The 112,500-nt window shown below is 70.9% G+C and carries 114 protein-coding genes, 1 tRNA gene, 1 pseudogene and 1 other annotated feature (2 of these 117 running past the window's edge); of the genes and pseudogenes, 54 read left to right on the forward strand and 62 right to left on the reverse strand.

Translation table 11 applies throughout. The annotated features are described in order from the left end of the window. Both SJY06_RS03345 and SJY06_RS03350 read right to left on the reverse strand, forming a co-directional pair. Positions 1-655, reverse strand: the start of a protein-coding gene (locus tag SJY06_RS03345) for a Xaa-Pro dipeptidyl-peptidase (RefSeq protein ID WP_380164621.1). 1,268 nt of this gene lie to the left of the window's left edge; the window shows 655 of its 1,923 coding nt (coding positions 1-655); it begins with the start codon at positions 653-655; its stop codon lies beyond the left edge, outside the window. A gap of 174 nt (positions 656-829) precedes the next feature. Continuing rightward, on the reverse strand, positions 830-1,837 hold the full coding sequence (locus SJY06_RS03350) for a TIGR03560 family F420-dependent LLM class oxidoreductase (protein WP_380164622.1): 1,008 nt from the start codon (positions 1,835-1,837) through the stop codon (positions 830-832). A gap of 352 nt (positions 1,838-2,189) precedes the next feature. Here SJY06_RS03350 and SJY06_RS03355 point away from each other — a divergent pair, with 352 nt between their 5' ends. The 10 genes from SJY06_RS03355 (at position 2,190) to SJY06_RS03400 (ending at position 15,953) form a co-directional block, all read left to right on the forward strand. Then, positions 2,190-4,832: a family 43 glycosylhydrolase gene (locus tag SJY06_RS03355; RefSeq protein WP_380164623.1), complete on the forward strand. Its 2,643-nt coding sequence runs from the start codon at positions 2,190-2,192 to the stop codon at positions 4,830-4,832. A 67-nt stretch (positions 4,833-4,899) separates the two neighbouring features. Beyond that, a complete protein-coding gene (locus tag SJY06_RS03360; RefSeq protein ID WP_380164624.1) occupies positions 4,900-5,970 on the forward strand; it encodes a LacI family DNA-binding transcriptional regulator in 1,071 nt (356 codons plus the stop codon). Between the two features lie 184 nt (positions 5,971-6,154). Beyond that, positions 6,155-7,180, forward strand: coding sequence for an ABC transporter substrate-binding protein (locus SJY06_RS03365; RefSeq protein ID WP_380164626.1), 1,026 nt, complete (start codon positions 6,155-6,157; stop codon positions 7,178-7,180). Positions 7,181-7,303: 123 nt separating this feature from the next. Further along, positions 7,304-8,836, forward strand: coding sequence for a sugar ABC transporter ATP-binding protein (locus tag SJY06_RS03370; protein ID WP_380164628.1), 1,533 nt, complete (start codon positions 7,304-7,306; stop codon positions 8,834-8,836). Continuing rightward, on the forward strand, positions 8,833-9,876 hold the full coding sequence (locus SJY06_RS03375; protein ID WP_380164630.1) for an ABC transporter permease: 1,044 nt from the start codon (positions 8,833-8,835) through the stop codon (positions 9,874-9,876). Before SJY06_RS03370 ends, SJY06_RS03375 begins: the two co-directional genes overlap by 4 nt. Beyond that, a complete protein-coding gene (gene yjfF, locus SJY06_RS03380) occupies positions 9,876-10,940 on the forward strand; it encodes a galactofuranose ABC transporter, permease protein YjfF (protein WP_380164632.1) in 1,065 nt (354 codons plus the stop codon). Before SJY06_RS03375 ends, yjfF begins: the two co-directional genes overlap by 1 nt. A gap of 57 nt (positions 10,941-10,997) precedes the next feature. Continuing rightward, positions 10,998-12,695 carry a ribulokinase gene (araB, locus tag SJY06_RS03385; RefSeq protein ID WP_380164634.1) on the forward strand — a complete coding sequence of 566 codons (1,698 nt, stop codon included), beginning with the start codon at positions 10,998-11,000 and terminating at the stop codon, positions 12,693-12,695. Then, positions 12,692-13,420: an L-ribulose-5-phosphate 4-epimerase gene (locus SJY06_RS03390; protein ID WP_380164636.1), complete on the forward strand. Its 729-nt coding sequence runs from the start codon at positions 12,692-12,694 to the stop codon at positions 13,418-13,420. Before araB ends, SJY06_RS03390 begins: the two co-directional genes overlap by 4 nt. After that, positions 13,417-14,928: an L-arabinose isomerase gene (gene araA / locus SJY06_RS03395; protein ID WP_380164638.1), complete on the forward strand. Its 1,512-nt coding sequence runs from the start codon at positions 13,417-13,419 to the stop codon at positions 14,926-14,928. Before SJY06_RS03390 ends, araA begins: the two co-directional genes overlap by 4 nt. Continuing rightward, positions 14,925-15,953 carry an aldose epimerase family protein gene (locus SJY06_RS03400; protein ID WP_380164640.1) on the forward strand — a complete coding sequence of 343 codons (1,029 nt, stop codon included), beginning with the start codon at positions 14,925-14,927 and terminating at the stop codon, positions 15,951-15,953. The genes araA and SJY06_RS03400 overlap by 4 nt, the downstream gene beginning before the upstream one ends. A gap of 166 nt (positions 15,954-16,119) precedes the next feature. Here the strand turns inward: SJY06_RS03400 and SJY06_RS03405 are convergent, their stop codons facing one another. Next, positions 16,120-16,941: a hypothetical protein gene (locus SJY06_RS03405; RefSeq protein WP_380164642.1), complete on the reverse strand. Its 822-nt coding sequence runs from the start codon at positions 16,939-16,941 to the stop codon at positions 16,120-16,122. A gap of 198 nt (positions 16,942-17,139) precedes the next feature. Between SJY06_RS03405 and SJY06_RS03410 the strand changes: the two genes are divergently transcribed. From SJY06_RS03410 to SJY06_RS03425, 4 genes are all read left to right on the forward strand, one after another. Beyond that, a complete protein-coding gene (locus tag SJY06_RS03410) occupies positions 17,140-17,898 on the forward strand; it encodes a response regulator transcription factor (RefSeq protein WP_380164644.1) in 759 nt (252 codons plus the stop codon). Next, entirely contained in the window at positions 17,895-19,439 is a 1,545-nt protein-coding gene (locus tag SJY06_RS03415) for a sensor histidine kinase (RefSeq protein WP_380164646.1), read from the forward strand. The genes SJY06_RS03410 and SJY06_RS03415 overlap by 4 nt, the downstream gene beginning before the upstream one ends. A gap of 23 nt (positions 19,440-19,462) precedes the next feature. After that, positions 19,463-19,552, forward strand: a tRNA-Ser gene (locus tag SJY06_RS03420). Between the two features lie 239 nt (positions 19,553-19,791). Beyond that, the gene (locus SJY06_RS03425; RefSeq protein ID WP_380164648.1) at positions 19,792-20,562 is read left to right on the forward strand and encodes an NUDIX domain-containing protein; all 771 of its coding nucleotides are present in this window, start codon (positions 19,792-19,794) and stop codon (positions 20,560-20,562) included. A gap of 422 nt (positions 20,563-20,984) precedes the next feature. Here the strand turns inward: SJY06_RS03425 and SJY06_RS03430 are convergent, their stop codons facing one another. Continuing rightward, a complete protein-coding gene (locus SJY06_RS03430; protein WP_380164650.1) occupies positions 20,985-21,599 on the reverse strand; it encodes a hypothetical protein in 615 nt (204 codons plus the stop codon). 382 nt (positions 21,600-21,981) lie between these two features. On the opposite strand from SJY06_RS03430, the gene SJY06_RS03435 reads away from it, so the two are divergent. From SJY06_RS03435 to SJY06_RS03455, 5 genes are all read left to right on the forward strand, one after another. Beyond that, positions 21,982-22,929 carry a hypothetical protein gene (locus SJY06_RS03435; protein WP_380164652.1) on the forward strand — a complete coding sequence of 316 codons (948 nt, stop codon included), beginning with the start codon at positions 21,982-21,984 and terminating at the stop codon, positions 22,927-22,929. Positions 22,930-23,226: 297 nt separating this feature from the next. After that, entirely contained in the window at positions 23,227-23,964 is a 738-nt protein-coding gene (locus tag SJY06_RS03440) for a helix-turn-helix domain-containing protein (RefSeq protein ID WP_380164654.1), read from the forward strand. Positions 23,965-24,005: 41 nt separating this feature from the next. Further along, the gene (locus SJY06_RS03445) at positions 24,006-24,188 is read left to right on the forward strand and encodes a helix-turn-helix transcriptional regulator (RefSeq protein WP_380164656.1); all 183 of its coding nucleotides are present in this window, start codon (positions 24,006-24,008) and stop codon (positions 24,186-24,188) included. Continuing rightward, positions 24,188-25,573, forward strand: coding sequence for a tyrosine-type recombinase/integrase (locus tag SJY06_RS03450; protein WP_380164658.1), 1,386 nt, complete (start codon positions 24,188-24,190; stop codon positions 25,571-25,573). Before SJY06_RS03445 ends, SJY06_RS03450 begins: the two co-directional genes overlap by 1 nt. Before the next feature lie 184 nt (positions 25,574-25,757). Next, positions 25,758-26,318, forward strand: a complete 561-nt coding sequence (locus SJY06_RS03455; protein WP_380164660.1) for a hypothetical protein — start codon at positions 25,758-25,760, stop codon at positions 26,316-26,318. Positions 26,319-26,424: 106 nt separating this feature from the next. Here SJY06_RS03455 and SJY06_RS03460 read toward each other — a convergent pair whose 3' ends face one another. The 4 genes from SJY06_RS03460 to SJY06_RS03475 form a co-directional block, all read right to left on the reverse strand. Further along, complete coding sequence (locus SJY06_RS03460) at positions 26,425-27,228, reverse strand: hypothetical protein (protein WP_380164662.1); 804 nt, start codon at positions 27,226-27,228, stop codon at positions 26,425-26,427. 172 nt (positions 27,229-27,400) lie between these two features. Beyond that, the gene (locus SJY06_RS03465) at positions 27,401-28,273 is read right to left on the reverse strand and encodes a nuclease-related domain-containing protein (protein ID WP_380164664.1); all 873 of its coding nucleotides are present in this window, start codon (positions 28,271-28,273) and stop codon (positions 27,401-27,403) included. Between the two features lie 344 nt (positions 28,274-28,617). Beyond that, positions 28,618-30,096, reverse strand: a complete 1,479-nt coding sequence (locus SJY06_RS03470) for a hypothetical protein (RefSeq protein ID WP_380164666.1) — start codon at positions 30,094-30,096, stop codon at positions 28,618-28,620. 29 nt (positions 30,097-30,125) lie between these two features. Next, on the reverse strand, positions 30,126-30,485 hold the full coding sequence (locus tag SJY06_RS03475) for a hypothetical protein (RefSeq protein WP_380164668.1): 360 nt from the start codon (positions 30,483-30,485) through the stop codon (positions 30,126-30,128). 759 nt (positions 30,486-31,244) lie between these two features. Here SJY06_RS03475 and SJY06_RS03480 point away from each other — a divergent pair. The 6 genes from SJY06_RS03480 (at position 31,245) to SJY06_RS03505 (ending at position 37,272) form a co-directional block, all read left to right on the forward strand. Next, a complete protein-coding gene (locus SJY06_RS03480) occupies positions 31,245-31,550 on the forward strand; it encodes a MobC family plasmid mobilization relaxosome protein (protein ID WP_380164670.1) in 306 nt (101 codons plus the stop codon). Then, positions 31,550-33,196, forward strand: coding sequence for a relaxase/mobilization nuclease domain-containing protein (locus tag SJY06_RS03485; RefSeq protein ID WP_380164672.1), 1,647 nt, complete (start codon positions 31,550-31,552; stop codon positions 33,194-33,196). The genes SJY06_RS03480 and SJY06_RS03485 overlap by 1 nt, the downstream gene beginning before the upstream one ends. 94 nt (positions 33,197-33,290) lie before the next feature. Continuing rightward, on the forward strand, positions 33,291-33,974 hold the full coding sequence (locus SJY06_RS03490; protein WP_380164674.1) for a hypothetical protein: 684 nt from the start codon (positions 33,291-33,293) through the stop codon (positions 33,972-33,974). A 192-nt stretch (positions 33,975-34,166) separates the two neighbouring features. Beyond that, positions 34,167-34,775, forward strand: a complete 609-nt coding sequence (locus SJY06_RS03495; RefSeq protein ID WP_380164676.1) for a TetR/AcrR family transcriptional regulator — start codon at positions 34,167-34,169, stop codon at positions 34,773-34,775. After that, on the forward strand, positions 34,772-36,007 hold the full coding sequence (locus SJY06_RS03500; RefSeq protein WP_380164678.1) for an MFS transporter: 1,236 nt from the start codon (positions 34,772-34,774) through the stop codon (positions 36,005-36,007). The genes SJY06_RS03495 and SJY06_RS03500 overlap by 4 nt, the downstream gene beginning before the upstream one ends. A 56-nt stretch (positions 36,008-36,063) precedes the next feature. Continuing rightward, positions 36,064-37,272 (forward strand): cytochrome P450, encoded by a 1,209-nt coding sequence (locus tag SJY06_RS03505; protein ID WP_380164680.1) that lies wholly within the window; start codon positions 36,064-36,066, stop codon positions 37,270-37,272. A 151-nt stretch (positions 37,273-37,423) separates the two neighbouring features. Here the strand turns inward: SJY06_RS03505 and SJY06_RS03510 are convergent, their stop codons facing one another. Together SJY06_RS03510 and SJY06_RS03515 are read right to left on the reverse strand one after the other, a co-directional pair. Next, on the reverse strand, positions 37,424-37,816 hold the full coding sequence (locus SJY06_RS03510; protein WP_380164682.1) for a DUF6958 family protein: 393 nt from the start codon (positions 37,814-37,816) through the stop codon (positions 37,424-37,426). Further along, complete coding sequence (locus SJY06_RS03515) at positions 37,813-38,301, reverse strand: SRPBCC family protein (protein WP_380164684.1); 489 nt, start codon at positions 38,299-38,301, stop codon at positions 37,813-37,815. Before SJY06_RS03515 ends, SJY06_RS03510 begins: the two co-directional genes overlap by 4 nt. Positions 38,302-38,436: 135 nt before the next feature. Between SJY06_RS03515 and SJY06_RS03520 the strand changes: the two genes are divergently transcribed. From SJY06_RS03520 to SJY06_RS03535, 4 genes are all read left to right on the forward strand, one after another. After that, positions 38,437-38,883 (forward strand): MarR family winged helix-turn-helix transcriptional regulator, encoded by a 447-nt coding sequence (locus tag SJY06_RS03520; RefSeq protein ID WP_380164686.1) that lies wholly within the window; start codon positions 38,437-38,439, stop codon positions 38,881-38,883. Positions 38,884-39,217: 334 nt separating this feature from the next. Then, complete coding sequence (locus SJY06_RS03525; RefSeq protein WP_380164688.1) at positions 39,218-39,577, forward strand: hypothetical protein; 360 nt, start codon at positions 39,218-39,220, stop codon at positions 39,575-39,577. A 241-nt stretch (positions 39,578-39,818) separates the two neighbouring features. Then, positions 39,819-40,238, forward strand: coding sequence for a hypothetical protein (locus SJY06_RS03530; protein WP_380164690.1), 420 nt, complete (start codon positions 39,819-39,821; stop codon positions 40,236-40,238). Positions 40,239-40,413: 175 nt separating this feature from the next. Continuing rightward, a complete protein-coding gene (locus SJY06_RS03535; protein WP_380164692.1) occupies positions 40,414-40,956 on the forward strand; it encodes a GNAT family N-acetyltransferase in 543 nt (180 codons plus the stop codon). Between the two features lie 32 nt (positions 40,957-40,988). Here the strand turns inward: SJY06_RS03535 and SJY06_RS03540 are convergent, their stop codons facing one another. The 5 genes from SJY06_RS03540 to SJY06_RS03560 form a co-directional block, all read right to left on the reverse strand. Beyond that, the gene (locus tag SJY06_RS03540; protein ID WP_380164694.1) at positions 40,989-41,543 is read right to left on the reverse strand and encodes an RES family NAD+ phosphorylase; all 555 of its coding nucleotides are present in this window, start codon (positions 41,541-41,543) and stop codon (positions 40,989-40,991) included. Between the two features lie 86 nt (positions 41,544-41,629). Continuing rightward, entirely contained in the window at positions 41,630-42,823 is a 1,194-nt protein-coding gene (locus tag SJY06_RS03545) for an MFS transporter (RefSeq protein ID WP_380164696.1), read from the reverse strand. A gap of 22 nt (positions 42,824-42,845) precedes the next feature. Next, a protein-coding gene (locus tag SJY06_RS03550) for an IS3 family transposase (RefSeq protein WP_380163351.1) occupies positions 42,846-44,155 on the reverse strand; the annotation gives its coding sequence in 2 pieces (ribosomal slippage) (positions 42,846-43,876 and positions 43,876-44,155; 1,311 coding nt in all). After that, positions 43,749-43,877 (reverse strand) — a sequence feature (AL1L pseudoknot). Its footprint overlaps the gene before it by 129 nt. 404 nt (positions 44,156-44,559) lie before the next feature. Next, positions 44,560-44,997: a hypothetical protein gene (locus SJY06_RS03555; protein ID WP_380164698.1), complete on the reverse strand. Its 438-nt coding sequence runs from the start codon at positions 44,995-44,997 to the stop codon at positions 44,560-44,562. Between the two features lie 189 nt (positions 44,998-45,186). Further along, positions 45,187-46,218 (reverse strand): alpha/beta fold hydrolase, encoded by a 1,032-nt coding sequence (locus SJY06_RS03560; protein WP_380164700.1) that lies wholly within the window; start codon positions 46,216-46,218, stop codon positions 45,187-45,189. A gap of 3 nt (positions 46,219-46,221) precedes the next feature. Here SJY06_RS03560 and SJY06_RS03565 point away from each other — a divergent pair, with 3 nt between their 5' ends. Further along, entirely contained in the window at positions 46,222-46,695 is a 474-nt protein-coding gene (locus tag SJY06_RS03565) for a TetR/AcrR family transcriptional regulator (RefSeq protein ID WP_380164702.1), read from the forward strand. 599 nt (positions 46,696-47,294) lie between these two features. Here SJY06_RS03565 and SJY06_RS03570 read toward each other — a convergent pair. The 3 genes from SJY06_RS03570 to SJY06_RS03580 all read right to left on the reverse strand — a co-directional run bounded on the left by SJY06_RS03570 (position 47,295) and on the right by SJY06_RS03580 (position 48,809). Further along, positions 47,295-47,696, reverse strand: coding sequence for a hypothetical protein (locus SJY06_RS03570; RefSeq protein WP_380164704.1), 402 nt, complete (start codon positions 47,694-47,696; stop codon positions 47,295-47,297). A 244-nt stretch (positions 47,697-47,940) separates the two neighbouring features. Further along, complete coding sequence (gene sdhC, locus SJY06_RS03575; protein WP_380164706.1) at positions 47,941-48,462, reverse strand: succinate dehydrogenase, cytochrome b556 subunit; 522 nt, start codon at positions 48,460-48,462, stop codon at positions 47,941-47,943. Then, complete coding sequence (locus SJY06_RS03580) at positions 48,459-48,809, reverse strand: hypothetical protein (protein WP_380164708.1); 351 nt, start codon at positions 48,807-48,809, stop codon at positions 48,459-48,461. The genes sdhC and SJY06_RS03580 overlap by 4 nt, the downstream gene beginning before the upstream one ends. On the opposite strand from SJY06_RS03580, the gene SJY06_RS03585 reads away from it, so the two are divergent. Together SJY06_RS03585 and SJY06_RS03590 are read left to right on the forward strand one after the other, a co-directional pair. Continuing rightward, on the forward strand, positions 48,808-49,482 hold the full coding sequence (locus tag SJY06_RS03585; RefSeq protein ID WP_380169667.1) for a TetR/AcrR family transcriptional regulator: 675 nt from the start codon (positions 48,808-48,810) through the stop codon (positions 49,480-49,482). The two genes, SJY06_RS03580 and SJY06_RS03585, sit on opposite strands and share 2 nt — an antisense overlap. Before the next feature lie 375 nt (positions 49,483-49,857). Then, on the forward strand, positions 49,858-50,049 hold the full coding sequence (locus tag SJY06_RS03590; RefSeq protein WP_380164710.1) for a sigma factor-like helix-turn-helix DNA-binding protein: 192 nt from the start codon (positions 49,858-49,860) through the stop codon (positions 50,047-50,049). Positions 50,050-50,186: 137 nt separating this feature from the next. On the opposite strand, the gene SJY06_RS03595 is transcribed toward SJY06_RS03590, so the two are convergent. The 4 genes from SJY06_RS03595 to SJY06_RS03610 all read right to left on the reverse strand — a co-directional run bounded on the left by SJY06_RS03595 (position 50,187) and on the right by SJY06_RS03610 (position 53,264). Further along, positions 50,187-50,708: a hypothetical protein gene (locus SJY06_RS03595; RefSeq protein ID WP_380164712.1), complete on the reverse strand. Its 522-nt coding sequence runs from the start codon at positions 50,706-50,708 to the stop codon at positions 50,187-50,189. A 175-nt stretch (positions 50,709-50,883) separates the two neighbouring features. Beyond that, positions 50,884-51,855 carry a LysR substrate-binding domain-containing protein gene (locus tag SJY06_RS03600; protein WP_380164714.1) on the reverse strand — a complete coding sequence of 324 codons (972 nt, stop codon included), beginning with the start codon at positions 51,853-51,855 and terminating at the stop codon, positions 50,884-50,886. 65 nt (positions 51,856-51,920) lie between these two features. Next, positions 51,921-52,202, reverse strand: a complete 282-nt coding sequence (locus tag SJY06_RS03605; RefSeq protein WP_380164716.1) for a hypothetical protein — start codon at positions 52,200-52,202, stop codon at positions 51,921-51,923. Between the two features lie 465 nt (positions 52,203-52,667). After that, positions 52,668-53,264, reverse strand: coding sequence for an acyl-CoA thioesterase (locus SJY06_RS03610; RefSeq protein WP_380164718.1), 597 nt, complete (start codon positions 53,262-53,264; stop codon positions 52,668-52,670). Between the two features lie 106 nt (positions 53,265-53,370). On the opposite strand from SJY06_RS03610, the gene SJY06_RS03615 reads away from it, so the two are divergent. Then, positions 53,371-53,880: a winged helix-turn-helix transcriptional regulator gene (locus SJY06_RS03615; protein ID WP_380164720.1), complete on the forward strand. Its 510-nt coding sequence runs from the start codon at positions 53,371-53,373 to the stop codon at positions 53,878-53,880. A 274-nt stretch (positions 53,881-54,154) separates the two neighbouring features. Here SJY06_RS03615 and SJY06_RS03620 read toward each other — a convergent pair whose 3' ends face one another. Next, a complete protein-coding gene (locus SJY06_RS03620) occupies positions 54,155-55,165 on the reverse strand; it encodes a LacI family DNA-binding transcriptional regulator (protein ID WP_380164722.1) in 1,011 nt (336 codons plus the stop codon). A 120-nt stretch (positions 55,166-55,285) separates the two neighbouring features. On the opposite strand from SJY06_RS03620, the gene SJY06_RS03625 reads away from it, so the two are divergent. Continuing rightward, positions 55,286-56,902, forward strand: a complete 1,617-nt coding sequence (locus tag SJY06_RS03625) for an alpha-amylase family glycosyl hydrolase (RefSeq protein WP_380164724.1) — start codon at positions 55,286-55,288, stop codon at positions 56,900-56,902. Then, positions 56,899-58,131: a hypothetical protein gene (locus SJY06_RS03630; RefSeq protein ID WP_380164726.1), complete on the forward strand. Its 1,233-nt coding sequence runs from the start codon at positions 56,899-56,901 to the stop codon at positions 58,129-58,131. Before SJY06_RS03625 ends, SJY06_RS03630 begins: the two co-directional genes overlap by 4 nt. Before the next feature lie 339 nt (positions 58,132-58,470). Here SJY06_RS03630 and SJY06_RS03635 read toward each other — a convergent pair whose 3' ends face one another. Together SJY06_RS03635 and SJY06_RS03640 are read right to left on the reverse strand one after the other, a co-directional pair. Beyond that, positions 58,471-58,827, reverse strand: a complete 357-nt coding sequence (locus tag SJY06_RS03635) for a hypothetical protein (RefSeq protein WP_380164728.1) — start codon at positions 58,825-58,827, stop codon at positions 58,471-58,473. Positions 58,828-58,907: 80 nt separating this feature from the next. After that, on the reverse strand, positions 58,908-59,891 hold the full coding sequence (locus SJY06_RS03640) for a DMT family transporter (protein WP_380164730.1): 984 nt from the start codon (positions 59,889-59,891) through the stop codon (positions 58,908-58,910). Positions 59,892-59,961: 70 nt separating this feature from the next. Here SJY06_RS03640 and SJY06_RS03645 point away from each other — a divergent pair. The 3 genes and pseudogenes from SJY06_RS03645 to SJY06_RS03655 form a co-directional block, all read left to right on the forward strand. Then, positions 59,962-60,141: pseudogene (locus tag SJY06_RS03645) on the forward strand (LysR family transcriptional regulator); the annotation flags it as partial. Between the two features lie 25 nt (positions 60,142-60,166). Then, positions 60,167-60,838 carry a LysR family substrate-binding domain-containing protein gene (locus SJY06_RS03650; RefSeq protein WP_380164732.1) on the forward strand — a complete coding sequence of 224 codons (672 nt, stop codon included), beginning with the start codon at positions 60,167-60,169 and terminating at the stop codon, positions 60,836-60,838. Between the two features lie 169 nt (positions 60,839-61,007). Continuing rightward, on the forward strand, positions 61,008-61,388 hold the full coding sequence (locus tag SJY06_RS03655; RefSeq protein WP_380164734.1) for a YciI family protein: 381 nt from the start codon (positions 61,008-61,010) through the stop codon (positions 61,386-61,388). 272 nt (positions 61,389-61,660) lie between these two features. Here SJY06_RS03655 and SJY06_RS03660 read toward each other — a convergent pair whose 3' ends face one another. Beyond that, positions 61,661-61,984, reverse strand: coding sequence for an Imm51 family immunity protein (locus SJY06_RS03660; protein WP_380164736.1), 324 nt, complete (start codon positions 61,982-61,984; stop codon positions 61,661-61,663). A gap of 162 nt (positions 61,985-62,146) precedes the next feature. Continuing rightward, positions 62,147-62,686, reverse strand: coding sequence for a hypothetical protein (locus tag SJY06_RS03665; protein ID WP_380164738.1), 540 nt, complete (start codon positions 62,684-62,686; stop codon positions 62,147-62,149). A gap of 296 nt (positions 62,687-62,982) precedes the next feature. Between SJY06_RS03665 and SJY06_RS03670 the strand changes: the two genes are divergently transcribed. Then, positions 62,983-64,188, forward strand: coding sequence for a HEAT repeat domain-containing protein (locus SJY06_RS03670; RefSeq protein WP_380164740.1), 1,206 nt, complete (start codon positions 62,983-62,985; stop codon positions 64,186-64,188). A 247-nt stretch (positions 64,189-64,435) separates the two neighbouring features. On the opposite strand, the gene SJY06_RS03675 is transcribed toward SJY06_RS03670, so the two are convergent. Continuing rightward, on the reverse strand, positions 64,436-67,027 hold the full coding sequence (locus tag SJY06_RS03675; protein WP_380164742.1) for an MMPL family transporter: 2,592 nt from the start codon (positions 67,025-67,027) through the stop codon (positions 64,436-64,438). A 75-nt stretch (positions 67,028-67,102) separates the two neighbouring features. On the opposite strand from SJY06_RS03675, the gene SJY06_RS03680 reads away from it, so the two are divergent. The 3 genes from SJY06_RS03680 to SJY06_RS03690 all read left to right on the forward strand — a co-directional run bounded on the left by SJY06_RS03680 (position 67,103) and on the right by SJY06_RS03690 (position 70,274). Beyond that, the gene (locus tag SJY06_RS03680; RefSeq protein ID WP_380163349.1) at positions 67,103-67,708 is read left to right on the forward strand and encodes a TetR/AcrR family transcriptional regulator; all 606 of its coding nucleotides are present in this window, start codon (positions 67,103-67,105) and stop codon (positions 67,706-67,708) included. A 341-nt stretch (positions 67,709-68,049) separates the two neighbouring features. Continuing rightward, a complete protein-coding gene (locus SJY06_RS03685; RefSeq protein WP_380164744.1) occupies positions 68,050-68,736 on the forward strand; it encodes a DUF2461 domain-containing protein in 687 nt (228 codons plus the stop codon). A gap of 20 nt (positions 68,737-68,756) precedes the next feature. Beyond that, entirely contained in the window at positions 68,757-70,274 is a 1,518-nt protein-coding gene (locus SJY06_RS03690) for an MFS transporter (RefSeq protein ID WP_380164746.1), read from the forward strand. Here the strand turns inward: SJY06_RS03690 and SJY06_RS03695 are convergent. Both SJY06_RS03695 and SJY06_RS03700 read right to left on the reverse strand, forming a co-directional pair. After that, positions 70,256-70,915 (reverse strand): TetR/AcrR family transcriptional regulator C-terminal ligand-binding domain-containing protein, encoded by a 660-nt coding sequence (locus SJY06_RS03695; RefSeq protein WP_380164748.1) that lies wholly within the window; start codon positions 70,913-70,915, stop codon positions 70,256-70,258. The two genes, SJY06_RS03690 and SJY06_RS03695, sit on opposite strands and share 19 nt — an antisense overlap. Before the next feature lie 70 nt (positions 70,916-70,985). Further along, positions 70,986-73,040 carry a 2Fe-2S iron-sulfur cluster-binding protein gene (locus tag SJY06_RS03700; RefSeq protein WP_380164750.1) on the reverse strand — a complete coding sequence of 685 codons (2,055 nt, stop codon included), beginning with the start codon at positions 73,038-73,040 and terminating at the stop codon, positions 70,986-70,988. Between the two features lie 381 nt (positions 73,041-73,421). On the opposite strand from SJY06_RS03700, the gene SJY06_RS03705 reads away from it, so the two are divergent. Next, positions 73,422-74,048, forward strand: coding sequence for a TetR/AcrR family transcriptional regulator (locus SJY06_RS03705; RefSeq protein ID WP_380164752.1), 627 nt, complete (start codon positions 73,422-73,424; stop codon positions 74,046-74,048). A gap of 263 nt (positions 74,049-74,311) precedes the next feature. Here the strand turns inward: SJY06_RS03705 and SJY06_RS03710 are convergent, their stop codons facing one another. Both SJY06_RS03710 and SJY06_RS03715 read right to left on the reverse strand, forming a co-directional pair. After that, a complete protein-coding gene (locus tag SJY06_RS03710) occupies positions 74,312-74,728 on the reverse strand; it encodes a hypothetical protein (protein WP_380164754.1) in 417 nt (138 codons plus the stop codon). A 562-nt stretch (positions 74,729-75,290) separates the two neighbouring features. Further along, positions 75,291-75,641 carry a hypothetical protein gene (locus tag SJY06_RS03715; RefSeq protein ID WP_380164756.1) on the reverse strand — a complete coding sequence of 117 codons (351 nt, stop codon included), beginning with the start codon at positions 75,639-75,641 and terminating at the stop codon, positions 75,291-75,293. 221 nt (positions 75,642-75,862) lie between these two features. Here SJY06_RS03715 and SJY06_RS03720 point away from each other — a divergent pair, with 221 nt between their 5' ends. Further along, complete coding sequence (locus SJY06_RS03720; RefSeq protein WP_380164758.1) at positions 75,863-76,054, forward strand: hypothetical protein; 192 nt, start codon at positions 75,863-75,865, stop codon at positions 76,052-76,054. A 77-nt stretch (positions 76,055-76,131) separates the two neighbouring features. Here the strand turns inward: SJY06_RS03720 and SJY06_RS03725 are convergent, their stop codons facing one another. The 3 genes from SJY06_RS03725 to SJY06_RS03735 all read right to left on the reverse strand — a co-directional run bounded on the left by SJY06_RS03725 (position 76,132) and on the right by SJY06_RS03735 (position 78,290). Beyond that, the gene (locus SJY06_RS03725; RefSeq protein ID WP_380164760.1) at positions 76,132-76,533 is read right to left on the reverse strand and encodes a hypothetical protein; all 402 of its coding nucleotides are present in this window, start codon (positions 76,531-76,533) and stop codon (positions 76,132-76,134) included. Between the two features lie 17 nt (positions 76,534-76,550). Next, the gene (locus tag SJY06_RS03730) at positions 76,551-77,303 is read right to left on the reverse strand and encodes a L,D-transpeptidase (protein WP_380164762.1); all 753 of its coding nucleotides are present in this window, start codon (positions 77,301-77,303) and stop codon (positions 76,551-76,553) included. A 180-nt stretch (positions 77,304-77,483) separates the two neighbouring features. Further along, positions 77,484-78,290, reverse strand: coding sequence for a hypothetical protein (locus SJY06_RS03735; RefSeq protein WP_380164764.1), 807 nt, complete (start codon positions 78,288-78,290; stop codon positions 77,484-77,486). A gap of 2,180 nt (positions 78,291-80,470) precedes the next feature. Here SJY06_RS03735 and SJY06_RS03740 point away from each other — a divergent pair. Then, positions 80,471-81,583, forward strand: coding sequence for a hypothetical protein (locus SJY06_RS03740; RefSeq protein ID WP_380164766.1), 1,113 nt, complete (start codon positions 80,471-80,473; stop codon positions 81,581-81,583). 323 nt (positions 81,584-81,906) lie between these two features. On the opposite strand, the gene SJY06_RS03745 is transcribed toward SJY06_RS03740, so the two are convergent. Further along, the gene (locus SJY06_RS03745; RefSeq protein ID WP_380164768.1) at positions 81,907-82,890 is read right to left on the reverse strand and encodes a hypothetical protein; all 984 of its coding nucleotides are present in this window, start codon (positions 82,888-82,890) and stop codon (positions 81,907-81,909) included. After that, positions 82,880-83,404, reverse strand: coding sequence for an RNA polymerase sigma factor (locus SJY06_RS03750; protein ID WP_380164770.1), 525 nt, complete (start codon positions 83,402-83,404; stop codon positions 82,880-82,882). Before SJY06_RS03750 ends, SJY06_RS03745 begins: the two co-directional genes overlap by 11 nt. Positions 83,405-83,614: 210 nt before the next feature. Here SJY06_RS03750 and SJY06_RS03755 point away from each other — a divergent pair, with 210 nt between their 5' ends. The 3 genes from SJY06_RS03755 (at position 83,615) to SJY06_RS03765 (ending at position 85,369) form a co-directional block, all read left to right on the forward strand. Continuing rightward, positions 83,615-84,202 (forward strand): hypothetical protein, encoded by a 588-nt coding sequence (locus tag SJY06_RS03755; protein ID WP_380164772.1) that lies wholly within the window; start codon positions 83,615-83,617, stop codon positions 84,200-84,202. 82 nt (positions 84,203-84,284) lie between these two features. Beyond that, positions 84,285-84,827 carry a GrpB family protein gene (locus tag SJY06_RS03760; protein ID WP_380164774.1) on the forward strand — a complete coding sequence of 181 codons (543 nt, stop codon included), beginning with the start codon at positions 84,285-84,287 and terminating at the stop codon, positions 84,825-84,827. A 44-nt stretch (positions 84,828-84,871) separates the two neighbouring features. Further along, positions 84,872-85,369, forward strand: coding sequence for a GNAT family N-acetyltransferase (locus tag SJY06_RS03765; RefSeq protein ID WP_380164776.1), 498 nt, complete (start codon positions 84,872-84,874; stop codon positions 85,367-85,369). Positions 85,370-85,495: 126 nt separating this feature from the next. Here the strand turns inward: SJY06_RS03765 and SJY06_RS03770 are convergent, their stop codons facing one another. From SJY06_RS03770 to SJY06_RS03815, 10 genes are all read right to left on the reverse strand, one after another. Further along, a complete protein-coding gene (locus SJY06_RS03770) occupies positions 85,496-86,023 on the reverse strand; it encodes a hypothetical protein (RefSeq protein ID WP_380164778.1) in 528 nt (175 codons plus the stop codon). Positions 86,024-86,155: 132 nt separating this feature from the next. Continuing rightward, positions 86,156-86,917, reverse strand: a complete 762-nt coding sequence (locus SJY06_RS03775) for a metallophosphoesterase family protein (RefSeq protein ID WP_380164780.1) — start codon at positions 86,915-86,917, stop codon at positions 86,156-86,158. A gap of 37 nt (positions 86,918-86,954) precedes the next feature. Next, a complete protein-coding gene (locus SJY06_RS03780) occupies positions 86,955-87,509 on the reverse strand; it encodes an MFS transporter (RefSeq protein WP_380164782.1) in 555 nt (184 codons plus the stop codon). Between the two features lie 37 nt (positions 87,510-87,546). Next, positions 87,547-88,164 carry an MFS transporter gene (locus tag SJY06_RS03785; RefSeq protein WP_380164784.1) on the reverse strand — a complete coding sequence of 206 codons (618 nt, stop codon included), beginning with the start codon at positions 88,162-88,164 and terminating at the stop codon, positions 87,547-87,549. Between the two features lie 234 nt (positions 88,165-88,398). Beyond that, positions 88,399-88,695, reverse strand: a complete 297-nt coding sequence (locus SJY06_RS03790; protein ID WP_380164786.1) for a hypothetical protein — start codon at positions 88,693-88,695, stop codon at positions 88,399-88,401. An 82-nt stretch (positions 88,696-88,777) separates the two neighbouring features. Next, entirely contained in the window at positions 88,778-89,272 is a 495-nt protein-coding gene (locus SJY06_RS03795) for a hypothetical protein (protein ID WP_380164788.1), read from the reverse strand. Then, entirely contained in the window at positions 89,269-89,931 is a 663-nt protein-coding gene (locus SJY06_RS03800; protein ID WP_380164790.1) for a TetR family transcriptional regulator, read from the reverse strand. Before SJY06_RS03800 ends, SJY06_RS03795 begins: the two co-directional genes overlap by 4 nt. A gap of 162 nt (positions 89,932-90,093) precedes the next feature. Continuing rightward, positions 90,094-90,672: a YdeI family protein gene (locus SJY06_RS03805; protein WP_380164792.1), complete on the reverse strand. Its 579-nt coding sequence runs from the start codon at positions 90,670-90,672 to the stop codon at positions 90,094-90,096. A gap of 1 nt (position 90,673) precedes the next feature. After that, entirely contained in the window at positions 90,674-91,567 is an 894-nt protein-coding gene (locus tag SJY06_RS03810; RefSeq protein ID WP_380164794.1) for a DNA-3-methyladenine glycosylase family protein, read from the reverse strand. Further along, on the reverse strand, positions 91,564-92,145 hold the full coding sequence (locus tag SJY06_RS03815) for a TetR/AcrR family transcriptional regulator (protein WP_380164796.1): 582 nt from the start codon (positions 92,143-92,145) through the stop codon (positions 91,564-91,566). The genes SJY06_RS03810 and SJY06_RS03815 overlap by 4 nt, the downstream gene beginning before the upstream one ends. A gap of 92 nt (positions 92,146-92,237) precedes the next feature. On the opposite strand from SJY06_RS03815, the gene SJY06_RS03820 reads away from it, so the two are divergent. Both SJY06_RS03820 and SJY06_RS03825 read left to right on the forward strand, forming a co-directional pair. Then, complete coding sequence (locus SJY06_RS03820; RefSeq protein ID WP_380164798.1) at positions 92,238-92,915, forward strand: DUF2461 domain-containing protein; 678 nt, start codon at positions 92,238-92,240, stop codon at positions 92,913-92,915. Continuing rightward, positions 92,912-94,165, forward strand: a complete 1,254-nt coding sequence (locus SJY06_RS03825) for a cytochrome P450 (protein WP_380164800.1) — start codon at positions 92,912-92,914, stop codon at positions 94,163-94,165. Before SJY06_RS03820 ends, SJY06_RS03825 begins: the two co-directional genes overlap by 4 nt. 204 nt (positions 94,166-94,369) lie before the next feature. On the opposite strand, the gene SJY06_RS03830 is transcribed toward SJY06_RS03825, so the two are convergent. From SJY06_RS03830 to SJY06_RS03850, 5 genes are all read right to left on the reverse strand, one after another. After that, complete coding sequence (locus SJY06_RS03830; protein ID WP_380164802.1) at positions 94,370-94,717, reverse strand: hypothetical protein; 348 nt, start codon at positions 94,715-94,717, stop codon at positions 94,370-94,372. A gap of 81 nt (positions 94,718-94,798) precedes the next feature. Then, positions 94,799-96,205 carry a hypothetical protein gene (locus tag SJY06_RS03835; protein ID WP_380164804.1) on the reverse strand — a complete coding sequence of 469 codons (1,407 nt, stop codon included), beginning with the start codon at positions 96,203-96,205 and terminating at the stop codon, positions 94,799-94,801. Then, positions 96,202-96,807 carry a SigE family RNA polymerase sigma factor gene (locus tag SJY06_RS03840; RefSeq protein ID WP_380164806.1) on the reverse strand — a complete coding sequence of 202 codons (606 nt, stop codon included), beginning with the start codon at positions 96,805-96,807 and terminating at the stop codon, positions 96,202-96,204. Before SJY06_RS03840 ends, SJY06_RS03835 begins: the two co-directional genes overlap by 4 nt. Before the next feature lie 1,007 nt (positions 96,808-97,814). Beyond that, on the reverse strand, positions 97,815-98,015 hold the full coding sequence (locus SJY06_RS03845) for a hypothetical protein (RefSeq protein WP_380164808.1): 201 nt from the start codon (positions 98,013-98,015) through the stop codon (positions 97,815-97,817). 106 nt (positions 98,016-98,121) lie between these two features. Then, entirely contained in the window at positions 98,122-98,412 is a 291-nt protein-coding gene (locus SJY06_RS03850; RefSeq protein WP_380164810.1) for a hypothetical protein, read from the reverse strand. 1,385 nt (positions 98,413-99,797) lie between these two features. On the opposite strand from SJY06_RS03850, the gene SJY06_RS03855 reads away from it, so the two are divergent. The 3 genes from SJY06_RS03855 to pip all read left to right on the forward strand — a co-directional run bounded on the left by SJY06_RS03855 (position 99,798) and on the right by pip (position 102,742). Then, entirely contained in the window at positions 99,798-100,127 is a 330-nt protein-coding gene (locus SJY06_RS03855) for a hypothetical protein (protein WP_380164812.1), read from the forward strand. A 620-nt stretch (positions 100,128-100,747) separates the two neighbouring features. Further along, complete coding sequence (locus SJY06_RS03860) at positions 100,748-101,731, forward strand: AAA family ATPase (protein WP_380164814.1); 984 nt, start codon at positions 100,748-100,750, stop codon at positions 101,729-101,731. Positions 101,732-101,782: 51 nt separating this feature from the next. Further along, positions 101,783-102,742 (forward strand): prolyl aminopeptidase, encoded by a 960-nt coding sequence (gene pip, locus SJY06_RS03865; protein ID WP_380164816.1) that lies wholly within the window; start codon positions 101,783-101,785, stop codon positions 102,740-102,742. Between the two features lie 96 nt (positions 102,743-102,838). Here the strand turns inward: pip and SJY06_RS03870 are convergent, their stop codons facing one another. The 4 genes from SJY06_RS03870 to SJY06_RS03885 form a co-directional block, all read right to left on the reverse strand. After that, entirely contained in the window at positions 102,839-103,153 is a 315-nt protein-coding gene (locus SJY06_RS03870) for a winged helix-turn-helix domain-containing protein (RefSeq protein ID WP_380164818.1), read from the reverse strand. Beyond that, positions 103,150-103,554: a hypothetical protein gene (locus tag SJY06_RS03875; RefSeq protein WP_380164820.1), complete on the reverse strand. Its 405-nt coding sequence runs from the start codon at positions 103,552-103,554 to the stop codon at positions 103,150-103,152. The genes SJY06_RS03870 and SJY06_RS03875 overlap by 4 nt, the downstream gene beginning before the upstream one ends. Before the next feature lie 202 nt (positions 103,555-103,756). Next, positions 103,757-104,650, reverse strand: a complete 894-nt coding sequence (locus SJY06_RS03880; RefSeq protein ID WP_380164822.1) for a hypothetical protein — start codon at positions 104,648-104,650, stop codon at positions 103,757-103,759. A gap of 185 nt (positions 104,651-104,835) precedes the next feature. Further along, positions 104,836-106,095, reverse strand: a complete 1,260-nt coding sequence (locus SJY06_RS03885) for an IS30 family transposase (RefSeq protein ID WP_380164824.1) — start codon at positions 106,093-106,095, stop codon at positions 104,836-104,838. 169 nt (positions 106,096-106,264) lie between these two features. Between SJY06_RS03885 and SJY06_RS03890 the strand changes: the two genes are divergently transcribed. Continuing rightward, on the forward strand, positions 106,265-106,480 hold the full coding sequence (locus SJY06_RS03890) for a hypothetical protein (RefSeq protein WP_380164826.1): 216 nt from the start codon (positions 106,265-106,267) through the stop codon (positions 106,478-106,480). 60 nt (positions 106,481-106,540) lie between these two features. On the opposite strand, the gene SJY06_RS03895 is transcribed toward SJY06_RS03890, so the two are convergent. The 6 genes from SJY06_RS03895 to mobF form a co-directional block, all read right to left on the reverse strand. Beyond that, positions 106,541-106,825 carry a hypothetical protein gene (locus SJY06_RS03895; protein WP_380164828.1) on the reverse strand — a complete coding sequence of 95 codons (285 nt, stop codon included), beginning with the start codon at positions 106,823-106,825 and terminating at the stop codon, positions 106,541-106,543. Beyond that, complete coding sequence (locus SJY06_RS03900; RefSeq protein WP_380164830.1) at positions 106,819-107,220, reverse strand: hypothetical protein; 402 nt, start codon at positions 107,218-107,220, stop codon at positions 106,819-106,821. The genes SJY06_RS03895 and SJY06_RS03900 overlap by 7 nt, the downstream gene beginning before the upstream one ends. Continuing rightward, on the reverse strand, positions 107,217-108,605 hold the full coding sequence (locus tag SJY06_RS03905) for a hypothetical protein (RefSeq protein ID WP_380164832.1): 1,389 nt from the start codon (positions 108,603-108,605) through the stop codon (positions 107,217-107,219). The genes SJY06_RS03900 and SJY06_RS03905 overlap by 4 nt, the downstream gene beginning before the upstream one ends. Before the next feature lie 183 nt (positions 108,606-108,788). Next, positions 108,789-111,437, reverse strand: a complete 2,649-nt coding sequence (locus SJY06_RS03910) for a DEAD/DEAH box helicase family protein (RefSeq protein WP_380164834.1) — start codon at positions 111,435-111,437, stop codon at positions 108,789-108,791. Then, the gene (locus SJY06_RS03915; protein WP_380164836.1) at positions 111,403-111,957 is read right to left on the reverse strand and encodes a hypothetical protein; all 555 of its coding nucleotides are present in this window, start codon (positions 111,955-111,957) and stop codon (positions 111,403-111,405) included. The genes SJY06_RS03910 and SJY06_RS03915 overlap by 35 nt, the downstream gene beginning before the upstream one ends. An 85-nt stretch (positions 111,958-112,042) precedes the next feature. Further along, on the reverse strand, positions 112,043-112,500 hold the 3' end of the coding sequence (gene mobF / locus SJY06_RS03920) for a MobF family relaxase (protein WP_380164838.1). It continues 5,908 nt past the right edge of the window; 458 of the gene's 6,366 nt are visible here — the last part of the coding sequence; the start codon falls outside the window, past its right edge — the gene reads right to left on this strand; it ends in the stop codon at positions 112,043-112,045.

Genomic DNA, 112,500 nt, shown 5'->3' on the forward strand with positions numbered 1-112,500 from the left:
CGTTGGCCAGGGTGCCGTCGTAGGACTTGCCGATCATGCCGGTGCTGCCGTTGTGCCAGTCGGCCACGACCGCGTTGCCGTCGGCGTCGCGCCCGGGGCGGCGTCCGTTCAGCCAGTCGATGGCGGCCACGGCCGACAGGTTGTCGCCGACGCCGCCCGTGGTCGGGCAGCCCGTGCTGCCGGAGGTGCCGATCATGTCCAGCAGCATCACGGCGTAACCGCGGGGGACGAAGTAGTTGTCGTAGTACAGCGGCCACTTGTCCAGCAGGCCGTCGCCGTCGGTGTCCTGCTTGCACTCGGCCTCGTTGCCGCGGCACGAGGTCACGTAGTACGGGCTCGCGTCCATGATGACCGGCGCCTCGTGGCCGTCCTCGGTGGCGGCCGGGCGCATGATGTCGAAGGCCACCACGTCGAGCTCGCCGTCGGAGTCGCTGTCGACGTCGGAGGTGACGAAGACCTTCTCGCGGATGGCGTCCTCGTAGCCGAACACCGGCTGCGTCACCCCGTCGGTGACGGTCAGGACCGGGGTCTCCGCCTCGCTGCCGGACGCGTTGGCCGGGGCGGCGAGGGTGGCGAGCAGGACGGTGGACAGGGCGGCGGCGAGCGCGGCCGCCCCCCGTCGGGCGTGACGGCTGCGGGACGGGCTGAGTGGCATGGTTCCTCCGCCTGGGAGCGGCCCCCGAGCGGGCCCGCGTCGTGACGGATGTCTAGCGGCGATTCCCGGACGTTCGGTCAGTCGATACCGGATCGTTACACAACTGACTCATCCGGCGGTTGCCCGCGGCCCGTTCACCCGGTTCGCCCGGTCCGGCATAAGTCTCGGCGGGGCTCAGCCGCGCAGCGCCGGGATGACCTCCCGCTCGAACAGCTCGATGCCGCTGTTGTCGTAGGCCGCCTCGGGGAAGTAGAGGATCGGGTACGTCATGCCGGCCGCGACCAGCGGCCGCAGCTTCTCGACGACCTGCTCCGGGGTGCCGACGGCGGGCAGGTCCGGGGCGTTGGAGGCGACCTCCCGCTCGAGCGCCTCGGGCGAGACCAGGCCCTCCAACCGCGAGCGGCGCTGGGCGAGCCGGTCGGCGACCTCGGCCTCGTCGCGGCCGATCACCACGTTGTAGTTGGCGCTGCGCGTGATGCTGCCGAAGTCGCGGCCCAGGTCGCGGCAGTGCCCGGCCAGGACCTCCGACTTGTGCGTGAAGCCATCGAGCGTGCCGTCGAAGTTGGTGTAGCGCGCGTGCTCCGCGGCGATGCGCAGGGTCTTGCGCTCGCCGCCGCCGGCGATCCACAGCGGGATCCCGCCGTCCTGCAGCGGCAGCGGCCGGCAGAGCGCGCCGTCGGTGCGGTACTGCTCGCCCACGTAGGTCGAGGTCCCCTCGCTCCACAGCTGGCGCATGATCTCGACGCCCTCGCGCAGCATGGCCAGGCGCTCGCCCGCGCCGGGGAAGCCGTAGCCGTAGGCGCGCCACTCGTGGGAGTACCAGCCGGCCCCGATGCCCATCTCGACCCGACCGCCCGAGACCACGTCGATCGTCGCGGCGACCTTGGCCAGGTACGCGGGGTTGCGGTAGCCCATGCACGAGCACATCTGCCCCAGCCGGACCCGGTCGGTGACGGCGGCGAAGGCCGCCATCAGCGCCCAGGCCTCGTGGGTGGCCTCCGCCGTCGGCTCGGGGACGGTGTGGAAGTGGTCGTAGACCCACAGCGACTCCCACGGGCCGGCGTCGGCGCGCAGGGCCAGCGACCGCATGGCGGCCCACTGCTGCGCCGGGTCGATGCCGACCAGGTCCAGTCGCCAGCCCTGGGGGACGAAGAGGCCGAACCGCAGCGTCGCGTCAGTCATGACCGGGACGGTAGCCGTCGCCCGCGACGGCGGCGCGGCGACCGTGACTGGGGCACCCGGGGCGTGTGACCCGGCTTGGACGAGGGGTTGTGACCTTGATTTGTTAGCGATAACATCGCCGCGGTCGACGACGACCCCCGACCCACCCGACACCGACGTCGTGCCTGCTCAGCGTGGGTCACGGCCCCGGACGACCCCCACCCCCGGACCCGGCACCGGCCTGCCCGCCGCTGCGACGACGGGTCCCTCGAGCGCGCCCCGGTGCGCTCCCTCCCCGTCACCGACGACAGAGGACCACCCACCGAAGGAGCTGCTCGTGCAACGACGAACGAGAAGACACGCACCACGACGCATGGCGCTGGTCGCGGTCACCGCCGCGGCGTCGCTCGCGTCGGGAGGCCTCGTGGCCGCCCCGGCCACCGCCGCCGCCGACCTGATCACCAACGGCGGGTTCGAGGACGGCCTGACCGGTTGGTTCGCGAACAACGGCAACGCGGCCGACCGGGCGCAGCTCACCATCACCGACGACGCGTACTCCGGCGAGGCCGCCGTGCGGGTCAGCCAGCGCGGCAGCACGGGCTCGGGCCCGATGCAGGACCTGTCCGGCGACCTGGTGGCCGGCGAGACCTACGACCTGAGCGCGCGGATCAAGTACGACGACCCGGCGAGCCCGGCCACCAAGCAGTTCTTCATGACGATCCACTACGGGGGCGGGTCGTACACCAACATGGGCAGCGTCACCGTGCCGCGCGGGCAGTGGGGCCTGATCGACTCCACGTTCACCATCCCGGCCGGGCAGAGAGTCAGCACGGCGCGCGTGTTCCTGGAGACGCCGTGGGTCGCCGACCCGACCACCGACCCGGCCACCCACCTGATGGACTTCACCGTCGACGACGTGACGCTCGAGGGCGTCGAGCCGCCGCCGCCGGCCCCGCCGGCCTGGCGCACCATCGAGGTCGTCGGCAAGGAGCCGGGGGACAGCAACCCGCTGATCTCGCACAAGTTCGGGGCCGACGGCTTCGGCCTGGTCGAGGACGACCGCGTGTACATGTACATGACCAACGACACGCAGGGCTACGAGCCGGACCCCGAGACGGGCGTCTCGCCGCAGATCAACTACGGCGACATCAACCAGCTGACGCTCATCAGCTCCGAGGACCTGGTCAACTGGACCGACCACGGCGAGATCCAGGTCGCCGGGCCCAACGGCGTCGCGCCCTACACGAACAACTCGTGGGCGCCCGGCGCGGTGCAGAAGGTCGTCGACGGCCAGACCAAGACGTTCCTCTACTACGCCAACGGCGGCGGCTCCAGCAACGTCATCGTGGGGGACTCCCCGCTCGGGCCCTGGAGCAACGAGCGCGACAGCACCCTGATCGACGGCCGCACGCCCGGTGCCGAGGCGGTCGCGTGGAAGTTCGACCCCGCACCGTTCGTCGACCCGGCCGACGGCCAGCCGTACCTGTACTTCGGCGGCGGGCCCGCCTCGACCGCGTTCCCGGCGGCCGAGCGGTACAACAACCCCAAGAACATGCGGGGCATCGAGCTCACCGACGACATGGTCAACACCCAGGGCACCGCCTTCGTCCTGGACACCCCCGTGTCGTTCGAGGCGCCGCACGTGTTCGAGCGCGAGGGGCTGTACTACATGACGTACTCCTCGCACTTCGGTGGCCCCGACTTCGGCGGCAACCAGACGCCCCTGCCGGGCTACCCCGGCGGCGGCCAGATCCCCTACATGATCTCCGACGACCCGGCCAGCTGGCCCAAGGAGACCTACGAGGGCGTGCTGTTCCCCAACCAGTCGCAGTTCTTCGGCGCCGGCACCGGCGGCAACAACCACCAGTCGGTGTTCGAGCTGGGCGGCGCGTACTACTTCACCCACCACGCGCCGACGCTCAACAAGCGCATCAACGGCGACCAGACGCAGGGCTACCGCAGCCCCCACATCGAGAAGCTGGAGTTCGACGCCGACGGCACGATCCAGCAGGTCGTGGGTACCTACCGCGGCGTGGACCAGGTCAAGGACCTCGACCCCTACCGGGTCATGGAGGCCGAGACCATCGCCTGGCGCCAGGGCCTGACCACCGTCGACGTCGACCGGCCGTCGGCCGAGTTCGGCGAGGACGCCCCCAACCTGGCGCTGACCGACATCCAGGACGGTGACTGGACGTCGCTGTCGTCGGTCGACTTCGGCGACGCCGGAGCGGCGAGCGTGGGCGCCACGGTGCGCCCGCTGACCGAGGGCGCGGCCGTCGAGGTCCGCCTCGGCGACCGCGAGGCCGACGTCGTCGCCACGGTCCCGGTCACCGGCGCGGCCGGGGAGTGGACCGACGTGTCCGCCGACCTGTCCGGCGTCACCGGTGTCCACGACGTCTACTTCACCTTCACCGGTGCGGCGGACACCGACCTCGTCGAGGTCGACACCTGGTCGTTCGTCGAGGCCGAGGACGACGCCCCGGCCACCGACGTGTCGCTGGCCGACGTGCTCGGCGCGGACACCAGCGGGCCGGAGAGCCCGCGGGCCGCGAACGGTGACGACTTCGACCTGCTCGCGGTCGCGGTCGCCCGGGTGCTCGCGGCCCGGCCCGACAGCCCGGTCGGGATCCTCGCGGACCCGACGCAGGCCCTCACGGCGTTCCTGCCCGACGACGACGCGTTCGTCGCCTCGCTCGACGCCGCCACGGGCCGGGTCACCAACGAGAAGGTCGCCGCCGGCCGGCTGCGGACGGCCTTCACGGCGGCCGAGCTGGAGCAGGTGCTGCTGGACCACGTGGTCCTCGGCGCGACCCTGACCAGCACCGAGGTGCTCGCCGCGGACGGTGCCGAGCTCACCACCGCGGGCGGGTCGACGCTGACCGTCGAGGTCGACGGCGGGCAGGTCAGCCTGCTCGACGCCGACGGCGAGGTGGCGGCCACCGTCACCGCGGTCGACGTCAACCTGGGCCAGGCGCAGGTAGGCCACGTGATCGACCGGGTGCTCCTGCTGGGCTGACCGGCCGCACGGGGCAGAGGGGTCGGCGGGATCGTTCCGCCGGCCCCTCTGCCAGTAGCCTCGACCGGTGAACCCGAGCCGTCGTCCGCCGTCGATGGCCGACGTCGCCGCGGTGGCCGACGTGTCGCACCAGACGGTGTCCCGGGTGCTCAACTCCCACCCCAGCGTCCGGCCCGAGACCCGGCAGCGGGTGCTCGACGCCGTGCGCGAGCTGGGCTACCGCCGCAACAGCGCGGCCCGGGCCCTGGTCACCCGGCGGACCGGCACCATCGGTGTGCTGACCACCGGGTCGGCGCTGTACGGGCCGATCAGCACGCTGGTGGCGCTGGAGGAGGCCGCCCGGCAGGCGGGGTTCTTCGTCAGCGTGGCCACGCTGCGCCAGTTCGACCCCGACACCATGGCCGGCGTCCTCGAGCACTTCATGAGCCAGGGGGTCGAGGGCATCGTCGTCATCGCCCCGCAGGACGCCGTGGCCGAGGCCGTCGACGCGTTCCGGGCCCCGCTGCCGGTGGTCATGATCTCCGCCCGCCCGGACGGCCACCCGCACGAGACGACGGACACCCACCCGCCCGGCGCCGCCACCGTCAGCGTGTCGGTCGACCAGCGCCTGGCCGCCCGGCTGGCCACCGAGCACCTGCTCGGCCTCGGGCACCGCACCGTCACCCACCTGGCCGGGCCCGCGGACTGGTTCGACGCACGCGAGCGCGAGGTCGGCTGGGCCGAGGCCCTGCGCGACGCCGGCGCCCCGGCGCCCGCCGTCGTGCGCTGCGACTGGGGCGCCGACACGGGTTACGAGGAGGGCCGGGCGATCGCCGCGGCCGTCCGGCGCGGTGAGGGCCCGACCGCGGTCTTCGCCGGCAACGACCAGCTGGCGCTGGGCCTGCTGCACGCCTGCGCCGAGGCCGGGGTCCGGGTGCCCGAGCAGCTGTCCGTCGTGGGGGTGGACGACGTGCAGGGCGCGGCGCACTTCATGCCGCCGCTCACCACCGTGCGCCAGCCCTTCGACGAGCTGGGCCGGCGCTCCCTGGCCTCGATGCTGCTGGCCCTGGGGGCCGAGCACGAGGCGCACGCCCGGGAGCTGATCCGCCCCGAGCTCGTCGTGCGCTCCAGCACGGCCCCGCCGCCCGCCGACGCCTGACCCGGCACCCCGGACGAACCCCGCGCCGGTTGCGTCGACCGACACCCGTTTCGTTACCGCGCGGGGGTTGACGCGGCTGGAAGTGTTAACGCTAACATCGGACTCGTACCGCGGACCGGCTCCCCTTCCCCGAGTCGCTCCGTCACCCGGCACCGACGCCGGGACGCATCTCGAGGAGGAGTGCATGACACGCATCACTGGTCCGCGGACCATCCGGACTTCCGCCCTGGTCGGCGCCGTGCTGCTGGCCCTGTCGGCCTGCGGCGGCGGCGGCGAGGCCACTGACGACGGCTCGGCCGCGGCCGGTGGCGGCGCCCCCGCCGACGGCGAGCTGATCTCCGTCGGCTTCAGCCAGGTCGGTGCGGAGAGCGGCTGGCGCGCCGCCAACACCCAGTCCATCCAGGACACGCTGACGGAGGAGAACGGCTTCGAGCTCAGCTTCTCCGACGCCCAGCAGCGTCAGGAGAACCAGATCCAGGCCATCCGCAGCTACATCGCCCAGGACGTGGACGTCATCGCGTTCTCGCCCGTGGTCGAGACCGGCTGGGACGCCGTGCTGGAGGAGGCTGCGGCCGCCGAGATCCCGGTCGTGCTCACCGACCGCGCCGTCGACACCCCGAACGAGGACCTGTACGTGTCGTTCATCGGCTCGGACTTCGTCGAGGAGGGCGAGCGCGCCGGGGCGTGGGTGTCGGAGAACCTCGGCACCGAGCCCATCAACGTCGTCGAGCTGCAGGGCACCACCGGCTCGGCCCCGGCCAACGACCGCAAGGAAGGCTTCGAGTCGGCCATCGCCGACAACCCCAACGTGACCATCACGGCCTCGCAGACGGGCAACTTCACCCGCGCCGAGGGCCGCACGGTCATGGAGGGCTTCCTGCAGTCCGAGGGCGCGGAGAACATCGACGTCCTGTTCGCGCACAACGACGACATGGGCCTGGGCGCCATCGAGGCCATCGAGGCCGCGGGCCTGGTCCCGGGCGAGGACATCCAGATCGTCACCATCGACGCGGTGCGCGACGGTATGCAGGCGCTGGCCGACGGCAAGATCAACTTCATCGTCGAGTGCAACCCGCTGCTCGGGCCCGACCTGGCCGACATCATCACCTCGGTCGTGGCCGGCGAGGAGGTCGAGAAGCGCATCGTGGTCGAGGACCAGGAGTTCGACCAGGAGGCCGCCGTCGAGGCCCTCCCGGACCGGCAGTACTGACCGGCCGTACCGACCGGCCACACAGGTCGCCCCGGGGTGCGTCGACGCGCCGACGCACCCCGGGGTGCACCCCCTGCCCGCCGTCCGGGGGCAGGGGCGCGACACGGTGAGAGAAGGCTGGCGATGACGACGACGTCGGACCGGGTACCGGTGGTCCGCATGAGCGGGATCTCGGTCGAGTTCCCCGGGGTGAAGGCCCTGCAGGAGGTCGACCTGACCCTGCACGCCGGTGAGGTGCACGCCCTGATGGGCGAGAACGGCGCCGGGAAGTCGACGCTGATCAAGGCCCTGACCGGGGTCAACCGGCTGAGCGCGGGGACGATCCACGTCGGCGGGCAGGAGCAGGTCTTCGCCACGCCCGCGCAGGCCCAGGCGGCCGGGATCAGCACCGTGTACCAGGAGGTCAACCTATGCGAGAACCTGTCGGTGGCCGAGAACATCATGCTGGGCCACGAGGCCCGCCGCGGCCCCTTCGTCGACTGGCGCACCACCCGGGCCCGCAGCCGGGAGCACCTGCGCGCGCTCAACCTCGACATCGACCCCGCCTCGTCGTTGTCCTCGCACTCGCTGGCCGTGCAGCAGCTGGTCGCCATCGCCCGCGCCATGGTCGTCGACGCCCGGCTGCTGATCCTCGACGAGCCGACGTCGAGCCTGGACGCCGACGAGGTGCAGCAGCTGTTCACCGTCATGCGGACCCTGCGCGACCGCGGTGTCGCCATCCTGTTCGTCTCGCACTTCCTCGAGCAGGTCTACGAGGTCAGCGACCGGATGACCGTGCTGCGCAACGGTCGCCTGGTGGGGGAGTACCGCACGGCCGAGCTGCCCCGCCTGGAGCTGGTGTCCAGGATGATCGGCACCTCGCTGGAGGTGCTCGAGCAGCTGCAGGAGACCCCCAAGCGCGCCGAGGCGCTCGAGCACGGGGAGCCGTACCTGCGGGCGACGAGTCTGGGCCGCAAGGGCTCGGTGCAGCCGTTCGACCTGGACGTGCACCCCGGCGAGATCGTCGGCCTCGCCGGGCTGCTCGGCTCCGGGCGCACCGAGCTCGCCCGCCTGCTGACCGGCGCCGACCGGCCCGACTCCGGCACCGTCGAGGTGCAGGGTCGGCCCGTCCGGCTGCGCAACCCGCGCGCGGCGCTGGGCCAGGACATCGCCTTCAGCTCCGAGAGCCGCAAGACCGAGGGCATCGTCGGGGACCTGACCGTGCGCGAGAACATCGTCCTGGCCATGCAGGCGGAGCGGGGCTGGGCCCGGCGCATCCCCCGCAAGGTGGCCGACGAGGTCGTCGCCCGCTACGTCGAGGCCCTCGGCATCCGGCCGGCCGACCCCGAGGCCCTGGTCAGGAACCTGTCCGGCGGCAACCAGCAGAAGGTCCTGCTCGCCCGGTGGCTGGCCACCGAGCCCCGCCTGCTCGTCCTCGACGAGCCCACCCGCGGCATCGACGTCGGGGCCAAGGCCGAGATCCAGCGCCTGGTCGCGAACCTGGCCACCGAAGGGATGTCCGTGGTGTTCATCTCCGCCGAGCTGGAGGAGGTCGTCCGGCTCAGCCACCGGATCGCCGTCATCCGCGACCGGCGCAAGGTGGCCGAGGTCGTCAACGACGACGTGAGCGCCGACGACGTGGTCCAGCTGATCGCCGGTTCGGAGGTCCCGGCGTGAGCGCCGTGGCCGGCCTGACCCGGCACCGCCTGTTCTGGCCGCTGGCCGCCCTGGTCGGGCTGCTGCTGGCCAACACCCTGCGCGCGCCCGGCTTCCTGGCCGTCACCGTCCGGGACGGGCAGCTGTACGGCGCCGGGATCGACATCCTGCGCAACGGCGCCCCGCTGCTGCTGGTGGCCCTCGGCATGACGCTGGTCATCGCCACCCGCGGCATCGACCTGTCGGTCGGGGCGGTCGTGGCGATCTCGGGGGCGGTGGCCACGTCGTTCATCGCGTCCTCGCCGGACCCGTCCTCCCCGGTCACCGTCCTCGTCGGGGCGAGCATCGCGGTCGCGCTGTCGTTCGTGCTCGGCACCTGGAACGGGTTCCTCGTCTACGTCGTGGGCATCCAGCCCATCATCGCCACGCTCGTGCTCATGACGGCCGGGCGCGGCGTGGCCATGCTCATCACCGGGGGGCAGATCACCACGCTGAACAGCGAGCCCTACCGGTACATCGGGTCGGGCTACCTGCTGGGCCTGCCGGTGTCCGTCGTGTTCGCGGTGCTGCTGTTCGCGGTGGTCGCGTTCCTCACCCGGCGCACCGCGCTGGGCATGCTCATCGAGGCCGTCGGCATCAACCCGACCGCCAGCCGGCTGGCCGGGCTGCGCTCGCGCGGCATCATCTGGCTGGTCTACGCCCTGGCCGCGACCTTCGCCGGCCTCGCCGGGCTGATGATCAGCGCCAACACCATGGCCGCGGACGCCAACAACGCCGGCCTGTTCATCGAGCTGGACGCCATCCTCGCCGTCGTCATCGGCGGCACCTCGCTGGCCGGGGGCAAGTTCTCGCTGTCCGGCACGCTGGTGGGTGTGCTGGTCATCCAGACCCTGACCATCACCGTCACCGTCCTGGGCGTCCCGCCGTCGGTGACGCCGCTGTTCAAGGCCGTCGTCGTCATCGCCGTCGTGCTCATGCAGGCGCCGCTCGTGCAGAGCCGGCTCCGGGCCCGACGACGGACCACCCCCACGACCCCTGCTCCCGCCGAGGTGAACGCCTGATGGTCACCCAGCACGACACCCCCCGCGCCGGCACCCCCGCCGACCAGCCGGTCCCGCTCGCGTCGGACCGTGGCCGCCGCCGGCTGCCGGCCCTGCTGCAGGCGCGCCCGCAGCGGCTCGACCGCCGCTACGTCCCGCTGGCCGGGGCCCTGCTCGTGTTCGGCGCAATGCTGCTGATCGGCGGGCTGCGCTACGACAACTTCCTGTCCGGCGCGGTCATGTCGAACCTGTTCATCAACTACGCCTTCCTGATCGTCATCGCCGTCGGCATGACCTTCGTCATCCTCACCGGCGGGATCGACCTGTCGGTCGGGGCGGTCGCGGCGCTGTCGGGGATCCTCGCGGCCTACCTGTTCCAGTCCGGCTGGCCCGCGCCGGTGGTCATCCCGCTCGTCGTCCTGGTCGGCTCGCTCATCGGCCTGGTGGTCGGCGTGATGATCCACTACTTCGAGGTGCAGCCGTTCATCGCGACGCTGGCCGCGATGTTCCTGGCCCGCGGGCTCTGCTACGTCATCAGCCTGTCCGCCATCCCGATCACCAACGAGACCATCGTCGCGATCTCCGGCACCCGGTGGACGTTCGGCGACGGCTGGGCCATCACCCCCAGCGTCGTCATCGCGCTGGCCGTCGTGGCGGTCGCCGTGGTCGTGCTGCACCTGACCCGGTTCGGGCGCACGGTCTACGCCATCGGTGGCGGCGAGGGCTCGGCCCTGCTCATGGGCCTGGCCGTGGCCCGCACCAAGGTCGCGGTCTACGTCATCAGCGGCACGTGCTCCGGCATCGGCGGGTTCCTGTTCGCGGCGTCGTCCCGGTCCGGCTACTCGCTCATGGGCGTCGGCCTCGAGCTGGACGCCATCGCCGCCGTCGTCATCGGCGGGACCCTGCTGGTCGGGGGCAGCGGGTACGTCCTGGGCTCCGTCCTGGGCGTCCTGGAGCTCGGCCTGATCCAGACCATCATCACCTTCGAGGGCACCCTCAGCTCCTGGTGGACCCGCATCGTCATCGGTGCGCTCCTGCTGGCCTTCGTCGTCCTGCAGCGCGCGCTGAGCCTCGGGCGCCGGTAGCGACACACCGGTGAGCGCCGTCACGCCCCCCACCCGTACGGAAGGAACCGCCCCACCATGACCGACCAGCCCACGACCCCCGACGACCGGCCGAGCGCCGACGAGACGTACGTCGTCGGCGTCGACTACGGCACCCTCAGCGGGCGGGCCGTCGTCGTCCGGGTGTCCGACGGGGCCCAGCTCGGCACCGCGGTCACGCCCTACGCGCACGCCGTCATGGAGACCGAGCTGGCCGCGACCGGGGCGCCGTTGCCCCCGGACTGGGCGCTGCAGGTCCCCTCGGACTACGTCGACGTGCTGCGCCAGGCCGTGCCCAAGGCCGTCGCCGACAGCGGGGTCGACCCCGCGAGGGTGGTCGGCATCGCGACGGACTTCACCGCCTGCACCGTGCTGCCGACCCTGGCCGACGGCACCCCGCTGTGCGAGGTCCCGGAGCTGGCCGACCGGCCCCACGCCTACGTCAAGCTGTGGAAGCACCACGCGGCCCAGCCCCACGCCGACCGGATCAACGCGCTGGCCCACGAGCGCGGCGAGCCGTGGGTCGACCGCTACGGCGGCAAGATCTCCAGCGAGTGGGAGTTCGCCAAGGGGCTGCAGCTGCTGGAGGAAGACCGTGAGGTCTACGACCGCACCGAGCACTGGGTCGAGGCCGCCGACTGGATCGTCTGGCAGCTGTCCGGCACGTACCTGCGCAACGCCTGCACCACGGGCTACAAGGCCATCCACCAGGACGGGCAGTACCCCTCGCGGGAGTACCTGGCCGCGCTGAACCCCGACTTCGTCGACTTCGTCGCCGACAAGGTCGAGGCCCCGATCGGGCAGCTGGGCGAGCGGGCCGGTGGGCTGACGGCGCAGGCCGCCGCCTGGACGGGGCTGCCCGAGGGCATCGCGGTGGCCGTCGGCAACGTCGACGCGCACGTCACCCCGCCCGCGGCGGCGTCGGTCGGCAACGGCCAGATGACCCTGATCATGGGCACGTCGACCTGCCACGTCATGAACTCCGACGTGCTGGCCGAGGTCCCGGGCATGTGCGGCGTCGTCGACGGCGGCATCACCGCGGGCGCCTACGGCTACGAGGCCGGGCAGAGCGGCGTCGGCGACATCTTCGGCTGGTTCGTCCGCACCTCGGTGCCCGAGGACTACGCCGCGGCCGCGCGCCAGGCCGGCCGCGACCTGCACGAGCATCTGACGGCGCTGGCTTCGCAGCAGCAGGTCGGCCAGCACGGGCTGGTCGCCCTCGACTGGCACAACGGCAACCGCTCGACCCTGGTCGACCACTCGCTGTCCGGGCTGGTGCTCGGGCAGACCCTGCAGACCCGGCCGGAGGACACTTACCGGGCCCTGCTCGAGGCCACGGCCTTCGGCACCCGGACCATCGTCGAGGCGTTCGAGTCCTCCGGCGTCCCCGTCACCGAGCTCGTCGTCGCGGGCGGGCTCATCAAGAACCGGCTCCTGATGCAGATCTACGCCGACGTCACCCGGCGCCCGCTCAGCCTGCTCGACGCCGAGCAGGGCCCGGCCCTCGGCTCGGCCATCCACGCCGCCGTCGCCGCCGGCGCCTACGCCGACGTGCACGCCGCCTCGGCGGCCATGGGCAAGGTGGTCCGCAACGCCTACGAGCCGGACCCGGCCCGGGCCGACGCCTACGACGAGCTGTACGAGCAGTACCGCGGCCTGCACGACCACTTCGGCCGCGGCGGCGACGACGTGATGAAGCGGCTGCGCGCTATCCGGGCCGCGGCGGTGGCCCGGTGAGCGCCGACGTGTCGGCCCCGGCGGCCGTGCCCGCGCGCGCGGCCGGGACCGTGGCCACGCTGCGTCGGCAGGTCTCCGACCTGCACGCCGAGCTGGTCCGCTACCAGCTGGTCGCCTGGACCGCCGGCAACGTGTCGGCCCGGGTCCCCGGCGAGGACCTGATGGTCATCAAGCCGTCGGGGGTGTCCTACGACGACCTGACCCCGGAGTCGATGATCGTCACCGACCTGCACGGCCGGGTCGTCGAGGGCGACCTCAGCCCGTCCAGCGACACCGCCGCGCACGCCTACGTCTACCGCCACATGCCCGAGGTCGGCGGGGTCGTGCACACGCACTCGACCTACGCGGCGGCCTGGGCCGCCCGGGCCGAGCCCGTGCCCTGCGTGCTGACGGCCATGGCCGACGAGTTCGGGGGCGACATCCCCGTCGGGCCGTTCGCGCTCATCGGCGACGACCCCATCGGTCGCGGCATCGTCGACACCCTGACCGGGCACCGCTCGCCGGCGGTCCTCATGCAGAACCACGGCGTGTTCAGCATCGGCGCCGACGCCCGCGCCGCGGTCAAGGCGGCCGTGATGTGCGAGGACGTCGCCCGCACGGTGCACCTGGCCCGCGTGCTCGGACCGACCGTCCCCATCGACCCGGCCGACATCGACCGGTTGTACGCGCGCTACCAGAACGTCTACGGGCAGCCGGCCGGCTCCCACGAGGAGGACCACGCATGAGCACGCCGCTGCAGACCCCGGACCGCGAGGTCTGGTTCCTGACCGGGAGCCAGGGCCTGTACGGCCCGGAGACGCTGGACCAGGTCGCCGAGCAGTCCCGCACCATCGCCGAGGCGCTGCACGCCACCGGGGCGGTCGGCGTGCGGGTGGTCTGGAAGCCCGTCCTGACCGACGCCGACGCCATCGAGCGGATGGCGCTGGCGGCCAACGCCGACCGCGCCTGCGTCGGGGTGATCGCCTGGATGCACACGTTCTCACCGGCCCGGATGTGGATCGCCGGGCTGGACGCGCTGCGCACCCCGCTGCTGCACCTGCACACCCAGGCCAACGTCGAGCTGCCCTGGCAGACCATCGACATGGACTTCATGAACCTCAACCAGGCCGCCCACGGCGACCGGGAGTTCGGCTACATCCAGACCCGGATGGGCGTGGTCCGCAAGACCGTGGCCGGCCACGTCAGCGACCCCCGGGTGCAGGCCCGGGTCGGGGCGTGGGCGCGCGCGGCGTGCGGCTGGGCCGAGGCGCGCTCGCTGCGCCTGGCGCGCTTCGGCGACACCATGCGCGACGTCGCCGTGACCGAGGGGGACCGGACCGAGGCGCAGTGGCGCTGGGGCGTCACCGTCAACGGCTACGCCGTCACCGACCTGGCCGCGGCGGTGCACGACAGCGCCGGCTCCGACGTCGACCTGCTGGTCAAGGAGTACGAGGAGACCTACGACGTCGTCCCGGAGCTGCGCCGCGGCGGCGACCGGCACGACTCGCTGCGCTACTCCGCGCAGATCGAGCTGGGCCTGCGGCGCATGCTCGAGCAGTCGGGCGCGAACGCGTTCACGTCCAACTTCGAGGACCTGGCCTCGCTGCGGCAGCTGCCCGGCATGGCCGTGCAGCGGCTCATGGCCGACGGCTACGGCTTCGCCGGCGAGGGCGACTGGAAGACCGCGGCCCTGCTGCGCATCCTCAAGGTCGCGGGCGAGCGACTGCCGGGCGGCACGTCGTTCATGGAGGACTACACGTACCACCTGGGCCCGGGCCGACCGCGGATCCTCGGCGCGCACATGCTCGAGGTGTGCCCGTCCATCGCGGCCGGCACGCCCCGGGTCGAGATCCACCCGCTGGGCATCGGCGGCCGCGAGGACCCGGTCCGGATGGTGTTCTCCGCCGTCACCGGCCCCGGCGTGGTCGTCGGCATGTCCGACATGGGGGACCGGTTCCGGCTGGTCGCCAACCAGGTGGAGCTCGTAGAGCCGGACGAGCCGCTGCGCTCGCTGCCGGTGGCGTGCGCGGTCTGGGAGCCGGCGCCGGACCTGGGCACCTCCGCCGAGGCGTGGATCATGGCCGGGGCGCCGCACCACACGGTGCTGTCCACGGCGGTGACGGTCGAGGAGCTGCACGACCTGTCCGAGATCGCCCGCACCGAGCTGCTGGTCATCGACGACTCGACGACGCCGCGCGGCTTCGCCCAGGAGCTGCGCTGGAACGCGGCCGCGTACGCCGCCGGGGTGCGGTGACCGCCGGGGCGACGGTTCCGGCCGGCGTCACCGAGCACGTGGTGGGCCGCGGTCCGGTGCGGCTGCACGTCAGCACCTACGGCGCCGCGGTCCACCGGCTGCGCCTGCTGGACGGCCGGGGACCCGAGGACGTCGCGCTCGGCCACGCTGGCCTGCCGGAGTACGTGGCCGAGCGCGACTTCTGCGGGGCGACGGTGGGGCGGTTCGCCAACCGGCTGCGGGCCGGCCGCTTCGAGCTGGACGGCCGTAGGTTCCAGGTCCCGACCGACGGCGCGGCGGCCGCGCTGCACGGCGGACCGGACGGCTTCGACCGGCGGGTGTGGCGCACGGAGCGGGCCGACGACGACGAGGTGGTGCTGTCGCTGCACAGCCCGGACGGGGACCAGGGGTTCCCCGGGGCGCTGGACGTGCGGGTGGCCTTCCGGGTCGAGGGCTCGGTGGTGCGGATCGGCTACGAGTACCGCAGCGACGCCGCGACGGTGGTCAACCTGACCAACCACACCCACGTCGACCTGTCCGGCGAGGGCGGCGACGGCGTCGACGGCCACCTGCTGCAGGTGCCGGCCACGCACGTCACCGAGGTCGACACCGACCTGCTGCCCACCGGCCGGCTGCTGGCGGTGGCGGGGACCCCGCTCGACCTGCGCGCGGCCCGGCCGCTGCGCGACGTGGTCCGGGCGGTGCACCCGCTGCTCGTCGCGGCCCGAGGGTTGGACCTGGACTACCGGGTCGACGGCTGGGACCCGGCCTCGACCGACCTGCGCCCGGTGGCCCGCCTCGAGCACCCCGGCACGGGCCGGGTCCTGGAGGTCGCCAGCGACCGGCCCGGCGTGCAGGTCTACACCGGCAACTTCTTCGACGGCAGCACGGTCGGGCGCTCCGGTCGGCTGCTGCGCCAGGGGGCCGGGGTGGCGCTGGAGACCCAGCTGCCGCCCGACGCCCCCAACCAGCCCGGGTTCCCCTCGGCCGTGCTGCGCCCCGGCCAGGTGGGCCGTACCGCGACGACGTGGACCTTCTCGGCCTGACCGGCCCCAGCCGCGCCGGACCCGACCCCCCGCGCCGGACCCGGACGTGCCAGCCGACCCGCCCGCCGCGCGCCCCATCCGCCCGACCCGCCGCGCCGGACCGCCGAAACCAAGAGGCAGGTCGATGGGGGTACACCGGGCATACCCCCATCGACCTGGTTCGTCCTCAGGCGGACCAGGCGGTCCCCGTCGTCGTCCCGTCGGTGGCGGTCGGCTCGTCCGTCGAGCCGCTCGGGCTCCCCGGCCGGCCGGCCGGCCCGCCGGGGCTGGCCAGACCTTCCCGCTCGACGGCCTCGGCCATGCGCTCCGGCAGGTCGGCCGACCGTTCGGCGGCCTGCTCCTGGGTCAGGTCACCGGCCTCGACGTGCTCGGCGAGGTGCGCCTCGGCCGCAGCCACGAGCGCCTCCACCAGGGTGTCGACCTCGACACCCTCCGCCTCGGCGAGGTCGGCCAGGCTCTGGCCGGACTGCAGGGCGTCCCGCAGCGTCGACTCCTCCAGCCCGAGCGTCGTCGCCGCCGTACCCAGCAGCTCGCCCGGACCGCCCAGACCGAAGGGTCCGCCACCGGGACCGCCGCCCGGACCGCCCAGTCCGAAGGGTCCGCCACCGGGACCGCCGCCCGGACCGCCCATCCCGCCGTGGCCGCCGGGCCCGCCACCGCCGGGCCCGCCGCGGCCGGGCAGGGCCTCCGCGAGGGAGTCGGCCACGGCGTCGGCCTGCGCGTCGTCGATGGTGCCGTCGGCGACCAGGTCGTCCAGCGCGTCGCGGATGCCCTGGACCCGGTCCGCCAGCCGCTCGGCCATGGTCGCGTCGTCCGCTGCCTCGGCCGTCGCGTCGTCCTCGGCGTCGTCCTCGGTGCCGGGCGTGGTCTCGGACGCGGTGGCCTCGTCCGTGGCGCTGGCCAGAGCGGGGGCCACGGCGGCCCCGGCGGTCACGGTGCCCACGGCCAGCGCAGCCGCCAGCGCGGCCCCGGCGAGTCGTCGGTTCATGTCGGTCCTCCTGTCCGGGAGGGCCGGCTGCCCTCCGCTGCCCACCACGGTCGGAGACGCGGTTGTGAGGACGCTGTGAGCGGGGACGGCACCACCTGTGGACCGGGACGCGACGGGACCGGCGGCGCCCAGGGTCCGCACAGCGCACGCACAGGTGGGGCCTTCCCCCTTCACAGCCGACGCGCGCATGCTGGACCCATGACGACCCCGCCGGCCGTGCCGGCCGCCGCGCCCCTGGTGCGACCCGACGGCTCACCCGTGCGGGTGCTGGTGGTCGACGACGAGGTGTCGCTCACCGAGCTGCTGTCCATGGCCCTGCGCTACGAGGGCTGGGAGGTCCGGACCGCCACGGCCGGGCTGCCCGCGGTCCGGGCGGCCAAGGAGTTCGCCCCCGACGCCGTCGTGCTGGACGTCATGCTGCCGGACATCGACGGCCTGGAGGTGCTGCGGCGGCTGCGGGGCGCCGGGGACGATGTGCCGGTGCTCTTCCTGACCGCTCGTGACGCCGTGGAGGACCGCGTGGTCGGGCTGACCGCGGGCGGCGACGACTACGTCACCAAGCCGTTCAGCCTGGAGGAGGTGGTGGCCCGGCTGCGGGCCCTGATGCGGCGCAGCAGCGTGGTCGCCGCCCGGGCCGACGCCCGGCTCGTCGTCGGGGACCTGGTGCTGGACGAGGACTCCCACGAGGTGACCCGCGCCGGTCAAGAGGTCGTGCTCACGGCGACCGAGTTCGAGCTGCTGCGGTTCTTCATGCGCAACCCGCGCCGGGTGCTCAGCAAGGCCCAGATCCTCGACCGGGTGTGGAACTACGACTTCGGCGGGCAGGCCAACATCGTCGAGCTGTACGTGTCCTACCTGCGCAAGAAGGTCGACGCTGGCCGGCCCAGCATGATCCACACCCTGCGGGGGGCCGGCTACGTGCTCAAGCCCGCCCCGGCCGTCGACCCGGAGCCGTGAGCGCGACGGGGACCCTCCCTCCGGCGGAGACCCCGCCGAGACGGTCGTGGACGCTGCGCGCCCGGCTCGTGCTGGCGCTCGTGGCGGTGACGGCCGTGGTGTCGCTGACCGTCGGGGGCATCAGCGTGCTGGTGCTGGACCGGTTCCTGGTCGGGCGGCTGGACGACCAGCTCACCGCTGCGGTGGAGCGGTCCACCGTCGGTCGCGACGGCCCGCCCGGCCGTCCCGGCGGGCGGGGCCCGCAGGGCGAGGGGTTCGGGTTCCTGCTGCAGCCCGGCCAGGCCGAGGGGACCCTGGGGGCCGAGGTGCAGGGCGGGGTGGTCACGCTGGCCGCCGTCCTGGACGAGACCGGGACGCCGCGTCCGCTGGACCCCGGCACCACGGCCGGGCTGGTGCAGGTGGCGCCCGAGGAGCCACCGACGACGGTGGACCTGCCCGTCGGTCGGTACCGGGTGCTGGCGGTGACCACCGCCGACGGGTCGACCCTGGTGACCGGCCTGCCGCTGGACGAGGTGCGAGACACGTCGTGGAGCCTGCTGCTGATCACCGTCACCACCACCGCGGTCGGCTGCCTGGTCGTCGTCCTGGCGGGGGGTGCCGTGGTCCGGCGGGCGCTGCGTCCGCTGCGCGAGCTGACGGGGACGGCCACCCGGGTGCGCGGCCTCGACCTGGCCACCGGCGCAGGGGCGCTGGCCGAGCGCGTGCCCGACCGGATCGCGAGCACGCCCGACGAGGTCGGCGAGGTGGCGTCGGCGCTCAACCTGATGCTGGACCACGTCGAGCAGGCCCTGTCCGAGCGGCACCGCAGCGAGACGCAGGTCAGGCGCTTCGTGGCCGACGCCAGCCACGAGCTGCGCACCCCGCTGGCGTCCATCCGCGGCTACGCCGAGCTGGTGCGCCGCCGGCCCGACCCGCTGCCCGCCGACGTCGCCATGGCGCTGGGCCGGGTGGAGTCCGAGGCCGGCCGGATGGGCGGGCTGGTCGACGACCTGCTGCTGCTGGCCCGGCTCGACGCCGGTCGGCCGCTGGAGGCCGTTCCCGTCGACCTCGTGCCGGTGCTGGTCGCCGCCCTCGCCGACGCCCACGCGGCGGGGCCCGAGCACCACTGGGTGCTCGAGCTGGCCGGCGACGACCCGGTGGTCGTGACCGGGGAGGAGGCGCGGCTGCACCAGGTCGTGGTCAACCTGCTGGCCAACGCCCGCGTGCACACCCCGCCGGGCTCGCAGGTCGGCCTGCGCCTGGCCGTCGAGGGCGCCGAGGCCGTCGTCACGGTGGCCGACGACGGGCCGGGCGTGCCCGAGGACGTCCGCGAGCGCGTCTTCGAGCGGTTCAGCCGGGCCGACGGCTCGCGCTCGCGGGCCGGCGGCAGCACCGGGCTGGGCCTGTCGATCGTCGCCGCAGTTGTCGAGGCGCACGGTGGGACCGTCGCCTGCCCGCCCGTGGCGTTCGGGGCGACGTTCGTCGTGCGTCTGTCGCTGGCCCCCGAGGCCGACTCGGAGCCCAGGTCCGAGCCCGGGTCCGGGCAGGCGGCGGGTGGCTGAGGAGTCCGGCACACTTGGGCCCTGGAGGGCTGTCCGAGCGGCCGATGGAGACGGTCTTGAAAACCGTTGGGCGGGTCACCCCCGTCTCGTGGGTTCGAATCCCACGCCCTCCGCTGACCAGCGGTAATGCGCCTCTGACCTGCGGCAACGCACGCCGGCTAGGTGGCCTGCTGGCCCGGACTGTGTCCGGCTGGGTGCGGCCGTCAACGGCCGAATACGGCTGCCAGTGCCTGAGCAGTGCCTGAGGATCCCCGGCATTCTCAGGCACTGAGGCTGGCGTCGGGGGTCTGCGTTACGGCCGGGCTGCTCCCCAGACTCTCCGGCGCGCGACCGGACCGGCCATGATGGGGCGGTGCCTGAGCCGGACCCTGACGCGGAGTGGTGGACCACATCCGACGTGGCCGCCTACCTGGGCGTCCAGATCGGCACGGTCAGTGCCTATCGATCCCGCGGGCAGATGCCAGCCCCGACACGGACGTTGGGCCGGACGCACCTGTGGCGCCCACTCGAGATCAAGGCCTGGCGCGCTCCGGAGACGAACCCTGCCGAGCCTGCCGACGAGCTGCCCCCGCTGCAGCCGGGTGAGCCTTGGCGTCGCCACGGTGAGCGGACGATCTACGACAGTGAGTGGATGCGCCTGGACCTGGTCGACATAGAGCAACCCGGTGGGTCCAGGTTCGAGCACCACGTCATCATCATGAAGCCGGCCGCGGTCGTCGCGTTGCTAAGCGAAGACGAGAAGCGGGTGCTCCTGTTGTGGCGCCACCGATTCGTGCCGGACATCTGGAACTGGGAGCTACCCGGTGGGCTGGTCGACGACGGTGAGTCCCCCAAGGTCGCCGCTGCACGGGAGCTTGAGGAGGAGACTGGGTACCGAGCCGGTTCGTTGGAGTGCGTTGTGAGCTACGAGCCCCTCATCGGCATGGTTTCGGCGCGGCACCACGTCTTCGTCGGACGTGACCCGGAGCGCGTAAGTGAACCCGTCGAGACCGACGAGGCCGCCCGCGCTGAGTGGGTCGACCTCGACCGAATCCCGGTCCTGATTCGCGACGGCGACGTCGCCAATTCGGGAACGTTGGTGGCTGTGCTCGAGCTGTTGCAGAGTCGACGGGCAAGCGGCTGACCGCCGACTCTTGCTGGGCGAGCGTCTCCTAGGGGAATACCTGCGCCTCCTAGCGGCGGCGATTACCGATTGCTGCCGCCGCCTGCCGAACACGTCGCTGTTGGCGTGTCGAGGTGGTCCGCTTAGCCAGCGCATCTGCGCGTCTCACTGCGGCGTCTGCCGCATCAAGCTCACCCGCTGCAGCTAGCGCCGCGGCGAGGTCACAGTGCAGCCCTGCGCCTGCCCGCACGAATGACGGGTCCAGAGCCTCAGCAGCCCGGGTCAGGTGAGCGATCGCTCCCTGCTCCCCGAGTCGGGCTAGGCAATGGCCGCGCCAGCGCGAAAAGTGGGTTGCGTCTAGGAACAAGAACGGCAGGTCGTCGCCGTCGCCGAGCATGAGCAGGTCTTCCGCCCGTTCCAGCGCCCGACAGGTCCGCAACTGGTCACCGGCCGCCGCTCGGGTCTCGCGTTGCTGGGTCGTCGCATTCGTGTGCCGCGGCGCGTGCCTGCTCATGTAGCAGCCACGCCTCCCGCTCGAGACCCATGTCTAGGGCCTGCCACCCGGCCAGGCTGGCCGCCTGCGCGACGGCCGCCGCGAGCTGGGCGCGGGGCCCGCTGCCCGTGGCGTACGGAAGGAGGCCGGCCATCTGTTCGAGGTGTGCGCGTGTCTCGGCGTGTAGCTGTGCGGCTCCGAGTCGCCGGTCCAGGCCTCGGAGGATCTGGGTCTGATGCTGCAGCAGGACGACGACGTCTCGGTCCACCGCGGCCGCGCGGGACAGTCGCTCATCGAGCTCGTCCATCGTGGATCTCGCCGTCTCCGGGACCGGCGGGCTGGGTGGTCCGAAGGGCACCCCGAAGACGGCGGCCAGTAGCGAGGCGTAAAGCGGCGACGGCTGGCGCGTCCCGGAGACCCACTGGCGAACCATGCGACGCAGGCTCTCGTCGGCGGGGAGGGCCTCACCCCTCAGATGGGCGGCGGACCGCAGGGCGTGGATGAGGCGCGTGCGTGTCCAGCCGCGGTCGCGGCATAGCTGGTCGATGTCCCCGGCCTCCATCATCAGCGCCCCCTCGGTCGCCTGTCCGGCCGTCACCGGCCGACTACGGCAAGTGTGCATTCCGGGCAGGTCATGGCGAAGGCGACATCACGAGCCTGTGGATAAGGGTCCTCCCCCGTCCCCCAGGCGTCCTCTTCTGCCCTTGTAGGGAGAGGGCGGAGCGTCTGTCTGGCCATCACCGGCCCGCGGCAGTGGACACCGGCCGATGCCGAGTACACACTGAGTCAGTACAGCGTGAGTCAGCAAAGGGAGAGGCCATGTCCACGATGACATCGAGACGACCCGCGGGTGGGAGGCACCGGCAAGCGTGCTTCTTCCTCCTCGACGGGGGACCGCGGGCCGGGACGTGCCCCGGGTGTGGGCGCCGCACAGCCGGGGGGTTGCCATGAGCGACCGGATGATCGCTCCCCAAGGGCTATCCGGCGCGGCTGACGCACCGGTGCCGGCGTTCGTCCTCGGTTTGAGGAGTGACCCGCCGCCCATCTCTGGGGGAGAGCTGGACACGGCGGAGCACCTCAGGTTCGAGGTCGCTGACGCCATCGCCGTTGCACAAGCAGCCGCCGGCCACCTCCGCGCGCTGGAGGAATGGCTGGTGCAACTGCCCGGCCGGTGCAGGAAGGACACCGAAGCCCTCCCCGGGCTCGCCGGGGCTGTCGGTTCCCTACGTGACATCGACCTGCAGCTGGACCGGGTTTCGGCACTCCTCCAGGTGTTGAGCCGCCTCGCTGAGATTGCCCACGCCTCTGGTCCACCGATGGCCGACGGGACGCAGGGCGTCTGGGGTGACCTCGGATACGGCGCGACCCACGATGTCGAGGACTGCTTGGATCCGACGTCACTCCCCGCCGGCGCACTCGTCCCGGCCCTCTCACGCTGGGCGCGCGGGGACTACGCCCACGAGGCAGCCGTCGACCTGCTCGCTCGATTCGGTTGTCCAAGTGGCTTCTGGCTGCGCCGGCCAGACTTCCTGGACAACTGCGTCGAGGCATGGGGCGCCGTCGCCCCGGACGAGACGATCAGGGCACTCGGGCGCACGGTCGACGCGCGTATCGACGGAGCGGTCCTGGCCGCGCTTCTCGACGGTCAGCACATCGACGGCGCAGCAGGCGAGCTTCGGGTCCTGCACCTCGTGGCGGGGCTCCTCGGCTACCCGACCTCCCGGCCGCTGAGCGATCAGCTGATCGGGTTGGACGAGGACACCACCCGCCTCGTGCTGCGCGCGGTCGCTCACGTCGGAGGCTGGCATGAGCGCGGTCGGACCTTCGATGTCGCCGTACAGGATGTAGCGACCACCGACTCCGTCGACGTGGACGCGGGTGCGAGCCATGAGTGACGCCGCGGTCCTTCACCGCCGACCGGACGATGCGTCCGCGATCGTCAGATGGGCGTACCGGTGCGGGACTTGCGGTGAACGAGTCCCCGTCGGCCTCCGGTGCCCGAGCTGCACGTCGCACCCCGGAGTGGCCGTCGTTGGGTGCTGCGACTGCGACCGGACCCGGACCTTCGCATCGGAGGCGGCTGACGTGGTCGCGCAGAAGCACGAGGCCGCCCGCGGGCACGTGACATGGGTCGTCCTCGACCAGTTGATGCTCTGGCCCGGCGAAGCCCCTCGGCGCGCGCAGGGGACCTGATGGCTATCCGCCTGATGACCGCCGTCTGGGACGACGGGTCGTTGCCCCGCGGCGACGTCCTGCTGATGCTCGCGTTGGCGGACCACGCCAACGATGACGGTCTGAGCTTCCCTTCCATCGCCCGGCTGGCCCGGCGGACGCGTTCCTCACCGAGCACGGTGCGGCGGCACTTGCGGTCCCTGCAGGCGGAAGGTCGCCTCGTCGTCGAGGCCCGCGAGGGCACGTCCAACCTCTACCGCATCGTGCTTCGCGGGGAGCGGTGGCAGTACGGCCACCCCGGTCACTCTGACACCCCCACCAAGCTGACACCCCTGCCTGCAGGTGGAAGGGGTACCCCCTCCACGGCTGCGGCAGGAGGGGCTGTCGCAGCCGTGGCACCCGAACCGTCACCAAGCACCAAGAGACCCGACCGGTCCGGTGACGCATCGCCGTCGGCACGGGCCTGGAGCGAGCTCCGAGCGGATCTGGCTCGCCAGCATCCGGAGGTCGCCTGGCGCGGTTGGACCGACGGGCACGACGAAGCCGCCGTGAAGCAGCTCCAGCTGCACGGTGCACAGCGCCTGCTGTCGATCGCCGCGCGACCGACTCGTCCCGACCTGGCCATCGCCTGGCTCCGCCGTTGGGAGAGGGAGCCGATCCCCGCGCCCCCGCGCCCGGTCCACCGCTGCCCTGACCACGGCCTGACGCACCACGGCGTCTGTCCCAGCTGCCGCGCCGACCAGCTCGTTGCCGGTTGACCCACCCCGTTCGCCACTCACTCACGAAGGAGAACAACGCCATGAGCCGAACCCCTCATCTGTCCATTGCGGACGTCTGCGCCGAGCTCGGCGTCTCGCGGTCCACCTACTACGACTGGCGGGCCAAGGGCCGTGGGCCCCGGTCCCTCAAGCTGCCCAACGGCGAGGTGCGGGTTCGACGCCATGACCTGGAGCAGTGGCTCGCGAGCTGCGAGGAGCTCTGATGGTCGGGGCGCCCGGCGGCGAGGCGCCACAGACCTTCGAGGTCCGCGTCTGGGCCGTCACCCGGGTGGAGGGGGTCACCGGCCACGCCTACCGGCTGCGGTGGGAGGTCGCCCGTCGCCGGCGCTCCAAGACCTTCCCCACCCGTGCGCTGGCCGACAGCACCCGAGCCGAGCTCATGGCCGCCAGCCGCCGTGGCGAAGCCTTCGACATCGTCAGCGGGCTGCCCCTGGCGCGCGTGCGCCGGACTCAGGGCATGACGTGGTGGGCGTGGTCGCTCGCGTACGTCGACCTCAAGTGGCCCACCCTCGCGCCGATTTCGCGCCGCTCGATGGCAGAGGCGCTGATCGACGCGACCCTCCACCTGAGCGCATCGGCCCCTAGCCGGCCGCCAACGGCGGGTCTTCGACAGGCCATGTTCGCGTGGGCCTACAACGCGGCCCACCGGGCGACCGTCCTTCCCTCGGCGGAGGTGGCCGAGGCGCTGCGCTGGCTTGAACGGTCCTCCCTTCCCCTGGTGCAGCTCGAGGATCCGTCAGCCGCGCGTGCCCTGCTGAACGCGCTGGCCCGGCGACAGGACGGCACCCCGGCCGCCCCGACCACCGTGGCCCGCAAGCGCGCCGTCATCCACAACGCGCTGGAGCTCGCCGTCGAGCACCGGCACCTCGACAGCAACCCGATCGCGAGGCTGCGGTGGAAAGCGCCCCGGGTCGCAGACACGTTCGACTCCCGATCCGTTGTCAACCCGCAGCAGGCGCGTGCACTCCTGTCGGCGGTCGCGGAGCAGGGGGACAGGGGCCGACGCCTCACGGCGTTCTTCGCCCTCATGTACTACGCGGCGCTGCGGCCGAGCGAGGCCACGGCCGTGGTCCTCGAGGACCTGGTGCTGCCGAAGGAGCCGGGATGGGGTGAACTGCATCTGGCACGCAGCAACGCGGAGATCTCGGGCAGGTGGGCCGACAGCGGCCGGCGTGGCAGCCGCCAGCTCAAGCACCGAGCCCAGGGGCACGTACGGGTCGTACCGCTGCCCCCACCGCTCGTCGAGCACCTACGGCGTCACATCGCCGAGTACAACGTGGGCGCCGGTGGCCGTCTGTTCCGGGGGCCCCAAGGCGGCACGGTCGCAGCCAGGATCTACTCCGAGGTGTGGCAGGAGGCCAGGTCGTCGGCGTTCACACCGGCTGAGCAGGCGTCGCGCATGGCTCGTCGCCCCTACGACCTTCGACACACCGCCGTGTCCACGTGGCTGGCTGCCGGCGTCGACTCCGCTCAGGTGGCCGCCTGGGCCGGCCACAGCGTCGCCGTCCTTCACCGGGTGTACGCCCATGTGGTGTTCGGGCGGGCCGACGTTGCGCGGGGGCGGATCGAGGACATTCTCGGCGAGTGAGTGCAGTCGGATTGCTCGGACCACCGGCGGCAGCACGAATCTAGGCCCAGTGGCGCCGGGAGTCTGGGTGCGTGGCCGTTCACCCTCACGGATCACCTGCGCCGTTCGCCTGTCGCGAGCGGGTCCGGACCCTAGGGTCCCGGTTGTGCATAACTCCTCTCGCGCGCGTTCGGTCGCGGCCGCCGTGCTGCTGCTTGTGCTGGTGCTGGCCGGCTGCGGTGCGGAGGATGGCGAGTTATCCGCGAATGGCGCGTCCCCGTCGGTGGCGGCCCCAGACCTGAGCACTAACGCCGCGGTTTGCGGCTTCGTTTCCGAGGCGCCTCGGCACCAGCCCGACACCGAGTTGCTCTGGGCGCAGGTCAACGTCGGGACGGCCCTGGAGGAGGTGCTGGCCATTGGTTGGCAGCCGGGCAGCTTCGACTCTGAGGCCGACGGGGACCTGCTGCGGGCTGAGCAGTTCTACAAGACCCTGCCGGTCGCACGCCAGGTCGTGCTTCTACGGCCTGGCCTCGACGAGGTGAGCGTGACCTTCACCGGGACAAATTTGGAGGCAGCCCGCAAGACGGTCTTTGTGCTGCCGGCGTCTGTCGTGGCCGACTACGAGGACACTCCCGAGGGGCGGAACGCCGTGCAGCAGAACCTTGTACAGCAGCGCCTCGAGCTCGGTGGAGAGCTGCCGCAGCCCCTCGGTCCCAACGGCCTGGAGGTAACCGACGAGAACGGTTCCTTGCTGCCGCAGTGCTGAGCCGCAGGCAGGACGTGGCCACCAGCCTGTCCGGCCGCACGTCGGACCCCATCTGTCCGGCGGGCTACGTCGCGGTCGGTCGTCTGCTCCGACCAGCGGCTAGGCCTCATGCCAACTGCACATGGCCGGTCCGGGGCTTCCCTGTGGGGGCGGTGTCGGACTCGACCTGGCGCCACGCGAGCGTCCACCGCGCCTCGGTGTGCCTGCCTCTCCCGCGCAGGTCACCTATCAGCCGGGCGAGCAGCACCTCGGCGTCGGCCTCGTTGGCGTGCAGCGACACATGCTGCAGCTCATCGTCAGCGAGGAGGACGAGGACCAGGACCCGGGTCTGTCGATCTTTCAGCGCCATTCGACGTCGTACCCCGGCGACGCTGTCCGGGTGGCACTGACAGCGGTCGGTGGCCTCAACAACGTCGTCGGCCAGACCCAGTTGGACGAGGCGCCGGACAACCACGTGCCCTTCGACGTCGAGGGCTATCGACACGTCCTCGAGTCGTTCCGCTGTCTCCCAGGCGAGGGTGACCCGCGCGTCCTCTGCCGCCGTCCATTGCCGTTGAGAGGCGCCCAGGGCCTGCGTCAGCCGGGCTCGCCAGTCGTAGGCCGGGTCCGCGAGCAGCTCCTCACGTAGCCACTCCACCCGCTTGGCGCGCCCTCGCGGCACGGGCGACCCTCCTGCCGGGTCGCCGGCCTCGTCGGGGTCAGAAGGCTCGGGCGCCATGCTGGATAACCGAGCGGAGACAGCGCCCACGGTTCGTCCGTGGGCCTCTGCCAACTCGTCCATGGTCAGCCCGTCGAGCAGGCCGCGGACCAGCCGATCGTCCTCGTCCCTCCTCCACGGGCCACCGGCCTGGTAGCGCGGGGCTCGGCCCGCTGTTTCCGAACCGGTGCTTGGTGGTCCGCCCTCCGTCATGCGAGGGACGTTAGCTTCGAGAGGGGACAGCGAAGTTGTCTGCCGCACTCCTGCAGAAGTCTGCTGAATCACCGTCAGGGCTACGCGCGCCAGCATCTGCACCCGTCTCACCATCGTTGAGAGTGAGACGCCGAACGGGCCCGATCGCTGGCGGGAGTGATGTGGTGGCAGGTCAGGGCGCCGGGGTCGTGGTGGGGACCATGTTGTCTTGGAGGTTCTGCCCGATGTCTTCAGCGACAGGGGCGACGACGGCGTTGACCAGCGACATGTAGGCGTCCATCAGCTGCTCGGGGAACAGCACGGCGGCGCCGACGAAGACGCCGATGGCTGCGAGCTGGATGATGTCGGAGCGGGGGCTGCGGGTCGGACGCTTGCGCGAACGGGTCGAGCCCGCTCGGGGCTTTGCGACGCTGCGAGGTGCCCGCCCGGGGCCCGCCTGAGCGGGGACGTGGGCCGATGGCTGCCGTGTCAGGGCGGCGCGGAGGGTCATGGCTGTTTCCATGATGGCCTGAGCACCCAGGACGGTGGGTCGGTCGAGGACGTGTTGCAGTAGCTGTGCGCGTCCGACCACCAGGACGTCGCCGTCAAGGCGGACGGGCTCCTGGTCCTGGGCGGCGAGGCAGATCAAGCCGGCGACGATGTCCGGGGAGACGGCGGGAATCAGGTGGAGGAGCGCCTGGCGGGCGGTCTGGACGGCCTGGACCTCTTTGGTCTTGCGGTAGCCGTTGCTGCGCAGGCCTCGGTCGGGGTGGGCGGTGACGGTGCCTGACCAGTTCTTGGTGTCGACGACGAGGACACCGCCGGGGCCGATGAGGACGTGGTCCAGGTTGGCGCGGGGCCGTCCGGGCCAGGCGACGTCGTGCAGGACCACCCACCCCTGCTGCTCGAGACCGGCGAGGGCGTTGGCGACTTGTTCTTCGCCGGCGGCGCCGGCGGACCAGGCGTGCTCCCTGGCTCGGGCGGCAGCGAGCTGACGCTCTGCCTCCTCGACGCTACGTCGAGCGGCTTCCTGCTGCTGACGTGCGCCGTGCCCTGCTGTGCTCATGCGTCCCCCAGGAACTACTACACCGGAACCGATACCTCCGCTGGTTGTCGGCCCGATCGGCCAGGGACCTGAGCCGGCCGCTTCCTTTTCCAGGTACGGGTCACACGGATGTGCGCGGGGTCGGGGGCTCGGTGCTCATCAGCGTGGGCCGGTCCAGGATCGCTGGGGTACCTGGCGCGGGGCTGGCTTCAACCACGTGTCTGCTGGAGTGGCGGTGCGGGCCGTGCCTGCCCGGCCGGCCGCACCCTAGGGGGGGGTTGGAGGGCCTGGTCGGGTGCTTCGTGCCCGCACCGCACCCTGAGATCGTCGCACCGACTGTGGCTACTCAGAAGGGCTACGGGGGGTCAGCGTCCGACACCGCTCTCGGACCCGGACCCGCGCGAGGGGTGAGTCGTGGCGCGGCGGGCGAGGGTGTGTCCTGGTGCGGCGGGGCGGGTGGTCGCGGCGGGGAACGTGGGGGTGGTGATGGCGGTCCGTGGGGGGAGGCCCTGTCGGGCGGTGGCGACGGCGAGGGCGGCATCGGTGTCCGGGAAGGGGTTGGGGCCAGCGGCCTGGGCGAGGTGGTGGGCGCTGGTCCGTGCGCCCACGAGACGGTCGACCACGTGCGGTTGGGTGGTCGGGCCGGCGCCCGGGATGGCGGGCTGCTTCATCCACTGGGTGCGGGATCGCGGTCGGTCGTCGGGGACGAGCCACGCGCCGGTGCTGAGCTGGTCTCGGGCCGTGCGGTGCATGGCGTCGATGACGTCGGGTTGGCTGCGGGCCAGGGCCGCGGCGATGCGGGGGGCGTCGGGGGAGCCGGGGCGGACGTCGCGGAGGTAGGTGAGGAGCGCTTGGGTTTGCTGCAGCGGGCGGGGGTCGCTGCCGGGTTCGAGGGTGACGACGTCGCGGGGTTTCACAGTGGCCAGCACCGCCGCGTGCTCGCGGGCGGTTGTGGCGAGGGCGGGGTCGGTGGTGAGGCGGGCCGCGTGCTCGCTGATCTTGGCCTGGGCGACGGCGAGGACGGTGAGGTCGCGGGGGCTGATGGTCCGGGCCTGGTCGAGGAGCTCGACGAGGGAGGTCTGCGCGGCGGGGACGTGCGCGGGTTGGCGGACGGCGCGGGCGGTGGTGGTGGGCTGGCGCAGGGGGCCGACGTCGGGCAGGGCGCCGCGGGCGGCGAGGAGGCGGGTGCGTTCCCCGGCGGCTCGGAGGCCGGCGGTGGCGGCGTAGCCGTAGCGGTCGGACAGGACTCCGGGGGCCACGTTGAGCAGCTCGGCGCCGGCGGGTGTGAGGCGGGTCGCGGTGCGGGCGAGGTCGTGGTCGAGGATCGCGAGGCTCTCACCGATGGCGGCGACGTCGGCCATGACCGACCAGGCTTGGTCGCGGTGGGGTCGGGAGGTGGGTTCGGCGGTGCGCCAGGTGTGCTCGGCGACGGTGGCGGCGCGGGCGAGGTCGTGCCACAGCCGGGCCGGGCCGGGTGGGGGGTTGGTGGTGAGGACGTCGGACAGCGCGGCGCCGGGGGTGGCGGGGTGCCGGTCCAGGGCGTGGCCGAGGGCCTTGACGGGGTCGGTGTCCAGCAGCTCCAGCGGGGCGGGGGCGGCGTGCGCGCCGAGTTCCTTGCCCGTGGTGCGAGGGGCGCGGTGAGTGAGGTCGCGGTGCACGGTGACGAGCAGCCGCACGGTCGCGGCGTGACTCACGACGGCCAGGGGCAGCGTGTCGGGGGTGACCGGTTCCGGGTGCTGCAGCAGGCCGGCCACGCGGTGGCCGACGGCGTGCCAGGCCGGCGTCCAGCCGTCCCCTCGAGCACCCGCGCCCTGACCGCTTGCCCGGGAGGGGCCCGGTGCCACACCTGTCGAGCGTGTTCCGCCCGGGGTGCTCATGAGGCGGCCGGGTCGTGCCGGGCGACGGTGTCACGCACGCGGCGGGCCGTCAGGGCGTAGCCGAGCACGACCGCAGGTGGGACGTCGCCGCGGGTGTCGGTGCTCAGCGTCCGCAGCGCGGCCTCGACCTGGGTCGCGACGGTGGCCCAGGGCCCGGTGGCAGCGGTGGGCTCGGGCACGGTCGGTGGGAACGGTGGGCGGACGTCGAGCAGGTCGGCGAACACCTCGGTCAGGTCGAGACGCGCGCCGAGGGGGAGGTCGTCGCGCAGCAGCAGCCCGTCGAGGAGGTTCACGGTGAGGGCCAGCGGTGGAGGCGGGGTCTGGGTCGGGACGGGAGTGGTGCTGGGGGTGCTCATGGCGTCGGTCTCCTCGGTGGTGTTGGCGTCGGCGGTTGTGCGTTGTGGGATCAGCGTTCGGGGGTCTGCTCGCGGTCCTGCGGCTGCGGCCCCGTCGCCTTTCCGTTGGTCGGTGGGTCTGGGGAGGGGGCGGGTCGGCCGGCGGCGACCCGCTTGTCAGGAGCCGCCCGCCGCGCCGCGGATGGACGACCTGGCGGTCGACGGGAGGGGGCGGACAACCCCACCCTGCGCAGCTCTTCCGCGGTCCAGCCCGCACGAGTCGCGGCGGCGTAGCAGGTCGCGTCCTCACGCTCCGCTTCCTCAAGGGCGGCCTGCCGGTTCGCGAGTTTCTGCCGAGCTGTAGCCAACAGGCGGACGGCGGCGACCTTCGCGTCGAGCAGTTGACGCGCTTCGGTCTCGACCCGGTCGGGGTCTACGAATTGTGGACTCATGCGAACACGGTAGGGCGAACCAGGGCCGCGCTCGCAAGGGCAATCTCTTCCTTCCTGTGGACAACTCAGCCGTCTGTGCCTGTGGATGGGCCCTCGGGCCAGCGAAACGCAGCAAGCTATGTACTTACGTGCCGCAAGTGTGGGCCCGGGCCTAGACGGCGGCCGGGGCCCGGGCCACACTCGTGGTGTGTACTCCGGTGAACCGGAGTCGCTGCGCTGGGCTGAAGTGAGGTGAACCTTGGGGAGTCAGGGCTGGATTGCAGGGCACCTGCGACGTCGGCGACGCGCCAACGTCGTCGGCGGTCGCCAGCACTCGCACCGCGTGCTCGTGAGTCCGGAGGAAGAGGCCGTCCTCACGCGGCTGGCCTTCGCCCAGGGCGTCACGGTGCCGCGCCTGCTGGTCGAGGCCGCGACGAGCAGGTCGGGGGAGTCGTCCACGGAGCGGCGGGCGGTCATTGCGGAGCTGCTGGCAGTACGGCGGTTGCTGGCGGCGGTGTCGAACAACGTCAACCAGCTGGCGAAGCACGCCAACTCCGGTGAGGAGTTCCCGGAGGAAGCGGCGGCGACGTTGCGGGCGGTGCGGCGGCTGGTGCCTCGCATCGACGCGGCCGCGGATGCGTTGGCCCGCCCGTGATGCCGAACATCACCCGGGGGGAGCGGATGGGTGGCCTGATGGCCTACCTGCAGGGCCCGGGCCGTGCGAACGAGCACACGGAGCCGCACCTGGTCGCCGGTGATCCGGCGGTGATGGCGTGGCACGACGACGCGGTCCTGGACCGGTCGACGGCGTTGGCGATCGCGGCGGAGCTGGACCATCCGCGGCGGCTGTTCGGGGTGGAGGTGGCGGGTGGGTCGGTGTGGCACTGCTCGCTGAGCTTGCGGGCGGAGGAGGGGCTGCTGAGCGATGAGAAGTGGGCGGCCATCGCCCACGACTTCGTCGACGGGATGGGGTTCTCCGACGACACCCGCCAGGACGAGACCGGCGAGATGGTCGGTCGGGCGGGGTGCCGGTGGGTGGCGGTGCGGCACGGGGTGTCGACGAACGGCAACGACCACGTGCACATCGCCGTGTCCCTGGTCCGGGAGGACGGCACGAAGGCGTCGGTGTGGAACGACCGGCGCACCGCGCAGCGGGTCGCCGGGGAGCTGGAGCGCAAGCACGGCCTGGAGGTGCTGGAGTCCCGCACGGTGGCGCGAGGCGCACGGGGGGTGAAGCCGGCGGAGGTCGCGACGGCGGAGCGTCGGGGGCAGGTCGAGCCGGCGCGGGTGGCGCTGGCGCGGGCGGTTCGGGCGCACGCGGGGGCGGCGGCGGATGAGGCGGAGTTCGTGCGCCGGCTGCGGCGCGCGGGGCTGCTGGTGCGTCCTCGGTTCGCGGCTGGCCGTGACGACGTCGTGGCGGGCTACTCGGTCGCGCTGCGCGTACCTAGTGGAGCGAAGGGTGCGGCGGGGGAGCGGCCGGTTTGGTACGGCGGTGGCCATCTGGACAAGGACTTGAGCCTGCCGCGGTTGCGGCGGGAGTGGCCGGACACCCCGAGCGGTGCGAGCGAGGCGGTGGCGGAGTGGAACGCCGGCCGCCGTGGCGCGCGGCCGGTCATGCCGGGTCGGGAGACGCAGGAACCGGCGCCGGAGCTGTGGCAGGAGTACGGGCAGGGCGTTGCTGCGCTGCGGGAGCGGCTGCGTCAGGTCCCGGTGTCGGACCGGGCGACGTGGGCCCACGTCGCGCACGAGACCGCGGGCGCGTTCGCGGCGTGGTCGGTACGGGTCGAGGACACCCCCGGTCCGCTGGCGGAGGCCGCGCAGACGATTGCCCGGTCGGCGCACCTGCGAGCCGGTGAGGTGCCCGCACGACGCGCGACGTCGGTGTCCGCGGTGAAGGGCACGACGTTGTTGCTGGCGTCTCTCGCGCGCGGGGGACAGGGGACCGTCGCCCAAGCAATCCTGCTGCGGCAGCTGATGAACCTGGCCAAGGCAATCCACGACGCGCACCGGGCCGCGGGTGAGGCGCAGCGCGCGGCGCAGATCGCCGCGGTGGCCCGGGAACAGTTGCGGCAGGTCCAGGCCGGTCTGCCCGCACCACGCTCCACCGCCGAGGTCTCTGGAGTCAGGGACGTCCCGGAAGCGGTGGCGGCGGACGCCGAGCTCGTGCGGTTGGCCCGCGCGGGTCTGGCTCCGGTGGAGACCGCACCGGCACGCGCGCCGGGCTCGCCCGTACCGACCACGGCGCCGTCACGGAGACCGGTCGTGGCGCCGGCGACGTCGACGAGCGAGGTCGAGCGGTAGCGGCCCGCCGGACGGGCCAGCAGGGGAGTCGGCGCGACCGTGCCGGCGACGAACTCAGGGAGGGGAACGGACGATGTCTCAGGACAGCGATGGGGTGAACGACGTGATGGACGGCGGTGCGCGGGTGGCGCTGACGCTGGCCGGTCAGGTGGGGGAGCGGCTGGCCCGGGAACGGGAGCGGGCCGCCCGTGAGGCACGCGCTCTGGCCGACGCCGAGGCGCGCGAGGTGCAGGCTCGGCTGGTCGCGGAGCGTGCCGCCGCGCGGGCGCAGCTCGCGCCGGTCGAGCGCGACGCCTGGTGGGAGACGGCCACCACCAAGCAGATCAGCGACGCGCTCCAGGTCGCCGTGACGTGGCAGGCCGTCGACCCGCAGGCCGCCGCCGCGGCCGCAGTCATCCAGCGCCAGGTTCAGCAGCGGTACGGCGTCAGCGTCGACCAGTTGAACAGCCGTCCCGATCGTTCCGGTGAGCTACGCAGCGGAGCAGGTCGAGACGCGGCAGGGCCAGAGGGTGCAGCGGAGAGGACCGAGGCGGGGCGCATCCTCGCCGACGGCGCGCAAGGCGACGGGCTCGAGTACGACAGTCCCGCCCGGCGCCAGGAGCGGGCCGCTCGCTTGACCGAGCAGGGTCAGGACCCCGAGTCGGTCGCCGCGGTCATGTCCGCCGACGTGTCACAGGCGCGGCCGGCCAGGGACGCCGTCACAACCCCGTCCACGAGAGCGTCCACCACCGTCGCCGCGCCAGCCGTCCGTGAGCAGCAGGTGGAGCTCGGCCGCTAGGTCCCAGAGCGATGCGCGTTCTCCGGCTGTGATTGATGCTGGCCGGGCGCCGGATGACGCGGTTATGCGGAACTGCAGACCGGACGGGCCTATCGGGACGGCCTTTGACGAGGCCACGGCACCTCGGAGGCCAGCCCGGGGGCGTCCGGTAGTCGGTCGTCAACCGGTACCTGGGCTTCGACGCTGCCGGCCGTGAGCGAGTCGCGATCCTGCGTCGACACGGTCTCGACCGGTACTGAACATAGATGTACAGTTCTGGTCATGGGCGTATCGAATAGAACACTGCTGGACGTCGCCACTGTGGTGCTGGTGGCCTCCCCCTCAGCGAGCATGGGCGACGTCGCTGCGGCGGCGGGGATCAGTCGCACCACGCTGCACAGTCGATTCCCGTCCCGCGAGGCCTTGCTCGCGGCCCTGGCGGCGGATGCGATGGACCTGGTGGAGCAGGCGTACGGCGAAGCGCGGCTCGAGGTCGGCGCGGTGATGGACGCGCTGCGGCGACTGGTGGCGCTGCTGGTGCCGCTGGGTCCTCGTCTGGACTTTCTGCTTCGGGAGCGGTCCCTCGACGACGACGCGGCCGTCACGGTCCGGTACTCGCATCTTGAGCGCCCGATCGTCGCCCTCTTCGAGCGCGGCCAGCTTGAGGGCGTGATCCGGGCTGACCTCCCGCCGTGGTGGTTGGCCTCCGGCGCGACCGGACTGGTCTCGGCAGCGTGGGAAGCGATCGCCGACGGCCGGCTGGCGCCACGTGACGCTGCTGGTTTCGTCGTCACCACCTTGCTCGACGGGGTCGGGCCGTGACCCGGCGGCGGGGTGCAGGGGCGGGGCTGCTCACCGCGACCGGGTTGTCTGTCACGGCGAACGCGATGGTGGCTGTGCTGGTGCCCTGGCTGGTGCTCAGCCGCACCGGTAGCGCTGCCCAGGCCGGCCTGGTGGGCGCGGTGGCACTGGCTGCGGCGGTCCCGGCACTCCTGCTCGGGGGCCCGCTCATCGACAGGTGGGGGCGGCGACGGGTGGCCACGGTCGCCGACCTGCTGAGCGCCGCCTCGGTCGCGGCGCTGCCGCTCATCGACACCATCGTGGGGCTGAGCTTGGTGGCGACCCTGGCCCTGGTCGGGCTGGGCGCGGCCTTCGACGGGCCGGGCGGAGCGGCCCGGGAGGCCTCGCGCCCGGGTGTCGCTACCGCCGCAGGCCTACCGCTGCACGTCCTGAACTCCCGGGGAGAGGCGCTGGAGGGCGCGGGCGGAATCGCAGGACCGGCGCTGGCCGGGGCCGGGATCGCTGCGGTGGGCGCCACCGGGTCCCTCTGGGTCGCCACGGTCCTGTTCCTGGTCGCAGCCGCTGTCACCTGGTGGCTGCTCCCGCCCGACCCTGCCCCCGCCCGTGGCCGCGAGGGATTCGGCGGAACCGCGCTCAGCGGTCTGCGTACCGTCTGGCGTGACCGGACCCTGCGCGCGGTCGCCCTGCTCGGCGCCGCCGCCATGGCCTTCTACGCGCCGTTCACCCTGGTCCTGATCGCGCACCTGGCACCCCAGGGGCGCGGAGCCGCCCTCGGGCTCGTCAGCGCCTGCGTGGCGGGGGGCGCGGTCGTGGGCGCGCTGGCATACGGGGCGGTCGCCGACCGGCTCAGCTCACGGACGGTCCTTGTCTGGTCCCTCGCTCTTGCCGCCGCCGGGTTCGCGGCCATGGCGACGTTTCCCCCGGTTCCGGTCCTCGCCGGGATCGCCGGGGTCACCGGGTTGGCGGTCGGGCCCGTCAACCCGGTCTTGGCCGGGCTGATGCAGTCACGCTGCGACGAGGGCATGCGCGGCCGCGTCGTGAGCACGACCTGGTCCCTCAGCCTGGTGGCGGCACCCCTTGGGATGCTGGGAGCCGGTCTGCTCCTCGACGCCAGCGGGCCTTCCGGCGCGATGGTCGTGGTAGCGGTCGGCGTGCTGGCGGCCGCGACGTACGCCGCCCTCGCGCCCGGGCTACGACCTGGCACCAGTACGGGAAAGGCGCGTCCGTCCCGCTGCGAGAAGGCCCTGGCGTGAGCGTGACGTGGAGGACGTGGATGCGGGCGGCGGCCCAGCGGGCCGCAGTGCGAGGTTTGGCAGCCTCAGGGGACCCGGTCGCCCGCTGGCTCGTGGGCTCGCCCGGCGACGACGTGTACGCGACCTACGAACGGATCCGGGCACGGGGACCGGTCGTCGACAGCAAAGCCGGAGTGCTGGCGGTCACCTCTCACGAGCTGTGCCAGACGGTGCTGCGCGACAGCAGGTTCGGTGTCCGCCCTGCTGACGGCAGCCCGGTGCGCAACGACCCCGCCCTGCCGGACGTGCCCGGTTCGCTGACCGGGTCCTTCCTCGAGCTCGACCCGCCGGACCACACCCGGTTGCGCCGCGTGGCCGCCCCCGCGTTCCGCCCCGCGGTCGTGCGCACCTGGACCCCCCGGATCGAGGCCGTGCTGCATCACCTGATGGACGAGGCGGAGCACAGGGCCAGGCACGGCGCGGACGTGGACCTCATGGTCGAGGTCGCGGCCCCGTTCCCCATCGCCGTGGTCAGCGAGATGCTCGGCATCCCGGACGTCGACGCGGCCCGCTTCGCCAGGATCGGCGCCCTCGCCGGGCAGTCACTGGACGGCGTCCGCTCGCCGCGCCAGGCCCGGGCCCTGCGAGCCGTCGGTGACGAGCTCGACACCCTGTTCACCCGCCTCCTGGACGAGAGGTCCCGGGAACCGCGCGACGACGTCATCAGCGCCCTGGCGTCCGCCAGGGACCGGGACGAGGCCACCGCCGCCGACGTCGTCGGCATCGCAGGCCTGCTGCTCATCGCCGGGTTCGAGACGACCGTGAACCTCATCGGCAACGGCATCGCGGCTCTGCATGCCAGTCCACAGACCTGGTATGACCTCGTGCACGCCCCGGCCACCGCTCAGGCCGTCGTGGAGGAGACCTTGCGGTGGGACCCCTCGGTCCAGGGCACCGCACGGGTCGCCCACGAGCAGCTCGAGCTGGCTGGGCGCTCCGTGCCTGCGGGTAGCACCGTCCTGGTCTTGACCGCGGCCGCGAACCGCGACCCGCTCGTCTACCGCGACCCTTTCATATTCGACCCGGGACGGACCGGAGAAGTCGAGCACCTCACGTTCTCCACCGGCATCCACTACTGCCTCGGCGCACCGCTGGCCCGCCTCGAAGGCGAGGTCGCGTTCCGTCTCCTTGCCGAACGCTGGTCGCAGCTGCGCCTGGTGCCGACCACACGCCGCCGCCCTGGCGCCACCATCCGCGGCTACTCCCACCTGCCGGCCAGGCTGTAGTCCGGCCGTGTATCCAGCACGACGAACAGCATCGGGTCCGCCTACTTAGGACGTCATCCAATCTCCTGAATCGCTCTGCCACCGACCGTGGGGCCATCCCCAGCGGAACAGATGGGCCCCGTCGCAGGTGTCGGTCCGAACGGGGCCTGCTTCAGTCCTCTGAATCTGGTTGCTTCAGGCGGATGCGTTGGGGGCTGCTGCCGGGGATGCGTTCGACGAGGCCTCGGGCCTCGAGGTCGACCTTGGTGTAGGTGCAGTAGTTGCGAAGCCGTCCGTTCGGGAAGGCGGGGTGCGCGCCGAGCTGGTCCTGGGTGGAGGCGACGAGGTCCTTGAGCAGGACGGTGCCGTCCGCTCGGGTCGGTGCGCCGAGGACGTGGAGGATGTGCGCGCGGACGAGGTCGTACTGGTGCCGGTCCATGGTCCACCCGTCGAGGCCTCCGGGTCGGGTGGCGTTGAAGATCTCGACCCGCCCTCGCGCGCGGGCCAGCTCATCGGCGTGCCAGGCGCTGTCCGGGACGGGCCCGGAGTGGGGGTCGCTGCTCACGACCCCGTTCCTGACGGTGCCGCCGGGTGGTTCTGCTCGACGTGGTCCTTCAGCAGTCGCAGGTCCTCGACGTGGAGGGCGCGGACCTTGCGGCCGATGAGTCGGCCGGCGATCTGCCGCAGCGGGGGCGGCAGCGGGACCTGGTTGCGGAAGTCCAAGTGGACGCGGGTCGTCGTGGCGTCGAGCGGCTCGATGCGGAAGTCGACCTCGGGGGTCATGTCACGACCGGCGGGGCCGCGGTTACGCAGCCGGTACTCCACCTTGGTCGGTGAGACGGAAGCCAGGTGCTGCCGGCCCTGCTCGGTACCGGAGTCGTCACGGAAGACGATGGCCGAGCCGATGCTCGTGCCGTCGCCGTCGACCGCGCAGGTGTAGCCCGTGGCTGCGGGCCAGGCGGACCACTGCATCAGCTCGTGCTCATCGGCGATGGCGGCCTGCACCTCGGCGGCCGGACGGTAGATCACGGTGCTCTCGGTCCACTTCATCTTCGGTCTCCTTCTGCTCGCCTGTTGTGCGTGCTGGATGCGGCGTGGCCCGCGGCTAGGATCAAGTCTGCTTGATTGAGGAGAATCTTGACTGTCGAGAGAAGCGGTGGCAAGCCGGACGAACCAGAGGGGCTCATGGCCTCTGTGCGGGCCATGGCCGACGCCCTGGCCCGGTTCGACGACGCAGCCTGCGAGGCTTTCGGCATCGGGCGGACCGACCTGCGTGCCCTGAACCTCATGGAGCACGGGCCGGTCACCGCCGGGCACATCGCCAGCGAGCTCAGGCTCACGTCCGGGACGGTGACCGTCCTCATCGACCGTCTCGTCAAGCACGGGTACGCGTCCCGGCATGCCGACCCCGACGACCGTCGGAAGGTCATGGTCGGGCTCGAGCCCGCGACGTACGCGGCCTTTGCCCGGGTCTACGCCCCGTGCGGGCAGGCCGTGATGGCCGCCACCGCCCAGCTGTCCGACCGGCAGCGCTCTGCCGCCCAGCGAGCCCTGAGTCTTATCACGACCGCCGTCGTGGAGCAGGAGAACAACCTGCGAGGCGCAGATTCCCGGCTAAGGACCCCTCACTGACACCGCTCGCCCTCGCTGCGGGCGATCGAGGCGGAATCCGGCGTCGAGCGCCCTCGGGCGCCCCGTCCGGCTGAGGATCCACGTCCGGGGTCCTTCGACCGGATGTGACTGCCTCGGCCGGCGATGAGTTCCGGAGGCTCTCCCGGTCATCATGGTCATGAGTTCTTGCCAACCGCGGGCCGAGGTCATCTCCCGCACCCACGACCGCACCCGACCGCCTGGAGACCCGCACCTGCCCGCCGCCGCGTGGTCGCAGCTCGAGGACCTCCTGCGCAACGGGTCCGGCACGACCTGGCTGTCGGTACCTACGCCGCACGGGGTACACGTCCGCCCGTTGTTCGCCGCGTGGACCGGCTCGACGTTCGTACTGGCGTCGAAGGCGAGTGCCGCGAAGACGCACCACCTCGATAAGGACGGGCGTTGCTCACTGGCCATCGACCTGAGCAGCGCACACCTGGTGGTCGAGGGCACCGCCGCGCGGCTGACCGCAACGCCTGACCTTTCCCGGGCCTCTCGGGCGATGCTTGAGGTCTACGACTGGCCGACCACCGTCGTCGGGGACGAGCTCGATGCGCCGTACGCCGCCCCCACGTCCGGGGGCCCGCCGTTCCGCGTCTACGAGGTCACGCCCGCGAAGACCTTCGCGTTCCCCACCAACGACCAGTTCGAGCCAACCCGGTTCACCTTCAGTTGACGATTACCTGCGGGACGCCGATGCGCGGCCTGGGAGAGCTGGACCGGGCCGCTGTCCGTCACCGGCAGGCGGTCGTGGTCCGGTCACGACTGCGCCCGAACGCTCCTGCAGGCGAGGGCAAGGTCAACCCGCGCCAGGCTTCCAACGTTCTGCTGGTCCGTATGACCCGTCGCTGAGCAGAGGCGGGGAACCGTCTCCCCGCAACGGGCGTCCAAGGGCTGTGGGACGGTCATGGGGACTTGTGCTCGTCACTGTGATCGCGCTTGCTGGGTGCGGTGCCGACACTGATGACCCCACTGACGAGGCAGTGCTCGGGGGCAAGTCCGAACCTGAGCCTGCGCCATCCTGGTTCACCGATCGCGAGAAGCTGCCCGCGTGCGAGACCGTGGACCGCCAGCCAGGCGGAGAGGTGCCGGCCGAGGCCGAACGCTGCCTGCTCGAGGGTCTGCGCGGTGCAGGTGCCGAGCTCATCCTCCGTGACTCGACCGTCGAGGGCGATCCGATCGACACCTACTGGCGCGCGGTGCCCGGCGCGCGCGGTCTTGAGAAGATGGTCGACTCGAGCCGCGACTCCTTCGCCGGCCAACAGTGGACGTGGTCTACGTGTCCGGACGCGACTGGGCTGAGCGAGATCGGCCAATGCCGGGCCCGGCAGGGTTAGGGCCGACAGCGCCCACCAGCGAGGCGCACTGGCCAGGCAGTGTCATGCCTCAGCTCAGGTGGCCTACTCGCCGATCGCCGCGCCCTCGGAGGTCATAGAGCCCGGCATTTCGCCTGTGCCGCCACCGGTCGTTTCGGATCACGATCCTCTCCGCACAACTTTGTAGGGTCGCCTGGTGGACGTGCAGATCCGGCTCGTTACCGAGGACGATGCCGGCGCGCTGACTGACCTGCTCCGGCGCAACCGCGAGTTCTTGGCCCCGTGGGAGCCCCACCGCGAGGACGGCTTCTTCACCGAGGACGCCCAGCGCAAGCAGCTACGAACGGTCTTGGACCGCCACCAGGTCGGCACTGCCATACCCCTCGTGATCACCGCTGATCAACGACTTGCCGGGCGCATCACCGTCAACGACATTGTCCGCGGTGCCTTCCAGTCGGCCCACCTCGGCTACTGGGTCGACCAGGCCCACGGCGGCCGCGGTGTGGCAACCTCGGCCGTGGCTGCCGCGGTTCGCCTGGCCTTCGACGACCTCGGCCTGCACCGGTTGCAGGCCGACACACTCGAGCACAACGCTGCCTCACGGGTGGTGCTGGTCCGCAACGGCTTCACCGAGATCGGTCGCGCCCCGCGCTACCTGCGCATCGCCGGCCGCTGGCAGGACCACGTCCTGCACCAGCTGCTCAACGAGCCTTCGCCGGCACCCGCGTCTGAGCGGTGACTCGCCCGCCCATCGGCTACAAGTCGGCGGTTTCACGGTCGCAGCGGGACGACGCGGGCGGCGCCGTCGATGTTCCACCGGAAGAGCACCAGGTGCCACAGTCCCGGTCGGGTGCGTGAGGGGTCGATGAGCCCCTGTACGCCGAGGTGCTCCAGCCGCTGCCGGACGCCCCAGGAGCGAGGAACGCCGCCCGCAACGACCAGGTCCTGCCAAGGAGCGACAGCGTCCTCGAGATCGACACCACCAGAGGCCAAAGCGGCCGGGTCCCGCAGAGCGACGATGTCTTCGGCGTGGACCTCGAACGCCAGGACCGTCAGGTGACCTCGCGCGCCGCCGTGGGCGAGCATCGCGGCCGCGACGCCCTCGGGCGAGGAGCTGAGGTAGAGCGTTGGCTGCCCGGCCGCGGAGTACCGCCCAGGCAACCGGGAACCCCCGAGGGCCCGGCTCCTGTTTGCGCTGTCGACGGCGCGGTGAAAGTGCCCCGAGACGCGGCACCACGGGCCGCTGCCCTGCGTGACGACCGGGACGTGTCGCTCCGCCTCACCAAGTCCTGTCTGGGGAGGGTCCGCGGTCTCACCAGGGGGCATGCGGCAGACGTTAGAACGGATCGAAGCGCAGGCGCGGGACGGACGGCACCCGTCACCGGATGCCGATCCGGGCCGGGTGCTCGGGCTCAACCTGCCGGAGGCCCGAGACCTGCAGGTTCGCTGAGGTCGGCGATGGCACGGCACAGGAGCGGGACGACCGAGGCCGCCACCAAGCCGCACCCGAGCAGGGCCACGACGGGGAACGCGGTCGCGGCGAAGACACCGATCAGAGCACTGCCGGCCGAGGTACCCCCGCTGCGCGTCAGCGCGGCCACGCTCAGCACACCGGTCCGCTGCGCCCGGACCACCCGGCTGTGCAGCAGTGGGGCCAGCAGCGGCGCGACCGGTCCGATGGCCGCGAAGCACAGCAGCGCCGCCACCAGGAGTCCCGTGACACCCCACCACGGCAGAGTGGCCAGGCACGCGGCCGCGAACAGGCTGAGACCGACAACCGACGTGCGCGCCCCGACGCGGTGCCGCAGCCACGGGGCGCACCGGGCGGCCAGCCCCTGCAGCGCGAAGAGCCCGGCGTACAGGAAACCCAGCACCACCGCCGCGGTGCCGGCCTCTCCAAGCAGCAGCTCCAACCGGATCGGCACGGCCAGGTGGATGACCGTCAGGCCGGCCGCCGCGAGGAACCCCCGCAGCAGCAGACGCCTCAGCACCGGGTCGACCGCCACCCCAGCCACGCTCCGCCGGATGGTCCACGCCCCCTGACGCAACGACGCCAGCAGAGCCACCTTGGGTCGCGGCGCACCACCGCCGAGCCTAAGCGCGGCCAGGACCGCGCTCCCAAGCAGCAGAGCACTGCCCAGCAGCAACGGCACGGACGCGCCAACCAGCCCCCCGGCGCCCGCCACGGGCGCGACGAGCAGAGCCAGCCCACCACCGGTCACCGCGCCGGCCGCCACGGCCAGACCGTTGACCAGTGACCCGTTGGACAGGCCCAAAGTCAGGCGCCCCGCCTCACCGGCGTCCACCTGGCTAGTCAGGACCTCCTCCACGAACCACGCCTCCAAGGCGCCGCTGTCCAGCGCCCGGCCCACCCCCAGTGCTACCGCCGCCACCACGAACCCCACCTGGTCCTGGGCCAGGGCGAACCCGACCAGCGCCATCCCCATCAGCAGGTGGCCGACGCAGAAAGCGACGCGTTGCCCGTGAACGTCGGCCACCGCACCTCCCGGCAGCTCCGCCAGGACCGCTGCAAGCGCCAGCACGGCGAAGAACAGCCCGATCTCAGCGGGGGCGACGCCCCGCTCCACCAGGACCAGCACCTGCACCGGGGTGTGTCTCGCCCCGGGTTCAGTGGAGGCTCGGAACTGACGCCTCGACGGTAGTCGGGGCGAGGTTGGGACGGTCCTGCGTGTCGATCTGAGACCCATGGGCGGCCTCGTGCTGTGCCTCGAGCTCGGCGGGTGGGACGAGGCCGATCTCGCCGTGCAGGCGCCGGTGGTTGAACCAGTCGATGTACTCCGCGACGGCGATCTCGAGGTCGTCGATGGACTTCCAGGGGCCCTTGTTCCGGACCAGCTCGGCCTTGAAGAGGGAGTTGAACGCCTCGGCCAGGGCATTGTCATACGAGTCCCCAGTGGACCCGACCGAGGCGACGGCGCCGGCCTCGGCGAGGCGCTGGGTGTAGCGAACAGCGACGTACTGGACGCCCTTGTCGCTGTGGTGGGTCAGGCCGGTGACGTCCTGGCCGGCGTGCTGGCGTGTCCAGATCCCCATCTCCAAGGCGTCCAGGGCGAGGTCGGTGCGAAGGTTCTTCGACAGCTGCCAGCCCACGACCCGGCGACTGAAGACATCGATGACGAACGCTGCGTAGACCCAGCCGGTGAAGGTGCGGCAGTACGTGATGTCGGCGACCCAGAGCTGGTTCGGGGCCGTCGCGGTGAACGCCCGCTGCACGAGGTCTGGTCGGGTGTCCGGGCCGTCGCCGGGGACGGTCGTGCGCGGACCCTTGGCGCGCGTGATCCCGCGCAGCCCAGCGGCGCGCATGAGCCGTTCGACGGTGCAGCGGGCGACCGGTCGGGGCCCGTCGCCGCGGTCGACGACGTGACCTTCCCGACGCAGCTCCGCATGCACCTTCTTCGCTCCGTAGACGCCGTAGTTGAGCGCGTGCAGCGTGCGGATGGCCTCGGTCGTGACCGCGTCCTGACGGCTGCGCTGCGAGGGTGGCCGGACCTTGGCGGCGTAGTAGGTGCTCGGGGCGATCGTGACGCCGGCCTCGGTCAGGGCGGTGCAGATCGGCTCGACCCCGTGCTCGGTCTTGTGGGCGTCGATGTAGTCGACGATCACCGCTGTGGGCGGTCGAGCTCCGCCGCGAAGAAAGCCGACGCGCTGCGCAGGATCGCGTTCGTCCGGCGCAGCTCCTTGACCTCACGCTCCAGCTCGCTCAGCCGTTGCGCGTCGGTCGTCGTCGTGCCCGCGCGGGCGCCCTCGTCGACCTCGACCTGGGTGACCCAGCCCCGCAGCGTCTCCGGGTTGATGCCCAGCTGCTCGCCGATCCGCCTGCACGCACCCGGCCTGCTCGCCGGGTCCTTCCGGGCGTCGACGGTCAGCCTGATGGCCCGCTCCCGCAGCTCGTCGGGGTACTTCCGTGGTGCTGCCATGGCTCTCATCCTCCGTGGATTGAGAGCCTCCATCAATCCCGGGGCGAGACAGTGACCAGGCCCAGACCGAAGCCGGTCAACCCCCGCAGGGCCACAAGAACACGAACCGGCGACATGACCCCCCAACCGTCTGCACCCGACCCTGGTCTACCCCATCGAGCCGCCAGAACCGGGACCACGACCGCGGACCTGCAGGACAGATGTCCTCGTCCCAGTCGCCGAACGACTACCGGGGCAAGCCGGCGTCGGCCGCCGTTGTCGAGGTCGAACCCGGCCGCAGGGCGCAATCTGAGGTCGGTCCGGCAAAGGATCCCCTGTGGAAGGGGGAGGACAGGCTCCTTGCGTGCCGCTGCGGCGCTCGTGTCGTCGTCGGCAGCCGGTCGCCTGACGGAACGGGTCTTCGATCAGCTGGGCGGGTCGGCGTCCCGCATGTGCTCGAAGGCCTCCTCGCCGGGGCGCCAGCACATCCACCTCTCGTCCTGGAAGCCTTGAAGCAGCGCGATCTCTGGCCCCTCGAGGTCGTGCACGCTCGGCAGGACGACGAGCGTCCCTCGGGTGAGCTGCAGTCGTAACCCTTGCCCCCAGGCTTCGGCAGTCTCCACCACGCTGTCCTCGATGAGGGCGACCAGAGCGTCGGCGTAGCCGGTCGCACCGGGGGCCACCCGCCCGTGCTCTGTCTCCACGACGGGCATGACGTCGCAGTTGAGGACTGGCTCGTCGTGGGTCGGGCCGTCGAAGCGCAGCTGCACGTAGTCCATGACGAACTGGACCGAGTAGAGCCGGAAGCCGACCAGGCGCCCCAGCAGCTCGTTGTACACGTAGCTCTGACCGTCCGAAGGCATGACGTGCATCCTTCATCAGCCACCTGTCCCGAGAACGCCACGGGGGTGCCAGCGCCTGCCCCCGCCCGGGAGTCCGGTCGACCATCGTGCACCGGGGCGCGGGTGGCGTCGCCATGGAGGGACCTGCCGGGGTGCCGGCGGCTGCACAGCCGTGGGACCCACGCACCGCCTGGCGGCCGGATTCGGAGCTCAGCCAGGGGTGGTGGTGAGCAGGACGCGCTGGACCGCGGCGGCGACGAGGTCGGGTCGGTCCACCGGCACGAAGGTCCGGGCTCTGGCAGCCCAGACGACGTGGGTGTCGAGCAGGGCGGCGGCGGCGCGGCGGCCGTCGCGTGCGGGGAAGAAGATGTCGTGCCGGGGCCAGACGACCGCAGCGTGACCGTGCAGGTATCCCAGGCGGCTGCTCGCGCCCAGCAAGGTCTCAGGGCGTAGTGACCTGATCAGAGCCGCGAGGTCGTCGCGGACACCTGGATCGTGAAGAACCCGGGCGGTGATGTCCCGGACGTAGGAGCGGCCGAAGCCGCGCACCGACAGGATGTTGGTTGCTCCCGGCTCGGCGAGCAGCGCCGGCACGCGGAGCAGGCGCGCGAAGCCGGCCAGTGTCACCGGCCAGCGTGCCCCGACCACGAAGGGCGCGAAGGCTCGGGGCGGGAAGTGCTCGAGGATCTCGCATCCTGCGAGGACCAAGCCGGCGACTCGATCCGGATGCCGGGCCGCAAGGACCTGGCTCATCGCTCCGCCGTTGTCGTTGCCGACGACCACCGCCGGCCCCAGTCCGACGTCGGCCAGCACGTCGGCGATCGCGTCGGCGATCCCGTCGGGGTTCAGGAGCTGACGGTCGGGGACGGCTCGCCGGTGGGCACCCTGCGGCAGGTCCGGCAGGACGACGGTGGCGCCCTGGGACAACAGCGTCGCCGTCGCGTCGTAGATGCGGCTGTCCACGAAGGCTCCGTGCACGCACACCACCGGTGGTCCCTGACCCACCAGACGGACCGGGACGGGGCCGAGTCGAGTCGTCACTTCCAGCCGCCGGACGCTCGCCTCTGGGATGGTCTCCATGTCTCGCTCCCTCGTCGTGTAGCACCTGCTACGCGACGCTAATGTAGCGACCGCTACAACTTGGGTGCAAGCAGGAGGGAGGGCAGCGCGTTGACCGGACGAGGAAAGCCCGAACAGCGCGAGGCCTTCCTGTCCGGAGCGGTTGAGCACGTACTGCGACATGGGGTGAGCCGGCTGTCGCTGCGCCCATTGGCCGCAGCGCTCGGCACCAGCGACCGGATGCTGCTCTACTACTTCGGCAGCCGTGAGCACCTGCTCGAAACCGTTCTCGACCTCGTCGGGGACGGGCTCGTGGCAGCGCTGTCCGAAGCGGTCCCGCCCGGGAGGTCCCATCCCGAAGTGCTGCTGCGCGAGCTGTGGTCAGTCGCTCGAGACCCCGGCGTCGAGCCTGCCCTCCGGCTGTACGTAGAGATTCTCGGTCAGGCTGCCGCGCAGGTCCCCCCGTTTCCGTCCGCCGCAAGAAGGGTGGCGCACCGCTGGCTGGACTGGGCGCAGGACCGGGTGGACGTGCCTGACCAGGAGCGTCAGGACGCGGCCGCTGCTCTGCTGGCTACCGTCGACGGCCTCTTGATCTTGGATCTCGCCATCGGGAGCGAGGTCGCCGATCGGGCTGCCCGACGACTGATGCCCCGCAGCTGAGGATCCTCTGCCGGACGGTGCGCTCAGGCCCCGCAAAGATGCTTGCTTGCTGATCGGCCGGGATCCCAACTGACAGTGAGGCCGCCCGCCGGCGTCCGGGTCTCGAGGACGGAGACACGCACGGCGCGGCTAGGTCCCGCCGGCTCTTCCGCCGGGCACGGCCTCTCTCAGGCCTAGTCAGGCCTGGTGTCGAGCCTGCAACTCATCGCTGGAGTCGCGAGGCCAGAACCAGGCTCCAACACCCGTTGCCAGGGCCGTCGCGATCTTCCAGGCCTCGCCATCGACCCATACGCCGACAATCGCTGTCCAGGCGCAGTAGAGGATGATTAGCAGAGGCAGCCCTGTAGGCGCGCGGCGGTAGTTCCGAAGCCACGCCCACCGATGCGACGACATTGGACCCCCTTGCTAGAGGCCCAGGCTATGGCCAGGAGTCAAGACTGCGGGTGGTGCGCAGACGGCTTGCATTTCTGTTGGGCCTCCAGAAACGCCGTCCTCAGCGGCCAACCCCAGGTGACGATCGGCTACCCAGAAACCCTGATCCCCAGGGGTGCGACGGAGCGGCATGCACCTCCCGCTGCGCCTTGCCTGGCCCATGACCCTTACGACGCCGCCGGTGCGCCTCGTCGTCGGAGCGCCATCCTGCCGGTGACCACGTCACGCAGCCCCAGACCGGCTGACACCACCAGTAGCAGCGTGACCGCGTAGGAGAACCGAGCGTCGACACCATCGACCGACCTGGCGAGCAGCACCTGCGACACCCCCAAGCTCAACAGCATCACCACGCTCCAGTACGAGGCAGCCCGCGACTCCGCCAGCCTGACTGCAGCAGACCGATCAGGCTCCTCTACCGGGAGCCGTCCCCGGTTCAGCTGACGGGAAACACGTCGTCGAGTTCCTCGGTCCAACTGCGGCGGAGGATGCCTGAAAAGCGACACGACGCCCGCCAGGATGGCGACGCCTCCGAGCACCGACATCAACGTCACCCAGCCGACGACCCCCACCGATGGAGCATGTCACCGTTGATCGCCTGGGGCGACGCTCAACCCCCGGCGCGTACACGGTCACAAGCCGGCCCTCGACCTCGAGGACCCCGTAGGCCTGCGGTTCTGGCGCCCGTCATACCGAGCGCTCGGAACCCAACCCCGGCTACCGATCCGCTGCCGGACAGACCCCGGGGTGCGCCCCGCGGCCCAACTCAGCCTCGAAAGCAGCGTCCGACGGCGGCTTGCTTTGGTAGCCGGTCGTCTACCGAAGGGACCCACTGCCACAGGCTCGGCGTTCACCTGTTCCTGCGGCAGTCCGACCAGCGGCGAGTCGTAGACCGGTGCCGGTCATGCCAGGACGAAGCCCAGGTGACGAACGATGAACGGCACCATGAGGATGACCCACACCCCGACGACACCCCAGAAGCATCTGCACCTGAAACCGGGGCCCGTGCCGCCAGAAGTCCACGAGGATGACGCGGATCCCGTTCAGGGCATGGAACAGGAAGACGCCGACGAGGCCGATCTCCATCACGCCCACGAGAGGGTTCTTGTAGGTGGACATCACGGTGTCGTAGGCCTCGGGCGAGACCCGCACCAGGGCCGTGTCGAGGACGTGGATGAGGAGGAAGAAGAACAGGACGACACCGGTGATGCGGTGCAGCACCCAGGACCACATGCCGGCACCACCCCGGTACAGCGTGCCGGGCGCTTGGCTCGTCACGGCACCCGAAAGACCGCGTGGCCGGCCCCGGGCTGCGGCAGGCTGCGGCGCCGTGGTCACCCGTCACCGCCTGACACGGCCAACGCGCGCGGCGGTGGTGACATCACGACCCGGCTCACCACGGGGACCACGACGTAGGCCGTCGGCGTGGAGACGAGGACGCCGAGCGCGAAGGACGTGACGAACGCCGGGGGGAAGGCCGACACGGGGACGTTGATCGCCGTCATCATCAGGCCCATGACGAACGACAGGATCGTCGAGATGCCCAGGCTCAGGACCCACCCTGCGACCGGACCGTCGGCGGGCCGCTCCCGAGCGCGCCAACACCGGGCCGCGACCCACCCGGCGCTGAGGAGCACCAGACCCAGGGCCGCGACCGTCGCCACCGCCGTCATCATGGGTGCCATGGGCAAAACCTCCGCCGAGCGAACCGGTATCTCTACAGATGGAGAGATTAGCAGTACGGATGGAGAAGGCCGCCGGGACCTTTTGCTCCGTTCCGCGCTCCAGGTACTCGGGACCTCGGGCTGGCACGGGCTGACGCATCGAGCCGTCGAGCAGCACGCTGGTGTCCCGCACGGGTCGACCGTGTACTACTTCGGCTCCCGGGACCGGCTCGTGGACGCCCTGGTCGACCACATCTGCACCGCGGACGTCGAGGACTGGACCGCGGCCAGGGCGGACCTCGCCGCCACGTTGGCACGGCAGGAGGACCCCACCGAAGATCTCGTCGATCTGCTCACCCGGCAGCTGGTCTCAGACCGGGCGCGCCTGCTGGCTCGGTACGAGCTGTTCCTCGAGGGCGCGCGTCGCCCTGACCTGGCACGCCATCTGACGGAGCGGGGTCTCGCCATCCGGCAGTTCCTCGTGCCGGTCGTCACCGCCCTCGGCTCCACCAACAGCACGGCCGACTCCGACCTCTTGGCGGCCCTGCTCGACGGGCTCCTGCTACACGAGCTGGTCGAGCCACCGGCCACCGCCATCGAGGAGCGACGTGACCTGGCCTCGGCCATCGCTCGCACGCTCCGGGCCGTGATCCCGTCCCAATCATCCGAGATCAGGCCCTCGTCGCCCCACTGACCCGCGAACAGCGCGCCTACCCGCCACCATCGGCGCCCCATCTCTCACGCGCGTTCCCGCGTGGCCCATACCCCTCCTCGACCCGATGTCTGGGGGTATCGCCGCGCCACTGAGCAGCGCCCCGGCTGGGGATCCACATGCGGGCGCCCGCTTCCTAGACTGCGGTGTGACTTCCCGAGCTGCTGACCGCGGGCTGCTTGGGGTACCTGGCCCGACGGTGCACCACCCCTGAGGACGCTGCGGACTTGTTCAGCGACGTCGTCACCCTGGCGTGGAAGCACCGCCGCGACCTGCCCGCGCCACCGGATGACGTCCTCTGGCTGTTCGGGGTTGCGCACAACGTCCTCGCCCACGTCATCGCTTTCCCTGCCCGACGTGGACCGCGAGGTCCTGACCCTCTCGCTCTGGGAGGGCCTCACCGCCGTAGAGATCGGGCAGGTTCTGGCGATGCCCGCGGTGTCGGTCCGCTCGCGGCTTCATCGGGCGAAGGCGCGACGCCGCGCGCAACTGGCGGTCGACGAAGGTTTGGCCAACGAGAGAAGTCAAGACTCACCAGCCAGGCGCTGACAGCACGCCCCGTTGTCCGTGGGCCGACCCCTGCTGGCGACCGCCCTCGCTTCAGCAGAAGGCATCGCGTGTGTGACTAGTTCCTGCTGAGCAAGTCGCCAGTGCAGCAGACCTCGCTGTCGCGGAACAGACCCCACTCAGCCTCGGGCGGGCATGGCGCCGCTTCGTCGAGGCGACGCCGTGCGAAGAGGTAGCGCCAGCGCGACGACGGTCGCGACCTGGAACGCCATGGCGGCGAGATAGGACAGCTTGTCCGGACCGAGTGCGTCGAGCAGCTCGCTCAACGGCACGCCGAGGGCGAACGGGGTCGAGAGGAGCCAAACACCGGCGAGAGCGGTGAACGCCCCAAGGAGCCGAGAGGCACGAGAGCCGGTGCAGACGAACACGGCCACAGCCACGGTGAGGGTGAAGTCGACCAGCAGCGGTGCCAGCTGGGTCGCGGCCATCAGGGCTTCCATCCGCCCGGCACCGTGCAGCCTTGCGAGCATCATGCCGTCCGAAACTGCGGTGGTCGCTACGCCGGCAACCAGCAGTAAAAGAGCCGCAGCCCACCGCCGGCGCCCTGCCCGAAGCCAGTCATCGACCCACCCGCCGCGGTCGTCGTCGACAAGGTCGTCCTCAGGGGAGGTAATCGACCCCGTCGGCCCGTCATGCGACACATCTGCCCCCTCGAATCGGCACCGTCATGTTGTCAGACCGAGTTGGCCCGGCAGTCACCTGCTGGCCCCACATCTGGACCCCCTGCGGGGCACCAAGGCAGCTGGCGTTGGGGCCGGCCCCGAAGACGCCGGCAGAGGGTCCCATGTCGGACAAGATCCGCCATAGGCCGCTCGGCTACATCGCGCTGGGTCTCGGGTTGCAGGGGCGCGGTCCTCCGTACGCCAACGCGGCGATGAGGGCGGGGTGCGCTGCCGTCGCCGTGCTCGCGCAGGCGAGGAAGGCGCGTACGTGCGCGCGGTCGTCGTGCAACCGTCGGGCGACGCAGATCTGCGACGGCGGGCAGTCCTGCAGCCCCCGGAAGACGACGCCGGGCCATGGCAGGAAGCGTGCAGCTGACGCTGCGGTGATCGAGACGGCGCGGCCGCGCGCCACAACGGTGAGCTCTTCGGGAACCGATGGCGACCGTCCGGCCGAAGTGATGGCTGGCGGCGGTTGCAGGTCTTGGAGGCTCCAGAAGGCCGTGAACACGGGGTCGTCGCCGGGGCCACCGAGCACTGGCCAGGCTTCGAGGTCTTTCGCGCGAAGAACGGCTCGTCCGGCCAAGGGGTGCTCCCGGGCCATGGCGACGACACGTGGCTCGGCCGCGAGGACAATTACGTCGAGCCCTTCGATCGTGAGCGGCGCGCGGACGAAGGCCACGTCGCTGATGCCGTCGCGAAGGCCGGCAGAGGTGTCCGTGAGCGGATGTTCGCGTAGGTCCAGGTCAAGGTCGGGGTGCGTGGCTGTGAACGCGTCCAAGATCGGGTCCGTGAGGTCGGCGGCAGCGCCGGTGAGAAAGCCCAGTCGCAGGCGGGGGCGTTCGTCTGCGACGGATCGGGCCTCGTCTACGGCTGTGCCGAGCAGGAGCAGTGCTGCGCGGGCGTCGCTCAGGAACCGCTCGCCCGCCGGGGTGAGTCGGACGGAACGGGTCGTGCGTTCGAAGAGCCGGAACCCGAGCTGACTCTCGAGGCGGCCGATCTGGTCGCTCAGGCCCTGCTGGCTGGTGTGCAGATGTGCGGCCGCCGCGGTGAAGCTAAGCCGGTCGGCGACGGCCAAGGCGTACCGAAGGCGACGGGTCTGCAGATCGACCGGGAACGTTGAGCCCACCAGCATCCCTCCTCACCGCACCGCCTGCGCCCACGGTACGGCGGCCGCCTTGCTTCAAGGCAGGCTCACCGATCGCGGTTCGCGGCGAGCCAGCCGAGCTCGGGCATTAGTGCCGCGACAGCTGCGAGCGTGGCGGCACGACCGCCCGCCTCGCTGAGGTGCCCGGCGCGTCGGCTGATGAGCGCGGATACGACGTCGCAGACGTCGATGACGACCAGGCCCTGGACCAGTCGTCGGCGGTCCTGCTCGTCGGCGCTGGCGGTGAGGACGGTCAGGACGACGTCGCGGATGCCGAAGACCCGTGCGAGATACGGCGCTGCCGGGTTAGCGACGGTACGGATGTCCATGCTCGTGCCTGTGCGGGTCGGGCTTAGGTACGCCGCCGCGCCGAGGCCCCCTCGGACGAGAAGAGCGGCCGCGAGCAAGGCTGAGCGTGTGGTCACGCGGCCATCTCCTGGACGGTGCTCTCCCCCAGCAGTCGGTGGAGCGGGTAGAGCGCTGGGCAGGTCGTCCGCTGGGAGGTCACACGCTGACCCTGACGGCGTGAGCACGGCCTGTGAAACAGGAGTCCACCGCCGACTCACACGCTGAGCCTTGTGAGTGGGCCATCGCCCGCCGCCGCTCGAGCCCGCGTAATCGCGGCACTCTCGACGGACTGCTCCTTTGTCACGCTTTCGCGCTGTCACCGGAGACGACTCCCACGATGCAGCCGCCCGAGGTCTCGGCCTCAGCGCGGCACCGACTCTGGCGCGAATGCCGTGCACACCGTGCCCCACCACCGCAGAACCCGCACCTGCTGCTCGTCGTCTGGCTTATCCCAGGGGGGCCGGCTGGGGTGACGTCGACTCGGTGCCATCGACGTAGGGAACCGCCTCCGCCGACCGGATCTCTGTGGCTTCGGCCCACTCCGTCACCCAGCGGGGCATCGTGAGCGGCGCAGGGTCGTGGCCCGCGGGGTCGTGGCCTGCGAGGTCGAGAACCTGCCGAGACGTGACCTTGGATCCGTCCCGCCCGAGAAACCTGGCCCGGACGACGGCGGAGGCGACGAGGCCGTCGCCGCGCAGGAAGTCCTGCTGCAGGAACAGGGCCCGCTCGTCCCAGCCGATCACCTGGGTGCGGACGTCGAAGCGCTCAAAGAGCTTGAGCGACCGCTTGAAGGTGATGGTTTCTGCGACCACCACCGGGTACCACCCCTCGGCCTTGAGCAGCGGGGCGACGCCGGCCCTGGCGAGGAGGTCGAGACGGGCCACGTCCATGATCGTCAGGTAGACGCCGTTGTTGACATGCCGGAGCAGGTCGAGGTCCGACGGCCACACCCGGAACGGGGTGCGCACTGGGCCTAGCGCCGTGACCCGGGTGCGCCGACCTCCGACGAACAGCAGGTGCAGCAAACGCAGGTAGAGGTTCATGACGGCCTCCGGAGCACGGTCAGGAGGCTCGGCCACCTGAGTATGAATGAGGTATGCAGGCTGACATCACCAACCTGAGTATGTCAATCGGACGTAGGATGTTCTGATGACAACCGCAACGACCGAGACCAAGGCCAAGGTGGCCAGGTCGATGGCATGGAGCACGGCGAACTGTTCCGTGGCGCGCACCCTCGCCGTCGTCGGCGAGAAGTGGACCTTCCAGGTGCTGCGGGAGGTGTTCCTTGGGGTACGCCGTTTCGAGGACATGCACCTGCACGGTGGCATCCCGCGCCAGGTGCTGAGCAAGCAACTCGGCTCGCTGGTGGACGCCGACCTACTGGTCCGGGTGCCCTACCGCGAGGACGGTGCGAGGGAGCGTCACGAGTACCGACTGACCGACGCCGGCGCCGCGCTACGCATCCCCCTGATGGCCCTGATGGCCTGGGGCGATGAACACCTGGCCGACACCTCGGGTCCGGCCGTGCACGTCGTCCACCGCGGCTGCGGCGAGCTGGTCCAGCTCGTCGCCGGCTGCGCCGCGGACCACCCGACCCCGGAGCTCATCGACCTTCGCTTCGTCCCTGGCCCGGGGGCACAGCCCTCCGGGCTCGCCTGAGCCTTTGCAGCGGACCCGGCGCCGCACGGGGGGCATGGCAGATCCAACGTTAGACCGGCCTGACAAGGGTGCTGGAGCGGGCGGCGTGCCAGCACGGGACAAGCAACGGGTGGCGAGCGAGTTGCGAGTAGGGGGCGGCAAGCCTGTGGCTCGCACCGCCTCGCGAACATGCCGGTAGCCGGTCGACTAACGACACGCCTGGCAGCACGTGCCCGGTCTCACCTGCCCGTGCAGCAGTCCCGCCGTCGCCTGTTCCTGTACGGCGCGGTCTTGGTCAGGTTGGGGTGGTGCTGCGAGCAACGATCTCCCAGTGTGGCGCTTCCTCCAGGTCAGGCTGTCCCATGGCGATCCGGGCGCAGCGGACTCCCTGGTCGCGTAGGTCCTGACGCACGGTGCTGAGACCGGCAGGGGCAGCGGCGTCGGCGTCGTCCCAGCCGGACACGGCCAGAGTCGCGGGGACGGGGACGCCCAGCTGACGAGCAGCGCCCAGCGCACCGAGGGCGAGCTCGTCGCTCATCGCTGCGACGGCATCTGCGCCGTCGCCGAGCATGCGGGGAACAGCCTCGGCGCCAAGGCGGGCCTTGTTGCGGGAGCAGACGATGACCCGCACGTCCGACCAGGATCCCCCTCTCGCCTCCCACGCGTCCCTGAAGCCTGCCAGCCGGTTTCGGGTGACGGGGAACGCGGCGACGTCAGGGTCCGGGCCGTGGATTACCTGGCTGCGCCTGGCTCGGTCCAGGGGGAAGCTCAGGACGGCAGGGCGACGTGCCCCGGCAAACACCACTCGGCCGATCGCGCGGGCGGCCTCGCGATCGTCGATCCCGATACTGGGCAGTCGACCGCCGGCCGGACCACCGTGGACGACAGCGGGCCGGCCGGTGGCCGCTACGGCTGCGAGGACGGGGTCGTCGTCGCTCGTGGTCCACACCACGAACCCGTCCACGGCTGCCTGCGCCACCCGCGAGGTGTCGTCGCGTGCACCGCTGACGGGCACCAGCGTCAGACCGACTGCCTCATCGGCGCACACCTGGGCCACCCCGGCGAGGAACCGTGCCGCCTGGGGGTCGTCGAAGGCGTAGGTGAGGTGTTCTCCGAGGACGACGCCGATCGTGGCGGTCCGGCCTCGGCGCAAGGAACGCGCCACCGGCTGGGGCCCGGTGTATCCCAGCTCTGCCGCGGCCCGTCGCACCTTCTCCGTTGACTCCGCCGAGACGCGCTCGGGCTGACCGAAAGCGTAGGAGACGGTCATCGCAGAGACACCGGCCGCCCGGGCGACATCGGCCATGGTCGGCCGTCGGACCGGACCGATCGATGGCATACCTCCACCTTATCCGACTGTGTTACGTTACACAGCATGGTATTCAGCACCCCTACCCCCAGGACTTCTCCCCGCACTGTCCCCCGGGTGACCGCGGAGGCCCCCTTGTCCGCGTCCGGGCAGGAGGGCAGGTCCTGGGCGAGCGGCGCGGTCGTCTACCAGGTGTACCCGCGCTCGTTCGCGGACTCCGACGGCGACGGGGTAGGGGACCTCGACGGAGCCACGTCACGCTTGCCGTACCTGGCTGACGTCCTGTCCGTCGACGCGATCTGGCTGTCCCCGGTCTACCGGTCTCCGATGCGGGACTTCGGGTACGACATCACGAGCTTCACCGAGGTCGACCCGCTGTTCGGCGACCTTGCGGCGTTCGACCGCTTCGTGGGCCGCGCCCACGACCTCGGCCTCCGGGTGATCATGGACTTCGTCCCCAACCACACCTCGGACGCGCATCCCTGGTTCGTCGACTCGGCCACCTCGCGCGTCGCCGAGCACGCCGACTGGTACGTCTGGGCTGATCCGGCACCCGGCCGCGCCGACCCCCCGCAACCCCCGAACAACTGGCGTGCGGTGACCGGCGGTTCCGCATGGCGCTGGGTAAGCCAGCGCGAGCAGTTCGTCCTGCACTCCTTCCTGCCGTTCCAGCCCGACCTCGACCTGTCCCACCCGCCGGCTCGGGAAGCCATCCACGACGCCATGCGGTTCTGGCTGGACCGGGGCGTCGACGGGCTCCGGGTCGACATGGTCGACTTCCTCGCCAAGGACCCGCTCCTGCGCGATGAACCCGACGAGCACTACCGCTTCGCCGACGCCGAGCACCACCTGGACCGCCAGCGGCTGCCGGAAGTACTCCGTGGCTTCCGGGACGTCGTCACGGAGTACCCGGACCGCGTACTGGTCGGGGAGGTGAACCCCGACCTGTCGATCGAGGAGACGGTCGCGCTGCACGGCACGGCGGAGGATCCGCTGCTCGACATGCCGTTCAACTTCGGGCTGCTGCGCACGCCCTTCACCGCAGACGCCCTCGCCGCGCACCTCGACGCCTACGACCGGGCCGTTCCTGCCTGGGCGTGGCCCAACCTGACCCTCGGCAACCACGACGTCTCGCGACTGGCCAGCCGCCTGGGCCAGGCGGGCGCTCGCAGCGCCGCCGTACTGCTGCTCACCGCCAGGGCCACCACGTTCCTGTACAACGGCGACGAGCTCGGCCTCACCGACGTCGACATCCCACCCGAGCTGGTACAGGACCCCTGGGAGGCACGCACCCCCGGCCGTGGACGCGACCGCAACCGCTCCCCGCTGCCGTGGGACGACAGCCCCCCCGCCGCCGGCTTCTCCGCCACGGCCCCCTGGCTCCCCGTAGGCGCAGCCAACAGCACGCGCACCGTCACCCGGCAACGACAAGACCCGGACAGCATGCTGTCGCTGTACAGCGAGCTGCTCCGCTTGCGGCGCAGCCACCCGGTCCTCCTCGATGGCGCTCAACGAGCTGACAACCCACAGCCGGACCTACTGCGCTTGCACCGTCAGCAGGACCACCCCAAGCCCGCCAGCCTCGTCATCCTCGTCAACACCGCCGACGCCGACACGGTCGTGGAACCGTCACACCTGCTCGGGCACCGACGCCCGCTGCTCTGCTCCGGCCCAGCCGCCTGGCAGAACGAGACACGGACGCTGAGAGCCCGCAGTGCGGTCGTGCTGCGATGACCCACCCCACCGACCACCCCAGCAGCCCCGATCGCCCCGACGGCCCTCCAGGCCCCGACATCGGATCCCTACAGGCGCAAGGGCAGCGTCCCGCCGCCGTCCTGCTGTCCTTGTCGGCTTCCTTCGCCCTCATCGGCGCCTCGGTGGCCATGTACGGGCCCCTGACACCCGACCTCATCAGTTCAGGAGTGCTGCCGGCCGCCTGGGGCGGGGCCGTCGTGGGGGCGCACTCGTCGGGGGCGCTGGTGGCCGTCGCGGCCTGCGCGGCAGCGACCGGACCCGCGTCCCTGCGGTGGCGGCCCCCGTTCGCCGCCCTCGTCCTGGCCAGCGGCGGCGTCGTTATCGCCACGGCGACCGGTGCCGCCGAGGTCCTCGCCGGAGCCGTACTCGTCGGCGCTGGCTTCGGGACCCTGGCGAGCGACCTCAACGCCGCCGCCGTGCGACGGTTCACCAACGGGCCAGTCGTCGTCAATGGTCTCAACGCCGCCTTCGGCTGCGGGGCGGTCGGTGCCCCGCTCCTGCTCGCGACCACCGGAGCCCGACCCGCGTCGGCGTTCGCTGCGCTCGCCGTGCTCGCGTTGGCGTGTGCACCTCTGCTCGCGCTTACTGCGGAGCGCGAGTCCCGCACTCAGCCGACTCCGGTCGCCGTCAGAGGGGTCCGCCCGGTCCGTCCGGCATACCCGCCGTGGCGCCGCCTGGTCCTGGTGGGGGCGGCGGCCGCGGTCGAGGCGTCCCTCGTCGCCTGGGGAGCCAACGCCGTCATCGCAGCCGGTGGGAGCGTCGCGGCGGCAAGCGCTGCCATGTCTGGACACTTCGCCGTCTTCGTCCTCGCGCGCCTGGCATGCGTGCCGCTGTCGGGCCGGCAATCACCCCAGCGACTCCTAGCCGGGTCCCTGACCCTGACCGCCGGCTCCCTGGGCCTGATGACACTGGGCCCGAGCGCAGCCGTCGGCCTGGTGGCCGCCGGAGTCATCGGGGCCGCCTTCCCCAACGCCCTCCTCTGGTCACTCGCACCAGCGGACCGACGGATCTCACCCGCCCTCGGAACACCGATGATCGTGATGGCGGCCATGGTCGGCGGTCTCCTGGGGCCGCTGGGCAGCGGCCTGGCCGCAGCAGCCCTTACGACGGGGCCGCTCACCGTGACAGCGGTCCTCGCGGCAGTGGTGGCGGCAGCACTGCTGCAGGCCTCGAGATCGAATGCGGCCCCTCTGATCGCGGGGTGCTAACAACTGCCGAGGGCACCGTGTAGGCCTGGGGAGGGTGGTGTCCTTCCTGGCGAACCCCGATCGCGAGGCAGTGGCTCCCGACGGCACGAGCCGGCACATCCGCCTCGTGCGCGGCAACGCCTGGCTCGGGAGGCGCTGGAGCGACCGTGTGCTCAACGCGCCCGGCGGTGGCGACGACGGGGACGTGATCGTGGTTGCCCCGGGCCCGGATGGCTCGGCTAGGACGGCGGAGATCGATGAGCGGCTGCCCACGAAGCCCGAGGCTGCCGATCAAGCGATGCGACACCTCGCCGAAATCAGGTCGGGGTCCTGGGCGCCCCGACTGTAGTCACCCCGGAATCAGAAGGGGGCCTGGCGAGCAGACGTCGCCAAGAACCGGTCGTCTACCGGACGCGAGCAGCGCTGCCGCCCCCCCGGCTGCCACCTACACCGGGTAGAGGCGGCAGACCACGCCAGCTTCCGCTCGAGGATGCAGGTCGGTGCGGCCGGGGGCTGGAACTCATCGAGGTAGACGTCCAACTGGCGATGCTCACGGGTGTCGAGGTGGGTTAGGAGCCACACTCCGAGGAGGACGGTGGCGGCCAGGTCCTGCCACGCCCAGCCCGGGAGCAGTAGTCGCTCGACGGGCGGGGCGGCATCGCGGCCGAGAGCGACGAGGAACACGGTGAGGATCAGTAGGAACAGCAGTGTCGCCATGGTGGTCACCTCTGCTGGGGCGGTCGGTGGAGACGCGGATTGTGGTGGTCGCGGCGCATTGGGCGGCGCGGTGGTCAGGTTCAGTAAGACGCTTCAGCATCCCGGCGACCCCGAACGATGCGCTGAACGTGTTGCGCTTGAGATCCTCTGGTGCGGGGTGAGGTGCCGCGTAGTGCGCCGATGGTGGCGCCTGCCACCAGGACCATGCCGATCAGTTGGGGGGTGGTGAGCGACTGGGTCAGCACGAGGTACCCCGCGATCGCCGCGAGCACCGGGTTTAGGCTGAGCAGTACGGCGAAGGTAGAAGGCTTGAGGGTGCGCAACGACAGCAGCTCGAGCCCGTAGGGCAGGACAGAGGACATCAGGGCCACGGCCAGACCTACGAGTAGTACCGGCGGTTCGACCAGGGTGGTCCCGGCGCTGGCGACTCCCCGAGGTAGCGTCAACAGCGCGCCGAACGCCATGGCCAGCGCGAGCCCGTCCATCCCAGGAAAGCGACCACCGGCCCGTTTGGACAGCAACGTGTAGGCCGCCCACATGGCGCCGGCTCCGAGGGCGTAGGCGATCCCGGTCGGGTCCATGGCAACACCGCCGGGTCCGCCGCCGAGCATGGCAACGCCACCAAAGGCCAGGACCGCCCAGGCCAAACTGCCCCAACGCCTGCTGATCAGGACCGAGAGCAAGAGGGGCCCAAGAATCTCGAAGGTGACCGCCGGGCCCAGCGGGATCCGCGCGATGGCTTCGTAGAACAAGGTGTTCAGCCCGGCCAAGGCGACACCGAACGCCACGACGGTCAGCCAGTCACCGCTGCCGTAGCCGCGGACCTTGGGACGCACCAGCACCAGCAGGACAGCAGCGGCAAGGACCAAGCGGAGCGTCACGACACCCGCGGCGCCGACGTCGGAGAAGAGCTGGGCGGCAAAGGCCGACCCGAACTGCTGACTTACAGCCGCGAGGACCACCAACGCGCCTGCCGCGTACGTCAGCCTGCGCAGACCACGAGTGTGCCGGGAGCGGGCCGCCGTGGTGTCGGAGAAGGCGGCCGTGGCGGCAATATCGGTCATGGGATCGGAGGCTATGTCGGCGTCCGACTCCGGAAAAATGCAAACCGATCCACGGCTATGCTTTTTCGTCATGACCGTTGACGCGCGTCACTTGCGCGCCTTCCTGGCCATCGCGGCCGAGGAGAGCATCACCGGCGCCGCGGCCGTCCTCCGTGTCGGGCAACCGGCGATGTCACGCATGCTGCGCCAGCTCGAAGAGCACCTGGGCGTGCTCCTGGTGCACCGCACGACGCACGAGCTGTGGCTCACCCCGGCGGGGGAACAGCTACGCCTGCGTGCGGCTACCGCGGTGGCTGCGGTCGACGCCGCGCTGGACGCCGCCGCCATCCGGATGTGGCCGGTTCGGCTGGGCCACGCATGGTCGGCTCTCGGCAGCCAGAAGCTCGACGCTGCTGCGTCGCTGGGCCGAGACACACCCCGACGTGCCCCTACAGCTCAAGCGTGTCGACGATCGGCTTGCCGGGCTGGGCGAGGGCCTGGTCGACGTCGCACTGCTGCGACATCAACCCGACCTGACGGGACTGGACTCGGTCTGGGTGCGGGCGGAGGCGCGCGTCGCCGCGCTGCCCGCGACGCACCCGCTCGTCCAACAAGCCACGCTGACGCTGTCCGACCTCTCGAGCGAGACCCTCGCGCTCAACGTCGTCTCCGGTACCACCAGCCTGGATCTCTGGGCGTTACAGGACCGCCCTACCCGGACAGTGCGCACCTCCAACACCGACGACTGGCTGGCAGTCATCGCCGCCGAAGAAGCCGTCGGCATCACCACCACCGCCACCGCTGAACTGCAGCCGTTCCCCGGCGTGACCTACCGGCCCATCAGCGACGCACCACCACTGCACGTCTGGCTCGCCTGGCCGACCACGCTGGCACACCCCTTCGCGGCCGCCCTCGTGGACCTCGTCCAACAGCTCACCAACAATCACCAGTCGACGACGAACGCGTGATCAGAGCGAACTCGCTCCCTCGACACGTTCGCGCTCTCCGGTAGGCGATCGTCAGTCGGCGACTCGGTGGCCCTCAGAGGCTGACCGATAAGTTCTCCTGCCGTTGCTCGTCTGAGAGGACGAGACCGACAACCGGTGCACCCGCACACGACGACAAGGACGAGCTCTGATGCCGCAGTACCTGCTCTCGCTTCCCCACGACACCGACGAGTCGCCGACCCTGGAGACGATGGACCCGGCCGAGGCGGAGGCCGCCATGGCCGCCGCGGGGGCGTTCATCGAGGAGCTCATGGGATCGGGCGTGTTCCGCTTCGCCGGTGGTCTGCACCCGCCGGCCACGGCGGTGACCGTCGACAACACCGGGGCGCAGCTGCAGCGGACCGAGGGCCCCTTCGTCGAGGCGCCGGAGTACCTGGGCGGCTTCTGGGTGATCGAGGTCGACGACCAGGACACGGCGGTCGACTGGGCCGCCAAGGCGTCCAAGGCGCTGGAGTCCCGGGTCGAGGTCCGAGCCCTGCAGGAGGCCCCTACGGACGACACCGACGCCTGAGCACTACGCCGAGGTCCGCTGGGACGCCCGATCGGTCGCCAGCGCCACCAACGCGGTTGGCGCTGGCGGCCCGCAGTCCGGCTCACCCGCTTGACGGTCGTCTGCCGGGACGGATCGGGCGTCAGCGGGCGAAGTATTGTCCCGTGCGACCTCACCATTGCCTTCGCCGGGAGTCGGTGGTGCATCGCTCCTCGTGAACCGCCCGCGTTCGGGTGGGCTCCCGACAGCTGAGAGAGCCGGTGCGGGCCGCTGGCTGGTTGGGGTCACGACGCTCAGTCGTCGAACTCGTACCCCTGGGTCTCAGCCGTTCGCATCAGGGCGTCCATCGCCTCGGGATCGGTAAGCATGGGCTGCATGACGCCCCGCAGCTGCTCCAGGTCGGTGACCGCATCGACCGCGCAGAACATGCTGCCCTCTGAGTCCAGCTCGAGACGTGGCATCAGGCTGGGAGCAAGCAGCTGAGCCACTCCCTCCCAGAAGTAGCCATTGGGTTCGTGGCCGGCGGCTTGGATCACGCTGTCCACCTCCAGTTCACCGACGTAGAACGTCATGGAGTGGGTCGCCCCGTGGTCGTGGATGCGGATGGGTTCCGTCACTTGCCGCAGTCTTCATGTCGAGCCCAGGCCGCGGTGCCCGTCTACGGGAACTGGTCCTTCCACGGTCTCGGCGAACTTCCGCCTGCCTTGGTCACCCGAACACCAGTGCAGAACGTCGGCGCCACAGACCCGGGGCGATGTCGTCCCGCGGCGCGCCCGTACCTATTGGGGAGGTACGAAGCCGGAGGGGTCCGACCAGGGTGCTGCCGGAGGGGGTTGTTGCGGTGGGTCGGTGTCGTTGTCCGCCGTTGTATCCGGGAGCAGGGGTTCGTAGTCTCCGGCCGGTACCGGGTCGCCGATCAGGCGAGGACGCTTGCCCCGGATCGTGCGGGCCAGGCGGTAACGCTGAGCCGTCAGGGTGCTCGCCCTGGCACCGCGCTCGTGGGCGGCAACGAACACCGCGTCGGTTCGTTCTCCGTCCATCGTGATGTAGCCGTCCCACACCTGCGCAGCACGGAAGCTGGTCGTGTCCTGGCTGAGCAGCCATCGACCGAACGCCACCTGCTGCTCTAGAGGGCCATCCGCCGGCCGCTTGCCACCCCGCCCCTCGGGTCCCTCCGTTATGACGAAGGACTGGACCGGAGCGAAGACCTCGAGCAAGCTCTTGATCCCCAGCTGCATCGCGATCTGACTTAGCGAAAGCAGTTGCTCACCAGTCCCGGGTGTTGAGTCGTCGCTGCTGCCTCGGCCCATCTCCGCCACTAGGACATTGTGGCAAGAGGCAGCCGCCGCCGTCGGCGAAACGGCTCAGCGCCCGGAGCGCCATGCCCAACCAACCCGGCGCCACAATCACGGTGTAGCTGACCGAACCGCTCGAGAACCGCGAGACGGAACATGCCTCGGTCGTGCTCGATCGGCCGTGGCCGTGGCCGTGTCGACCAACGATGGACTCGTGGCCGCCCACTCGGTGGGTGAAGCCGCTGTTCCGGCACGATAACTGCCATGGCCACCTGGCAGATCGCCCAGTGTGCTTCCGGCTCGTCCGCGAGACTCGCCACGTGAAGAACGACGAACTGCTGGGGTCGCCGCCGTGGGGCTACGCCGCCGGGCGCTCGGCGGACGGCGAGCCCTACCCGTACAGCCCGCCGACACCGCTGCTGGTGAACGTCACGCCGCTGCAGTACGCCGCCCTCGAGCAGCCGACGCAGTACTGGCTGGAGCGCGGGCTCCTGACGCAGGTCCCGCTGCGCGTCGCCGAGACGATCGCCGACCCCGCCCTGGTGCCGCACCTGGTGGACCGGGCCCGCAGCGACGAGCATGAGGTGCGACGCCTGGCCCTGTTCACGATCGGCTGGACCGCACGCCACTTCGGGCACGTCTGCTCCGGCGCCCCCACGCCCTCGGGCGCCGAGAACGGCTGGCCGGAGGGTCGCCCGGACGTCGCGACCTCCGTGCGCGTGGCGCAGGGCGCTGCCCGGTCCCTCGTCGAGCTCGCCGTCGCCGAGCGCGACCCCATCTTGGGCATGACCGCTCTCGACGCGTTGCCGTACCTACCCGAGGTCGTGCGACTGGTCGGGTCGCCGTTGCCCGGACTGATGCGGAGCAAGCATGGGCTGGTTCGGCACCCGGCGTTGCGAGCCGCCCACCTCTGCCCGGTCGAGGAGGTCGAGCACGTCCTGCTCGAGTCGGCGACGCACCCGGGGCCGCACACACGGGCGGTCGCCGTCAGGCAGCTGCGGCGCTGCGTCTCACCGCAGGTGGACGACGCGCTGGTCGCTCTGCTTCTCGACTCCGACACCGAGGTGCGTGGCACGGCCCTGGCCAGCCTGGTGGACCACGACCCGGGACGGGCCATGCCGCACGTCCGTGAGGCCGCGGCCAGCTGGCCGTCGGTCGCCCGCTACTCCGCCACGTGGCTGCTCACCGAACACGGCGACGAGCAGGACGTCGCGCTGGTCGCCGAGCGTGTCAAGCGCCTGCTCGGTCGTGCTCGCGCCGTCGAGACGATCCCGAGCGAGCTCACCCACCTGCTGCCGTTCCTCGCCCGGTACCGCGAGCAGCCAGCCGCCGGCAAGGCGCTTGCCTACGTCAGCCGGCGCTGGACAACGCTCTTCGACAACGAGCAGCGGTGGGTGGCGCACACCCTGCCCGACCTGGTCCCCGAGGGTATGCCGACCCCACCGCCTCCCCGACCGCCGACCGTCCGAGCACCGCGCTGCCCCACCGATCTCGACGCAATCATGCTCACGCGGCCGACAACGTGACTTGTCGTGGCGGCAGCGCCCGGTCACGACATCGTTGCGTCAAGGCAACGCAACGGGGGGCGACTGAGCCGCTCCGGGCAGACAGATGGGGGCAACTCTGCCGTTGAGGTTCGCCACCGGCGGCGTCATCCCCAGGTAAGGATCGTCTGTGGGACGGTCGGCGCCGTGGCGGGCCTTGAGGCTACGGGCCGCTCACGGCCTCAGCAGGGGTTTCCTGCGCGACCCGTGCCTCTCACGTGCTCGGGGATCAGGTCGTGCCAGTCTTGCCGATCGTGGCGTCCTGGGCCCGGGTAGCAGCTGGCGAGGAGTGGGGTGGGGTGGCGTCGTCACTGAGGGCCTGCTGGTAGCCCTTCTCGTAGCCGGCGCGGTGTCGTTGGTCACCGTCCAGCCTGGCCGCGGTCTCGTAGCCGGTCTTGTATCCGTCGTCGTGACGCTGCTGCATCGCATCGGCGTAGCCCTCCGTGTAGCCGTCGTCCCATCGACTGCGCCCGCGCGGCGCGTTGACGCCGTTGTCGGGGGTGGCGCCGGCGACGTGTTTGCCGGGGGCCTCGATCTCTGCTGTTGGTGCGGGCGCGGTGGCGTCGGCCTCGGCCTCAGGTTGGTGAGTGCCTTCGATGGACAGTTGGGGCAGGATCCGGTCGAGCCAGCGGGGCAGCCACCAGTTGCTGCGTCCGAGCAGGTGCATGAGGGCCGGGACGACCGTGAGGCGGATGACGAGCGCGTCAAGCAGGACCGCGGCGGCGAGCCCGAGTCCGATGAGCTTGATGGTCCGTGAGTCACCGAAGATGAATGCGCCGAAGACGAACACCATGATCGAGGCGGCGGCGAGGATGACCTTGCTCACCTCGCCGTGGCCGATGCGGACTGCCTGTCGGTTGTCTCTCCGGGCTTGCCACTCCTCGACGATCCGGCTGACGAGGAAGACCTGGTAGTCCATGGACAGCCCGAACAGCAGCGCGAACAGCACGATGGGGATGAACGGCTCGATCGGTCCGCCTTCTCCGACGCCGACGATGTCGGCGAGGTAGCCCCACTGGAAGACCGCGACGATCACCCCGAACGCTGCTGCGGCCGAGACCAGGTTCATCACCGCGCCCAGGAGCGGGATCATGAGGCTTCGGAAGGCGATGACGAGCAGCAGGACGGAGGCTCCGATGACGAGGCCGAAGAAGAGCGGCAGGTCGTCGGTGATCTCCTGGGCGAAGTCGTCGAAGGTCGCGGTGGCGCCGCCGACGTGGACCTCGACGCCTTGCGTCGACGCCTCCTCCGCGTAGGGGCCCCGGATCCGGTCGATGAGCTCGGACGTCGCCTCGTCCTGGGGGCTGGACTCGGGCACGACCTGCAGCAGGACCACGGGGGAGTCTGGGGCGGGCAAGGGCCCGATGACCTGCTGCACGGACTCGTCGGCCTGGAGGTCGCTGATCAGCCCGGCCACCGAAGGCGGCATCGGCGCGCTGCCAGGACCGCCTTCTGGAGGCTGGGTCGAGGCGTCACCGTCTCCGTCGGCCGTCGTGGTGGCCCCGGAGTAGTCGGCGGTGACGATGAGGGGGCCGTTGAAACCGGGTCCGAAGCCATCGGCGAGCAGGTCGTAAGCAACCTTCGTCGTCGTCCCGTCGGGATCGTTGCCCTGGTCGGCCACACCCAGACGAAGGTCCGCGACCGGGACGGCGAGGACTCCGAGGAACAGCACGCCCGCCGCGGCGGCCAGGACCGGCCGCCGGGCGACCCCTCTGGCCCAAGCCGCGAACCCCGCAGATGCGTGCTGGTCGATGCGATGTCCCTCGGCGAGCTTCCGACGCGCCCCGCGAGACAGCGTCCTCGCCCCCAGCAGACCAAGCAGCGCAGGCAGGAGGGTCACCGCGGCGAGCATGGTCGCCAGGACCGCGATACCTGCGCCGATCGCCAGTCCGTTGAGGAAGGTGATACCCGGCACGAGCACGCCGGCCAGGGCGATGACCACGGTCACGCCCGCGAAGACGACCGCCCGTCCCGAGGTCGTCATGGCGCGCATCACCGCATCCTGGACCGTGCTGCCGCTCAGCAGCTGTCCACGGAACCGGTTGACGATGAAAAGTGCGTAGTCGATCCCGACCCCGAGCCCGAGCAGGACCCCCAGCACGGGCGCGACATCCGACACGGTCCACACGTTGCTCACCAGCGCGATGACGCCGAGCGCGAGGCCCAGGGCGGCGATCGCGGACGCGATGGGCAGCGACACCGCCACGAGGGACCCGAACGCGACGAACAGGACGACCGCGGCGAAGGCGATCCCCACGATCTCCGTGGCGCCGATCTCCGGGGCGCTCAGGCGTGCCACGCCTTGGCCGCCTATGGCCACGCTGACGTCCTCACCGACCGCCTCGTCGGCCTCGGCGACGAGGTCGGCGACCTCTTGGAGGTCTTCGCGCGGCAGCTCGGCGGCGATCCCGTCGTACTGAACGGTCGCGTAGGCGATGGTGCCGTCCTCGCTGATCTGCGTCTGAAGCTGAGCCGGCGGCAGCTGGTCGCTGCCGGGGGCCAGCGGGCCCCTCACGCCGCCGACTGTCTCGACCTCGCTGACCGCCGACAGCAGGGTCCGGATCTGCGCCGCAGTAGCGTCGTCAGCGAGGGCACCGTCCGGGACCTGCCACACGATGCGGTCGCTGTCTCCCGCGGCGTCGGGGAACTGCGACTCCAGTACGTCCAGCGCCGCCTGGGAGTCCGTGCCCTCCAGGGTGAACTCGTTGCGGTAGTCGCTGCCGACCTGCAGCGCCGCAACCTGTGCCCCCAAGATGCCCAGCACCCACACGACGATCACGAACCATGGTCGAGCGACGGCGAAGCGAGCCAGTACGGACATGCGAGACCATCCCAAGGAGAGAACCAGCGGTAGAGTCACCATGACTCACTTACTTGTCGGTCGTCAAGGAGGTAGATGATGGCCAGTCCGTCCCAGGACCACGATCAGGGCGGGACCCGCGGTCGGATCCTCGAGATCGCTCTGCGCAGGTTCACCGACCATGGCTACTCGGCCACCTCGATCCGGGACATCGCGGTGGAGCTCGGCGTGAGCAAGGCGGCCGTGTACTACCACTTCAAGGAGAAGGGGGAAATCCTCGAGAGCCTCGTCCAACCGGTGCTCAGCGGGGCCGACAGCCTGCTTTCCGCTGAACCGGAGCTGAGCACCCCCGCGGGCCGGCGCGACTTCGTGACCCAGCTGGTCGCACTCCTGTCGACGGTCGCTCCTCGAGTGGGAGTGATCAACGATCCCAGCGTGCTGGAGCATCTGTCCGAGCACGTTCAAGGATCCGGACTACCCGCCACCCTGGCTCACCGTTTCGCCGAGGGCCTGATCGCCGGTGGACAGTACAGCGATCCTTCCCATGCCCTGGTCCGGGCCGCCTGCGCCGTTGGGTGCCTGCCCACGGGAATGCGGACCTGGGTAGTGGCCCACGCACCCGTTGACACCATCGATGCCGACGGCCAACGCCTGCTCGTCGCCTGCGTGCTCGGTGCCCTGGGCGACCCCATCAGCAACTGAGCAGCCCCTACCAACCACGGGTCTATGCAGTCGACCCCTCACTGACACCGCTGCCCTCCCGGCGGTCCGCCGACGCAAACACCCGGCTATAGAAGCCCCGAGCGCGCCGCCCGGTGGGGGATCCTCAGCCGGACGGGGTGCCCGATGGCCCTCGGAGCCGAATATCGCCTCGATCGGCTGTCGCCAGGGCCAGCTGCGTCGCTGAGGGGTCGACTGTCTATCGGGGCAGAACGCCATGGCGGGGCTACTGGTAAGGGTCGGCACTGACGTGGGAAGCGTGGGGCTGAGGGCGAGTCGGCAGTTCTGTGGCTGTTGTACGAATCGTTCATTAGGGTAGGGATATGGCGGACGTCGACGGCACGCAAGGCTTCACCTCGGACACCGTGGCGTTCTTCACGGAGCTGGAGCAGCACAACGATGCGGCGTGGTTCGACGCGCACCGCGGCACCTACAAGTCGTGTGTGCAGGCGCCGCTGGCCGCGTTGCTGGAGGAGCTCACCGCACGGCTGTCCGATGCGCCGGTTCCGTTGCGCGGGTCCCGGGCGACGATGTTCCGCATCAACCGCGACGTCCGCTTCAGCAAGGACAAGCGGCCGTACAACACGACGGCGTCGGCCTTGCTGACTCCCTCGGGCACCAAGGCCGAGGACGCTGGACTGCTCTACCTGCAGATCGGTTCCGAGGGCGGGTTCATGGCGGCGGGTCTGCACTCGCCCGCCCCGGCCCGGCTCGCGCCGCTGCGCGACCGGATCGTCGAGGCGCCCGAGGACTTCGAGCAGGTGGTGGAGGACCTGGGCGCCGCCGACCTTGCCTTGGGCACCGACGCCCAACTCAAGACGATGCCGCGGGGGTACGCCGAGCACGCCGAGCACCCGCAGGCGTGGGCGCTGCGCCTGAAGACGTTCATCGTGCAGCGCCCGATCACGGCGGAGCTGCTCCTCTCGGACGACCTGGCCGAGCGGGTCGAAGAGTTCGCGCGCGATGCCGCCCCGCTCCTGATGTTCGTCGCAGGACGCGGGGACGCGTGAGGCCAGGGACGCGACAGCCCTTGGCGTCTGATGCCCGGCTCCGGGCGCTGCTGGTGGTCATGTGCACCGCACTTGGGCTGATCATCGGGTCCGGGGCCTCCCTGTCGGTGGCCCTGCCGAGCATCGCTGCGGCCCTGGGCGCCAGCCAGCTGGAGCTGTCCTACGTCGTCAACGGCTACGCCCTGGTCTTCGCGGGCCTGCTGCTGCCGATCGGGCTGGCCGCGGACCGCTACAGCCGACGGGGCTTCCTCGTCGCAGGTCTGATCGTGTTCGGGACGGCCACCCTGGCGAGCGGGTTCGCGAACGACGTGGCCGTGCTGATCGGGCTGCGGGGGCTGGCCGGGCTCGGGGCGGCTGCGGTGATGCCCGCGACCCTGTCGGTGCTGGTCGACGCCTACCCGCCCGAGCGCCGCACGTTCGCGGTGTCGGTCTGGGCGGGGGTGTCCGGGGCCGCGTCGATCCTCGGCATCGTGCTGTGCGGGGTGCTGTTGGAGCTGTTCTGGTGGGGCAGCATCCAGGTGGTCCTCGGCGGCGCCGCGCTCGTCGTGGCCGTCCCGGCACTGGTCCTCACGCCTTCCAGCCGCAACCCCGACCTGCCCTTGGACCCGTCCGGTGGCGTCCTGGCGTTTCTGGGGCTGTCCGGTGTGGTCCTCGGGGTCATCGAGGGACCGGAGCGCGGGTGGACGACACCGACGACCCTGTTCGCGCTCGGGGTGGGCCTGCTGGGCCTGGTGGCCTTCGTCGTGGTCGAGGCCCGCTCGGCGCACCCGCTGCTGGATGTGAGGCTGTTCCGTCGACCTGGGCTCGCGCTGGGGTCGTCGCTGGTGCTGCTGCAGTTCGTCGCGGCGATGGCGGTGTTCTTCCTCGTCCCGCAGTTCCTGCAGTTCGTCACCGCGCTGTCGGCGCTCGGGGCGGCCCTGAGCCTGCTGCCGCTGGCGGTGGGGATCGTCGTGGCGAGCGGACGGTCCCCGGCGGTGATGGCGCGCTTCGGTGCCGCGCGAATCGCGTCCGCCGGGATGGCGATGATGGCGGTGTCCCTGCTGGGCCTCGGTGCCGTGGGTGACGGTGCGCTGTACTGGTTGCTCCTGCTGCTGCTGCTCTTCGGTGCCGGGTTCGGCACTGCCGTCACCCCGGGCACCCAGCTCATCATCGACGGCCTGCCTGAGGACCGCCGGACCCTGTCCGCGGCGGTCAACGACGTGACCCGCGAGGTGGGCGGCGCACTCGGTGGTGCGTTGGCAGCCAGCGTTCTGCTCGCCGTCTACGGACTGTCGCTCTCGGCGCGCGAGCTGGGCGATGACGCGGCCGCTGCGGCGGGCGAGGGCGTCGCGGGCGCCCTGGCTGCCGCCGATCGGCTCGGCTCCGAAGGGGCGCAGGCGGTCCTCGCGGCGCAAGCGTCGTTCAGCGCCGGCTACAGCGCGGCTCTGTACGTCGCGGCCGGAGTCCTGGCGGTCGGAGCCGTGCTGCCCTTGATCCTGAAGCCGGAGCGGGCCGACACCCCCGACGTCCAGGCGGATCCTCAGCCCCTCCCCGGATGAAAGGGTGAGCCGGCCGTCGCGCTCTTGTCCGACCCGCCCTCGCCGGTCGTCGTCGTCTCGGGAGTCAGGTTGGGCACGACGAGGTCGACCAGCACGTCGATCGTCTCGTCGTCGGGCGCCCGTCCGTGCAGCAGGACGGCGTGAAGCATCCCCCCGAACAACAGCAGCACAGCGGCCTCGAGCCGCAGACCGCTGACCCGCGAGGAAAGGATCTCGCGCAAGGTCCGCTCACCCTCGGCCACGAACCTCTCCCTGACGGCGCGGAACTCCGCCAGTGGCTGGCTCCGCTCGGCCAGCACCGCCAGGACACGGTCCAGGCGATGCTCGACGAGCTCCGTCCTGAACGCCGTCAGCTCCGCGATCAGGTCGGCGCGCAGGTCACCGGTCGGGACGTGGTGCGTCGCGTCGTCCAGGTTGGCGAAGACCCCGCCGAGCAGGTCCACCTTGGTGGGCCAGTGGGCGTAGACGGTCACCTTCGAGCACCCGGCGACCTCGGCGACACGGGCGTGGGTCAGCTTGTCCCAGCCCTCGTCCAGCAGCACCGTCACCGCCGCACCCATCACCCGGCGCACCGTCCTGCGAACGCGCACATCGACCTCGAGGTCGACCTCGGCGTCGTCCTGGCTGGCGGCCGCATCCACGTCCGGCAACGTAGCGCGGCACGAGGCTGCTGTCGGCGACGCCCAGAGCGGCCCCAGGTGCCGCCCGATGTCAGAGGTCGATGACCACCTCGGAGGCGGCCGCGCGTGAGCAGCACGCCGTCAGACCCGTCGTCCGCTGCTCGTCGGTCAGCACGTCGTCACGGTGATCGACGTCACCATCCAGCACCCCGAGGGTGCACGTCCCACAGATGCCGTACCCGCAGGACACCGGGATGTACACGCCTCGCTCGGCCAGGACGCCGGCGATGGTCTGTCCGGGGTCGACCCGCAACCGCTCACCGGAGGAGCCGAGCACCACGTCGAACGCGCTGTCCTGCCGGTCGGAGCCGAAGTCCTCGGTGTAGACGTTCGCCTCGGGTAGTCCACGTGCTTCGGCGGCGCTGCGCACCGCGGTCATGTAGCCGAGCGGGCCGCAGGTGTAGACCGCGGACCGCTCGCTCACGGTGTCGAAAACTCCTGCGAGCCAGTCCCGGTCGGAGTGGATGAAGAGGTTGGCGCCGGCGAACTTGTGGAGCTTGTCGGCGAAGACCGGGTGGTTGCCGGCCTTGACGCTGTAGTGCACCTCGAAGGGCGCACCGAGCTGGTGCAGCCGCTGCGCGATGGCGACCATCGGCGTCACCCCGATGCCTCCGGCGCACAGGATGTACCGGTCGTGGTCCTCTCGCAGGAGATAGTTGTTACCGGGGCGAGACACCGCCACCTCATCACCGACCCGAAGCGTGGCGACCTCGAGCGACCCGCCGGTCCCGGACGGGTCGATCTTCACCCCCAGCAGCCACTTGTCCGGCTCGTCCGGTACCCCGGCCAAGGAGTAGGCGCGCACCCGCCCAGAGGGCAGCTGCACTTCCACGTGCGCGCCCGGCGCCCACGCGGGCAGGGCGCCTCCGGTCCCGGTCCGCAGCTCGATCTCCAAGACGCCGCCCGGGTGCAGCGTCCGCCGGGTCATCCCCAGTTGAAGCCACCGGTTCTCCACGTCCGGCAGCGGCGCATCCAGCAGCGACACCGACTGGCCTGTGCGGTCGAGCGGTTCGACCTGACCAAGCGGTTCGACCTGGCCGAGCGGTTCCAGATGCTCCAGCGATTGGGGCGGGGTGAGCGGGAGCTGGTGCTCCTGGGGTGCGAGGAGGTTCGGGTAGCGCGAGGCGACGGTCCTGCGCTGCTGCTGCAGTTGGGTGAGCAGTGGCGCCTTGTCGGACTCGCTCCACGGGCAGACGCTGATGCAGATTCCGCAGGTGTCGTTCTCGGCGAAGTAGGGGGTGCAGCGGTCGAAGTCGAGGTGCCACTTCTCCACGCCCCGCACCATCAGTTTGGTGTCGAAGATGGCGTTGGGTGGGCAGTTGGAGGTGCACACCTGGCACGTTGCGCAGAAGTCGTCGATGCCGATGTCGACCGGGTCGTCGAAGGCGACCGGGACGTCGGTCAGGACCACGGCGAGGCGGACGTTTGCGCCGTGCTCCGGGGTGATGAGCGAGGTGTGCTTACCCATCTGCCCCAGTCCGGCGGCCACCGCTAGGGGCACGTGCATCACCTTCGACGGCGCCCCGACGAGGTTGGTGTCCGCCTCGGCTCGCCAGCCCAGCGAGCGGATGTACTCAGCGACCTCGATGGCGGCGCGCCCCACGTCGAAGTAGCCCTCGACGATCGCGACCCCGCTGGCCTGCGAGGGGGTTGACAGCATGGGCTCGCGGGCCATGGGCGCCGCCACCACGACCGCGTGCGGGAGGTAGTCCTCGATCCCCGCGTAGACCGATTCAGCCGTGACGGCCGTGCACCCGACGGCGGTGGCACCGTGCTCCCGGGCCAGTGACTTCAGTTGCCCGGCCAACGCCCCGGGGTCGGGTACTGGGCGCTGATGGATGGCGACGGGGCCCACCGCGCGCCGGTTGTCCCGCCTCACCCGCTCCACGACCTTGATCGCCTGTTCGTCGGCGATCAGGTGGAAGGCCCGATTGAGCGCACCGTAGATGTGGCCGTGCCCGGCGTGGAAGAACTTCGCTACCCGTCGCGGCTCGGTCTCTCCGACCCCCGCCAGCGTCAGACCGGACAGCGGCGCCTCGTCGTATTGCAGGTGGATGTCGGGTGCCGGGTACCGGGCCGCGCGCATCGTGCGCAGCTTGAAGGGGTGCCGAGGCGGTCGAGGTGGCGGTGGGACGGGCCGGCCATGGCGGCGCATCTCTGCCCGGTCCAGCCGACGTGCCCCAGGGAGTCGGTCCACCGCGATCGAGCCGCCCCGACTCCGGACCCACGTGTACCGGGCGACGAGCAGCCGACGGGGGCCGAAGACCACCGCAAGAATGGCCGCGCTGGTGGCGTAGGACGTGACGGTGCGTCCGACGCGACGGGCGAGGGCCCGCCCGTACGCCGCTGCTCGCAGGCTCGTGGTCACGGGATGCCCTTCGTCCGATCGAGCCCAGGCAATCTGAGCGCTCGCTCAGTTTAGGCACGCAGATCCAGCATGTGCCAATGTTCTAGGTCACTCGTTTGAGTGAGCGTCCACTCAGAGGGAGACGTCGTGGAGCGACAAGCCAGGCGCGAGCGGATCCTCGACGTGGCTCTGCAGTCCTTCGCGCAGCACGGCATCGCCGCAACCAGCACCCGGCAGATCGCGGAGGCGGCGAGCGTCTCCGTGGGGGCAGTCTTCTACCACTTCGAGACCAAGGAGGACCTGCTCGAGGCGGTGATCGCACGGGCCTCCGTCGCCGCTGACCTACGCAGGATCGTCGGGCAGGAGGACCGTCCCGTGCGTGACCGGCTCCTGAGCGCTGCGACGGAGTTCCTCGCCACGCTCCGGACGCGACGGGACCTGCTGTCCGTGGTCGTTCAGGCGGCTCTTGTCGACGTCCGTCACCGGGACCAGCTGGCCACGACCCTGCGATCCGAGACAGATATCCTCGCCGGGATGCTCGACCGGAGCCCCGGTGCGACAGCCTCCACCAGGGCCTCCCGTGCGCTGGTCACCTCGCTGCTGAGCGGCCTGGTCACCACCGCCCTGCTCCACCCTGCCCCCGACGCAGACGATGACGAGGTCCTGAGCCTGTCGATCGACACGTTGCTGGCAGGTGCCGCCCAACTGGCCAAGGGACGGGCGGATTGCTCCCAGACTGAGCGCTGACCGTGCCCACATGGTTGCTCCGCAACGGCAGCCCAGGGGACCCGTCCCGCGCTCTACGGCCCCCTTCTGCCGCGGTGTCCAGCCGGCAGACGATCACCAGGTAGGGATCCTCCATCGGCGCGACCTCGCCTAAGGCCGTGCCGAGAGCCCCGAAAGCACCCGCGGGACGCAGCAAGCCCCTGTCCCGGCTGCCGATCGTCATCCGGTTTCACCCGCGAGCGAATCTCAACGGAGCAGTGTCCCAGCGTCTGCTGCCAAGTGGCTCAGGAACTGCCGCTCGCTTCGCCTCGAGGCACGGACCTGGTCCACATCGCGGCGTTGCGGGACATGACGTCGGGATAGCCGTAGTCGGCTGGGGAGAGCTCGCGACCGCTACCGCCCGGATCACTGACCCGAACGAGCCGATGGGGCCACTCCAGGGTGGCTTCGAGAACGAGGCACGCCTCGGCCGCAACCTGCAGGGCGGCGGTGGCTTCGTCTGGTTCCAGGCGCACCTCCGGCGCCTTGGTCCTCATCCGCGCTTCCAAGCTGGTGCCCAGCTGCTCGAGCGTGAAGACCACAAGGCCGTCGCCCTTGAGACGGGGGACGTTCCACCGGTCGGCCGCCGGGTTGCCGATGTGGGCCGGCTTCTTCGCAGGCCACCATTCGAAGCCGTCCAGCAGGTCGGTCTCTCGGCGCACGCGACGGGCGTGAAGCGGCAGTGTTCTTCCGTCCCACCTCAACAAGTATTTCCGCCCATCTCCGCCTCGCCCGAGCCCGCCCGCGGACGCCAGGAGGTCACCCGTTTCGGTGTTCTCGACGTAGGCCCTCGATCAGATAGATGTCCTCGCCGAACAGTGCGGATACCGCTTCGGCGGAGGTGTCGTCGTGAAACTCGAACACGCTGTGCTCCCTGGTTACATGCCGCGGCTCCGCGCGGTAGACCCCAACCTTGGTCCGTCTTCAGGGGGTCCAACGGAGGCGAAGACTGACGCTGCGACAGTAGACGCTGTGACGTTGGGAGACCTTGAGAGGGGTATCCGGCCTCAAACCGACCCGGGTACAACTCCGCCGGTGAGGATCGAGCCGGCACCGGTGTGCAGGCGTCCGAACAGTCTGCCCCGCGAACAGGCCAGACGACCCGTCTCTTGCAGTTGGGAGTCCAACGGGACGACACGGCTGCCGGTGACGGGGCCGGGCCGCGAGACCACTGCGGTAGCGCATGGCTACCCCGTCCCGCAGGGGATCGACCAACGGGAATGGTCAGACGAGGTCTCGGCCGCGGAGGTCGACGTCGACGGTGCTCCACTCGCCGACGAACTCGAGCAACCGGTCCCACTCGGCTAGAGCCGGCTGGTAGTCGGCCCACCAGCTGGCGAAGCCGTCGGACGACATGACTGCTTCCTGGGACTCGCGGCTCGCCCAGCGCTGGATCGCGACGACTGAGGTGCCGTCGAGGCTCAGCTCCAGACCGAGCGTGACGTCGTCCGACAAACGCTGGTACGCGGGTACGACCGTCTGCTGCACCAGCGCCACGACGTCCTCAGGGTGCACGCCGGGACGCAGCTGCCATCGCTTGTGGAGCACCAGCGGTCGAGGTTCGACGTCACCCATGCCGCTGATCGTCTCCCACCGCGTGAGACGGGACCACGTCACCGACCTCGGCGTCCTCCGTCCCGCGGCGCATCACCGCGTGACGATCGTCGACCGAGGGCGTCACCAAGGTGGTGAGCGTCATCTCCGCCGCCACCGATAGGTTCGAAGACCCCGGCCGGCGGGGTCAGTGGCGCGATGCCTTCCGGTGCTGCTGAGACCCAACACGAAGGAGGACGTCGATGCGCTGGTACGAGAACGTCCTCTGGATCGCCGGCCTCGTCCTGGTTGTCAACGGGCTGCTGCAGTGGTTCGGGTGGCTGCGGGCCGAGCGTGACCCAGACCTCATCAAGCGCACCCGGCGGATCGCGGCGACACTGGTCGGCCTGGGCTTCGTGGTGCTCGTGGTGCACGCAGTCCTGGTGTGGGGCTGACCCGCCGCACCTATAGGCCGGGTCCGCAACGGCTCGCCCGGGGAAGGTGATTGCCGGGTTCTTAGGCCGCGCGCGTGTCAGGGCGTGCGTGTCGTCCGACCGAGGGCGGCCCAGCCCAGCAGGGTGACGCCGGCGAGCAGGCAGGCTCCGCTGAACAGCCACCGAGGCAGCCCGAGGACGGCGCCCTCGGACGCGTCGCCGGTGATCTGCACGGCCACCCCGACGCCGATCACGAGCAGCCCCAGGAGAACGCGGGCGGTGCGCTGGACCTTAGGCGGCGGTCGGTCGAGGACGCCGCCGCGCTCGACGCGCTGGCCGAGGTGTCGGATGGCCAGCACCACGACCAGGCAGAGAGCGCCGACGCCGGTCAGCGACCACCCGGCCGGGTCGCCGGTCAGCAGTAGGTACGTGCCGATGCACAGGGCGGCGGCGCCGAGAAACAGCCCCGTGACGAAGCGGTGCGTAGAGAGCACGCTCACCCCTTGAGTTGTGGCCGTCAGCTGATGGTGATGGGGGTGCCGAGCGGGAGGAGCTCGGCGAGGTAGGTGATGTCGTCGTCGGAGAGTCGGATGCAGCCGGCGCTGACGGCGCGGCCGACGCTGGTGGCGTCGTCGGTGCCGTGCAGGCCGATCTGGCCGGGCCCACCGCCGAAGCTGTCGAGGACCTCGGAGAACCCCGACAGCCCGTAGGCGTAGGGGCCGTACCCGGCGTTGGTGGGTTCGAGGAGCTCGGTCAGGTAGAACAGCCCGAGCGGGGTGGGGGTGTCCCCAGTCCCGCTGGCGGCGGGCATCGTCCGGAGGACCTCGTCGTCCTGGTAGAGGGTGAGCTCGTTGTCGGCGACGGACATCGGCAGCCGGTAGGGCACGCGGGCGATGCTGACGTCCTGGGCGCGGACGAAGCCGGTGCTGCCGTTGGGTCGCACCGGCACCATGACCTCGTACCAACCCCGGCCGGGATCGTCAGCGAGGAGGAACGTCAGCGGCGCCCCGGTGTCGCGGGGATTGTCGAGCTCATGCGCCACGTCCCCGCCGGGGGCGTCGTGGACCTGGACGGTGTCGGTGGTCGCGGTGAGGACATACCCGTCGTCGGGATCAAGCACCTCTCGCCCGGCAGGCTCAGGCACGACCGTGGACTCGCCCGCTGCGTTGCTGCTCACCGCGGGTGCCGAGTCGGTCGAGGTGGCTGGGCCGGCGCTGGTGGCTGCGTCGGAGCCGCAACCCGCCACGGCCAGCCCGATGACAGCTGCCATCGCCACTCCAGCGACCCGCAACCACACCCGAGGGCGGGGCAGCCTGTGACTGCCCCGCCCTCGAGTTGTCGATCCACCGTTGCTGCTCAAGGCGCGGGTGTCAGTGCTCGTGCGGGGGTGGTGGATGGTGCTCAGCCTGTGAAGGACGCGCGGCCCGAGACCGGCGTGGCGACCGGCGCGCTACCAGCCCCGCTGCCCGACCCAGAAACCCGAACCCGAACCGGTGCCGCCGTTGCCGGTCCCGCCGCCGGTGCTGCTGTCGTCGTCGTTGCACTCCAGGGCGATCTGGGCCAACAGGTCGAGCAGACGGTTGATGTCGATCTCCTCGAGGTCACCGATGATCGCGTCGACGTCGGCCTCGAACGCCACGTCGAGGGCCTCGAGCTCGGCCTCCACCGCAGCGATCTGCTCCTGCACGGCCACGACGGCGGCGTCGGCCTCCTCGACCGCGGCCTCCGCCACGGGGATGGCGTCCTCGGCGATGACCAGGGCGGCCTCCACGTCGGCCAGGGCCGTCTCGGCCTCCTCCAGCGCGGCCTGCGCCGCGGCGATCTCGTCAGAATCGCCGCCGTCCTCCGCGGCGGCCAGCGCGGCCTCGGCGTCGGTGACGGCCGTCGTGGCCTCCTCGACGGCGACCTCGGCCAGGTCACGGACGCCCTGGATCAGGAGCAGGGCCTCGGCGGCGTCCTCGGCGTCGCTGACGGCGTCCTGCTCCTGCGCGTCCAGGGTGTCGAGCTCATCCAGCAGGGCCTCCGACGCTTCCTCGTAGGCCGCGAACAGCGCGTCGAGGGCGTCCTCGTCGAAGTCCGGGTCGATGTCGACGTCCCCGAACTCCTCCTCCAGGGTGTCGACCAGCGACACGCACTCCGCGGACAGGGCCGGGGCGGCGCTGACCGGCGCGGCGCCGAGCAGGAACACCCCGGTCACGCTGAGAGTCGTGGCCGCGACGGCGGCGACGAAAGGGGTGAGCGAGCGGCGAGAAGCCATGATCCGTCCTTGGGTTGAGACACCACGAAGGAACCGATCCCCGGTGCCCCCCGAGCCCACCGAAGGCGGGCCACAGAGCGATGTCTATCAGGCGATACGCCCGCAAGGCGAGGAAACGGCCCGGTCCAGACAGACCGCCGGAACAAGCCCCCGCCAGTCGAACTGGGGTCTGTCGTCCTAGTCGAGGGCGCGGCCAGCTCGGGCGCGGCGACCCAGCCGTTCGGCGCCGCGGCGCCCCCAGCTCCGCAGCTGCGACAAGACCACGGTCCCCACGCCCACACCGACAACCAAGAGCCACGAAACCTCGTCGTGAGACCGCGGAGCCGCGTCGGTACCCCGCTGCCACCCCGTCCGCTGCCAGACGTAAGCCACGACGACAGCCACCACGAACACGAGCAGAACACCCCACCACTTCCGCATGCGGCCGACGCTACGGGGCCACCGTGGTCATCGTCAGCGCCACGACCTGTCGGCGAGTCCCGTTCAACGGACCCCCACCGACACAGCTGGCCCTCGGGGCGGGTCGCCGACGTCGGAACGGGGCGTTGGGGGCCTCTGGAGCGTTGCTCCGGCTGGGGATCGCCATGCGAGACGGGCCCGGGCGTCGCCAGTGCTGGTGGCCTCGGTCAGGATTCCGTAGGTTGCGATCGTGCTCGCTCATCCTTACCGCAGCGCGCTGATCCTCTTCGTGCTCGGTGTGGCGATGGCGGTCGCGTTCTCCCGGACGCCGTTGTCGCCCATCACCGACTGGGTGTGGCTTGCTGGCGTCGTGGCGGCTGGCGCCGTTCTGCGGCACGCGACGAAGCCGTCCGGGAGGAGTTCTCGGACGCCCACTTGGAGTGATGCGGAGGATCCCTACACGAGGGACTGAACCATCCCTAGCGCGGGTGACTACGGGCGGCCGGACCGGGAACTCGACGACTGATGGCCAGCCGGGACAGCGTGCCAATCGAGGAGGTTCGGCTTGCCGAGGGCCTTCCTCAGCCAGCACGTCACCGGGGTGGCGGCTGGGCGAACCTGCTGTGGACCGTCGGTCTCACGGCTGAGTTACTACGGTGGAGCCGGTTAACTGCCGTGCTCCACCTCAACAGCATCGGAGATTGAATGCCTCGTCGACAAGTACTGGGTTGTATCGGGTTCGGTGCCGTTCTCGTAGCAATGGGGGTCTGGACTCTGATATTCCGCGATTTAGACGAGTCGGGTTGGCGGGGTATACCATTTAGAATCGCCGCACCGTTCAGTATTGCTATGGGACTGTTCTTCTGGAGTTTGCCGCTGTTCCGCAAGAAGCCGCTGTAGCTCTGAGGTCGGATGGGTGATCTGACTGTTGCTGCACCGTCGCGCATCGGTCGAGCGCCAGGCTACGTGCGGACGACCTCGTCACCCAATGGCTCCGCCCCTGGAGAGCCAGCCGTGGCGCACGGCGGGCACCTTCGCCCACCTGCTTCATGCCGCTGATTTCCTGACGAGTCAGCTCAACCTGCCTCTGAGGCCCGCGATCGTCCCAGTAGCCGACCCCTCACCGACGCAGCCGGCCTTCGCGGACGGTGATCGAGGCCAAATCCGGCGCCGAGGGCCGCTCGGCGCCTTGTCCGGTTGTCGATCCGCTACCGACCACAGGTAGTCGTCTACCCCATCAGCGGGGCCTGCGCACGATCGCCGTGACCGCTGACGCCAGCCCCACCACGATGCTGATCGGACCCAGGATGTCGATGGGGATACCCCGTCGGGATACATCTCCCGGCTCAGCGGTGAGGAGCATTGCTGCTCCTAGCGCAATCGCTACCAAGCCGAGTCCGAGCCAGAACGCGAATTGGCCCGTTGCAAAGGGCTTAACTGTCACAGCAAGACCCTACGTGAGCAGCACCCGAGCCGGCAGAGACGACGCGACGACTGAGCGATGTCCTCACTCTCCGGCCAGGGGCGCTTGGCGTCCCAGCAGCCGACCCCTCATCGATACAGCCGGGCCTCGCGGCGGTCGATCGAGGCCACATCCGGGCGCCCAGGGCCATCGAGCGCCCCGGCCCCGGCTGACGATCGGCAGCTGGTCCGCCCAGCCACGCATCTGCGACGCTGTGGCTCCCTTACCGGCTCTGTTCGTTCGCGTGACGTAGCGTGCGCCGACGGCGTGAGGGGGTTGGTCCGTGAGTCGGTGGTGGTGGGGGCTGATAGCCCTTGGGATGATGTTGCTCGCCGTCGTGATCGTGCGGCCTGGGACCCAGGCGTCTGAGGAGGCCTTCCGTCCCGTCCCTTCGCCTGCGACGGATGAGACAACGGCCACGCCCGATAACGTGCGCGGTCCGGGCGACCTCGACTCGCAGCTGACCATTTCTGACGTGGCCATGAGCCCGCTCGGTGTTGGTCCCTTGGTCCTGGGCCAGCAACAGAACGATCTAGCCGCGGCCGGGTGGTCTTTCCGATACGGCTCCGGCGCTTGTCTGCGCGTGGCGCCGGCGACCGTGGGCGAGGTCGCGCTTAGCGGGTGGGTCGTCGATGGTCGGCTGGTGTCGGCGCAGGTGGAGATGACGACCCTGCTGGGGCGGACATCACCGACCGCGACGGGCTTTACCTTCGGTCGGCCGATCGAGGAGGCCGAGGGCTTCGCTCGCGAGACATTGTCGGTCGGCGCACCCGCCGACGTCGGTGCGGGTGCTGAGGCGCTGAACGTCGGCATCGGCACGCGAGTCGAGGACGGCGCCGACATTGTCATCTCGGACCTGGGGACGTACGGCGTCCGCTTCGCCGAGGTCCGACGGTCCGACGCCCCCGACTGCGAGGCGGACGCGGCCGCGCTCGGGCAGGCCGAAACGCCAACGGCTCAGGCGGTCTCCTTTGACTTCGTGGGCGGACTGGAGCGGGATCAGGTAGGACCATCCCTGCAGCTAGTGGGAACTGAGAGCGACGTGCTGCAGGCGCCGGCGTCGCCCTGGGCCCCGGCCGCGGCAGCGCTGTCCTCGACGGGCTGCGAACGGTTGGAGAACACAACACCGACCGGGACAACAGAGCTGTTCCTGCAGGACGGGGTAGTCGTGGCCCAGCGCTACTCCGCATCCCGCGACGTGTGGCCGACTGGGCCGGCGATCTGGGCGCCCGAGGCCGGGACCTTGGTCTACCGGTCCCGGCAGGAGTTCGGGCGAGGTGGCGGTCCCCAGCCGGGGAGCACCGAACCACTGAGCGTCACGGGGGTCTACACCTACACCGCGTACCTCGTGCTGCCGCTGGACACTGCCGCAGTCTCCACGCAGCCGTTCCTACTCGAGGAAACGAGCGGTGAGGTGTGCAGCGGGCCCTAACCCAACGGTGACGCCAGCTTCACGCTGCCCGGTCCTCGACCTGGCCGTCCGACTAGGGGCCCCTCACTGACACAGCTGACCTGCAGCGCGGGCTTCCGACGCGGAAATGGGCGCCGAGGGCTCCTGGTCGCTCTGTCCGGCTGAGGATCCCCTGTGGGTCGAGGCCGGTCCCGCGCGACCTGCTCCTCAGCCGCCATCCGTCGCCGGCAGTCGGTCGGCTGCTGGGACGGTCGCGAGCCCGCCCTGTGGCTGTCGGTTGCTGCGATGTTCAGCTTTGCTTGACGGATGCTGAGCAGGGGTGACGGACGCGTGCTCATCGGCGCCTATGGCCTGGACGACGCCGCATCGCTGACGGGAACGGTTGCGATCAGGTCTGCCTCCACCTGTGCCGCCAGGGCGTGCCAGTCCTCTGCGAGGGCGACCTCCAGCATCTGCGCCACCTCGACGTCGCCGATGGCAACTAGCTCCACGACGGGCACGTCCGCCGCGCCAGGACGGGTCGGATCGGCCAACAGGGCGGGGTCGTCGCCGACCAGCTCGACGACGAGATCGACGCCGGCAACGTCGACGATCTCTCCGTCGCCCGTCACCTCAGTCGCCACCGGGGCCGAGCGCCACCGTGCGACGCCGTCCACGACACCTGCTGCGCACAGGTCGCTCCGATCGCCGTCGCAGATGCCGCGCGCCGGACTGGTCCCCAGCCAGGTGACTCGTAGCGAGACGCTACCCGCTTCCTCGGCCGGAACGACGTCGTACAACGGCCCGCACGGCGCCTGAGTGAGGAACGTCGTCGAGCGCTGCACCGACCAGTCGTTGGGCTGCAGGCCGACGTCAGCGACTGCGGCGCCGAGCCGGCCCACGAGGGGCGCCACGACGTCGGTCGGCACCACCGCGGGACGACCGTCGGGCAGGTCGACGCGCTCCTCCCCGGCCTCGTCGAAGGGACGGGGGCACAGGCCGGGTCGTTCACCTAACGCGTCGAAGGTCGCTGGCCCCCGGTATCCCTCGGTCTTGAGGAGCGGCCCGGGGTTCGCGACCTGCGGCGACGGTGCAGCGTCCAGACCCGTCCCGCCGAGCTGGACGGTCACCGCTACGACCGCCGCCGCGGCCACAGCCGCCGCACCAGCCAAGCCGGCACGCACCGTCCTACGACGGCGGATTCCCGCGTCGACGACGGCATCGAGGTCTGGGTCCCACGACGGCAAGGTGGTGCGGTCAGCGGCACGGTGCAGCAGCGAGACGACGGCGGCCTCCTCGGGCGCGCCGATCGAGGCGGTGGTGTCCTCGTGGTGACGGTCAGCGGGCATCGGAGGCCTCCTCGACGTGGCGGGGGCCGAGCAGCCCCCGAAGGGTGTGGAGCGCGTCGTGGCACTGGCGTTTAACCGTGCCCTCGCCGACGCTGAGGGTGCGGGCGACCTCGGCGACCGGCAGGTCGTCGACGTACCGAAGGACAACCACAGCGCGCTGCTTGGGCGAGAGGCCGGCCAGCGCGGCGGCGAGGTCCAACCGGTCCTCGGGCGAGCCAACGGCACGGGCTGCGCTGTCTGCCGCGGCCGGCTCCAGCGTGCCCCAGCGAGCTTGCCGCTTCGCCTCCCGTACCGCCTCGCGCACGACGATCCGCCGCACGTAGGCCGTCCGGTCCTCGGCGCGCCGGACGAGGTGCCACGCCGAGTACGCTTTCTCCAGTCCTGCCTGCACGGCGTCCTCCGCCGACGCCCAGCGTCCGGTCACCCCGTAGGCGAGCCGCAGCAACCGCGGCTGCTCTGCGCGCACAAGTTCACGGAAGCCGTCGTCGACGACGGGTCGTCGGTTCTCGGTCACGGGACTCCCCTCGCTGGTGCGCCGCTCGCGCCCCTCTGCCTGCAAGAGGCGAGGAGGTGCGGCTTCGGTTGTGTCGACGGTGAGATTGGCACCGTTGGGCGGAGGTCCGCGCCACCGAGGATTAGGGGCAACCGCCGTGCGGGCGCCCACCCGTCGCCATTGGAGGATCGCTCGGCGGGACGGCTCAGATGCCTGTTCTATGTTGCATGGGTGGTTCCATCGACGTGGCACCTGCCGGCGCCGACCCAGGGGACGTCGACCTGGCAGCAGCTCGCCGATCTGACCGCCACGGGGCGGTACCTGCTCCACGGATCGCGGCACACAGGACTGGTAAACCTCGAGCCCCGCGCCCCCGTCGACTTCGGCCCAGATGCGTTCTCCAAGGAGACCGCCGTCTTCGCCACCGAAGACCCCACCTGGGCCATCGCCTACGGCATCCGCTCAGCCGCCTGCCGCCGACTCCTGAGCGCCTGCTTCTACCCCGGCCTGCAGCCCGGACCGGCCTCGCAGCGGCGCATCTTCCTGTCCTACTCGGCCACCGACGACGGCCACCCGCCGACCCAGCCGGGCGTCTTGTACGTCCTGCCCCGGGAGCACTTCGCGCGGATGCCAAGCCACACGGACCCCGTCCTCGGACCCATCACCGAGTGCCAGTGGATCAGGCGCACCGCAATCCCCGTTCTCCGGGAGGTCCGGGTGGAGCCGCACGACCTATCGATGGACCCGCACCTGCACGACTTCGACACCGTGACCGCCCGTTCGGCCCAGGCGCCCGGCGGGTACCCGTGGCTCGCGTGAGACCACTCACGCCCTTCGTGCCGTAACGGGATCGTCTGCTGGGCACGCTGGCGAAGGGTCGGAGTCACCTACTCTGCGGAACGTGGTGGGTGTGGACGTTGTCGACCACGACGAGCGCTGGTCAGGGCTGGCCGAGACCTTGGCGGCGGAGCTGATCACCGCGGTTGGGTCGCTTCTCGCGGAGGTGGAGCACCTGGGCAGCACGGCGGTCCCGCGGCTGCCGGCGAAGCCGGTCATCGACCTCATGGCGCCGGTGCCCGACCTGGCGTTCGGTCCGTCGGCAGCGCTGGCGCTGGAGGACCTGGGCTACACGCTGACCCCGGTCGCCATGCCCGATCGCTCCTTCTACGTCCGCCACTTGCCCCCCGGGAGCAGCGCGCGGAGCGTGCACCTTCACCTGGTCCTCAGGAGTGACTGGGACACCAAGAACGAGCGGCTGTTCCGTGATCACCTGCTGCAGCACCCGGACGTCGCTGCCACCTACGGTCGACTCAAGTGTCGCCTCGCCCGCGAGGCCGTTGACGTCGACGACTACACCCGCGCGAAGACAGGGCTGATCCAGCAGGCGGTCGACGCCGAGCGAGCAGCGCGGGGACTGCCGCTGGTGCCCGTCTGGGAGGAGTGAGCACCGGGTGGCGTGGTCCGTTGTCCGTCGGGCAGCCTGACGACGTGACGGTCCTGGACGGGCTCCTGCTGCCCGGGGAGGGCGTGGGGCTGCGGCGGGCTGTCGCGGACGACGTCCCTGCGATCGTGGGCCTGCTGGCCGACGACGAGCTCGGCGCCGACCGGGACGGGATCAGCGGCGACAAAGACTTAGCCGTCTACGTGGCGGCGTTCCAGCAGATCGACGCTGATCCAGCTCACCTGCTGCTCGTCGCGACCGAAGGTCCGCAGGTAGTGGCCACGATGCAGCTGACCTTCCTGCCCGGACTGGCACGACGTGCGGCGCTGCGGGCGCAGGTCGAGGCGGTACGGGTCCGCGGTGACTTCCGGGGCCGCGGGTTGGGAGCCGCGCTGCTGCAGTGGGCGATCGACGAGGCGGGACGCCGGGGTTGCAGGCTCGTCCAATTGAGCAGCGACAAGTCGCGCGACGACGCTCATCGCTTCTACGCGCGCTTCGGGTTCGTCGCGACCCACGAGGGCTACAAGCTCACGCTCCCCAGCTAAGGACCCCTCACTGACGCAGCCGGCCCTCGCGGCGGGCGATCGAAGCAGATGCCAGCGTCGAGCGCCCTCGGCGCCCCGTCCGGCTGGGGATGGTCTCCCGGCGAAGGACGGACGCATCGTTCTGGACTACGGACCACTACCTACGGCGGCGGAGACTGTCTTGCGACCTGCAGGGTCGTAGTCGTACTTGCCGTTGCTGGCCAGCATGGCGGCCGCGCGAGAGCCGGAGCTGCTGCGGACCAGTTCGGCCGGAGGTGGTGTGCCCTCGCGGCCGATCAGCCGGGCGCGACTCTGCACGAAGATGAGCTGGCGGTCGTCCTGGTCGACGACAGCGGCCAGCGGTACCTCGTACCGCGCCAAGTGGCCACCCTCGCCCTGCAGGAGCGGCAGGTAGTCACCGAACCACGCTTGCAGGCCGTCCCCTCCCAGGGATCCGCACAGCAGCGGGTCGCCTATCTCGCGATGGTGAGTGAAGACCTGGCGGTCGCGAGGCTCAGGGTGGGTGACCGTGTGCTCGGCCTCCATGTAACGCACGACCTCCTCGGCTCGGGTGGTGAGCCAGTGCGAGGTGTAGGGACCGAGCCAGTCGAAGCGGTACCGAGGCGCCTGCGGCATCTCGAGGCGCCACACCGTCAGGGTCTGCGCGTCCGTCACCCCGCGACCGTAGACGTCAGGTCCGTTCTCGCATTGCAACTGTTCCGACGGGTTATCGAAGCCGACGCCTAGGGCGGCGAGCCTTTGGTCCCAAGTGCCAATCCGGCCGTGGGGTCACGTGTCCGCTGACGGTCAGAGGTCGTCGCGGCCGTCCCGCGGGGCAAAGGCGCTCAGTGCTTTGGCGTCGCTGGCGGTGGCGTTCAGGTAGTCCTGGGCCCAGGCGCGGACGTCGGGGTAGGTGGACGCGGCGACGACGGCCTCGATGGCCGCGGGGACGTCGATGGTGGTGTGGCGGAGGCTGACCTGCCCGTCGCGCAGCAGCGCCCAGGCGCCGCCGGGTCGCCCGTAGGGCATGCCGATGCTGCCGGGGTTGAGGACGAGCCGGCGGTTGACGAGCCGGACGAACGGCATGTGGGTGTGTCCGCAGACCACGGTCCGGACGTCGTGCGCCACGTCGGCGAAGATTTCGGCCCATCGCTGCAGCCGGGTGTCGACCAGGACCACCTCCTCGTCGTCGCGCGGGGTGCCGTGGCAGAACATGACCGGCCCGAAACCGTCGATGTCGATTGTCACGGGGTGGGGCAGCCCGGCGAGCAGCTGTAGGTGCGTCTCGGTGAGTTGCTCTGCCGCCCAGGGGGCGATCGGGTCCGGGATGGCCGTCCCCTCGCCGCGGCGGCAGGCGACGAGTTCGCGGTCGGCGTTCCCACGCACGAGCAGCACGCGGTCCTGCAGCTCGAGCAACCGGTCCAGCACCGCGTTCGGTTGCGGCCCGGCGGCATGGTCGCCCGTGACGACGACCAGGTCGGCGCCACGCACGTCCGGCTCGGCGAGGACCGCGTCCAGGACCGGCAGGACGCCGTGCACGTCGGACAGGACCGCCACCGTCGTCACCATGCCCGCAGTCTGCCCAGGAGAGGAGCCGGGGACCTCGCTATCCGGCGGGTCCTGCGGTGGTGCGCGTGGCCAGGTTCCGGATGCGCCAGACGGCGTAGCTGCTGACGAGCAGGGTCAGGACTCCGGACAGCACGATGAGGGCCTGGGCGGACATGACGCCCCAGGGGGTTCCGACGAGGTAGCCGAGGACGACGCAGGCGTTGACCATGACGCTGTAGTAGGACCAGGCGCGCCCGTGGGCCTGTTCGGGGATGTGGCGGTGGATGGTGGTGCGGATGCCGACGTTGTGCAGACCGTTGCCCACTCCTCCCAGGACGAAGACCGCGGCGATGACCCACGTGTTGGGGACCAGACCTTCGACGAGCAGCGCTGTCCCGATCAGCGCGCCGCCCCACACCACGAGATCGATCTCGCGGCCCTCGAGCCACCGGTGCCCCGAGACGAGGGAACCTGCCAGCGCGCCAGCGGCCCAGATCGACACCAGCAGGCCGAAGCGGAAGTTGCTGCCGGTCACCTCGGGCAGATACAGCACGCCGGCGACGCCCTCGATGAAGGTGGTGAACACGATGCCGGCGGCCAGCCCCAGCACCACCCAAACCAGAGGACTGCTCCGCAGTACGCGCAGGCCGTCACCGGCCTGCTCCCAGAAACCGGCTGCCGACCTCCAGGTCGCCGCGAGGGACGACCTGGACGACCGCACGCACCAGCACCGCCACGACGAGGAACGAGGCGGCGTTGGCGCCCAGCAGGAGCGTGCTGCCCGCGGCGTCGTACACGCCGGCGGCCAGACCGGGGCCGAGGATGAACGCGAAGGACACCGCGCCCGCGACGAGGCTGTTCGCGCGTTGGGTCGGGACCGGTCCCGCGAGCTCCGGGGTGAGCCGGAACGCCGCCGCGGAGGAGGCCACGGCGAACACGTTGGCCACCGCGATCAGCGCGACGCGGGTGGAGAAGTCGGGCACGGCGGCCGCGGCGGCGAAGCAGACGGCCTGGATGAGGGCCGCGCTGATCCAAACCGTCCGTACGTTGAACCGGTCGACCAGCACCCCCAGAGCAGGGGCCAGCAGCAGTGGCGGGACCAGCTCGGCGAAGAAGACGATCGTCACCCACCACGGCGGGCCGAGCTCGCTCGCGTCCAGGATCAGCGCGAACGAGGCAACGCTGTCGCCCAGGACCGAGACCAGCGTGCCGGCCACCAGAACGACCAGGGGCAGCGGCAGACGCACGCGCGTCCCCCCGACCGGCATGCGCTCACCGTCACATACCCCCGCCGACCCAGCCAACAAGATTCCCGCCGCGGCCCTGGCGACCGCCAGCCCCACGAAGGCCGAACGAGAGCACGCATTGACGGGCTTCCCAGTCAGCGCCCCCTCATCGATACCGTCGGCCCTCCGAGGCGAGAGATCGCCACGTAATGCTGCAGCGATCGGCCCTGGGCGCGCCGTCCGGCAGAGGATCGGCTTGCGGCAAGAGGCAATCCCTCAGCGCCAGCGGTATGCGGGAGGCGGCACGTACCTGAAGAGGCGCCGCAGTCGCATGCCGGGGACGACGGTCAGCTCGAGGGCCTCTCGATCCGGATCGAGCTCGCCGTCGACGTTCATGTCGTGTACGACGTCGAACGTCACCACGCCGGGAGTGAGCTCGAGGATGTTCGGTTCGGGGTCGTAGTGCAGGTGCGCTGCGATCGTCATCGGAGCCCTGAGCGTCGGGTGCTCGATGACGTCTCCGTCGTACACCTGCAGCGCGTCCACCACCTCGTCGCACTCGATCAGCGGCATGCGATCCATCTTGCGGGGTCGGCTGCTAGAAGGCGCGGCCGAAGGGATGCGGTCGGCAGGCGGTGGTTGCGTGGGGTGGGTGTCACAAGGTCGTTCTGGGGGCTTGGCTCGGGACTGCTGTGGCGTTGGCGTAGCGGGTGACGGCTCGCTGTCCGCGCCATGCTGTGATTGCTGCGGCTGGTGCCGCGGCCAGGTAGAACCACCACAGGCCGCTGAGGACGCCAGAGATGACTGTCGCGACGCCGACGGTGACGGCCGGCGCGAGCCACGCTGTGCGTGAGGTGGCCCAGTCGGAGGCGCGGTAGCGGGTGACGACGCCCAGCACCACAAGGGCTAGGACCCCGCCCGCCAGCCCCACGGGGGTGGCGATGACGAGGGCGAAGAAGCCGTACGCCGCGGCCTGGCCAAGGTTGCCGTTACGGAAGATGTCGGCAAGATCGGCCGCGTAGAAGATCAGCAGCATCAACAGCACCACGATCGGCCCGATCGCCATCCCGGCGACCAGGCTTTCGAGCAGGCCGCGTCCGACCAGTCGCAGACCGGCCTCGTCTCGGCGCTGCTGCGCCGTGGAGGTCACGGCCTGACCTCGTCGACGAGGTCGAGCACGTCTTGCACCGTGCCCCGGAGCACCGGTAGTCGACTCAACCGGACCAGACGTGCCAGCAGCGGCGCACTGCGCTCGACGAGGTGCCGGGTACGAGCCGCGTCGGGTGAGGTGTCGTAGACCCAGAAGAGGGTGACGCCCAGCCAGGCGAGCCAGAGCAGCTCGGGCAGCTTCGCCGCGACCGGTCCTTGGACCGGGGGGCGGGCGCCCTGCACCACGTCCTCCAGCAGGCCCACGGCCAGGCGCCGGGCCTCTGCACTGGCCTCGCTGAACGGGCTCGCCGCGTCGCCGGGGCGGATGGCGACCTGCACGAAGCCGGACCCGAACGACCGGTACGGCGCGAACACCTCGATGCCGGCCAGCCACGTGCCCCGCAACCGCTGCTCGAGGGTCCCCCCCAACAGCAGACGCGCCGCGACGGCGTCGCGGTGCTCGACCTGCAGTCGCTGGTAGAGCTCCTGCACCAGGTGGTCCTTGCCGGGGAACCAGTAGTAGGCGTTTCCGACCGATACCCCGGCCTCGGTGGCTATCAGGCGCATGGTCGTCGCCTCGTAGCCCCGCTCACGGAACAGCCGCAGCGAGGTGTCCAGGAGGAGAACGCGGGTGTCGCTCCGGTCGCGGGTGGCGGGCATGACCCAGTTGAACACGTTCGACTGAACATGTTCAAGAGTGATGCCCGGATAGGGATCCGCTCACGGCAGAGAACACTGGCCACGATAGGAACTAGGCAGCAGGCAGTGGACCAGCGCGTAGAGCCAGCCCGGTCGGCCCCGTCCCAATCGTGGAGCGGCCTACTAGCTGCCTGGCACCCGGCGGCCCTGCTGTGCGAGGTCGGCGGTGGTGGTGAGTCGCCGACCGCGGGTGGCCTCGGTCTTCGCGAGCTTGATCCACCGCAGGGAGAAGCGCTTGCTGGCCGGCGGGACCGCGTCGAAGAACGCCCGGGCGCCGGGGCGAATGGCAAGGGCCTCGGCCAGGTCTTCGGGGACCACGAGGTCGTCGACGTCGTCCATGAACGTCCAGAGCCCTGAGTCCTTGGCCGCCTCGACCGCGCGAAGTCCGGAAGGGTGCATGCGCTCCTCGGCGGTGAGGACGTCGACCCGTCGCTTGTAGCTGCGGGCCCAGTGCTCTACCCGCCGTGGGGTGACGAGCTGCAGGGTGCGCTCGTCGTCGAGCTTCTGCATGACGCCGTCGGTCCAGCCGAAGCAGAGCAGCTCGTCGACCACGTCCTGGTGGGGGAACCAGCGGCTGCCGGTGGCCTTCTTCCACGTGACGAGCCAGACGCCGTCGGGCTGCTCGTGGTGCGCGAGCAGCCAGGACCGGAGCTCGGACCGGGACGTCACCTCGACGTGGGGGAAGCGGTCGGCGGGGATCACGTCAGCGGCCCCTGATCTCGTGCACGGGTGCCCGTGGCGCCCGGCGCGGGGGTCGGGTGCCGGAGGCGAGCCGGACCACCCGGTACCGGTGCGGCCGGTAGGGCTCGAGCAGCTCGGTCATCCGGGCGTCGTCGGCCCGCCGCTCTCCGGCGAGCAGCCACGAGACCATGGACGGGATCCCCGAGTCCCCGGTAATGACGGTGTCGGCGCGGCCGTAGGTAACGGTGGCGAGGCAAGCCAGCGTCCACGGCCCGACCCCGCGCACCTGCGCGAGGGCGGCCAGGGCCGTGTCCGCCTCCAGGTCCGGGTCGCGGTGCAGCCGGTAGGCGCAGCGGGCCGCCGCGATGAGGTTGTCCGCGCGCTGCCGCTCGATGCCGAGGGGGTGCAGCCGGTCGTAGGTAAGGCGGCCGATGGCCTCCGGCGCGGGCGGGAGCATCAGCCCGTCGGTGCCGGGCGCCGGCATGCCGAACGCGCGCACCAACCGGTCCCACTGCTCGGCGGCCTCGCCGCGGGTGACGCGTTGCTGGAGCACGAACCAGGCCAGGTCGTGCCACAGCGTCCCGGTCGCGCCGACCCGGTCCCCCCGGTGGCGCCGCCACACCTCACGCAGCGGTCCGGCGGCGGGGGCGAAGCCGGTCGGGTCGTCGAGCAGGCCGAGCAGCGCCGGGGCCTGGTCGGCCAGCCACCCGGCCCCCGGCCCGGAGGTGGTGACGGTGGCCTCGGCTGCCGGGCGGTCCCAGGCGACGCTGATCGCGCCCGGTCCTGACGGGGTGAGGGTCGCCCGGTCCAGCCGGCCTGGGCGCAGCCGCAGCGTGGGGTCGCCCGGGAGCATGGCCAGCGGCGCGAGCGTGAGGTCCAGGTCGACCTCGCCGGTGGCCAGCACCAGCGACGTCATGACCGGGCTGCGGGCAGCCCCGCGATGGCGACGTCGACGACGACGGCGAGCTCCTCGTCGGTGGGGACGTGGCCGCGCAGGAGGACCGGGTGGACGACCGCGCCGCACAGCATCGCCGTGAGCGCCCCGAGCGCCGGCTCGACCACGACCCCGCCGAGCAGCCGGCGCATCGGTCGCTCGCCGTCCTCGACAAACGCGTCACGAACGAAGGCCAGCTCCGGGACGGGGCCGGACCGCTCGGCGAGGACGACCAGCGCGCGGTCGAGACGGTGCTCGACCATCGCTGTGCGGAAACTGACGAGCTCCCCCAGCAGGTCGGTGCGCAGGTCGCCGGTCGGCTCGTGGTGCGGCATCTGGCCGAAGGCCGCGAACGAGTCCCGCACCAGTGCGAGGCGGTCGGGCCAGTGCGTGTAGAGGGTCGCTTTGGCGTACCCCGCCCGTGTGGCGACCCGGGCGTGGGTGACCGAGTCCCAGCCGCCCTCGAGCAGCTCCTCGATGGTCGCGTCCAGGACGTCTCGCCGCGTCCGGACCACACGTGGGTCCAGTGCATCGGGCGGGGTCGTGGCACCGGTCGTCACCAGGGCAGGGTACCGCTGTTCGTGGACTCGATGGTTGCTTCTGAACACATCGTTCAGTTACTGTCCGGCCACCCCCGACCCCAGGAGCGACGATGAGTGCTCACGGCAACGGCTTCACCGAGGCCACCTTCACCTTCCTGTCGGAGCTGGCCGAGAAGAACGACAGCGCCTGGTTCGCCGAGAACCGGGACACCTACGACCGCTCCGTCGACGAACCGTTCGTCCACCTGCTCGAGGAGGTCACGGGCCGCCTGGCCGGGACCGCCGCCCCGCTTCGAGGCGGCGCGGCGACGACGTTCCGCATGAACCGCGACGTGCGCTTCAGCAAGGACAAGTCGCCCTACTCGACCTCCCGGTCCGGCCTGCTCACCCCGGGCGGCACCAAGGCCGAGAGCGCCGGGCTGGTCTACGTCCAGCTGTCCGCGGACGGTGGGCTCCTCGCCGGCGGCCTCTACAAGCCGCCGACCCCGGCGCTCGACCCGATCCGTCAGCACATGCTCGAGGAGCCAGAACAGTTCGCGCAGGTCGTCGAGGAGCTGCGCGCCGCCGGCCACGAGCTCGACACGTCCGACGCGGTCAAGACCATGCCACGCGGCTACGCCGAGCACGCGGAGCACCCGATGGCGCCGTACCTGCGCCTCAAGCAGCTCGTCGTCATGCAATCCCTGCCGAAGGCGGCCTGGCTCGACGACACCGTGGCCGACCGGGTCACCACGTTCGCGACCGACGTAGCACCTCTCCTGGCCTACGTGCGCACCACCGTCCGATGACCGCCGTGCCCGCCCGAGGTCAGGAACCGCACCCGTCCGGTCCCGTCCATACCTTCGACCCCGCCTCGCCGACCATGGCCGCCGACCGGTTCGACCAGCTCGCCGGCCTCCGGTCGACGTCGCCCGTGGTCTTCGTCCCGGCCCTGCAGATGTGGGCCGTCACGGGCTACGACGCGGTGCGCGAGGTGCTGGCCGACCCGGCGCGCTTCCCGTCCGGCGGGACCTACATACCGACGGCCCACCTCCCGCCCGCGGCGTTGGACGTCTACCCACCGACGGGTCCGCTGTGGCAGCACTCGATGGTCAGCGCCGACGGCGCCCAGCACCGCCGGCTCCGCACGGCCATGACCCGGGCGTTCACAGCCAGCCGGGTCCGCGTGCTGGAACCGGACGTCCGCGACGACGCCGAAGCGCTCGTCCACCGCATGCTCGCCGAGGGTGGCACCGACCTGGTCGACGGCTTCACCCGGCCCCTGCCCTCCCGAACCGTCGCCCGCTTCTTCGGCCTCCCCGTCGAGGACGCCCCGAAGTTCTCCGGCTGGTCGGACGCGTTCGTCGTCCCCCAGGTGCCCGGGCTGCCCGTAGCGGCGTACGTCGCCGCGGCTCACGGCTTCAAGGAGTTCGACGCCTACGTCCGTGCCGCCCTCGCCCTGAACGAGCAGGAGCTCCAGCCCGGGATCGTCCGCGACCTCGTCATCGGGGCCCGCGAGGGTACGCACGACCTCACCGAGGACGAGCTGGTCGGCGACATCGCCAACGTCCTCTTCGCCGGGCACGAGACCACGGTCAGCACGCTCACCAACATGTTCGTTCGCCTGCTCGCCGACCGGCCGCTGTGGGCCCGGCTCGCGACCGGCGACGTCGACCTCCCTCCCCTCGTCGAGGAACTGCTCCGACTCGACACCGCCGGGGTAGGCCTGTTCCGGGCATGCCCGTCGCTGACCACCCTGGCCGGGGTCGAGGTCCCTTCGGGGGCGCGGCTCTGGGTGGCCTTCGGCGCCGCGAACCGCGACCCGGACGCCTTCCCCGAGCCCGACGACCTGCGACCGGGACGCCCGCACACCGCCGACCCCCTCACGTTCGGGCGGGGCACCCACGGCTGCATCGGCACCGCGCTGGCCCGGACCCAGGTCCACGTCGCCCTGCAGGTGCTGCCGAGACTGGCCCCGACGATGCACCTCACCGCCCCGGCAACCGAGGTCCCGAACTTCATCATCCGCAGTTCGCCGCACCTGGGCGTGGCCGTGTAGCGCCCTCGCCCTCGACTCCCCGCCTCGGTGCCAGCCCTGTCCGCGGTTTCGGCGGGCCGCGTGAAGGCAGCTCACTCCGCATCCACCGCCAATTGGGGAGCCCCAACTGACACAGCCGTCCCTTACGGCGGGCCGCCAGAGCAAGAACAGGGCGTTCAGCCGGCTCGGCGCGCCGTCCGGCTGAGGATCGGTCAACGGAACGGGTCAGGTGGCGTCCCGGCCGCGGAGGTCGACATCGACGGTGTTCCATTCGCTGACGAAAGCCAGCAACCGGTCCCACTCGGCCAGAGCAGGCTGGTAGTCGGCCCACCAGGCCGAGTAGCTGTCTGACGACACGACCGCTTCCTGCGCCTCGGGGCTCAGCCAGCGTTGTACCGCGACGACTGAGGTGCCGTCGAGGCTCAGCTCCAGGCCCAGCGTGACGTCGTCCGAGAGACGCTGGTAGGCGGGTAAGACCTGCTGCTGCACCAGCGCCACGACGTCGTCGGGGCTGACACCAGGACGTAGCTGCCACTGCTTGTGGAGCACCAACGATCGAGACTCGTCACGCATGCCGTTGATCGTCCCCTGCCAGGTTCCAGGTCCCCGGGTCGCGCCCTGGTGCGACGGCGCCAGCGACCGGGCTTTTCTGCGTCACGGCTGCAGGCACGAGCGGTGTGCGTCGTCCACGTCTGCGGCGGATGCATCCGGGGGGGTGATCTCGTCGAGGTCCGGCGCCTCGGCCTGGTAGTCCTCGTCGAGCGAGGCGACCACCAACCCTTGCTCGGCCATGCATTGCAGGTACTCGCTCTGCTGCTGCATCGCGTCGGCCTCGGCGATCAGCTCGCCCTCCGCTCGCTCTACTGCCTCGCGCTGCTCAGGGGTCAGGCGTGAGTCACGGTCCTCTTGCAGGACGTCCGCGGCGCGGGACAGACCCCGTTCGATCAGGGCACCGTAGGCAGCCAGGTCCGGGTCGTCCTGGACATGTTCTACGACCGCGGCCTCGGCGTCGGCGTAGACGTCGTCGTAGCCGGTCTGCTGAACGCAATGCGCGTCATCGACCGCGATTCTGCGCTCCGTGTCGGCGGCGTCGGGCTCCGCTGCGCCCCAGGCCTCGAACGCAAGGGAGTAGGCGTCGAGCTGTTCGGACAGGTTCCGCCAGCCGCGCTGGGCCATGCAGCTCGACCAGGCAACGTCGGCGGCCTGAAGCTGGACCAAGTGCTGCGTGGCGAAGGCCCGCAGCTGGAACACGTCGCCGACGTCGCCCGCCCGGCTGGTGCTGCGTTCCCACTGCCTCGCGTCGCCGTACAGCTCGGTCCGCGCCCGCTCGGCGCAGCCCTGTCCCGTGCCGTCGCCCTCGACGAGGCGCCGGGAGCGCTCAGGGTCCTCGCTCCCTTGGACCCCGTACTTCGCCGGCTCGTCCAGCCGCGGGGGGTAGGCGTCCAGCACACCCGCCTGCCAGGCCGGCCAGTCGATGCCATAGCCCTGCTCCGCCGCGACGTCGGGGTCCCCGAACGACGCCATCCGCTCGCTCTGCGCTCGGACCCGGACCAGCTTCTCGTCCGGGCCGGTCTCGGCGTTCTCGACATTGATGCGCTGCGGGTCCCACGTCCAGTCAGCCCCGCGATCCTGCATGCAGTCCTGGATGAGGAGATTCTCGGCCAGGTAGAGGTCATCCAGCACTTGCGCGCTTGGACCGGCCACCGCCACCCCCACCATCGACGCCGCGCCGTCCCAGAACCGGTACTCCGGGTAGTCCGGCTCCAGCGTGGTCGAGGCGACGTGCGGGGGAAGGCCCGCAGGGCGCACATCAGGCAGCTCCAGGCCGACAAGCCCCCCGCCGGCCCACGCCGTCGCGGCCAGAACCATCACCCCACCCACGCTTGTCACGCCCGCCGCGACTGCACGACGCCGCCGACGGCGGGAACGGACCCGGGCCGTGACCCGCTGCCAGCTGTCCCCTGGCGTGTCGAAAGAGTCTGTCAGTCCGTCGAAACGCCGCTGCAGATCTTCGACGCCATCCAGATCGCCAGATGTGCGGTTGCGGTCACCAGTGGTCATGTCCTCGCCCCTTCTGCCATCAAGTCACGCAACCGGGCCAGCCCCTTGCTGGTCTGGCTCTTCACCGTCCCGACCGAGCAGCCCAACGCCGACGCGGTGTCGGCCTCGCTCATGTCGCCGTAGAACCGCAGGACCACCGCCGCCCGCCGCCGCGGCGCAAGACGCTGCAACGCCCGGAACAGCTCGTCGCGCTGCACCAGCTCACCCACCGGATCCGAAGCGGAGATGCCGCGGTCAGCCCGTCGGAGCAGGACCAGCCGGTCCAGCTCCAGCCGCCGCCGCCGTGAGCGCCGGTACGCCTCGTGCGCCAGGACCCGCCGCGCGTACACGATCGGCTCGTCACGGCGCCGAATCCGACCCCACCGCTCGACCACGGTCGCCATCACCGTCTGCACCACGTCCTCCGCGTCCGCCGCGTCCCCACACATCAGGTACGCCGCCCCGTACAGCCGCCCCCAGCTGGCCGCCACGAAGGCCGCGACCTCGTCCTGACCTGCCTCCGTCGACCCGGCCGGCCGGCCGGTCCTCGCCACGACCGCGTCGACCGTCGGGGACACCCCTTGCTCCATGGCGGCCCCAGCCCCGGCGATCGCCCCGTCCACGACGACAGGCTCGACCCCAACCAACCCGACCCCCTGGCCCCCCGCGGTGTCATCCACAGCCCTGCCCTGCCCTGTCACGTGTCCCCCAGTCCGTCCTGACCGTCCTAGCCGCCCTAGCCGTGCGGCGGGACAACCATCAACTAGGAGACCTGAGCCGACCCAAAGGTTGCCGCTCGGACGGAACTCGTCATCAGAGCTTCAGGCATGAGCAGGGCCACTATTGACGTTCGTCCGTGCGCCGATCGCCTGGCCAGCTCCCGGCGCCACCTGCCCGTGGCGGTCATCGTGGGGTCGGTAGTGCAGTGGCCCAAGGTGATCGGGTGACTCACTGCCGTGCGCGGTCGCCACTGTGTGGGACTGGATTCAGGACCCCCAGCATGAAGTGCACGCCCTGCTCATCGTGGACGACGAGACGGGGGCCGTCGGCCTGGTGCACTACCGGCCCCTCGCCCACGGCGCCCGGACGACGATGGGTTGCCGGTCATGAAGCCGCGGGCTGAGAGCCGGGCCTCGGCTGGGGGCCGCTCGGGTCGGGTGCCAGGATGGCAAGCCGCTCAACACTTCACCGCCAGGGGGACAGTCCGGTGCCGAGACGACAGCTGATCGGATGCTTGGTGTTCGGCGCGGTACTCCTGGCCATGGGTGGCTGGACGCTTCTCTTGGGAGACCTCGACCGCGAGTCGTGGCGAGGAGTCCCGATGCGGTACGTCGCACCCGCCTCCATCGTGATGGGGCTGGTGTTCCTTGGATTTGCGGCGTTCAGACGCAAGCCGCTCTAGGAACCGCCGACCGTTGGCCCACCCATGCTCGTCGAGCACGCGAGGCGCGGCTATCCGTCACGGGTCAGGTCAAGATCAGCCGCTACGACGAGGGGCCGACCTTGGCAAGGCGGACCCCGGCACTCGGCGCCGGTTGGCTCGCCGTCCTCCGCACCGAGCGGATCGGCGCCCGCATCGAAGCGCCCAGGGAGTGGCGCGCGAGCAACCGCGGCTGCCCCGAGGGGTGCCCTACGTGCGTCCGGTTCGAAAACGACGGCGGATGACCGCCCACACATCCATCAGCGAGAAGGCCACAACGAAGGGGTAGATCAGGGCCATGCGCGGCAGAAATCGACTATCGGTATCCGTGTTGTAGGCATAGACGAACACCAGAACTGCGCCAATGTGCGCAATGATGAGAACGATACGAACCGCCCAGGGAAGTATCACCTAGTCACCGTACTTTCTCTTTGTATCGCCTACGGGGCAGCGACTCCCACCCCGCCGTCCCGTCAACAGGGCGCGGAGTCGACGGCTCCCTGCGCGTCCATCGCAGCTACTCGTCATCGACCGGGGTCGGACGGAACGAGTGCGGCTTCGGTGTCTCGCCGCGCCGACGCGCCCGGACGAACCGTCGCAGCTCGAACAGCCACGCGACGAGGAACAGCGGGTAGATGAGGAACATCCCGTAGGAGCGGGCGCGGACGTCCTCGCCGGCGGCGATGTCCTGGTAGATCGCCCACAGCAAGAACGGGGTCCCGAGGGCGACGAGGGGGAAGAACCACAGGACGATGAGCCGGTAGCCGAAGTGGAACGGCGTCTTGTCGGGGTCGTCCGGCGGACGCATCCGACCTCCGGTGCGGTTCCGACCGCCACCAACGCGCTCTTCGTCCACCACGTGGTCTTCGTCCCCCATGTGGCGATCCTTACCGCGGCGGCCTGCTCACGCGACCGGACGCTCAGCCGGAGTCACGGGCGTCCCTGGCGCGGCGGCCCAACCGTTCCGCACCGTGGCGTCCCCAGCTGCGTACCTGAGACAGCACGACGCCTCCCACGCCCACCCCGACAACCACGAGCCACGACACCTCGTCGTGAGACCGCGGAGCCGCGTCGGTACCCCGCTACCAACCCGTCCGCTGCAGGACGTAAGCCACGACGAGACCCAGCACAAACACGAGCAGAACGCCCCACCACTTCCCCATGTCGATCACGCTACGGGGCCGCAACCCTCGCCCCGATCAGCGGGCCGCCATCGCCCGCCATGGGCAGCGCCGGCAGCGAGTCCCACTCGGCGCCCCCTCACCGGTGCTGTTGGCCCTCGAAGCCCCCCGCAGCGCCAAGACCTGCGGCAGAAGCACCGCCGCCCCGTCGCCCCGGCAGACGATCTCTCTGCGAGACGGTCGGTCCTGTGCGCCCCGATCGCTTGCTCGACGACTCGACACCCCTGCCTTGAAGCGGCGATCCGTGACTTGACCCCGTTTGCCTGAGTATCGGTCGCCGTGCAGTCTGGGTGAGCATCACCCCCAAGAGACGCCGTGAGACGAGGAGACCTGGTGAAGGCTCAGGGAGAGCGGTCGATCGCGGTGATCCAACAGTCCGGCGGCGGCTTCCTGCCAGGGCCGGACGCCACGACGCCCACTTGCGAGGTCGTCTGAGATGGCGGAACCGGAAAAGAATCCTACGGTCGCAGTGGTCATCTTTGGGCTGATAGGTGTTGCGGCGATGATTTATGGTTTTCCCAGCTGGAATGAAGACATGGGTAGTGCGCTGCGATACCGCCCGGGGTGGATTCTTGCTCTCGCGGGAATGGTGACGACCGTCTCCGCTGTAGTCGTCCTAATCAACAAGACGAAAAGCAAGAGTCGTGGTGGCTAGCCGAACTCCTGCGGTCGGGGTACGCGCGTCGTGATCGAGCCTGGGGCACTTGCCTGAACGCGCTTCCTCGAGTGGTGAGCAAACCGGTCTCGACGGCTATGGCGTCTCTTGCTGGGGGGGCGTAAGCAGACAGTGAGTGAGGCCGGATTTTCGGTCATGAGCCACAGAGCCTGCGTCGTGACCGATAGCCGACCCTCCACCGGTGCCACCCCGGCTGGAGCGCCGCTGCTGACCCCGAAGTTGACGACGGGACGCCGCCCGCGGCTCGTCCGGTCGGGGATCCTCAACTGGGCCCACGTCTGGGTCGCGCACCTCGTTCTCCCACGCCTTGCCCGCAGCCGCTGTCAGACTCCGTACATGCAGGTCGGGCTCGCCATTGAGCAGTGGGAAGCCGTGTCCTCCGGGGCGCTAGAGGGGCCGGACGGCAGGCGTTACCAGCGACGCTCCACACGCATGCGCCGCCGGCAGGTCGATGACTTGGTGGCCGCCGGCGTTCCGCTCGTCTTGTACTGGTACGGCGGCCAGCAGTTGGACTGGTGCGACGGCGCGGACGCGGTAGCGGCCTGGGAGACGGCGCGACCGCGGCTGACCGCTACGGCGCCTCGCCCGGACGGCGACGTCGTCTGGACAGCCGGTGAATGGGTCAGCGAGGACGAGAGTGTCATCCTGCTGACGGGTCAGTGCTGACCCAGCAGACGATCGACATACTTCAATGGTGGGCATGAATGACGGCGGTGCCTCGATCCGCTCGCCGCAGGCTCGAGCTCGTGACAGGCGGCTCATTCGGGAGCTCTCCGTCGTCCTGCTGAAGGAGTGGGACCCGATCAGCGTCGGGGATGCACCGGAAGCGTCTGACGAGTACGCCGGGTATGCCGCTCCGCTACTCGGTCGGCTCTTGGCCGGCGCCTCCGAGGCGGAGGTCTTCTCCTGGCTAGGCAGCGTTGCCCGCGATCGCATGGGTCTCGACCCGGACAGCCGTTCCGATCGAGCCGCGGCAGCGAGCGTGCTCGCGTGGTGGGACGGGCGCGACAGGTAGCAGAAGCGTCTCGCCGCGTCGACCGTTGCGGCCAGACCGCCGGGCCCGTTCCGACAACCGACCCCTCACCGACACAGCCGGCCCTTGGGGCGGGCGATCGAGGCCAAATCCGGCGCCGAGGGCCGCTCGGCGCGCTGTCCGGTAGTCGATCGGTTCCGGGACGACGCTGCGCGTGACCGCTCTGGTTGTGATGGGCTCTGCACATGGGGGATTTGGAGTCGTGGGGCCTTCGCGCCGGGCGCCGGCGCGGCATGAGCCGGGGAGGACCGCGATGACCACGTCGCCGCAGGGTCCGAAGGTCGTCGCCACCGCGATGCCGCTCAGCAGGTCTGCTCGGGCGCACCTGAGTGAGCTACTGGGGCCGGACTTCATCGTCCTGGACATCCGCTCCGCGCCACCGTCCGCCGACATCGTGCTGGTGCCGGCCGTGAGCGCCAACGCGGTCTCGATGCTGCGCACGTCCTTCCCTACGGCTCGGATCCTGGCCTCCGAGATCGACGACCCTCACTGGAAGGTCGACTACCCGGGACCCATCCGACGCCTCCTCGACACAGGCGTCGACGGCTACTTCGTGGCGCACGACCTCCACGGAGTCGGCGAGGCCGTCACCGGCCGAGGCGGCCTCATGATCACAGCCTCCACTGGGGCACCGGGCGGTCAGACCGCGAGCATCGGACAACGCGCACCGGGTGTCGCAATGGGTAGCCCGGACCCGCTCGGTCGACGTCCCAGAGTCGTCTGGATCAACGGCGCCTTCGGGGCAGGGAAGACCACCATCGCAGAGCTCCTGGCCAGCAAGTGGCCTGACCATCGGGTCTTCGACCCCGAGATGGTCGGGTTCATGCTCCGGCACGTCATCGACGAGGACGTGACCGACTTCCAGGACTGGGCCGCCTGGCGACAACTCGTCGCAGGTACCGCCGTCGCGCTGGTGGCCCAGCGTGGCCTGAGCCTGATCTGTCCCATGACCCTCCTGGTCGAGCAGTACGCCGTGGAGATCTGGGAAGCCGTCGCCGCGGCCGGCCTGCACCAGGAACGAGTCGTCCTCGACGTCTCCCCGGCGACCCTGGAGACGCGAATCCGCAGCGACCGGGTGGAGGCAGGGGCCGCGCAATGGCGCCTTGAGCACGCGCCTCGCTACGCGGCGGCCCGTGACTGGCTCCTGGAGACGTCCACCTTGACCATCGACACGGATCACCTGACCCGCCAGGCCGTTGCAGAGACGATCGACGCCACGCTCACCCCCACTAGCTAGTGGTCCGCTCGCCAATCCACTACCGGCGGACCGGACGGCAGGATGCTGTGCGTGAGCGCTCACCGGTACCCAGCGATCGAGCCCTACGAGACCGGCTTCCTCGAGGTCGGCGACGGCCACCGGCTGTACTGGGAGCAGTGCGGCAATCCTGATGGCAAGCCGGCCGTGGTGCTGCACGGCGGGCCGGGCTCGGGTTGCTCCCCGAACATGCGTCGCCAGTTCGACCCAGCACGCTACCGGGTGGTGCTCTTCGACCAGCGCAACGCCGGCCGCAGCACGCCGTGGGCCGGGGAGCCGGAAGTCGACCTGGCGACGAACACCACATCGCACCTTCTCACCGACATTGAGCGGCTGCGGGTGCACCTGGGCATCGATAGATGGCTGGTGTGGGGCGGGTCGTGGGGGGTGACGCTCGGGCTGGCCTACGCCCAGGCCCACCCCGAGCGGGTGAGCGAGCTCGCTTTGGCCGCGGTCACCAGCCCCGACCGCTGGCTCGTCAACTGGATCACCCGGGACATGGGCCGCGTCTTCCCCCGCGAATGGGAACGCTTCAGGGACCACGTCCCGGCGCCTCACCGCGACGGTGATCTCGCCACCGCCTACACCCAGCTGCTGCACTCCGACGACCCCCAGGTCCGAGCCGACGCCGCCCAGGCGTGGTGCGACTGGGAAGACACCCACGTGTCATTGGCCCCGGGCGCCGAGCCGCGGTTGTCCGTCGCCGCTCCGGCGTTCCAGCTGGCCTTCGCGCGGCTGGTGACCCACTACTGGTCGCAGGGGTGCTTCCTCGAGGAAGGGCAGCTGCTGCGAGACGCGCACCGTCTGACCGGCATCCCCGGTCTCATGGTGCACGGGCGCTACGACGTCAGCGGCCCGCTGGACGTCGCCTGGCAGTTGTCGAAGGTCTGGCCCGACGGGGAGCTCGTGGTCGTCGGGGACGCGGGGCACTCCGGTGGGGGCCTGACGCCGGCGATGATCGAGTACCTCGACCGGGTCGCCGACGCTCGCTAGCGGAGCGAGTGGCTAGCCACGTCGCCGGATGTGGACCCACTACCGGTACGTGCCCGTCCTGGGGGCCGATCACGACTGGTCCGGCATCCGGACGGTTCAGTCGGTTGGGTTGGTTGGGGTTTCGACGATCTCACGCAGGGTGGCGAGGTGGTCGTTGAAGGCGTCGCGGCCGGCGGGGGTGAGCATGAGCCAGGTGCGGGGCCATTTGCCCACGTGGCCCTTGCGGATGGTGATGTAACCGGCCTGTTCGAGAGTCGAGGCCTGGCGGGACAGGACTGAGTCGCTGATCTGGAGGGTGTCGCGGAGGAACCGGAACTCCAGCTCGTCAGCCTGGGCCAGGCCCGCAAGGAGGGAGAAGCGCACGGGCTGGTGGACCAGCTCGTCCAGACGTGCTCGTGGGTGGCTGGTCACCGGTTGCGCCGCAGCCGCTCGGCCCACAGCAGGCTCGGCACGGCGCCCACCAGGCCCCCGAAGGTGAAGGCGAGGTCGATGGTGTCGGTGAGGAGGATGCCGAGGACGAACAACGCGGCCGCCCCCCAGCCGGCGAGGAACCACTCCAGCCAGGTCGGGGTGCTCCGCGTGCGCACCTGCCGGTGCCGGACCCAATAGGGGACATGAGTGATGACCATGACGGCGATGAGAGCCACCCCAGCCGTCGTCACCGCGACCGCCGGACCGGCGCCGTCGCTGTTGCCGAGGTCGAGCACCACCCCGGCCAGCGCGTAGACGGCACCTGTGGCGAAGTAGAGCGGGTCCTCGCGCGGGGCCCGGGCCCGTACTGCGGACTCGACCCCGCTCGCGCCCTGCAGCATGGCCGCAGCGTCCTGCTTCGCTGGCTCCATCATCATCCCTCTCGAAGAAGTACTTTACGTAGAGGAAACTAGTTGTCCCGAGACATGTCAAGAGCTCAGCCCGGCGGCTTGGCGGCGCCGCCCGTCCTGGTCCTCCTGAGGGCGACACGTCAGCGTCTGGCCATGACCGCCCAGCGCGACGACTTCACCGACAGCCGATGGTCTAGCGGTGGTCGTCCGGTGACATGAACGTGGAGATGTCCGAGCTGGGCACGCACGGCTCCTCCAGCCGCACGGCAAGATCCTCGTCCGCCAACTGCCGGGAAGCCGGTGATACGTAGTCCGGATCTGCCCAGCCGCAGCGCGTGCAGGCACCGCTCTCCACTCGGTATGAGCCGCAGGTCTCGCACCGACGCCGAGCGTCAGATGTAGCCCGCAGGGTGACTGCGGTGACCATCGACAGGAAGTGGCTGACGGCCGCGACGCCGATGTGCGCGTCGTGGGCAATCGCGTTCTTGGCGTGCGTCAACCAGTTGACGTAGTCCCACGTCTCACGCGCCAGCTTGGTGGCATAGGAACGCACTTGCTTGCTCGAGGGTCCCTCGGCCACATGTGCGATCAGCAGGTTGGTCCAGCCCACAACGTCAGCCGCCTTCGGGCCGACGTCGCCCTCCGGCACCAGCGCGTCATCGGCCACCTCGCCGGCGTAGGTGACCATGGCCTCGCGCAGTCGAACCCCGACGGCCTGGAAGTCCTCGGCTTCGCGGCCACTGTCGAGGGACTCGACTGCCTGCTCCCACAGGCGCCAGGCTCGCGGAAGCAACCCGGCAGCCTCGTCGGTGATGGGAATTTCCTCCCGGCTGGCGATGCGCACCATCAGCCCGATGTGGAAGGTCAGGGCGACGTCTCGGCTCTTGAAGTCGTCCTGCGAGTAGTAGTTCAGTGAGTTGCTGATCGCCCACCAGCGGCTGCCCTTGCAGTGCACGTCCCAGATGTCGTGCAGTACCGAGCCCACCCGCTCGACTGCCGCCTTCTCCAGGTGCACTACGGGGTCTTCGGCCAGCTGAGCCGCGAAGTAGTCGAGGACCTGCTCCCGCTCCAGGTTCGACGCCCTCACCTCCGGCCGTCCTGGACTCCTTCGTTCATTCTCCTAGTCTGACTCGACCTGGAGTCATCTAGGTAGGCAAGCCGTTGCGCGACGCGCCGGCAGCCGAGCCTCCAATGTTGCGACCTGCTCCCGGACCTTGCCGCTGGTGAGAATGGGAGCCTGATCTGGCCCCACCGTGGCGGGGCGAATTCCAGTCATCGTTGCAGCACGACCGTGTGAGTCATCAACGGTAGCGGCGGCGGCGAGGACGTCAGGTGCGGGGCGATCAGCTGGGCAGGGCTGGCCCAGTCGAGGGTCTTGCGGGGGCGGTTGTTGAGCTCGGCCGCGACCTCGGCGAGGTGGGCTGCGGAGTGCCCCGCGAGGTCGGTGCCCTTGGGGAAGTAATCGCGGAGCAGGCCGTTCATGTTCTCGTTGCTGCCGCGCTGCCAGGGGCTGTGGGGGTCGCAGAAGAAGACCGGCAGCCCGATCGTGCGCGTGAGGTCGGCGTGGGCGCTGAGCTCCTTGCCCTGGTCCCAGGTCAGTGACCGGCGCAGCCCGAGCGGCAGGGCGCTGAACACGGCGATCAGCGCGTCTCGGACCGCGATGGCGGTCCTCCCGGCCGGAAGGTGGACGAGCATCACGGCCCGGGTGGAGCGTTCGACCAAGGTCCCGATCGCGGACCGGTTGCCCGGGCCCATGATGAGATCGCCTTCCCAGTTCCCGACCTGCACCCGGTCAGCGACCTGCGCGGGTCGCTGCTCGATCATGACCATCGGGGTCGGGAACCGGTCGGCGCGGCGCGCGTCGGGTCGCCGATGTGGGCGCCGCCGGCGTCGCCAGCGCCGGGTCCGCAACGTCCGCTGCAGCACCGGGTTCGTGGCGTAGAGGGCCTGGTAGACGCTTTCCGGGACCAGCTGGCGGGCCGGTTCCCCGGGGAACTGCACCCGCAGAGCGTGGCTGATCTGCTCGGGGCTGAAGCGCCGGTCCATGCACGACTGCACGAAGGCCCGCAGAACCTCATCGGCATCCACGCGCCGGGCCCGGGGCCGGCGTCGCCGTGCGTGGGCGAGGCGCTGGGCGTGGCCCGCGCCGTAGCGGCCGTCGGGCCCGCTGTTGCGGGCCAGCTCCCGACTGACTGTGGATGGGCTGCGCCGAACCTGCACCGCGATGGCCCGGCTGCTCCATCCGGCCCGGTGCAGGTCGCCGATCACGATCCGGTCGGCCTCGGACAGGTAGCGGGCGCTGATGACCGCGCTGGCCGCGGCGCCGCGGGAACTGAGCACCGGCGGATAGTGCAGCAGCCCGCCTGCGGCGTCGGGGACGCTGCGCCCGTACCGCCACCGCGTCCCGGTCCTGCGGTTCACCCCGACCGCTCGGCACGCCGCGCTGTTGCTCGCCCCGGCCGTGATCAACCGGATGAACAACTCCCGCTTCTCGACCAGCGGCTCGACACCCGGACGTCCTTTTCCTGCCATGACGCACCACCAGAATCCTACTCAGGTGCTGCGACGACCGCTGGAATTCACCCGGTCTGAATTGGCTCCACCTGGTGGGGTGACACCCCATCGTCATCGCCATGAGCCCAGTCGGGTGGTTCGCCGCGAACTGCCAGTCGTTGGCGCGATGCCTGAGGACCGTGTACGGATGCAGGTGACGGTCGGCACGTCGGAGCGTTGGGGTCGAAACGGGGATGCTCCGATGCATATCGTGGTGGATATCGCCAACCGGCAGGTCTTGGCCTGCACGGGAGGTGCGGGGGCTCGTGCGACCGGGGTGCCCTTCGACGCGGTGAACGAGGAGCTGACCTGCGGGCCCTGCCGGGCGTTCTGGAAACGCACCATGAGGGTGCCGAACGCCTGACCCCGCGACCAGCGACACGTACGTCACCGCATCAAGGTCGTGGAGCGGGTCTTAGCCGGCTCAGGTGGGCTCGGCGTTGTACATCCGCCACACGGTCACGGCGACGTGGATGAACACGCCGAGTCCGGCCAGGCCCAACCCGGTGGCCACCAGCGCTCGGGTTGTCGAACTGTCCGGAAGGCCACCCGCGAGCACGATCAAGGAGAGGAAGAACGAGAGCGCGGCAAGACCCACGGCCGCGAGGTCGAGGGCCAAGTCTCGGCGGTCGCGCCGTTGACGAGTCGGGGTGCGGCGGATCGACGGCAGGGGACCAAAGACCCGCGTCTGGGCCAGCGCCGTCAGCACTTCGCGGTCTGCGCGGCGCTCCGGCGGGTGAGGGCCTGGATGTCGGTGCCGCGGCCCATGAACGCTGCGGCCCGGTCCACCCGGGTGCGGCCCCGGCCGCTGCGGAACAGGGCGGCACCGACGAGCAGGACGAGCAGGAGCAGCACGAGACCCGCCACGGCGAGGATGAGCGTGCCGCTGGCCGGCCACGGCAGGTCTCCCACCGCGACCTGCAGCACGACCGCGAACGGGTCCGCCGGGACTGTGACGCCGGTGGCGTCGAGACGGTGTCCGAGCCGCATCGCGACGTTCACCGCGACCACGCCGGCGACGACACCGCCGATTGCGATGGCCAGGGCGGTGGTGCCGGCCGAGGCGCCGCCCGGCTGCGGCCGCCGGTTGTTCGGCCGCCTCATGACGGGGCCACCGGAGCCGCTGACCCCGGGCCCGAGGACGCCGTCGCCGACGCCGTCGTGGCGGTGGGGATGGTGGGGTGCCAGAGGCGGTTGCTGTCGCGCAGGGACTGCTCGGCGGTGGTGAGCTGGACGTCGATGGGGATGCCGGGGCGGCCGCCGACCTTGACGAGGAACTTCCCCCGCCCCGGGGGTGGGGTCTCGTCGCCGGTGTCGGGGTCCCAGGACGGCGGGTCTTGCCAGCCCATGAGGAGGTCCTGCTCGGCGCGGGACAGTCGGACCGCGGAGGTCAGCAGCTGCATCTCCGCGCTGGGAAGGCCGGCGCAGATGACCAGGCCGGAGCGTTCTACGAATCCGCGGGCCTTCATCCGGTCCTCCTCGGTTGGCAGGGCGAGGAGGTCGCTCATGGTGTGGGAGATCATCACCTGGCCGACGCCGCGGTTGCGGTTGAGGCGGGTGAGGGCGTCGACCCGGTCGACCATGCCCCGCCCGGCGCGCAGCGCCCGCCACAGCTCGTCCAGCACCACGAGGTAGTGCCGGCGGGGTTCCAGGCCGGCATCGGCGAGGACGTTGGCGACGTTGACGGTGCCGAACCCGGCGGACCAACACGCCAGCAGGGTCGCGGCCTGCAGGTCCATCTGCGAGTCGTCGATGGAGCTGACGTCGTAGACCACGGGCGCGTCGCGGCGCATCGGGTTCGTGGTCGGGCGGGAGAACGTCTCCCCCAGCCGGCCGCCCCCGACGAGCCCGATCAGGGACGCCTCGAGGTTCTCCGTGATGGCCCGGTACCGCTCGTCGCTGCCCCGGTCCAACGCCACCGCGCGGACCTCCGACGGGCCGTCCTGGATGACCCGGAGCAGGTCACCGAGGACGGGGACGGCGCCGTGCTGGTGGTCGGTGCGGGTGTCGAGGACCTTCAGGGCCCGGTCGAGGATGGTCTCTTCCCGGTCGGTGGGTGGGGCGCCGCGCATGATGGTGAGCAGGGCCGCGACGATGGTGTGACGGCGGCCGTGGGCGTCGGCAAGGACCTCCGCGGCGAGGTCGTGGTGCCCGGCCGCGCGGAGCCGTTGCGCGGCGGCGGTGGCCTCGCCGGGGTCGAGGACGTTGAGGTAGCCGCGCCCGGGGCCGAGGGTGATGACCTGCCCGCCGAGGGCTTCGGTGCTGGCCACGTAGTCCGGCTTGAGGTCGCCGAGGACCAGGGGCATGACGCCGTACCCGGCCAGCCCGATCGCCATCCGCCGCACCAGGGTCGACTTGCCGAGGGCGGGCAGACCGAGGACGAACGCGGAGGGGTTGCTGATGAGGCGGGCGCGGGTGAACCACGACACCGGGTCGCAGCACAGCGTGGCGCCGCTGTAGATGTGGCGGCCCAACGGGATGACGACCATCGGGTGGTGCGGGCCGCGGCGAGTCGGGTGATGAGGCCGGGCGGCGTCGCGGGCAACGAGTGAGGCAAGGAGGAGTGCCTCGTTCATTACGTGTGGTGCGCGGGCGGTTTTTGGGGACCAGTCACGCACCGGTGGCCAGGTGGTCCCGCGTTTCCGAGTGTGAGGGGCCCATTAGTCGCGGAGCTAGGTGAGCGAGGCCTGGGGCTGCTGCAGGGGCCAAGGATCACTGCCTGGGGTGAGGGTGGCCAGGGCGCGCGCTTGACCGCGACGAGGCGAGTGGCGTGAGCGCGGGCGGCTGCGGCGACGGGGGTCGGTGCCGAGACGGGCCGCGTCTTTACTGACCGTGAGGTAGGTGAGGGTCAGGCGGGTGGGGTAGCGGGGCGGGCGGGTCGGGTAACGGGGGACGGTGCGGGCCCGGTCGACGGCCCTTTGCTGGCTTCCGACGGCTGGGCTTGGGGAGTTCGAGCCTAGGGTGGCGTAGGCGGGGAGGCGCTTGCGGTGCATGCGTTCAAGTACGGGGATGCGGTGATCGACGTAGTCGTGGAGCACGACGTGGTGCTTGCCCTCGTGGCTGCGTAGTAGTCGGCCGACGTACTGCACGACGCGGCCCTTGAACGCCAGGGGGAACGCGAGGAAGAGAGTGTCGAGTTCAGGCCAGTCGAAGCCCTCTCCGAGGTAGGAGCCGGTGGCGATGAGCACGATGCCGTTGTCGGGCTCACGGGCGGCGAGGGCGGCGGTGACGGCTTCGCGGGCGCGTCTGCCGAGTCCGCCTCGCAGCACGAGCGCATCCTGGCCGAGGGTCGCGAGGCCGGTTCGGATGGCTTCGATGTGGTCGGTTCGTTGGGTGAGCACGAGGCAGGTCCTCCCCGACGAGCATGCGTCGTGTACGTCGGCGCAGATCTGGGCGGTTCGCGTCGCGTCGTCGCTGATGACGCGGAAGACGTCCTGGATGTGACTGGTGTCCTCGCCGGTCATGTCAGAGCTGGTGTGGTGGGCCACGAGCTCACGTCGCATGAGCTCGGTCCCTTCGACCGTCGCCGGCTTGATCTCGTGGCGGGTGGGCCCGCACTGGAACGCGATGAGTGCTTCCAGTTTGTCGCGCCGGTAGGGGGTGGCGGTGAGGCCGAGCCAGCGGCGGGTCCGTGCGGCCCGCATGCAGGTCGTGAAGGAGGCGGCGGGAAGGTGATGGCACTCATCGACCACGACGAGCCCGTAGCGGTCGAAGAAGGACGGGTTATCGCGGCGAGCGAGGCTCTGGATCATCGCGACGTCGATCACTCCGGTCGCCTGGTCCCGGCCGCCTCCGATCTGACCGACGTCTGAGGCATCGAGGCCGAGGTGGTCGTGCAGGCGGGACCGCCACTGTTCGAGCAGCTCTTTGCGGTCCACGACCACGAGCGTCGGGGTACGGCGGTGGGCGATCACGGCGCAGGCCATGACGGTCTTGCCGGCCCCAGGGGGCGCGACGAGGACCCCGAGCTCGTGCTCGATGACGTCTGCGACCGCGACCGCCTGCTGGGCCCGCAGCTCACCCCGGAAGGCGAAGGCCGCGATGGGAGGTTCCGGGCGGTCGTCGATGACGGCGAGGCTGCTGCCGATGCTGGCGAACAGGTCGCGGACACTGTCGATCAGCCCTCGGGGCAGGTGGAGCCATTGCAGGTCCTCGCGGTAGGCGCTGATGAACCGCGGGGTGTCCCAGGTGGAGAACCGCAGGCGCTGCTTCTCGAAGTACTCAGGGTTGGGGATCGACCCCGCGTGCTTCAGGGCCGCCACCACCGCGGGCGGAAGGCCCGCTCTTTCGATGGACAGCTCTGCACCGAGTCGGGCTCGGACCACCGGCGGAGCAGGTGGTCCGCCTGCCCGGCCCAGGTCCGTTAGAGGCAGCGTGGGCCCGGTGTCGACGGGACGCAGCGTCTCGGCCACGGACTCCACGGCCTGCGGGCTCATGCGCGTGACCGAGGAGAGGAACGCCCACTGGTCGGGCCACGGCTGCATCGTCGTGGGGTCGACGAAGAGCGTGGTGCCCTTGCGGATGGAACCTCCCTGCAGCGGCAGTGCGATCAGGTTCCCGAACCCGGCCTTGGGCATGAAGTCCTGGGACGGGAAGAAGCGGTCGTAGCTGGAGAGATCCAGTTCGGCCCGGGCCGTCATGGCTTCTCGCAGCAGTGCGGCACCCATCGCCCGCGCGGAGGACGCGGGCACCGGTTGTGCGAAGAAGACCCACACGTGCGCTCCGTCACCGGAGCGGGATCGCTCGAGTGCGGCGGGCACTGCGTTGCGGTGGCACGCATCCAGGTACGCCAGCGCGTCCAACGCCCAGGTGCCCTTGTCGAAGTCGCACACCAGCAGCGCGCAGGCGTCCTCGTGCAGCAGCGGGTAGATCCCGACCGTCTCCACCCCGCGGAGATGGGCCACGAACACCTCATCGGTCAAGGGCAGGTAGTTCCGGGGCGGGCGACCGTTCGCCCAACGGTCCTTCGACGCCGGCGACCACCCGCTCTTGCCGCTGGACGCGCTCTGCCACCGTGTGGCGTACACGTCCGAGCGGGCGCCGAACAGCGACCGCCACAGCGCGAGCTTGTCCGCCGGTGTCGATGACGAGTCCACACGTCGCGGCTCGTCTGGCGCGGTACGCAGTATCGGCGCGCCGGCCTGGGAGTGGCCGTTCTCGGCCCGGTTCTGCAGCCCGAGCAGCCCGCGAAGCCGGTCGTTCTCCGCGCGTAGCGCCTTCACCTCTGCGAGCAGCCCCTCGTGCCCACCGCCTTCGTACGGAACGTTGTTCATCGGTGGGCGTCCGTCACAGCCGATCGGCCCAGCTGGGCCAGTGCTCACCAGGCGCATCGTCCGGGATGACCACCCTGAGCGTGGCGCTCAGGTGCAGGACGCTCGCAGCCAGCTCAGGAGCAGCGTCCTCACCGGCGTAGCCCGGCACCGTGCCCACCTCCGGATCGCGGACGCGGTGAAGCCCAGCAACGATCCCGACCGTGATGTGTGACGCGGCCCCTTTGACGTTCAGGCAAGCAAGTCGCTCGAGGTCCGCTCGGAACTGCTCGCGGGTTTCCTCGAGCAGTTCCCCCGCCGCTTCCGTCTCGTGGACGTAGCCGCGACCGTGGACTCGACCCGCCCTTACGGCGAGAGCCTCCACGGGGATCCTGGCCAGAGCCGCCTCCACCTCGGCTGCGACCTGCTCGACCGACGTCGTTGACAGCAGAGCCTGTGCCATCCGCTCGGCCTCGTCCTGCAGTTCGGGGTGCGCTTCCAGCAGAACGCCCAGGACCTCATTACGCTCCATCACGGTCAACGACGCAAGGACGGGGGAGTCGTCCGCCTGGGTTCCGGTCTCTGGATTCATCGGAAGAATCTTAAGTGAACGAGGCCTCTACTGACTGTGATAGAGCGCGGTGGTTCCGCCGCCCGCCGGAGCGCGGCGGCACTGTCTATCGGGGCCCAGTGGCGCCGCGGTCTTCCCGGGAGACGACGACCGTGTCGCGGCGCGCAGGCACGGTGGCGGGTGCCCCGGTGCGGGGGACTACCTGGGGCGGATTGTCGGCGCCGTTCCACCGCCCGGGGGCGAGCGACCGCGCGGTGTCGAGCAACTGGGCGGTGTTGAGGAGTCGGTATCGGAGGTCTCGGGCGGCGTCGTCGCTGAGGGGGGTGGTGCGGACCAGGGCGCGTGCGGTGGCCGCGACATCGAGGTGGGGGCCGTCGAGCTGGTCCATCACCTCGGCCAGGGCGGGCCAGTCGTCCTGATGGACGAGGCGCGGATCGATCGCTCGGGCAACCGGCTGCCAGCGTCGAGCGCTCGTTCCCGGCCCGGGCCGAGTTGCGGACTGCTCGCGTTGTGCGGCGTGCTGCAGACGTTCGCGCACCGTCCGGAGGTCCCCCACCGCGGTCT

Origin of the sequence: Jannaschia sp. R86511, assembly GCF_042466345.1 — a bacterium.
In the GTDB taxonomy this organism is placed as follows: Bacteria; Actinomycetota; Actinomycetes; order Actinomycetales; family JBBAYJ01; genus Aquipuribacter.

What these genes read in the sequence shown, in the direction of transcription:
- SJY06_RS03350 (WP_380164622.1), bottom strand. Translation starts at nt 1,837, where the DNA reads ATGACTGACGCGACGCTGCGGTTCGGCCTCTTCGTCCCCCAGGGCTGG.
- SJY06_RS03355 (WP_380164623.1), top strand. Translation starts at nt 2,190, where the DNA reads ATGGCGCTGGTCGCGGTCACCGCCGCGGCGTCGCTCGCGTCGGGAGGC.
- SJY06_RS03365 (WP_380164626.1), top strand. Translation starts at nt 6,155, where the DNA reads ATGACACGCATCACTGGTCCGCGGACCATCCGGACTTCCGCCCTGGTC.
- SJY06_RS03370 (WP_380164628.1), top strand. Translation starts at nt 7,304, where the DNA reads ATGACGACGACGTCGGACCGGGTACCGGTGGTCCGCATGAGCGGGATC.
- yjfF (WP_380164632.1), top strand. Translation starts at nt 9,876, where the DNA reads ATGGTCACCCAGCACGACACCCCCCGCGCCGGCACCCCCGCCGACCAG.
- araB (WP_380164634.1), top strand. Translation starts at nt 10,998, where the DNA reads ATGACCGACCAGCCCACGACCCCCGACGACCGGCCGAGCGCCGACGAG.
- araA (WP_380164638.1), top strand. Translation starts at nt 13,417, where the DNA reads ATGAGCACGCCGCTGCAGACCCCGGACCGCGAGGTCTGGTTCCTGACC.
- SJY06_RS03405 (WP_380164642.1), bottom strand. Translation starts at nt 16,941, where the DNA reads ATGAACCGACGACTCGCCGGGGCCGCGCTGGCGGCTGCGCTGGCCGTG.
- SJY06_RS03410 (WP_380164644.1), top strand. Translation starts at nt 17,140, where the DNA reads ATGACGACCCCGCCGGCCGTGCCGGCCGCCGCGCCCCTGGTGCGACCC.
- SJY06_RS03430 (WP_380164650.1), bottom strand. Translation starts at nt 21,599, where the DNA reads ATGATGGAGGCCGGGGACATCGACCAGCTATGCCGCGACCGCGGCTGG.
- SJY06_RS03435 (WP_380164652.1), top strand. Translation starts at nt 21,982, where the DNA reads ATGAGCGACCGGATGATCGCTCCCCAAGGGCTATCCGGCGCGGCTGAC.
- SJY06_RS03440 (WP_380164654.1), top strand. Translation starts at nt 23,227, where the DNA reads ATGGCTATCCGCCTGATGACCGCCGTCTGGGACGACGGGTCGTTGCCC.
- SJY06_RS03445 (WP_380164656.1), top strand. Translation starts at nt 24,006, where the DNA reads ATGAGCCGAACCCCTCATCTGTCCATTGCGGACGTCTGCGCCGAGCTC.
- SJY06_RS03450 (WP_380164658.1), top strand. Translation starts at nt 24,188, where the DNA reads ATGGTCGGGGCGCCCGGCGGCGAGGCGCCACAGACCTTCGAGGTCCGC.
- SJY06_RS03460 (WP_380164662.1), bottom strand. Translation starts at nt 27,228, where the DNA reads ATGACGGAGGGCGGACCACCAAGCACCGGTTCGGAAACAGCGGGCCGA.
- SJY06_RS03465 (WP_380164664.1), bottom strand. Translation starts at nt 28,273, where the DNA reads ATGAGCACAGCAGGGCACGGCGCACGTCAGCAGCAGGAAGCCGCTCGA.
- SJY06_RS03475 (WP_380164668.1), bottom strand. Translation starts at nt 30,485, where the DNA reads ATGAGCACCCCCAGCACCACTCCCGTCCCGACCCAGACCCCGCCTCCA.
- SJY06_RS03485 (WP_380164672.1), top strand. Translation starts at nt 31,550, where the DNA reads ATGCCGAACATCACCCGGGGGGAGCGGATGGGTGGCCTGATGGCCTAC.
- SJY06_RS03515 (WP_380164684.1), bottom strand. Translation starts at nt 38,301, where the DNA reads ATGAAGTGGACCGAGAGCACCGTGATCTACCGTCCGGCCGCCGAGGTG.
- SJY06_RS03520 (WP_380164686.1), top strand. Translation starts at nt 38,437, where the DNA reads ATGGCCTCTGTGCGGGCCATGGCCGACGCCCTGGCCCGGTTCGACGAC.
- SJY06_RS03540 (WP_380164694.1), bottom strand. Translation starts at nt 41,543, where the DNA reads ATGCCCCCTGGTGAGACCGCGGACCCTCCCCAGACAGGACTTGGTGAG.
- SJY06_RS03555 (WP_380164698.1), bottom strand. Translation starts at nt 44,997, where the DNA reads ATGCCTTCGGACGGTCAGAGCTACGTGTACAACGAGCTGCTGGGGCGC.
- SJY06_RS03560 (WP_380164700.1), bottom strand. Translation starts at nt 46,218, where the DNA reads ATGTCGCAGTACGTGCTCAACCGCTCCGGACAGGAAGGCCTCGCGCTG.
- SJY06_RS03585 (WP_380169667.1), top strand. Translation starts at nt 48,808, where the DNA reads ATGGGCAAAACCTCCGCCGAGCGAACCGGTATCTCTACAGATGGAGAG.
- SJY06_RS03580 (WP_380164708.1), bottom strand. Translation starts at nt 48,809, where the DNA reads ATGGCACCCATGATGACGGCGGTGGCGACGGTCGCGGCCCTGGGTCTG.
- SJY06_RS03605 (WP_380164716.1), bottom strand. Translation starts at nt 52,202, where the DNA reads ATGGACATCCGTACCGTCGCTAACCCGGCAGCGCCGTATCTCGCACGG.
- SJY06_RS03610 (WP_380164718.1), bottom strand. Translation starts at nt 53,264, where the DNA reads ATGAACCTCTACCTGCGTTTGCTGCACCTGCTGTTCGTCGGAGGTCGG.
- SJY06_RS03615 (WP_380164720.1), top strand. Translation starts at nt 53,371, where the DNA reads ATGACAACCGCAACGACCGAGACCAAGGCCAAGGTGGCCAGGTCGATG.
- SJY06_RS03620 (WP_380164722.1), bottom strand. Translation starts at nt 55,165, where the DNA reads ATGGCCGATGTCGCCCGGGCGGCCGGTGTCTCTGCGATGACCGTCTCC.
- SJY06_RS03630 (WP_380164726.1), top strand. Translation starts at nt 56,899, where the DNA reads ATGACCCACCCCACCGACCACCCCAGCAGCCCCGATCGCCCCGACGGC.
- SJY06_RS03635 (WP_380164728.1), bottom strand. Translation starts at nt 58,827, where the DNA reads ATGGCGACACTGCTGTTCCTACTGATCCTCACCGTGTTCCTCGTCGCT.
- SJY06_RS03640 (WP_380164730.1), bottom strand. Translation starts at nt 59,891, where the DNA reads ATGACCGATATTGCCGCCACGGCCGCCTTCTCCGACACCACGGCGGCC.
- SJY06_RS03655 (WP_380164734.1), top strand. Translation starts at nt 61,008, where the DNA reads ATGCCGCAGTACCTGCTCTCGCTTCCCCACGACACCGACGAGTCGCCG.
- SJY06_RS03675 (WP_380164742.1), bottom strand. Translation starts at nt 67,027, where the DNA reads ATGTCCGTACTGGCTCGCTTCGCCGTCGCTCGACCATGGTTCGTGATC.
- SJY06_RS03680 (WP_380163349.1), top strand. Translation starts at nt 67,103, where the DNA reads ATGATGGCCAGTCCGTCCCAGGACCACGATCAGGGCGGGACCCGCGGT.
- SJY06_RS03685 (WP_380164744.1), top strand. Translation starts at nt 68,050, where the DNA reads ATGGCGGACGTCGACGGCACGCAAGGCTTCACCTCGGACACCGTGGCG.
- SJY06_RS03700 (WP_380164750.1), bottom strand. Translation starts at nt 73,040, where the DNA reads ATGCGCGCGGCCCGGTACCCGGCACCCGACATCCACCTGCAATACGAC.
- SJY06_RS03715 (WP_380164756.1), bottom strand. Translation starts at nt 75,641, where the DNA reads ATGGGTGACGTCGAACCTCGACCGCTGGTGCTCCACAAGCGATGGCAG.
- SJY06_RS03720 (WP_380164758.1), top strand. Translation starts at nt 75,863, where the DNA reads ATGCGCTGGTACGAGAACGTCCTCTGGATCGCCGGCCTCGTCCTGGTT.
- SJY06_RS03730 (WP_380164762.1), bottom strand. Translation starts at nt 77,303, where the DNA reads ATGGCAGCTGTCATCGGGCTGGCCGTGGCGGGTTGCGGCTCCGACGCA.
- SJY06_RS03735 (WP_380164764.1), bottom strand. Translation starts at nt 78,290, where the DNA reads ATGGCTTCTCGCCGCTCGCTCACCCCTTTCGTCGCCGCCGTCGCGGCC.
- SJY06_RS03740 (WP_380164766.1), top strand. Translation starts at nt 80,471, where the DNA reads ATGATGTTGCTCGCCGTCGTGATCGTGCGGCCTGGGACCCAGGCGTCT.
- SJY06_RS03745 (WP_380164768.1), bottom strand. Translation starts at nt 82,890, where the DNA reads ATGCCCGCTGACCGTCACCACGAGGACACCACCGCCTCGATCGGCGCG.
- SJY06_RS03775 (WP_380164780.1), bottom strand. Translation starts at nt 86,917, where the DNA reads ATGGTGACGACGGTGGCGGTCCTGTCCGACGTGCACGGCGTCCTGCCG.
- SJY06_RS03785 (WP_380164784.1), bottom strand. Translation starts at nt 88,164, where the DNA reads ATGCCGGTCGGGGGGACGCGCGTGCGTCTGCCGCTGCCCCTGGTCGTT.
- SJY06_RS03790 (WP_380164786.1), bottom strand. Translation starts at nt 88,695, where the DNA reads ATGCCGCTGATCGAGTGCGACGAGGTGGTGGACGCGCTGCAGGTGTAC.
- SJY06_RS03800 (WP_380164790.1), bottom strand. Translation starts at nt 89,931, where the DNA reads ATGCCCGCCACCCGCGACCGGAGCGACACCCGCGTTCTCCTCCTGGAC.
- SJY06_RS03810 (WP_380164794.1), bottom strand. Translation starts at nt 91,567, where the DNA reads ATGACGTCGCTGGTGCTGGCCACCGGCGAGGTCGACCTGGACCTCACG.
- SJY06_RS03820 (WP_380164798.1), top strand. Translation starts at nt 92,238, where the DNA reads ATGAGTGCTCACGGCAACGGCTTCACCGAGGCCACCTTCACCTTCCTG.
- SJY06_RS03825 (WP_380164800.1), top strand. Translation starts at nt 92,912, where the DNA reads ATGACCGCCGTGCCCGCCCGAGGTCAGGAACCGCACCCGTCCGGTCCC.
- SJY06_RS03830 (WP_380164802.1), bottom strand. Translation starts at nt 94,717, where the DNA reads ATGCGTGACGAGTCTCGATCGTTGGTGCTCCACAAGCAGTGGCAGCTA.
- SJY06_RS03835 (WP_380164804.1), bottom strand. Translation starts at nt 96,205, where the DNA reads ATGACCACTGGTGACCGCAACCGCACATCTGGCGATCTGGATGGCGTC.
- SJY06_RS03850 (WP_380164810.1), bottom strand. Translation starts at nt 98,412, where the DNA reads ATGCGTCCGCCGGACGACCCCGACAAGACGCCGTTCCACTTCGGCTAC.
- SJY06_RS03855 (WP_380164812.1), top strand. Translation starts at nt 99,798, where the DNA reads ATGCAGGTCGGGCTCGCCATTGAGCAGTGGGAAGCCGTGTCCTCCGGG.
- SJY06_RS03860 (WP_380164814.1), top strand. Translation starts at nt 100,748, where the DNA reads ATGACCACGTCGCCGCAGGGTCCGAAGGTCGTCGCCACCGCGATGCCG.
- SJY06_RS03875 (WP_380164820.1), bottom strand. Translation starts at nt 103,554, where the DNA reads ATGCTGCAGGGCGCGAGCGGGGTCGAGTCCGCAGTACGGGCCCGGGCC.
- SJY06_RS03885 (WP_380164824.1), bottom strand. Translation starts at nt 106,095, where the DNA reads ATGGCAGGAAAAGGACGTCCGGGTGTCGAGCCGCTGGTCGAGAAGCGG.
- SJY06_RS03890 (WP_380164826.1), top strand. Translation starts at nt 106,265, where the DNA reads ATGCAGGTGACGGTCGGCACGTCGGAGCGTTGGGGTCGAAACGGGGAT.
- SJY06_RS03900 (WP_380164830.1), bottom strand. Translation starts at nt 107,220, where the DNA reads ATGAGGCGGCCGAACAACCGGCGGCCGCAGCCGGGCGGCGCCTCGGCC.
- SJY06_RS03905 (WP_380164832.1), bottom strand. Translation starts at nt 108,605, where the DNA reads ATGGTCGTCATCCCGTTGGGCCGCCACATCTACAGCGGCGCCACGCTG.
- SJY06_RS03915 (WP_380164836.1), bottom strand. Translation starts at nt 111,957, where the DNA reads ATGAATCCAGAGACCGGAACCCAGGCGGACGACTCCCCCGTCCTTGCG.